The following is a 115,343-nucleotide window of genomic DNA, read 5'->3' as shown; positions in this document are numbered from 1 at the left end:
GCCATCGATGGTCGAGTACCGCGCCGAGAAACCGATCAGGCGCTTGGGGCGCTCCGTAACATCAACGAAAATCGGCAGGTTGCCGGTGCCGTCGAGCTTGTCGGCCTCCCGGATGCGGACCGAGCCGACGGCGGGAATCGTCGCAATCGACTTTCGCGTATCGGTCAGAGCCTTTGGCGAATAAGGGTCGCCCGGCTCGAGATAGATGAAGGAACGCACCACCTCGGGCGGGATATCGTCGGTTTTGCCGACCGTGACCTCACCGAAGCCCGCGAGTGGGCCGGGGTCGATTTCGTAGGTCACGTCCATGATGCCGGCGGCGTGGTCCACCACCGGCCGCAGGGCGACCACCTTGGCGAGCGGCCGCGACTGGGCGCGCATGTAGTCGACCAGCGCGGCCTGCGCGGCACGGAGCGAGGTCGCGGTTGCCGGCGCGCCCGGCTTCAGGCGGGAAACCTTCTGCGGATCGGCCACGACCTTGGGACCCGGCTCCTCATGCTCGACGACCTCGATATTGCGGAAGCCGAAGACCTTGCCCGGACGCACCGCGACCATGATCGGCACCGCATCGCGATTGCGATGCGTCTCGAGCTGCCGGATCAGGGCCGCATTCGGCTCGGCGCCGACCTTGAGCGGCACGCCATCGACGACGAACGCGACATCGGCGTTGAAATAGCCCTGCGACCAGAGCGCGTCGACCAGCGGGTTGAGATCGGTCGCCATGCGGCGCGCGAGCGTCTCGCCGTCAGGCGGCGCATCCTCGCGCAGGCGGTACAGCAGCGAAGCGTCCTGAAGGCTACGAGTCAGCGCCTTGGCGTCGTCGGCGTCGCCCAGCTCGAAGTCGAGCTTATAGGGCAGCGTCGTGGGTGTAGGCGCGGGCGGCTCGTCCTTCTTGGAGAACAGCCCGAACACATCCAGCGACGACAGATCGAAGGCCTTGGCCGCATTGGGCAGCAGGCACGCAAGCGTGACGAAAGCAAACCCGCCGCTCAATGCGACGGTTCTGCCCGCCCTACGCCAGAACCGCATCCAGCCTCCACGACCCCCGCCACGAAGCAACACCAAAAGCGCGAGGCCACCATAGAAGGATGGCGACCTCATGCAACGCTTCAACTCGGAAGCGTCCGATTAAGACTTGATCGGAAATTCTAACGAAGCGTGAACGAAATCTCTGCCAGCGGACTGAGCTTGCACAGGATTTCTCCCTTGCCGGGCGACAGCACGCCGCCGCACAGGCTGCCGGTGGTGACGAAATGGCCGGCTTTCAACGGTCCCAGCCCCTCCTCCTTCCGGTTCGCCCAGGCCAGGAAAGGCGCCATCGGATCGCCATTGCCGTGGACCGCAGGCTGATCGTAGATCGTGACCCCGTTGAGCGAAATGAAGCAGCCGAATTCCGCGACCCGGTCGACGACGTCGAGCGCCAGTTCCTGACCGATGACATAGCCGCCATGACCCATCGCATCGGTCAGCCAGAGCGGCATCGCGACCTTGCCGGACCAGTTCGCCAGACGGCCTTCCACGATCTCGATCCCGAGGACAGCCTTGTCGCAGAGCGAGAGCAGCTCCGAGCGCGAATAGGGCTGCGATGGTCGCAGCGGAACGTCCTGCCCCAGCCGCAGGCCAATCTCGATCTCGACGCGAAGCTCCGCCCCGATCGCGCCCTCATAGGTCTCGCCGGCCGATAGCCACGGGCCCGGCATTAGCCCGCCGATCGGCGTGCCGTCCTCGGCGATCGCGACCTTCCAGCCGAGATCCGAGAACCCCATGCGCCGGCTGATCTCACGTTGGATCGCGAGTCCCTCCGAGAGCGACGCCGGAATCGGCATCTCGGCGGTCTCGATCAGCGTCCGCTCGCGGCGGGCGGCCATCAGCGCATCGCGGATGGTCTCGGCGGTGGACGGCATGGAAACTCCTGCGGTGATGGTGCGGCCTTCAGCGCTGGTGCTAACCTGACCGGCCAAACCGAACAAGGCGTTCGATCGCTGCCCAAGGATCACGGCGCCAGGGGAACCTCTCGGGAGAGCGGCGGTTTTCCAGCCATGACCCCAGCCATTCGATCCACGGGCGCCGTGCTGCGCGTTATTGCCTCTTCACTCGCCGGCCTTGTGCTGCTGACGACGGGGGCGCTGGCGCAGTCGCCCCCGTCTCCGCAGGATTTCGTCAAGACCGTTGCGATCGCCAACATGTTCGGTGTCGAATCGGCGACGCTCGCTCTGCAGAAATCGGATCCGGGACAGATCAAGGACTATGCGCACCGTCTTGCCGACGCTCACGCCAAGGCCGCGAGCAGTCTAAGGCGCATCGTGGCCAAGCGTTCCGATATGGCGCTGCCGGACAGGCCGGACGGACCGAAGCTGGATCTTTTAACCGATCTGTCGAACCGGAACGGAGCCGATTTCGACCGGGCCTATATCGCCGCGCAACGGAATTCGCACCATGAGGTTGCGCGAATGGTGGCCGATTATGCGCGAGACGGGTCCGATGCCGAGATCAAGAGCTTCGCCGCCGACGCACTGCCGACGTTCGAGAAGCTCGACATGGAGGCGCAGAACCTCCCGGCGCCTCAATAAGGGTTTTCCTCGCAGCGGGTTTTGACATGAGGCCGGGCAGATGGCCGGATAGGTCTTCCTGCCCGACCCGGAGCCTGCATGATGAAAATCCGCGCCGCCGTTCTTCATGCCAGCCCTGCGACGGCGCCGTTCGCGCAAAGCCAGCCGCTGCGGATCGAGGAGATCGAGCTGGCGCCACCGGGTCGCAACGAGGTTCTGGTTCGCATCCGCGCCGCCGGACTATGCCACTCGGATCTCTCAGTCATCGACGGAAACCGCCCGCGCCCGGTGCCGATGGTGCTTGGCCATGAAGCCGCCGGCGAGGTCGTGCAGGCTGGCGAAGGCGTGCAGGATCTGATGCCGGGTGACCGTGTGATCATGGTCTTTGTGCCGTCCTGCGGCCATTGCGCGCCCTGCGCCGAGGGGCGTCCGGCGCTGTGCGAACCCGGCAACGCCGCGAACGGGCGCGGCGAATTGCTTGGCGGCGGGCGAAGGCTCTCGTCGCAAGGCCAGCCGGTGCATCATCATATCGGCGTTTCCGCCTTCGCCGAGCACGCCGTGGTGTCCCGCCGCTCGCTGGTCAAGGTCGAGGCCGACATTCCCCACGAGGTCGCGGCGCTGTTCGGCTGCGCGGTGCTGACCGGCGTAGGCGCCGCGGTCAATACCGCGCGCATCAGGGCGGGCGAGACCGTCGCCGTGGTCGGACTTGGCGGGGTCGGACTTTCAGCCTTGCTCGGCGCCATTGCCTGCGGGGCGTCCCGCGTCATTGCGGTCGATCTCGCCGAGGACAAGCTGCAACTCGCCCGCGAGCTCGGCGCGACCGATGCGTTCAATGCGGGTGCGGCCGATGTCGTCGAGACGATCAACGCCGCCACCAAGGGCGGCGTCGACCATGGGCTGGAGATGGCAGGCTCGGTCAAGGCGCTCGACCTCGCCTACCAGATCACGCGTCGAGGCGGCACGACGACGACGGCCGGGCTGGCCAACCCCGCCCATACGCTCTTCCTATCTCCGGTCAGGTTGGTGGCGGAGGAGCGAACCTTGAAGGGGTCCTATGTCGGCTCCTGCGTGCCCTCTCGCGACATCCCTCGCTTCATCGAGCTTTACCAGCGCGGGCGGCTCCCGGTCGACAGGCTGTGGACCAGTTCGGGCAGCCTGGACGAGATCAACGAGGGTTTCGATGCGCTGAACGAGGGCCGGACGATCCGGCACATCCTGCGGATGTGATCGCTGTCGCCATCCAAGGAGCGCCCATGCCGACATCGCCCGAACTTCCGGATATGGAACATCTGAAGGCCTGGACGGGCCGGAGCGAAGACGCTTCCGACATCGTCACGCCACGACTGGTCCAGAGTTTCCGCGCCACCTTCGGCCGCCACCTTGTGCCGGTGGACCTCGGCGAAGCGCCCCTCGCCCTGCATTGGTGCCTTGCGCCACCGATCGTGCCGATCGAGTCCACGGGGCCTGACGGACATGCGGCAAAGGGAGAGTTCCTGCCGCCGGTGCCGCTGCCGCGCCGGATGTGGGCCGGCGGGCGGATCGAGGTCGTGGCGCCGCTGCTCGAGGGCGACAGCGTGACCCGGCGCTCCCGCATCGGGGACATCAGCTTCAAGCAAGGCCGCAGCGGACGCTTGTGTTTCGTCGCCGTGCACCATGAATTCTCGACCGGGCGTGGGCTGGCGCTGCGCGAACGGCACGATATCGTCTATCGCGAGGCGCAGCCGCCGGGCGCCCCGGCCGCGCCGAAAGCGGCGCCGCTGGCGGAGCGTCCCTGCGATCTCGAATGGCAGGTCGAGGCCGGACCCGTTCTGCTTTTTCGGTATTCCGCGCTGACCTTCAACAGCCACCGCATCCATTACGATCATCCCTATGTGACCGCGATCGAGGGCTATGCCGGGCTCGTCGTGCATGGGCCGATCCAGGCTACTCTGCTGGCCAACATCATTGCGACCCTTGCAGGAACGGCCACCATCGCGATGGATTATCGCGGTCTGGCTCCGCTGATTGCCGGCGCGCCCTTCAGGATCAAGGCGGCACGCCAGCCGGACCGCACCATCAAGGCCTGGACCGAAGGCGCCGACGGCGTCGTGCGCATGGAAGCGACAGGCACGGCGACAGCGTGACGACACCATCCGCCGCGCTTTGCCGTGTCACGCGGGCGCCGCAATGCTACAGCATCCGCATCAGACCCATTCCCTCGCGCTGCGCCGTCGCCAGACGGGCCGCGACACTCCCGGAGACACCGGCATGCCTGAGGACCGCCGCATGAGCCGCCGCGAGACGTTGCAGGGCGGGGTGGTACTGGCCGCAAGCGCCGGGCTCCTGCCGGGCAGCCTTGGCGCCCAGACGAAACCGGCCTCGCCCGCGCTCAAGCTGCGCGTGCTGGAAACGACCGATATCCACGTCAATATCGTGCCCTACGACTATTTCCGCGATGCGCCGGACGACACCGTCGGCCTCGCCAAGACCGCGAGCCTGATCAAGGCGGCGCAAGGCGAAGCGAAGAACAGCCTGCTCTTCGACAATGGCGATTTCCTGCAAGGCTCCTCGCTGGGCGACTACATCGCCTACAAGAAAGGGCTGAATTCGGGCGAAACCCACCCGATGATTGCGGCGATGAACGCCCTGCCCTATGTCTGCGGCACGCTCGGCAACCACGAGTTCAACTACGGGCTCGAATTCCTCGACCATGCGCTTGGTAAGATCGAGTTCCCGATCGTCTGCTGCAATGTCGAGCGCGTCGGCGGCGGCAATCTGGTCGATGCCTGGCGGCTGTTCGAGCAGAGCTTCGAGGACGAGGCCGGAAACCGCCATGTTCTGCAGATCGGCGTGATCGGCTTCGTGCCGCCGCAGATCATGCAGTGGGACAAGGGGCATCTTGAGGGCAAGGTGACCGCGCTCGACATCGTCGCGGCGGCCGAAAAGCACATGCCGGACCTGCTCGATGCTGCGCCCGACCTCGTGATCGCGCTCTGTCATTCCGGCATCGCAGGTGGCGAACGCCATGGCATGGAGGAGAACGCGGCGCTGCATCTTTCCCGCATTGCCGGCATCGACGTGATCCTGACCGGCCATCAGCATCTGGTGTTTCCCGGCGGCAAGGCCTTCGACGGCATTGCCGGTGTGGATAACGTCAGGGGCGCCTTGAACGGCAAACCCGCCTGCCAGCCCGGTTTCTGGGGTTCCAATCTCGGGATCGTCGACCTCGAGCTGGAACGCAATGGCGACCGCTGGCGCGTGGCCGAATTCAAGGTCGACCCCAGGCCGATCTACGAGCGCACGCCCGACCGCAAGGTGGTGTCGAAGACTGCCGCCGACGCGACGATTCTTGCCGCCGTGCAGGCCGACCACGACGCGACGCTGAGCTATATGCGCGAGCCGGTCGGCGCGACCGCCTCCCCGATCAACTCCTTCTTCGCGCTCGTCACCGACGACGCCTCGGTGCAGATCGTCGCCGATGCGCAGATCGCCTATGCCAGGCCGCTCATGGCGCAGACAGAGTGGAAGGACCTGCCGATTCTTTCGGCTGCCGCGCCCTTCAAGGTCGGTGGACGCGCCGGACCCGCCTATTTCACCGATATTCCGGCCGGGCCTCTGGCTTTGAAGAACGTCGCGGACATCTATCTTTATCCGAACACCGTCCAGTTCGTGAAGGTCACCGGCGCGCAGGTCCGCGAATGGCTTGAGCGGTCAGCCGGCATCTTCAACCGCATCGATCCGGCAAAGCAGGATGAACAGCCGCTGATCAACCAGGGCTTCCCCTCGTTCAATTTTGACGTGATCGACGGGGTGAGCTACCGGATCGACGTGACGCAGGCCTCGCGCTACGACGTCGACGGCAAGCTGGTCGCGCCAGAGGCGCACCGCATCGTCGACCTCTCATTCGGCGGCAAGCCGATCGACGACGCCGCATCCTTCATTGTCGTCACCAATAATTACCGCGCCTCCGGCGGCGGCAATTTTCCCGGCACTAAATCGACGGTGGTTCTCGAAGCTCCCGACCTCAACCGCGATGTCGTGGTGCGCCATATCCTCGAGAAAAAGACGGTCGAGCCTCGGGCGGACGGCAATTGGGGGCTCGCCGCACTGCCCCGGGGCGTGAACGTCACGTTTCTCACGGCCCCCGCCGCCGCCGGAAAGAAGCCGGACGGCCTCAAGGCCGAACCGGCCGGAGATGGCGGTGAAGGCTTCGCGAAATGGCGGCTTACCGCCTGAAGCTTTGCTTGCTCAACGCGCGATCTCGAAGACGATGCTGACCTGCGTCTGGTAGTTGTTCTCGCCGCTGGCGAGCGGAACAGACTTGTCGGCCGCCATGCGCATCGGCGCGGCGGCATAAGGCATCGGGCGCGGGACGTTTCCGCCTTCGGTGATCGACAGCACGGGGCCGAGCTTCACGCCGGCCGCTTCGCTAAGAATGCGCGCCTTCTCGATTGCGTCGGCCACGGCCCGCTTGCGTGCCTCGGTCATGACCTCCTTGAGGTCGTCCTTGACGAAGTTGATGCCGCCGCCCTGGTTGACGCCCAAGCCCACCACCTTGTCGATGATGCCGCCGGCCTCATCGAGCTTGCGGATGCGAACGGTCACTTCGTTGCTGACGGAATAGCCAATGATTTTCGGGTCCTGCGGCTTGTCGCGCGCTGCCTGTTGATAGCGCGGCTGGATGGTGAAATTCGAGGTCTGGATGTCGCGGTCAGCGATGCCGGCTGCTTTCAACGCGTCCAGCACCTGCTTCATCGCGGCGCTGTTGGCGGCAAGCGCCGCCTTGGCCGTATCGGCCTCGCGCAGCACGCTGAGGTTGACCACCGCCAGGTCCGGCGCGACCGAGACCTCGCCCTCGCCGGAGACGGTGATGCGCGGCAGCGGGCGCCTGGCGTCGGTGTCCTGCGCCATCGCGGGCGATGCCGCCGCAACGATCAGCGCGGCGACAGCCAAGGCGGGAAAAAAGGGGGATGACATCGCAGCTCCTGTTGTGCGGCAACCTAAACCGGCCGCCGCGCGCAGAACGTCGGAGGAAGGTGTCGAAATTGTCACGTCGCGCTGTCGAAAAGCACGCCGAAGGCTGCGCTTGCTGGATCGGCCATCCTCGGCCTAGGCTGCCCTTGGGACAGGGGATGAACGATGCGGTTGGCGATATCGATCGTGGCGCTGACAGTCGCGGCGGCGCAAGCGTGCTTCGCCCAAAGCGCGCCGGCAACTCCATTGCTCGCCTGCACCGGCCCGTTCGCCAAGGACGGCAGCGAGGCCGCGCTGATCGCGGCTTTCGGCGCGGCCAACGTCAAGCGCGAGGATATCGACGTCGCAGAAGGCTCGACCGAAAAGGGCACCGTCATCTTCGGCGCGGACGAGAAGCGCCGCATCGAGGTGCTCTGGCACGACAGCGCCAAGCGGCGTCGGCCGAGCGCGATCACCGTGCGCGATCCCTCCACCTGGCGTGTCGCCGTGCCAGGTCAGCCTTCTGCGACCATCGGCACCGGCTCCGACCTCGCGGCGGTCGAGACCGCCAACGGCAAGCCCTTCTCGCTCTACGGTTTCGCCTGGGACATGGGCGGATATTCGGCCGGCTGGAAGAGCGGCAGGCTCGACAAGCCCGAGGGTGGGTGCAGCCTGTCGCTGCGCTTCGGCCCCGATCCGAGCGCCAAGGATGCCGCCGTCAACAAGGTCTCGGGCGACAAGACCTTTGCCTCGAACGCGCCCGGAATGCGGGCGGTCAAGGCCCGCGTTGAGCAGATCACGCTGGGCTGGCCGGAGTAGAGCGACAGGATGCGCCGAGGCCGCTATGTTCCCCTTGAGAAGAACTTTGACCTACCGCTCTCATCAGGACAGCGTTCCTGTCGAGATCAGTGTCGAGGAAGCGCTTCCATCGGACCTTGGCTGGAGATGCACATATTCCATCGGCTGGCCTGGCGGCTGCCATACCGGCTTTGGCTTCGGCATCGACCCTATTCAGGCCGTCACCTTAGCTCTTCATGCGATCGGGACTGACATTTATACGAGCGACTATCATCGCTCCGGACGGCTGTTCTGGGAGCAGCCCGGCCGGGGGTACGGCTTCCCAGTCCCGAACACCATCCGCGATCTGCTGGTCGGCGACGACGCACGCTTCTTCGGCTGAATCTCAGCCCTCCACCAGCCGCCTCGCGATCACTTGTGCCTGGATTTCGGCGGCGCCCTCGAAGATGTTGAGGATGCGGGCGTCGCAGAGCACGCGGCTGACCGGATATTCCAGCGCGAAGCCGTTGCCGCCATGGATTTGCAAGGCGTTGTCGGCCGCCGCCCAGGCGATGCGTGCGCCCAGCAGCTTGGCCATGCCGGCCTCGAGGTCGCAACGGCGCCCGGCATCCTTCTCGCGAGCGGCGAAATAGGTGAGCTGGCGGGCGATCAGAATTTCGGCCGCCATCATCGCGAGCTTGTCGGCGACGCGGGGGAAGGCGATCAGCGCCTTGCCGAACTGAACCCTCTCCTGCGCGTAGCGCAATCCGAGATCGAAGGCGGATTGAGCAACGCCGACGGCACGCGCCGCCGTCTGGATGCGGGCGGCCTCGAAGGTCTGCATCAACTGCTTGAAGCCTTGGCCCGGCACGCCGCCCAAGAGGTTTTCCGCCTTGACCGAAAACCCGTCGAAGGCGAGCTCGTATTCCTTCATGCCGCGATAGCCGAGCACTTCGATCTCGCCGCCGGTCAGCCCTTCGACCGGGAAGGGATCAGCATCCGTGCCGCGCGGCTTCTCTGCGATCAGCATGGACAAGCCCTTGTAGCCGGGCTCCGTCGGGTTGGTGCGGACCAGAAGGGTCATGATGTCGGCGCGGACGGGATGGGTGATCCAGGTCTTGTTGCCGTGGACCTTCCAGACTGCGTCGGCGCCCTCGCCTTCCTTGACCGCCTTCGTTCGCAGCGAAGCGAGGTCGGAGCCGGTGTTCGGCTCGGTGAAGACGGCGGTCGGCAGAATTTCGCCGGATGCGAGCCTCGGCAGCCAATGGGCCTTCTGCTCCTGCGTGCCGCCGCACAGGATCAGCTCGGCCGCGATCTCCGAGCGGGTGCCGAGCGAGCCGACGCCGATATAACCCCGCGACAATTCCTCCGAGACGACGCACATGGAGACCTTGCTCAGGCCCATGCCGCCGAATTCCTCCGGGATCGTCAGGCCGAAGACGCCGAGTTCGGCCATCTTCTCTACCACCGCCATCGGGATGTAATCGTTGGCGAGATGCCATTCATGGGCGTGCGGCGTGACTTCGGCCGCGCAGAAGCGACGCATTTCCGAGCGGATCGCTTCCAGCGTCTCGTCGAGGCCGGGATCGCCGACGCTCGCGGCGCCGTCGTTCTGGCTGAATAAAGCGACGAGGCGGGTGCGGTTCGCGGGCGTGTTGCCCTCCGCGATCAGCGTCTCGACCGATTCCGAGCGAGCGATGGCGGCAGCCTTGGCCGACACGCCCAGAGCAGCCAGGCGCACGATCTCGCCCTGGCTCATCGGGATGCCGCCGAAAATCTGGGCAGCGTATTCGCCGGCGCCGATCCGCACCGCATAATCCTCCAGCGCGCCGTAGCGTCCTTCCGCCTCCAGCCGCTCGCCATAAGCCTGCAGCTCGCGAAGCGCCGTGACATAGGTGGCGAGCCAGGCCAGGCCATGAGCGGCGTGCTGCTCAGCCTCCAGCCGCGCGGTCGAAATGCGGCCGCCCTCCAGCACTTTGGCGCGGACGGCGCCGGTGGCCTCTGACAGCAGGATCTCGAGCGCCGGCATCGCTGCGGCGATCAGCAAGATCGCGTTCGAACCGGCTTCGGACGGGGCGACGGCGCTTGCGGTCATGGCACGATCTCCTTGTTGCGCCGCAGCATAACCGGCGTCCGCAGGAAATCGAAATCAGCCTTTCGGCGAGGGGTGCGCTATTTGCGGCTTGCCAGCGCGACGCCGAGGATCGTCACCGCCATGCCGGCGATCTGGAGCGGCGCGAGCTGCTCGCCGAACAGCAGCCAGGCCTCGACCGCAACGAGAGCCGGGACGAGGTAGAGGAAGGTGACGATCCGCGAGACCTCGCCCTTCCGGATCATCATCAGGTAGAGCCAGATCCCGCCGATCGAGAGCACCACGACGGACCAGGCCAGCACCAGCACCATGGTCAGATTCCATTCGATCCGCATGGGTTCGAACAGGGCTGCGAGCGGTAGCACCACGAGCGTGGCGGCGATGTACTGGATGGCCGTGATGGTGCGAAGATCGCCCGAGACGACCCTCGCCTTCTGGTAGAACGAGCCGAAGGTGACGGCGAACATGCCGGCCACATTGATCAGCATCGGCACGAGCACGGCCCACAAGGCAGCCGGCGCGAGACCCGCCAGTTGCGGCTCCAGGACCAAGGCGATGCCGAGGAAGCCGCAGGCGATGCCAAGCCAGCGGATCGGCGAGATGCGTTCGCCGAGGAAAAGCGGCGCAAAGAGAGCGGTCAGGATGGGTTGGAGCCCGGCAATCAGGCCCGAAATGCCCGCCGGCAGCCCGTGTCGCACCGCCCACCAGACGGCGGCGAGATACAAGCCATGCAGCAGGACACCGGTAATCGCGATGTCGAGGATCGCGCGCCGTCCGCGAGGCCAGGGCGCCCCGGTAGCCAGTGCGAGGGCGGCCAGCAGAATAGCGGCGCTGCCGAAGCGGACGACCAGGAAGGTCAGCGCATCCGCATAGTGCGCCGAATAGCCGGCAACGATCCACCCTGTCGACCACAGGAAGGTGAAGACCAGCGGCATGGCCCGCAGCATGAAGGACGGCATGAGAACCTGCGGCACGACGGCGTGCCCGCTCTCTAGCCTCATCATCCCGCTTCAGACAGGGCGAAGGCGCGGGCGCGCCATGTGCGGAGCGTGGATCAGTCGCGATCCGGTGCGCCAGGCGGAAAGAAATGTCGATAAGGGCGGGCCTCATCCACCGCGCGCGCGACGCTCGGCCTTGCCAGCAGACGGGCGCGATAAGCGCGGAGGTTAGGCAGATCGGCGGGTATCTCGTGCACCCAATCGGCATAGAAGAGAGACGGCGCAGCCGCGCAATCGGCCAATGTGAAATCGGCCCCGCAGGCCCATTCGCTGGCGACCTCACGGTCGAGCCAGCGATAGGCTTCGCTCAGCAGGGTCTTGGCATCCGCGACGCCGCGCGGATCGCGTTCGCCGGGCGAGCGCATGTGATCCGCGACGATCTTCTGCATCGGCGTGTGTATGTAATTGTCGAAGAAGCGGTCGCGCGTGCGCACCGGAAGCGCGCCGCGCGCGTCCATCGGCAGCAGAGCTACCGGGCCGGGATGATAGAGCGACAAGTGCTCGACGATGCTCGTGGCCTCGAAAACGCTCGTCTCGCCATCGACCATCACCGGCATCTTGCGCAGCGGCCACAGCCTCGCCCACTCCTCGCCGGTCGCGGGGTCCTCTGGCGTCAAAAGCCGGTAGGCGAAGGGCGTCTCGTTTTCATAGAGCGCGATCTCGACCTTCTGGCAGTAAGACGAGAATGGATGGCCGAACAACGAAAGCGCCATGACACCGACCCGGTTTGATCCCGAGCCGGTTATCGGCCGGCCCGCTCTGGATGACAACCGGAGCGCAGACGCGGTTAGCTGCCGAGCGCCTCGACCACATCCTCATAGGTGCGCAAGCCGGTGCGCGGCGCATAGACAAGCACGGACATGTTCCCTGGCGCGTGCTCGTTCTTCCACATCTTGTGGTGGGCGAGCGGGATCTTGTCCCACGGGAAGACCTCGGACATGCAGGGGTCGATACGCCGGTCGATGACGAACTGGTTGGCGGCGCTGGCCTGCTTCAGATGGGCGAAATGCGAGCCCTGCACGCGCTTCTGCCGCATCCAGACATAGCGGGCATCGAAGGTGATGTTGAAGCCGGAGGTGCCGGCGCAGAAAACGACCATGCCGCCGCGCTTGGCGACGAGGCAGGAGACCGGGAAGGTCGCCTCGCCCGGATGCTCGAAGACGATGTCGACATCCTTTTTCCCGGTGATGTCCCAGATCGCCTTGCCGAACTTGCGGGCCTCCTTGGTCCACTCGCTATATTCGGGCGAATTGACCGTGGGCATCTGGCCCCAGCAATTGAAATCCTTGCGGTTGATGACGCCCTTGGCGCCGAGCCCCAGCACATAGTCGCGCTTCGTCTCGTCCGAGATCACGCCGATGGCATTGGCGCCCGACGCCGCGCAGAGTTGAACGCCGAAGACGCCCAAGCCCCCCGAGGCGCCCCAGACCAGCACGTTGTCGMCGGGCTTGATGGTGTGGGGGCTGTGGCCAAACAGCATGCGATAGGCTGTCGCGAGCGTCAGCGTGTAGCAAGCTGCCTCCTCCCAGGCGAGGTGCTTGGGCTTCAGCATCAATTGCCGCGACTGGACCCGGCAGAACTGCGCGAAGGAGCCGTCCGGAGTCTCGTAGCCCCAGATGCGCTGGCTCGACGAAAACATCGGGTCGCCGCCATTACACTCCTCGTCGTCGCCGTCATCCTGGTTGCAGTGAACGATGACCTCGTCGCCGACCTTCCAGCGCTTCACCTTGGAGCCGACCGCCCAGACAATGCCCGAGGCATCCGAGCCCGCGACATGGAACGGCGCCTTGTGGACGTCGAAAGGCGAAATCGGCTGGCCGAGGCCCGCCCAGATGCCATTGTAGTTGACGCCCCCTGCCATCACGAGGAGCAGCACCTCCTCCTCGCCGATCGACCATGTCGGCACCACTTCGACCTGGAAACTGTCCTGCGGCGCGCCGTGGCGCTCGCGGCGGATCGCCCAGGCGTACATCTTGTCTGGCACATGGCCGAGCGGGGGCAGTTCGTCGAGCTCGTAGAGATCCTTGAGCGGCGATTGGTGGGGCTGCGCGGCGGGCTGCGTCTGCGGCATCGTCGTCTCCCTCATGGCCGGCTCGCCCAAAACGGCGGTGGCGGTTCGGACGGCGATTGATGCATCTTATGTTGCACCGCGCCATTGTCCGAAGGAAGCATAGTGCACCGCGAAATAGTGCGATAGCCAAGCGCTTCCCTTGCGGAACGTGTAGGGTAATCGTCCGATGATGCGCGGCACCTGGGGATAAAGCCATGCACACGCTTTTAACGATGGTCGGCCTACCCGAGCCGCCGCTGCCATCCTTGATCATCATGCTCGCCATCATCGCTCTGGCAGCACTGCTGTTCGGCTGGATCGCGGATCTCCTGATGGGAGACGCCGCTTTCGGGACTTTGCTCAATTCAGCCATCGTGCTTGCCGGCGCTTTTGCCGGCGCCTGGCTCTGGCAGCGCTACGGCGTTCCGACGCATCTCGATGCTTCGGCGGTCAAGGCCGCGATCGCCGTCGGGTCCGGGTTGTTCTCCGTCCTCGTGCTGGCCATGATCCTACCGTGACCGGCAGCGGCTCTCAGTCGCGCGTCGCAGCCAGCATGTAGTTCACGTCCATGTCGCGGGCCGCGCTCCAGCGCCCGCTCAGCGGATTGTAGATGATTCCCGTCCCGCTGGCTCGCCGGAGACCGTTGCGCTCGATGGCGCCGCCAAGCTCCGCCGGCGTGACGAATTTTTCCCAGTCATGAGTGCCCTTGGGCAGCCAGCGCAGCACATATTCGGCGCCGACGATGGCCAGCGCATAGGACTTCAGTGTGCGATTCAAGGTCGCCATCACGAGCAGCCCGCCGGGCTTCACGGCCGCGCAGCAGGCCGTCACGAAGGCCTCGACATCGGCGACATGCTCGACCACCTCCATCGCCAGCACGATGTCGAAGCGGGTGCCTGCGGCGACCACAGCCTCGATCGTCTCCTGCCGGTAGTCGATGGAAAGGCCGCCGGCCTCGGCATGGGCGCTCGCCACGGCGATATTGGTCGGCGCGGGATCGAGACCCGTCACCTGCGCGCCGAGCCGCGACAGAGGTTCGGACAGAACTCCGCCGCCGCAACCGATATCGACCAGGCTCAAGCCTTCCAGCGCGCGCATGCGCTTGGGATCGCGGCCGAAGCGGGCGCAGGCCTCGTCACGCACGAAGGCCAGTCGGACCGGATTGAACTTATGCAGGACCGCCATCGGCCCCTTCGCATCCCACCAGTCGCGAGCGATCGCATCGAAGCGGGCGACCTCGGCGGGGTCGATCGTCGAACCGCTGCGTTCCGCTGCCGCTGCCATAACCCTACCCTCGCTAGACCGGCTCGCATTGACACCGCGCCGCGTGCCCGTCATCTACACCCGCCCCGCGCGCCGCGCGAGGGCGACGTTTCGCCCCGGTCTCGTAGCCGTGGCCTTCTATCCGAGAGCCCGAAGCCATCATGGCCCGTCTGGTGATGAAATTCGGCGGTACATCCGTCGCCACGGTCGAGCGCATCAAGAACTCCGCGCGTCACGTCAAACGTGAGTTCGACGCCGGAAACGAGGTCGCCGTCGTCGTTTCGGCGATGTCGGGCAAGACCAATGAACTCGTCGGCTGGTGCAAGGAAGCCTCCCCGCTCTACGATCAGGCGGAATACGACACGGTCGTCGCCTCCGGCGAACAGGTCACGTCCGGGCTGATGGCGATGGTGCTGAAGGAGATGGGCCTGCCCGCCCGCTCCTGGCAGGGCTGGCAGATCCCGCTCTACGGCTCGGACGCGCATGGCTCGGCCCGGATCGTCGATGTCGACGGCTCCGGCATCATCGCCGGCTTCGACCGCAGCCGCGAGATCGCGGTCTGCTCGGGCTTCCAGGGCGTGCATGCCGAGACGCGCCGGATCGTCACGCTCGGACGCGGCGGCTCGGACACCAGCGCGGTCGCGCTCGCAGCCGGGCTGAAGGCCGATCGCTGCGACATCTACACCGATGTCGACGGGGTCTACACCACCGACCCGCGCATCGTGCCCAAGGCCAAGCGCATGGAGAAGGTCTCCTTCGAGGAGATGCTCGAAATGGCCTCGCTCGGCTCCAAGGTGCTGCAGGTTCGCTCGGTCGAGATCGCCATGACGCAGCGCGTGCCGACCTATGTACGCTCCTCCTTCGACGACCCCGAAAATCCCAATCCTGGCACCCTCATCTGCGACGAGGACGACATCGTGGAACAGCAGATCGTCACCGGCATCGCCTTCTCCCGGGACGAAGCCCAGATCACGCTCCGGCGCGTGGCGGACACGCCCGGCGTCGCCGCGGCGATCTTCGGCCCGCTCGCCGACGCCAACATCAATGTCGACATGATCATTCAGGTCGTGTCTGACGATCAGGCGACGACCGACATCACCTTCACCGTGCCGACCGCCGACTACGAGCGCGCCCGCACCCTGCTGGAGAGCAAGAGCGAGACCATCCGCTACCAGGACATCCAGGGCGCGACGGATGTGGTGAAAGTCTCGGCGATCGGCATCGGCATGCGCTCGCACGCCGGCGTCGCGGCGCGCGCCTTCCGGGCGCTAGCCGAAAAAGGCATCAACATCCGGGCGATCACCACCTCCGAGATCAAGTTCTCGGTGCTGATCGACGCGGCCTATACCGAGCTTGCGGTGCGCACGCTGCACTCGCTTTACGGGTTGGACGCGGCCTGATCGGCGGCAATAAGCCTCGACATCGTTACACAAGCGTCGTGCTCGCCCTTGCGGCGAGCATCCGTCTCTAACAGCGGCCTCTGCCAGCGAAGACGTGGATGGCCGGGACGAGCCCGGCCATGACGAAAACGCGTTTGTCTTACGCCGCTCACTCCGCCGGATGCAGCGGCGCGGGGTGGGCTTGCTTCTTACCGAAGAGATAGCCGCCCAGCTTTCCCAACCCTGTCTGGAGCCTGTCCATGTAGAGGAACAGGACAGGGGTGATGAAGAGCGTCAGCACCTGAGAGATCATCAGGCCGCCGACGACGACGATGCCGAGCGGCTGGCGAAGCTCGGCGCTGGCGCCGGCGCCGAGCGCGATCGGCAGCGTGCCCATCAGCGCCGCGAGCGTCGTCATGATGATCGGCCTGAACCGCATCACGCAGGCCTTGTGGATCGCCTCCTTGGCCGGCATGCCCTCGCGTTGAAGCACCAGCGCGACGTCGATCATCATGATCGCGTTCTTCTTGACGATGCCGATCAGCATCAGAAGTCCGATGATCGCGATGACCGAAAGGTCCATGTTGAAGAGCCGCAGCGCTCCCAGCGCGCCGATCGCCGCCGAAGGCAGACCGGTGAGGATGGTCAGCGGGTGGATGAAGCTTTCGTAGAGGATGCCAAGCACGATGTAGATCGTCAGGATCGCACCGGCGATCAGGAGGCCCTGGTTTGCCAGAGAATCCTGGAAGGTCTTGGCCGTGCCGGCGAGCGTCGTCGTGATCGACTTCGGCAGGCCGATGCGCTCCTTGATCGCGTCGATGTGGTTGACGCTGTCGCCGAGCGCGACGCCCGCCGGCAGGTTGTACGAGATCGTCACGGCCGGGAGCTGGCCGAGCTGATTGACCGTAAGCTGACCCGCCGTGCGCTGAATGCGCGCCACCGCGCCCAGCGGCACGAGCGTACCGCTCTTGGTGCGGACGCGGATCGCGTTCAGCCGCTCCGGCGTCCACTGGTCATTGGGATTGAACTCGACGACGACCTGATAGCTGTCGCCGGTGGTGTAGATCGTCGAGACCTGGCGCACGCCGAAGCCCGAATACAGCGTCGAGCGCAGCACGTCGGTGCCGATGCCGAGCTGGTCGGCCTTGTCCTTGTCGACCGCGATGGTGGCCTGCAGCGCGTTGTTCTGCAGGTCGGTGTTGACGTCGAGGAAGGCCGAACGGTCCTGCGTCATCGCCTCGGCGAGCTTGACCGCCCAATCGTTCATCTGGGCTGCGTCGAGGCTCTGGACAACGAGCTGATATTGGCTCTTTGACGAACGCGCGCCGATCTGAAGGTTCTGGACCGGCGTCATGTAGGCGTTGATGCCGGCGACCTGGCCGAGATCCCGCCGGAGCGAGGACAGCACGGCCGGGAGCGCGGGACGCTGATCGAGCGGCTTCAGCTCGACGAAGAGGCGGCCTGCATTGAGAGCGCCTGCGTTGCCGTTGCTGCCGACTGACGACGCGACATGGGCGACATAGGGCGATCTGCGGAAAACGTCGGCAACCTCGTTCTGCAGCTTCAGCATCGCGGGGAAAGACACATCCTGCCGCGCTTCGGTCGAGACGGAGAGCTGACCGATATCCTCCTGCGGAAAGAAGCCCTTCGGCGTCGTCTGCATGAGATAGACGGTGCCCGCCATGGTGGCGAAGAAAGCCAGCAGCATCAACGGCTGGACGCGCAGGCAGAAGGCGAGCCCACGGTCATAGCCGCGCAGGACCGCGTCGAAGCCGCGCTCGAGCACGCGGCCAAAGATGTTTTCCTGATGGTGCTCGGAATAGCCGGAGAGCAGGCGCGAACACAGCATCGGCGTCAGCGTCAGCGAGACGAAGGCCGAGGCCAGGATCGAGACCGTCACCACGATCGCGAACTCGTTGAAGATGCGGCCGATCACGCCGCCCATCAGCAGCACGGGGATGAACACCGCGACCAGTGACAGCGAGATCGAAACGATGGTGAAGCCGATCTCGCTGGAGCCTTTCAGCGCGGCTTCATAGGCCGAAAGCCCATCCTCCTCCATGTGGCGGACAATGTTCTCGAGCATGACGATGGCGTCATCGACGACGAGCCCGACCGAGAGCGTCAGACCCAGCAAAGAGATGTTGTCGATCGAGAAGCTCAGCGCATACATCACCGCGAGAGTCGCAATGATCGAGATCGGCACGGCCACGGCCGGGATGAAGGTTGCGGCGAAGCGGCGCAGGAAAGCGAAGATCACCATCACCACGAGGCCGACGGTGAGCAGCAGCGTAAACTGCACATCGTCGACGGCCTGGCGGATCGAGTTCGAGCGGTCGTTCAGCAGCGAGAGCGAGGCCGCGCCGGGCAGCTGATCCTCGAAGGCGGGGATCATCGCCTTGACCCGGTCCACCACCTCGACGGTGTTGGCGTCGGGCTGGCGCTGCACGGCGAGCACGATCGCCGGGATGCCGTCATACTGGCTGCGGGTCTGCGTGTTCTCGACGGAATCGATGACCTTCGCGACATCGCCAAGCCGCACCGGCTTGCCCGAGCGCGTGGTCACGATCGTGTTCGCGAACTGCCTGGCATTGGCGAGCTGGGTATTGGCCTGGATCGTCAGCTGCTGGGCATTGTTCTGGATGGTGCCGACCGGCGTGTTGGCGTTCGTCGCGGTGATCGCGGCCTGGAGTTCGTCCACGCCGATGCCGCGCGCGGCCAGCGCCGTCGGGTCGATCTGAATGCGGACGGCATATTTCTGGCTGCCCCAGATCAGCACCTGCGCGACGCCATCGACTGTCGAGAGCGCGGGCGAGATGACCTGCTGGGCGAAGGCGTCGAGCTGCGAGAGCGGAACGACATCGCTCTTGAGTGCGAGCAGGATGATCGGCGCATCGGCCGGGTTCACTTTGCGGTAGCTCGGCGGCGTCGTCATTTCGAGCGGGAGCTGCCGCAGCGTGCGTGCGATGGCCGCCTGCACGTCGGCGGCCGCCGCGTCGATATCGCGGTTCAGTACGAACTGGATCGCGATCGAGGTCGAGCCCAGCGAGTTCGAGGTCGAGATCGAATCGATGCCGGCGATGGTGGCGAACTGCTTGATCAGCGGCGTTGCGACCGATGTCGCCATCGTATCGGGAGACGCGCCCGGCAGCTGAGCGGAGACGTTGACGACCGGGAATTCAGCGCGCGGCAGCGCCGCGACCGGCAGGAAGCGATAGGCGAACAGGCCAGCCAGCACCAACGAGGCCGACATCAGGATCGTGGCGACGGGGTGCTTGATGCAGAAGGAGGAAATGCTCACGAGCGGCCCTCCTGTGCGACCGGCGTCGACTGCGGCGCCTTGTCGGTCGAGACTTCGCGCTCACGAACCTTGGTGCCCTGCTTCAGGCGCATCTGGCCGTCGGTGACGACGCGCTCGCCGGCCGAGACGCCCTCGGTGATCGCGGTCTTGTCGCCATCGGTCAGCGCGACCTTGATCTCACGCAGATCGACGCTGGAATCCTTCTTCACGACGAAGACATAGGGGCCTTTCTGGCCAGTCTGCACCGCGACGGTCGGCACGACGACGGCACCCTGCAAGACATGCGGGACGATCTCGACATCGACATATTGGCCGGGCCAAAGCGCGAGGTCGTCATTGGCGAAGGCGGCCTTGGCGGTGATCGTGCCCGAGGTCATGTCGACGGTGGAATCGACGAAGTTGAGCTTGCCGTCGGTCGGCGTGCGGTCGGCACCGGGCACATGGGCCGTCACCGGCACGGGCTCGGATGCGGCAAGCGCCGTCTGCAGGGTCGGCAGGTCGCTTTCCGGCATGGCGAAGGTGACGCGCAGCGGCTTCATCTGCGTGATGGTCAGCAGGCCCGTGCTGCTGTTGTTGCTGTTGGCGCTGACGAGGTTGCCCGGCGTCACCATCACCGCCCCGACGCGGCCGTCGATGGGGGCGGTGATCCGCGTATAGCTCAGCTTGAGCCGGTCGGCGTCGAGGGTGGCGTGGTCGGCCTGGATGCTGGCGGTGGAGATTTTCTCGTCGGCCGTCGCCTGATCGACCTGCGTCTGGGTGCCGACATTGCGCGAAAAGAGCTGCTTGTAGCGATCGAGGTCGGCGAGGTTACGGGTATGGGTCGCCTCGTCCTTGGCCAGCATCGCCTCGTCCTTGGCGATCTGCGCCTTCACGTCGCGGTCATCGAGAACGAAAAGCAGGTCGCCGGCCTTGACGAACTGGCCGTCCTTGACCTGCTGCTGCAGGATCTGGCTGTCGATGCGCGACTTGACCAGAACGCTCGCCGGCGTCTCGACGAACCCGATCGCGTGCTTGCGCACCGGGAAATCCACCTGGACCGCCGCAGCCGCGACGATCGCGACCGCCCCGCCCTGCCCGCGATTACCGCTGGCGGCGTGCTCGCCCTCCGGCGCCCGAAAGCGGGTATACCAGACGCCGCCGGCTACGGCCGCCAGCACCAGAACGCTGACCAGAATGCCTGAACGCTTCATCTTGTCCTCACCGTTCAGGCTGCATAGCCGGCCGCAGCCGGTGCCTGGTTCTTGTCGTCATCGCGCTGGGCGCGGGTGGATTCACGGACCATCGCAAGCAAATCGAGTGCCGCGGCCAGATCATCGTCGGAAGCATCCGCGAGGACCTCGTCGGCGATCTGCGTGCGCACCCCATCGAGGTCGTTCACGAGCTTGTGCCCGTCAGGCGTGAGAAAAAGCCGATAGGCGCGTCGATCGGTCGGATCCGCCCGCCGCTCGATCAAGTCTTGCGCCTGCAGCCTGTCGAGCAGACGCGCCAGCGAAATCGGCTGCAAATCCATCTGATCGGCCAAGGCCGCCTGGTTGAGCCCCTCCTGCCGGCGCAAACGGGAGAGCACACCCCATTGGGCGCGCGTCGTTCCATGCTCGCGAGCGCGCTGGTCGACGTGATTTCGCATCAGCCGCGCCGTTTCGACCATCTGAAAGATGAATTCCCGCCGCAAGGGCCGCCGCATCACAAGCTCCGTTTGTAAGCCTGCTTATAGTATGCGCGATTATGGCGTTTTGCAGTTGATATTTTGCAACTGCGAGGGAACTTTTTCGCGAGCGCGTCAGCGCCGCCTTTCGAGCCGGATATTGGAAGTGCCGGGACGATCCAGCTGACCTTGCATGTGCAGCGCAGCTCATTTGCGTGAAGCGCTCTGGCGCAGCGCACCATGGCATCCCTAGATTGGGAGCGAAGCCGCAGGCCGGCGCCTTTCTTTCAGCCCAGGATTTTCCATGAGCCAGCTTTTCAGCCCCTATCAACTCGGCAATCTTTCGCTCGCCAACCGCATCGTCATCGCTCCGATGTGCCAATATTCCGCCGAAAACGGCAATGCCAGCGACTGGCACACAATCCATCTGGGCCAGCTCGCCTTGTCGGGCGCCGGACTTCTCATCATCGAAGCCACGGCCGTCGAGCCGGACGGGCGCATCAGTCCGGCCGATCTCGGTCTCTGGTCTGATGAGAACGAGGCGGCGCTGGCGAAGGTGCTCGGTTCGGTGCGGCGCTGGTCGGACATGCCGATCGGGATCCAGCTCGCCCATGCCGGCCGCAAGGCCTCGACCGCGAAGCCCTGGACGGGCGGCGGCCAGCTCGGCCCGGAGGAGGATGGCTGGCAGGTGCACGGTCCGTCCGAGGTCGGTTTCGAGACCTATCCGCGCCCGCCGCGCGCCCTGACGACGGACGACATCGCCCGGCTGGTCGAGGCCTTCGCCGAGGCCGCGCGCCGCAGCGTCAGGCTCGGTTTTGCCGCGATCGAGCTTCACGGCGCCCATGGCTATCTGATGCACCAGTTCCTTTCGCCGATTTCCAACAAGCGGAGGGACGCATTCGGCGGCTCGCTTGAAAACCGCATGCGGTTTCCGTTGCAGGTGCTCGACGCGGTCAAGGCCGTGGTGCCGGCCGGCTTCCCTGTCGGCTTTCGCATCTCGGGAACAGACTGGGTCGAGGGCGGCTGGGACATCGCGCAGAGCATCGCCTTCGCGAAGGAGACCAAGGCACGGGGCGCGGACTTCATCCACGTCTCCGGCGGCGGCCTCTCTGCCAAGCAGACGATCCCCGTCGGGCCGAGCTATCAAGTGCCGATGGCACGCGCGGTGAAGGAGGCCAGCGGCCTGCCGACCATCGCGGTCGGCCTCATTACGGAGCCGGAACAGGCCGAGGCGATCGTCAGCACCGGGGAAGCCGACATGATCGGTATGGCGCGCGGCATCCTCTACGATCCGCGCTGGCCCTGGCATGCGGCTGCGGCGCTCGGCGCCACCGTCAAGGCGCCGAATCAGTATCTGCGCTCACAGCCGCGGCAGTATTCGAAGCTGTTTGCCTGATTTCGGTCTCCGCGAGGCGACCTCGGTCGTCATTGCGAGCGCAGCGAAGCAATCCAGGGGGACGCAGAGTTCTGCCGCCAATGGATTGCTTCGTCGCTGAAGCTCCTTGCAATGACGGAGGAAGCCGGCCGTTGCAGGCTCTTGTGCGCAGCGGTCGAAGCGGGTCCACTGGAAAGCGCAATTCGACAGAGAGCATCATGACCGCCTACTCCGATCTCACCGCCCATTTCGGTCGCATCGCCGCCCTCTCCAACGCCGTCGGCATCCTGCAATGGGACAGCGACGTGATGATGCCCAAGGGCGCAGCGGAGACGCGGGCCGAGAGCACGGCGCTGCTGCATGTGCTGCGACACGGCATGGTGACGGATGCCCGCATCGGTGACTGGCTGGGCGAGGCGGACGGCGATGCCTCGCTCGGCGAGTGGGAAAGCGCCAATCTCCGCGAGATCCGGCGGGTCTGGACGGTCGAGACCGCGCTGCCGGCCGACCTCGTCGAAGCGGCGAGCAAGGCCGTCTCGGCCTGCGAGATGCGCTGGCGACAGGCGCGGGCCGATGCGGATTTCGCTGGGCTGCTGCCCTCGCTCGCCGAGGTGCTGAATCTGCAGCGGCAGATCGGCGCCGCCAAGGGCGGAAAGCTCGGGCTCTCGCCTTATGACGCACTCCTGAACGACTATGAACCCGGCGGCAGCGCGGCAAAGATCGATACGCTGTTCGACGATCTCGCTGCGTTCCTGCCCGGCTTCACGCAGGAGGCGATCGCCGTGCAGGCGCGGCGTCCGGCGCAGGAGGCTCTCGGCGGCCCCTTCCCGACCGACATCCAGCGTACGCTCGGCCTGCGTTTGATGACGGCCTTGGGCTACGATTTCGAGCGCGGGCGGCTCGATATCTCGACGCATCCGTTCTGCGGCGGCGCCGACAACGATGTCCGCATCACCACGCGCTACGACGAGGCCGATTTCACCAAGGCGCTGATGGGAGTGCTGCACGAGACCGGCCACGCGCTCTACGAGCAGGGCCGGCCTCAAGCGCATCTTTCGCAGCCGGTCGGCGCGGCGCGCGGCATGAGCATCCATGAGAGCCAGTCCCTGCTGATGGAGATGCAGGCCTGCCGCACGCGCCAATTTCTCGAATTCGCAACGCCACTGATGAGCGAGAGCTTTGGTGGCTCCGGCCCGGCCTGGGAGCCGGAGGCGATGTGGCGCCGGTATACCCGCGTCGAGCCCGGCTTCATCCGCGTCGATGCCGACGAGGTGACCTACCCCGCCCATGTCATCCTGCGCTACCGCCTGGAGAAGGCGCTGATCGCCGGCGACATGGCGCTGGCCGATCTCCCCGGCGCCTGGAACGACGGCATGAAAAGCCTGCTCGGCGTCACCGTGCCGAACGACCGGCTCGGCTGCCTGCAGGACATCCACTGGCCCTCAGGAGGCTGGGGTTATTTTCCGACCTATACGCTGGGCGCGATGACGGCGGCGCAAATCTTCTACGCCGCCTGCCGGGCCGAGCCCGGAATCCTGCCCGGCATCGGCAAGGGCGACTTCGCTCCGCTGGTCGGCTGGTTGCGGGCCAACATCCACGGCAAGGGATCGCTGCTCTCGACCGACGACTTGCTGACCGAGGCCACCGGCCGGCCGCTGGATGCGAGCGTGTTCAAGGCGCATCTACGCCGGCGTTACATCGACGAGGTATGAGGGCGGTACCGGGATAGCCTCCGGCAGCCGCCGTCATGCTGGGGCTTGACCCCAGCATGACGTGACAAGCGGCCAGCCTCTTACTGCGAGATATTCTCGGGTCTGCGCTTCGCCCGAGAATGACGCCACCGTTTTTCCGATTCCTGTCAAAGTCTTGAGCAGACCGGCTGAGGCGGCACGCGAATCCGTTGAGACGAAAATGGCCGGCCTTTTCGGGCCGGCCATTTTCCTTTTTACGATCGGTGCGCTCAGCGCTCGATCATCTTGTTCCAGCGGCTGTTCCAATCCGGGCGCTTGGCGTTGATCGCGTCCCAATCCAGCGTCACCGCCGTCTTCATATAGGTCTGAAAGGCCTCGAGCTTCTTCTCGGCCTGGGGGGTCGCGGCCTTCGCCTTGGTGTTCGAGGGCACGATGTTGCCCGCGGCCAGCGCCTTGGACTGCGCCTCCGGCGAAAGCAGATAGACGGCGAGCTTCTGCGACAGAACGGGCTCGCTGTTGTTGGCGATGACGCATTGCGCCACCATCAGCACGACCGAGCCTTCCTTGGGCTGGGCGTATTCGACCGGGATGCCCTTTTCCTGCAAAGCCGCGACAGCGGTCGGCGTGAGCGGAAAGATCGCGGCATCGCCCGTCTGCACCATCTCCGAGATCTTGGCGGAGTTCGGGATGAACTCGATGACGTTCTTGCCGATGGTGTCGCGGAACTTGGTGAAGCCCGGCTCGACATTGGCCTCGCTGCCGCCCTGGATGCGGTTGAACATCAGAAAGGCATGCAGGCCGAAGGACGACGCCGAGGCCGACTGGAAGACGACCTTGTCCTTGAATTTCGGGTCGGCGAAATCCATCCACGAGGTCGGGGCGGCCCAGCCCTTCTCGTCGAACATCTTCTTGTTGTAGGCGATGCCGGTCATGCCGAGGTCGACGCCGATGGCCTTGTCGTCCTTCATGCGCGTACCGGGCGCCAGATCCGCCAGCTCGGGGCCGGGCTTGACCGCCTCGCAAAGGCCGGCACCGATGGCGCGGACCATCACGCCGTCATCGAGAAACATCAGATGCATCTGCGGCTTGTCCTTGGCCGCGATCGCCTTGGCCAGAATGTCCGAAGAGGTGCCGGGCACGACCACGACCTTGACGTCGTTGGCTTTCTCGAAGTCCGGGAAGACGGCCTGGGTGAAGGTGCGCTCGTAGTTGCCGCCGTTCATGCCGACATAAAGCGTCTTGCTCTGGGCGAAGGCGCTGCCGGCAGTGGCCAGCGCGAGGGCGGCGACGCTGCCCGCCAGGACGTTGCGACGAATGCTCATGATGGAATTCCCCTGTTTTGCGGCTCTGACAGCGAACCCGCACCCGAGCCGTGGCTGGTGCGGTCGATACGGAAACGATCGATCGAAAAGGCCTCGATCGGCGTGGAGGTGCGGCCGTCGCGGATCAGCTCGGCCAGGACTTCGCCGACACCTGGCGCGATCTGGAAGCCGGCGCCGGTGAACCCGAAGGCGTGGAGCAGACCGGGCGTCGTGCCGCTGAAGCCGATGACGGGATTGCGGTCCGGCATCGCAGCCTCTGTCCCCGTCCAGAAGCGGATTGCCTGCGCGTGGCGCAAGGCCGGAAACATCTGCGCGGTGCGATTCATGATCGCCAGTGCGCCCTCGCCACTTGGGCGGGAGAAGTCGCCATCATCCAGTGGCAGGCCGCGTTCCCCGCCGACGACGCAGTTTCCGCGCTCGACCTGGCGGGCATAGATGCCGCCGCCTTCCATGCCGATATTGACGGTCATGACCGGAGGCATCGGCTCGGTGACGATGATCGACGGATAGATGCGGGATAGCGGCACGGGCTCATCGAAATCCGCCGCGAAGCGCCCGGCCCAGGCGCCGGCACTGTTGACGACGAAACGGGCCTTCAGGCTGATGCCGTTGCCCGCTTCGAGGGCGAAACCTGCGCCGTTGCGTGTCAGGCCGGTGACCGGAGTGTTTTCCAGCACATGCGCGCCCGCACGCCGCGCGGCGCTGGCGAAGCCGGCCGAAACGAGGCGCGGATTGGCGTGCCCGTCTCCGGCGCAAAGTGAGGCGCCGACGATGCCGGCCTCGATCCACGGAAAACGCTCGCGCAGCCCGTTATGGCTGATCAGCTCAAGGTCGAGTCCCTGATCGGCGATATCGGCGGCGTAGGCTTCCAGCGCCGCCATCTCGGCTTCGCTGCGAGCGAGCTTGAGATGGCCGGACCGCAGGAACTCGCCGTCGATGCCGACCAGCTCTTTCAGCCGGGGCCAGATCGCGTGGGCGCGCTGCGACAGCGGCAACTGCTCGCGCGGGCGCGCCTGCCGGCGCACGCCACCATAGTTCACGCCGCTGGCCTGCGCGCCGCAGAAGCCCTTGTCGAGCAGCGCCACGCTGAAGCCCATCCCGCGCAGGAACAGCGCGGCCGACGATCCGACCAGCCCGCCGCCGACAATGGCGACATCGATGTCGAGAGGCCGGCTCACTCGGCCGCCTCAGGCACCTTCGTGCCGGCAAACTGCATCGCAAGCGGGATCGGCTTCACCGGGGCCTGAGCCCGCAAGCGCCCGACCGTTTCGACCGGCTTGCCGGTCACGGCCGCCAGAACCTCGGCCGAGGCCGTCGCGCAAATTCTCCCTTGGCAGCGGCCCATGCCGACCCGGCTGACCGCCTTCAGGCGGTTGATCTCGCCGATGTCGAAGCGGCCGATGGCTTCACGCACGCTACCGGCCGTGATCTCCTCGCAGCGGCAGAGCGTGGTGGCATCGTCGATCGCCCCTGCCCAATGCGCGGGAAACGGGAAGGCGGCTTCGAGCACGCTGCGCTGGCGGCCGATACGGGCCAGCTCGGCTTCGAGCGCCGCGGCGCGGGCTATGTCGATGCGCAAGCCGCGATCCGCCAGCAAGGCCAGCGCGGCCCGCTCGCCAGCTCGCTCGGCCGCATCGGCCCCGGCGATGCCTGCTCCGTCGCCTGCGAGATAGACATTTGCCACGGAGGTTCGCCCGGCTGGATCGCGCATCGGCAGCCAGGCCCGGTCGCGCCGATCGAACGCGAAAGCGCAGCCGGCGAGGTCGGCGAGCTGCGTCTCCGAGCGGAGCGCGAGCCCATAGCCGACGCCGTCGCAGGCAAGGCGCCGCTCCTGCTTGCCCTCGCGCCAGGCGACGCCCGACACCTTGCCCTCACCGTCGAACCGCAGGTCCTCGATCCCCGTCCGGATCGCGACACCGCGCAGGCGCAGCTCCGCGACGAAACGCACGCCGCGCAGCACGACTGCCGGATCGAGCGGGAGCGCCTTCAGCAGGTTGAGCTTCGCGGCGGCAGGCGCAGAATCGAGCACCGCCGCGACCTCGACGCCGGCCTTCATGTATTGCCAGGCGACGAGATAGAGCAGCGGGCCGGAGCCGGTGAAGACCACACGGCTTCCGATGGCGCAACCCTGTGCCTTGAGCGCGACCTGCGAACCACCCAGCGTGAACACGCCGGGCAGCGTCCAACCGGGAACGGGCAGGACGCGATCGGTCGCGCCTGTGGCAAGGATGAGCCCGTCATAGGCGACCCGTCTCGTGGCGCCTCCGACCGCGAAATCAGCGGTGCCGTCGCGCAGGTTCCAGAGCAGCGCCTGCGGCCAATAGTCGATGCGCCCATCGAGCGCGGCGAAGTCGGCGTGCAAACGCTCCGCCTTGCTCGCCTCGGAGCCATAGAGCTGTTTCGTCGAGCGACCATCCTCGGCAAGCCGTTGACGATAAATCTGGCCGCCGCAGGCCACGGCCTCGTCGACGACGAGCGGGCGCAAACCTCCGGCCACAAGCGCCTCTGCGGCGCGGATGCCGGCCGGGCCGGCGCCGACGATCAGAGGCTGCGGACGGGTGCTCACGAAGTCCGCCCCGTGCCGGTGACGATCCGCATGCCGCCCACGAGCGGCGTGGTGCAGGCACGCAGGCTTTCGCCGGCTTCGGTCCGCACCCAGCAATCCTGACAGGCACCCATCTGGCAGAAACCGGCGCGTGGCTCGCCCGTGAACTCGGTGCGGCGCAAGGCCTCTTTACGATTGAGGATCGCGCTCAGCAGCGTGTCGCCGGTCCGGCCTTCGCAAGGAGCGCCGTCGAGCGTGAAGGCGATGGCCGGATGATCCTGACGGGCGATGCGGTGGAGCAACGGCATCGGCGTCACTTCTCGCCGACGAGGATCTTGTCGAGGCCGAAGGCGCGGTCGAGCACCAGCATGGCGCCGGCCGTCAGCGCGATCATCAAGGCCGAGACCGCCGCCATCATCGGATCGATCGATTCGGTCGCGTACATGTACATCCGCACCGGCAGCGTCACCGTCTGCGGCGACGTCACGAAGATCGACATGGTGAGCTCGTCGAAGCTGTTGATGAAGGCCAGCAGCCAGCCGCCGGTGATACCGGGCAGGATCATCGGCGCGGTGATGCGCCGGAACACCGTCCAATGCGAAGCTCCCAGCGTCATCGCCGCCTGTTCGGCGCTGCGGTCCATGCCGGTGAAGGCCGCCATGACGAGACGCATCACATAGGGCGTGACGATGATGACGTGGCTGACGACCAGCCATGCGAAGGAGCCGGTCGCGCCGGCGAGCGCGAAAAGCCGCAGGAACGCCACGCCGAGCACCAGATGCGGGATGATTAGCGGCGAGAGGAAGAGCCCGTTCAGCGCGGCGCGGCCGGGGAAATCGTAACGATCGATGGCGAGTGCGGCCGGCACCGCCAGCAGGATCGCGATCGTCGCGGAGAATGTCGCCAGCCACAGGCTGTTGTAGAAGGAGGGCACGAAATCGGGATGGGCAAAGATCGCCTTGAACCAGCGCAGCGAGAAGCTGGTCGTCGGGATCGAGAGCGTGTTCTCCGGCGTGAACGCCACGAGGCAGACCACGACGAGAGGCGCCAGCACGAAGGCGACGACGAGGCTGTGGAAGAGGAGTGCGACAGGGCCGTTCTTCTGCATGGCGTCAGCCCAGAGCCCGGCGGGCGCGCGTCTCGACGAGACGGTTGTAGCCCAGCATGATGATGAGATTGGCAGCCAACACGATGATCGCGATCGTGGCGCCGAGCGGCCAGTTCAGCTCGGACATGTACTCGTCGTAGACGACGGTCGCCGCCATCTTCAAACGCCTGCCGCCGAGCAGGCCTGGGATGGCAAAGGCGCTGGCCGAGAGGCCGAAGACGATCAGGCTGCCGGACAAAAGGCCGAGCGAGACCTGCGGCATGACGATCCGCCGCAGCGCCGTGAAGCGCGAGGCGCCGAGCGTCAGCGCCGCCGCCTCGACCGCCGGATCGAGCTTCTGCAGCGCGGTCCAGACCGAAATGACCATGAAGGGCAGCATCACGTGGACCAGCGCGATCACGATCGCGGTCTCGGTGTAGAGCAGGCGCACGCTGTCGAAGCCGAGCGCGCGCAAGGTCTGGTTGATCAGGCCGGTCGAGCCCAGCAGCATGCTCCAGCCGAAGGCGCGGACCACGACCGAGACCAGCAGCGGGCCGATGATGACCAGCAGGAAGACGGACCGCCAGGGATCGCCCATGCGCGAAAGGACATAGGCTTCCGGCGCGCCGATCGCGGCGCAGATCAACGTCGTCAGCAGCGCGACGCGCAGCGTGCGCAAAAAGATCGACAGGTAGTAGTCGTCGCTGAAGACGCGCCAGTAGTTCCCGGCGGTGAAGCTGTCCTGGATGCCGGTGGTGTGGTCATAGGCGTGGAAGGACAGGACCACCGTCAGCACCAGCGGCAGCACGACCAGCCCGAGGAAGAGCAGCGTCGCCGGCGATACGAGGAACCAGGGTGTCAGCGTCCGCCGCGCGCTCATGCGGAGGCTCCGGTCGCAGCCGCCTCGACGGTCGCGCTCTCCATCGGCCAGGCCAGCGAAACCGCAGCGCCTTCCGCGACCGGCTCGGCGCCGTGGTTCGGGACAGAGACCAGAACGGCCCCAGCCAGCGTCTCGACGTTGAACAGCCAATAGCTGCCGAAGAAGAAGCGGTTCGTCACGGTGCCGTCGAAAAGGCCCTGCCCAGGTGCGCCGAGCACGATCTTCTCGGGCCTGACCGCCACGGTCACGCCGGCGCCTTCCGGCAGCGCACCGGCCGCCTCGGCCGGCAGACCAAGCCCTGCGATCTCGGCGCGTCCCCCACGCCAGAGTGCGTCAATGCGGTTCATCTTGCCGACGAAGGACGAGATGAAGGCGGTGGCCGGGCGCTCATAGAGCCGATAGGGCGCGTCGACCTGCGTCATGCGCCCCTGCTCCATCACGACGACGCGGTCGCTGATCGAAAGCGCCTCGGCCTGGTCGTGCGTGACCATGATGGTGGTGGTGCCGACGCTGCGCTGGATGCGGCGCAGCTCGAACTGCATCTCCTCGCGGAGCTTGGCGTCGAGGTTCGACAGCGGCTCGTCGAGCAGGAGCACCGGCGGCGTGATAACGAGCGCACGCGCAATCGCGACGCGCTGGCGCTGTCCGCCCGAGAGCTGGCGCGGATAGCGCTCGGCAAAGGCCGCGAGATGGACCAGCCCGAGCATCTCCTTGACGCGCCGGTCCCGCTCCGCCCTGGCGATCTTGCGCATTTCCAGCCCGAAGGCGACGTTCTGCGCCACCGTCATATGCGGGAAGAGCGCATAGCTCTGGAAGACGATACCCAGCCCGCGCCGGCTCGGCGCCTCGCGGGTGATGTCTCGCCCATCCAAGGTGATCTTGCCACCCGAGGGCTCGACCAGCCCGGCGATCATCTGCAACGTCGTGGTCTTGCCGCATCCGGAGGGGCCCAGCAGCGAGACGAACTCACCCTTGGCGACGCTGAGATCGACGTCGCGTACGGCGGTGAAGTCGCCGAAGACCTTGCTCAGGGAGTGCAGCGTGAGGAAGCCCATCAACACCTCGATCGGCGGGCTTCCCGCGTCTCTGGAAAGCCGAACTGCGATGGAATGAAAGGAGAGGCGACCGACACAAATTCGTCAATCTTCAATTCCGCGACGGAGAATTTCATTCGCCAGAATTTCTCTCTGTAGAATTTTTAAGCCCGATGCTACGTCTTGTTTCAAGATGTCAGCCAGGATCGATCTCCTCTCCTCCACTCGTCGCGCGCTCGGTCTGCTACGTATCATCGCGGCAGGCGACGCTTCTGGCATGCGTTTGAAAGACATCGCGGAAGCGGCTGGATGCAGCCAGCCGACTGGCCACCGCGCGCTCCGCGACCTCATGGCCGAGGGCTTCGTCGAGCAGGCCGCCGGGGGTAAGCGCTACCGTCTGGCGCTGGATTTCTTCGTGATCGCGGCCAAGGCCGGCCAGGCCGGGGGCTTGCGCGAGCTGGCGCGCCCGGCCCTGCTGCGGCTTTCGGCGACGCTGAGCGACACGATCTTCCTGCTCGTGCGCAATGGCTATGACGCGGTCTGTCTCGACCGCATCGAAGGCCCCTTTCCGATCCGCTCCTTCACCGGCGATATCGGCGGCAAGGTGCCGCTCGGCATCGGACAGGGCAGCCTCGCCATGTTGGCGCACCTGCCGGAGGCCGAGCGCGAAGCCGTGATCCGGTTCAACATGCCGCGCCTGCTCGACCGTGGCTTTTTCGACGAGGCTGCCTTGCGCAGCGCCATCGCGGCGGCCCGCGCGCAGGGTTGGGTCAACCTCAACACAGGTCTCATTCCCGGCATGGCCGGCGTCGCCGTGCCGATCTTCGATGCGCAGGGCCGGGTCGTGGCGGCGCTCAGCGTCGGCACGCTGGCGGAACGGCTGCGGGAAGACCGGCTGCCGAACGTGGTCGCGATGCTATCGAACGAGGCACGCGTGCTAGGAGCAGCGCTCAACCCGTTCGATGTCGCCCTGCGCTATCCCTCGCGCAGCCTCAGCACGGCGGCGAACTGAGCGGACAGGCGTAGGACCTTCACGAGGGTTGCGCGGACCGGGCATGTCGCCGAACCGCTTGTCTCGTGGCGTCGAAACCGTGATGACGGTCGGCCCCGCCTCTGAACGGTAACCGAACATGACCGAAGCCAAGCCCGCCCCGCGCATCGCCATCACCTATTGTTCGATGTGCAACTGGATGCTGCGCTCCGCCTGGCTCGGGCAGGAGCTGCTCTCGACCTTCGGGCAGGATCTTGGCGAAGTCGCCCTGATCCCGCGTACAGGCGGCATCTTCCAGATCACCTATGAGGGCGAGATGATCTGGGACCGCAAGGTCGACGGCGGCTTCCCGGATTCGAAGGTGCTGAAGCAGCGCGTCCGCGACCGGCTCGACCCCGAACGCAGCCTCGGCCATGTCGACGGGCATGTGATGAGCGCGGAGGCGGAGAGTTGAGAGCGACTGCTCGCCATATCGTCATTGCGAGCGCAGCGAAGCAATCCAGGGGACTGGGCTAAACGCATCGCCCGGCTCCCCCTGGATTGCTTCGTCGCTACGCTCCTCGCAATGACGGCATGACGCGATGTCTCATGCCGCTGTTCGGACGTTTACGTACTGCCGCGTCGCAGCGACCCACGCGCTAAACCGCGCCTTAGGATCGGCGTTCAAGGTAATGTCCGTCACCGCCGCGACGATGTCCGCGCCGGCCTCGAAAACACCGGGCGCACGCTCCAGCGATACGCCTCCGATCCCCACCAGCGGCAGATCGCCGATCCGGCGTTTCCACTCTCCCAATCGCTCCAGCCCTTGCGGACCGAAGCGCATCGTCTTGAGGATCGTCGCATAGATCGGCCCCAGCGCCACATAGTCCGGCTCGAGCGCGAGCGCCCGTTCCAGTTCAGCCTCATCATGGCTGCTGATGCCGAGTTTCAGGCCGGCCTTGCGGATGGCCGCGAGATCGGCGGTGTCGAGATCCTCCTGGCCGAGGTGAAGCCAGTCGCAGCCTTCCTCGATCGCGAGCTTCCAATAGTCGTTGACCACCAGCACGCAGCCGGCCTCGGCACAGAGGGTTCTGGCGCGGGCGATCTCGCGAGCGACCTCCTGTTCCGGCCTATCCTTCACCCGCAGCTGCACCAGCTTCATGCCGAGCGGCAGCATCCGCGCGATCCAGTCGGCGCTGTCGAAGATCGGGTAGAACGGATCAAGCGTCATAGCGGCGGCTTCTCTCAAGCGAGGCAGGTATTTTCAAGCAAGGCAGGCGATCTTCAAGCAGGGAAAGACATTTTCAGGCGAGGAACGCCTTGCCCATCACCGGGGTCGAGGGCGCGGCCATGTCGCGGGCTTCCATCGGCTGGGCCTCGAAAGCGAGCCTGCCGGCGCGGATGGCAAGCGCAAAGGCCTCTGCCATCGCCGCCGGGTCCCCTGCCTTGGCGACGGCAGTGTTGAGCAGGATGCCGTCATAACCCATCTCGATCGCCTGGGCGGCATGGGACGGCAGGCCGATGCCGGCATCGACCACGAGCGGGATGCCCGGAAAATGCTGGCGCATGCTGCGCAGGCCATAGGGGTTGTTCAGCCCGCGTCCCGAGCCGATCGGCGCGCCCCAGGGCATCAACACCTTGCAGCCGGCATCGAGTAGACGCCCGCCGACGACGAGATCCTCTGTCGTATAGGGAAAGACCTTGAAGCCGTCGTCGCTGAGGACGCGCGCGGCCTCGACCAGCGCGATCACATCGGGCTGCAGGGTGTCGTCCTCGCCGATGACTTCGAGCTTGATCCAGTCGGTATCGAAGACCTCGCGCGCCATCTGTGCGGTCGTCACCGCCTCCTTGACCGTATGGCAGCCGGCCGTGTTGGGCAGCACCTTGACGCCGAGCTCGCGGATCAAGCCCCAGAAGGCCTGTCCCGCCCCGCCCCCGGCCGATTCCCGCCGCAGCGACACCGTGACGATTTCGGCGCCCGAGCGCTTCACGGCCTCGGCCAGGATCGCCGGCGAAGGGTAGAGCGCCGTGCCGAGGAACAGCGGATTTTGCGGCTCGAAGCCGTAGAACGATGCCATCTCAGCCCCCCTGCATCGGTGCGACGACTTCGATGCGATCGCCTTCGCTCAGCGCGATCTCGCCCCGCTTGCGCGCCGGCACGAAGTCACCATTGACGGCGGTCGCGACGATCCGGCCGGCATAACCCAATTCCGCCAGAGCCTCCGCCAGCGTCGTCGCGGCGACCTGCTGCGGCGCGCCGTTAAGCAGCAAGGTCATGCAGCATCTCCGATCTGGTTTGCGGGTGCAGCACGGCATCCGCCGCCATCCGCGCCATGGCGGGGCTCAGCAGGAAGCCGTGGCGGTAAAGCCCGTTGACATGGAGCACCTTCCCCCGGCGCACCAGACGCGGCAGGTTGTCGGGGAAAGCGGGGCGCGCGTCGGTGCCGATCTCGACAATCTCGGCCTCCGCGAAAGCCGGGTGCAGCGCATACGCCGCGCCGAGCAGTTCAAGCATCGAACGGGCCGAGATGCGCTTCCGAGCGCCGCTCTCGATCATCGTCGCGCCGACCATGAAATGTCCGCCGCGACGCGGCACGATATAGAGCGGGATGCGCGGATGCAGCAGCCGGACCGGCCGCGCGAGCGAAATCTCGTCACTTTTCAGAACCAGCATCTCGCCCTTCACGCCCCGCAGATCCCGGAGTGTCTCGCGCGCCGCCAGGCCGCGACAGTCGAGAACCGCCTCGGCCTCGACGTCGACCGGCTCGACCTGGCTCCCGAACCGGATCTCCCCACCTTTGGCCAGCACCTTGGCGCCGAGAGAGGCGATCGCTCGGCGCGGATCGAGATGCGCCTCGTCGCCGAAGAACAGCGCTCGCGAGAAGCGGCCGGCCAGATCGGGCTCCAGCGCGGCGACGGCCTCGGCGTCGATCTCGACAAAGCGATCCGTGCGCTGGCCGAAGCGGCGCAGTTCGGAACGATCCCTGCTCGGCGCGACGACCAGCGTGCCCTGGCTGACCACCTCATCGGTGTGTCGCGCCCACCAGCCCGCCGCCTCCTGCCCGAGCCGCACGACCGGCTCCTCGGCGCTCTCCCCTTCGCACCAGGGCGCCAGCATGCCACCGGCGAACCAGGAGCAGGCTTCGGCTCCGATGCGGGAGCCGCGCTCGTGCACCGTCACGCTCGCGCCCCGTTCGAGCAGCTCGACCGCGCAAGCCAGGCCGACGACGCCGGCGCCGACGATCGCGACTTGAAGGCTTCCTGACTTCGTCGAGGACACGCGCATTCCTTCATGGAAGCCGAGAAGACAGCGGCCTTAAGGCGCGATGCAGAGCCCTGCAGCGGAAGACCGTTCCCTTCGCCGGCATGACCCGGATCAGGTTCGATGGGTTGACGCCAATCGCGTCTCTCAGCCTCGCGGCACCCCAACGGACGAACTCAATCTAGGTGCGGGGCTCGCGCACGGCAAGCCAATGGCGCGCTTTCCGACAATGATCGGTGCGGCGTACGGGCTGCGCGGTCGAGCACCGCGCAGCCCGCCGGTCGAGAAGGTCGGGCGCCTCGGGCCTTGCCTAGAAACCTTCCCTGGACCGCTCCGCCGGCCTTTCCCACGCTTGCACGCCCTAATTGACGGAAAATGACGCTTCACGCCGCCGCCATGACGACGATGGGATTTCTCCGCCGAAAATGACGGCCGAGGCTTGTCAAAGGCGGGCGCGATCAGGCATAGACCTCTCGCCGGAGACGTGGCCGAGAGGCTGAAGGCACTCGTTTGCTAAATGAGCATACCCCACAAGGGTATCGAGGGTTCGAATCCCTCCGTCTCCGCCACTCGCCCCCATAAGCGTTTGCTTCGATTGCTTAATCAACGATCGAAGATGCTGGTTACATCCGCTGCCACTCCAGCAGATAACCCAGCATGAGGGCCGCCTGGCTAGCCGGGCACGCCTTTAGCGTGGCAACGCACATCCGAATCGCGCCAGGAGCCTCCGTCACAGTCGACAATCCCAGGCATGGGCCTGCTGACTCCTCACGATCACACGCTGATCATGATCGACTTCCATCGCAGATGGCGCAGCGGATGATCCAGGCCGGCGCTCGCCCGATGACCTCGCTGCAATATCTGCCAAATTGCAACGCGCCTGGGCCCGCACCGCGACCTATGAGATGACTGGCGGGATCACCAGGACCGTCGGCGGCGCCTACGGCCTCGGCATCAGTTACGCTAAGATGATGTTCGGCGCCTTCGAAAGGCACTGATCGGCGATCGCCGTTTCCTGCCCGACCGGCTCCAGATGCCTCCAACTCAGGATTGCCAGCATGCCCACCATCACGACCAAGGACGGCGTTGCCATCTTCTTCAAGGACTGGGGTCCGAAGAACGCGCAGCCGATCGTCTTCCATCACGGCTGGCCCCTGTCGGCCGACGACTGGGACACGCAGATGCTGTTCTTTCTCCAGAACGGCTATCGCGTCGTGGCCCATGACCGGCGCGGCCACGGCCGCTCGGCACAGGTCAGCGACGGCCATGATATGGATCACTATGCGGCAGACGCCTTCACCGTGGTCGAGCATCTCGATCTCAGGAACGCCGTCCATATCGGCCACTCGACCGGCGGCGGCGAGGTCGCCCGCTACGTTGCGAAACACGGGCAGCCCGCCGGCCGCGTCGCCAAGGCGGTGCTGGTCAGCGCCGTTCCGCCTCTGATGCTCAAGACCGCCACGAATACGGATGGCGTACCGCTCGAAGTCTTCGACGGCTTTCGCAAGGGCACAGCCGAAATGCGGGCACAGCTGTTTCAGGACGTCGCCGCAGGCCCGTTCTACGGCTTCAACCGCGAGGGGGCGACGGTCTCTCAGGGCGTGATCCAGAATTGGTGGCGTCAGGGCATGATGGGCAGCGCCAAGGCCCATTTCGACGGCATCAAGGCCTTCTCGGAGACCGACCAGAGCGAAGATCTCAAGGCGATCACGGTGCCGACGCTGGTCCTGCATGGCGACGACGACCAGGTCGTCCCGATCGCCAATGCCGCGCTGAAATCGATCAAGCTGCTCAGGAACGGCACGCTCAAGGTCTATCAGGGCTATCCGCACGGGATGCTGACCACCCATGCCGATGTGATCAATCCCGACCTGCTCGCCTTCATCAAGAGCTGAGCCCTGGCGAGGCAGCCCCGTCGGCTGTCTCGCGCCCTTCATCGCAACCCGGATGCCGACCTCGTCGTACTCGACCGCGACTACATCTCGGTGCCCGAAGATGAGATCCAGGACATCGAAAGCGTGCTGACCCTACTAGGCGGCAGGGTTGTATCCGGCGCGAACGATATCGCGCCGCTGGGCCCGCCACTGCTGCCGGCCATGCCGGCCTCGATCGGTTTCGACGTCACGATTCACGGCGCCACTTCCCGTATAGCGTTGATAAGCAGTCCGAACGTGTTGCTGCTTTGGCCACGGCTGACCGGGTCGAAAGCGAAGGAGACGAGACAACCCTCGCCATAGGGTTCTCGAACGGCAAGAACCGCGCCCTGAAGACGTTCCTGGCCCATCGCCAGCCCACTAAGGAGGCTGGTCGGATCCGTGAAGCTGGCGAGCGGTTCCGCCCCCCCAGGCTCGAAACAACGGCCGATGAAAGTGACGTTCAAGGTTTTCGCAAGCCCCTCCGTCAGGGGATGGATATGCGTCGTGGCCCGCATGATGGACTTGCCGAACATCGGCCTCGCCTGCCCTTCGGGCGAGGCAAAGCTCCGCGGCCTGACAGATGATCGAAGCGGCGTGAGCCATTCGGTCGCGGAACCGACCAGAATGACTGACCCGCCTGCCTTGGCGAAGATTGATACCTTCTCGATCGCCTCGGGGCCGATGGAACCGACCATGTGGTGGCAAGCCGGGTCGACATGGGCGAGCGGCGGGTCTGGAAAGTGTTGTCCGGCTGCGGGCGGATGAAAGCCGACAGGCGCGCGACCGTCCGGGATCAGCAAGACGTCCACGTTTCGCAGCCGATCTGCCTGCGTCAGATCGCGCGGGAATAGCGTTTGGTGTGCGATGCCCTCCCGATCGAGCAGCCAGCGTGTCCAGCCGGCGTTAGACAATCCACCGAAGACATCGACGATCCCGACAGTGACGGCGGAGATCTTATCGGGCATTGCGGATCTCGCCGCGTCGGAGGTTTGCCTCAGCGATCGCGGATCAAGCGGTACAGCTGCGGGCACCACGCCATCGCGGATGCGACGGAAGCTCAGTCCCATCTGCAAGGTGAGCGTCTGGCCGGCACCGTATTGGGCAGGCGACCCGCCCTCCGACAGCGCAAACGAAACCGGATAGAATTGCGGCTCGAAGGCATTCCAGATGATGCCGCGCTTGCTCTGCGCGGCGCTGACGATCACCGAGCCGGGCGGAAGGTCCTTGTTATCGACCGTGACGGCAACTGTCGTGCTCCCGAGCGCAACGCCGTTCGACGCCAAAGCTTCGCAGAAATCCGCCAGGGACCGGCTGTCGTTTCCGGCCTGAGGCAGAATATAGGCGATAGCATCGCGCCGTGCGGGCGCGCGCAGGATTGCGTCGAAGATGTCGCGACGCACCATGGTGCCACCACGCAGATTGCCGGTCGTCACGCCGGCAGCGCGGTCATGCTCGTCGAGGATGCCGGGCCCGCCGGCGGCCGCGCTCGCCGCAGCCATCGCTTCGACGGCATCTGACTGCGTCGTCCAGGAAGGCTGTGTCCCGGCCATGATCGACGCCCGGTTCGCCGCGAGGACCGTCGCCAACAGACGGTCGCGGTTCCGGCAGACCCAATCGAGAACGCCGAAATAGGCGGTCATCTGGTAGGCGAGCCCATCCCTGGCATGCCATATCCGCGGCTCGATCGGGCGCGGCAGGGCCATTTGAGGAAGCTGCTTGTCGACGACGACGGGGATGCGTTGCGGATGCGGCGTGCCGATCACTTCGGTGTGGAAGGTGACCACGTTGTGCAGCGGGCACGGAAGCATCCCGAAGGCCCATTGCTGGTATTCGGCGACCTGCCCGTAATAGCTGCCGGCTTTTCCCTCGCCCAGCAGCCGGCCATGTAGCGACAGCCCGATCTCGCTGGTCATCGTGACGAGGCTTGCGTCGACGCCGGGGCTGAGCGGTTCCTTATAGGGCGGCAGATACATCGCCACGCCGAGCGGGCCGGTCTGGTGTGCATCGAGAATGACCTGCGGGCAGCAGGTCCCATAGAGCACGCGGTTGATGCTGCGCGTCTCAGGCAGCCGGGCGGCGAGAAAGTCGCGGTTGTTGTCCGACCCCGAATAGGCCGGCTTCATCAGCGGTAAGACACTGCGAAGCTCGACGGCGCGATCCGACGGTTTGGCCGGTTTCATATAGTTCCGCGCCGCATATTCGTGGCCGTCGGGATTCCCGTGCCCGATCACGACGACGATGTCGCGCAGCCACTGTTCGATTTCTCCATCCGCCGGCAGGCATAGCCGGTAGGACAGTTCAAACAGCGATTCCGAGGTCACGACCTCGCTGGTGTGGACGCCCGCGCCCAGATAGACGACCGCCGGGCCATCGACCAACGCGGATTTGCAGGCAGCGTCCGCATCCGGATAGGCGATGGCGCGTGCGTGCGCCAAAATCTCGTCCAGCCGGCCCATATTCGCCTCGCTGGAAACGAGCGCGAACTCATGCGGCAGGCCATCCGAGGTGGTGCCGATCTCGATGATTTTCAGGCGCGGCGAGGCATCGGCCAGTGCGCGCCAATAGGCGCGCAGCCGTTCATAACCTGCCAGATGGAAATCGGAGCAGATGTCGAAGCCGAGGAAATCCTTCGGGCTCGGAACCGCAGCAGGCATATCTCAATCCCCAGACAGATCGTGGCGGTCTTCGCTGACCGCTCGGCGTCAGCTTTGCCGGCGCGGGTTCAGCACATCTCGCAGGTGATCGCCGACGAGGTTGATCGCGACCACGGTCACGAGCAAGGCGAGGCCCGGGTAGAAGCTGATCCAGAACTTGCCGGAGAGCATGTACTGATAGCCATTGGCGATGAGCAGCCCGAGGCTAGGCTCCGTCACGGGCACGCCGAGGCCGAGGAAGGACAGGGTCGCCTCCAGCGCGATTGCCCGCGCCACCTGCACGGTGACGATGACCATCAGCGGCGGCAGGCAATTCGGCAGCAGGTGGCGGAACAGGATGCGGGTCGGGGACGCGCCCATCGCAAGCGCGGCCTCGACATATTCCTTGCGCTTCTCGACCAAAGCGCTGGCGCGGGCGGTGCGGGCATAGGTCGCCCATTCGACGATGATGAGCGCCAGCACGACATTGACGATGCCCTTGCCGAGGAAGGCCAGGATCATCAGCGCGATCAGGATCGTCGGAAATGAGAGCTGCAGGTCAACGAGCCGCATCAGCGCGGCCTCGAGCTTGCCGCCGACATAGGCCGCGACCAGGCCCAGAGTAGCGCCGATCGCGGCGGCGGCGATCGCCGAGGCGAAACCGACGCCGAGCGAGATGCGCAGGCCGTAGAGGATGCCGGAAAGCATGTCGCGGCCCTGATCGTCGGTACCGAGCCAGTAGACCATCCCGGTCGGCGATTTGGCGCCCGGCTCCAGCCGGCCATCCATGATGTCCAGCTGCATCAGGTCGTAGGGGTTCTGCGGCGCGATCAATGGAGCGAAAAGGGCTAGCAAGACGATGCAGACGAGCACGGCCAGGCCGACCATCGCGGTCGGCGAGGATCGGAAGGCCCGCCAGAATCGCCGCAGCGGCGTCTCCGGCACCACGGCGTGAGAGGTTGCGATCATCGTCATTTGTCCATCCGGACACGGGGATCGAGCGCCGTGTAGAGCGCGTCGACGATGAGATTGATCATTACGAACATCAGCACCACGATCATCAGGTAGGCGACGATCATCGGACGATCGAGCACTTGGATGCTGTCGATGATGAGCTTGCCCATGCCGGGCCAGGCGAAGATCGTCTCGGTGACGACCGAGAAGGCGATAAGCGAGCCGAATTCGAGCCCGATGATGGTAACCACCGGGATCAGGATGTTCTTCAGCAGATGCACGAAGATGACCCGCTTCTCGTCCAACCCCTTGGCGCGGGCGGTGCGGATATAGTCCTGCTGGACGATTTCCTGGGTTTCCGCCCGCACCAGCCGCATCACCAGCGAGATCTTGAACAGAGCGAGATTGAGCGCCGGTAGCAGCATGTGATGCAGGCCGTCCAGCGTGAGAAAGGACCAGGCCACGCCAAACACGGCACGCGTCTCGCCGCGCCCGCCCGAGGGCATCCAGCCGAGCTGCACGGCGAAGATCATGATCAGGAGGAGTCCGACCCAGAAGCCCGGCAGCGAGAAGCCAAGGATCGAGCCGGTCATGATCACCTTGGACAGGCGAGAATGCGGCCGGACGCCGGCATAGAGGCCGAGCGGGATGCCGATTGTGATCGCCAGCAGCATGGCCGCGACCGCCAACTCCAGCGTCGCCGGCATGCGCTGAAGGATGACCTTCAGGGCCGGCTCGTTATAAACGAAGCTACGGCCGAGATCGCCGTGCAGCGCGCCGCCGAGAAAGGCGAAATATTGTTGCCACAAAGGCTTGTCGAGCCCAAAAGCCGCAATCGCGCGCAGGCGTTCGGCCTGGTCGGCCTCGGGCGAGATCAGCACCTCGACGGGATCGCCGATGACATGAATCCCGACGAACACGATGACGGTCATCGCCAGAACCACGAAGACCGCCTGAGCGATTCGAACGAAAGCCCAGCCGGTCACGCGCGCACCTCCAGGCTCGGATCGGCGACCGACGGATGGCGGACGCGGTCGAGGGCCTCGATCAAAGGCCGCACGGTGGCCAGCGTCTCCAGGGAGGCGACGGCTGCAATGATCGCCTCGGCCTCCGGCCCCGCGACCTGAGCGCGAAACTTGTTTTGCGCATCGTCATCGGTCCAGCGCCGCTCATGGCGCGCGACGGCGGCTGTGTCGAGATCGGTCGTCAGCGAGAAGGCGTCGCGCGTCGTGGTGACGGTCACGCTGCTCGGCTTGCGCCGCAGGGGCAAAACCCGGCCGCCCGCCGCATGGGGATTATGCTCCGCGACAGTGACCTTCCGGCGCAGCGCGCGAACGTCGTCGCGCCGGTTCGTTTCGTCCGACAGCCAGTCCGGGCCGCCGGGAATTCCCAGGCACAGCATGGCGAAGGCATGGGGAAAGCTGAACTGACGGCTGGCGAAAGTGGAAGGATTCTGATTGGCGAAGCGCGCCGATGTCGCCGCAGCCCCCGTCGTTACATGGATCGCTTTGATTTCCGCCGGCTGGATCGCATGCGCGGCGAGCAGGTCGGTAAGGTTGGTCATGGCGGGGAGCAGCATGCCGCAGCACGGCCAGTCTTTGTAGACAATGCCAGAGATGGCCCAGCTCTCGCCCCAGGACGCCGTCAGGCGCTGCAGGAGCGCGTTCGGTGCCGACAACATGCGGAAGAAGCCGTTGTCGCCATCGACCAGATTGACCAAGGCGGTCGAGCCGGCCTCCGCCGCAAGAACGCCTCCGATGCCGGCCAGCGCACACCATCCGGTATCGCAGTATTTCGTGTCCGGGAGATCGACTGCCAGATTCCATTTGGCGCCGATCGGAATCGGCGCATTGGACAGCGCATGGGCATAGGCCTGCGCGCCGTCCGCAGGCGCGAGAGCCCGCAAACGTGCGCCGGCGCCGACCGACGCCATCACCACCGGGGCGGCGATGCCCCAGACCGGCGCGAAGACCTGCCGGCCCTCGGCGTCCGTGACGTAATAGCTGCCGATCGCGGCCGAAAGTCGCGCGGCCAGCTCGTAACCGGTCGCGATCGCAAGCAGCAGATCGGCCCCGGAGGTCTCGTGGATGCGCGCCAGCGCCAGCGTCGCGGCGACGGCGCCGCAACCGAAATGGGCGCCGGCACAGCCTTCCTCGAAGTCCATCGCATCGCCGAGCCGCGCCATCAGATAGGTCTCGCCCATCAGCGATGCACGGCCCTCGCCATGGCCCATGCCCGCCGCGATCCGAGCGGTGACGGTGCCGACGCTAGTCGCTCGCGCGGCCACGATGCAAGCCAGCATGTCGAGCAGCATCCGCTTCGTCTCGGCGCGAACGCTTTCGGGAATGTCCTCCAGCGCCAGCGCCGAGGCGCCGGCCGCCAGCGCCTCCAGCCCGGTCATGCCACCGGCTCGGCGTAGAAAGCGCTCGTCCGGGACATCGGATTGGCCTTGTAACGGACGACGCTCTTGCGGGTTGCCCAATTTGCGCGGGTGTAGAAGATCGGGATCATCCCGGCATCGTCGTTCAGGACCTTGAGCGCCTGGTCGATCAGCGCCTGCCGCTTCGCCGCGTCCATTGTCCGCAGCGCCTCGCTTCCGAGCTCGTCCACCTTCGCGTTCGAATAGGCCGCCCGGTTCGAGCTGCCGAGCCCGCGCTTGGGATCGGGCGTCATCACAAGCGACCGCAACGTGATCAGCGCATAGGGCGAGTTGAAGCCAGACATGAAGGCCGAATAAGCGCGAGCCGAGGCCTTTGACAGGAACGGCGCCATCGGAGCCGTCTCCACCGTGGTGCGGATGCCGATACGGGTCAGCCCCTGCGCCAGCGCCTGCAGGACCGCCGTGTCGTTGGCGAACTGGCCGTTCGGGCCATGGATGGTGAGCTGGAAGCCCTCGGGATAGCCCGCCGCCTTCAACAGTTCCCTGGCTTTGGCGAGATCGACCGGAAGCGGCGGCCATCCGCGCGCATGGTCGGGGGCGGCCGTGCTGATGAGTTGGTTGGCCGGGGTGCCTTGTCCGGACATCAGCCGGTCGACGATCGCCTGCCGGTCGAAGGCGAGCGCGATCGCCTGGCGGACGCGGAGGTCGGCGAGCGGATTCTTCGCCAGCGGCATGCCGGCGTTGTCGAAGGCGAAGGGCGTCGTCTCTCTGGTCGTATCGAGCGCCAGATAGACGGAGAGATAGGCCGCCGTGCCGGCGATCTCGATCTTCGGATCGCTTTGGAGCTTGGTCACGTCCTGCACCGGTACGCCGTCGATAATGTCGGCGTCACCCGTCGACAGGGCCGCCACGCGAGCGCCGGGGTCGCTGAGATAGCGCATGACGAGGAGATCCCAACCCGGCTTGCCACCCCAGAAATCGGAGTTGGCGACGAGCTCGAGCCGCTCGCCGGGAGCGAAGCTGCGATAGCGATAGGGTCCCGTCCCGATAGCAAGCGGGCCTGCCGTCATCGCGGCCGTCGTCGCCTCGGCGTGCAGCTTTCGCGAGAGCATGCAGACCGGACAGAGCTTGTAGGCGAAGATCGGATCGGGCTCGCGCGTCTTGATCCGCACCGTCGCCCGATCGACGATTTCGACGCCGACGATGTCTCGGACATTCGAGATGAAGGAGGCGACGCTGTTCGGGATGTTGCCCGCACGCTTGAAGCTGAATTCGATGTCCTCGGGCTCGAACGGCGTTCCGTCATGGAACTTGACGCCCTCACGCAGTTTGAGCTCCCAGGTCGTGTCGTCCAGTGCCGTCCAGCTCGTCGCCAGCCCGGGAACGAGCCCGCCCGTCTGATCCTGGCTGATCAAGGGGCTGTAGATATGCAGCAAGGCCTGCGCGCTGGTGAAAGCGTCGTGGAAATGCGGGTCGAGCGAGGTCGGCCCCGTGGTCAGCGCCATCCGCAGCGTCCGGTCGGCCGCGTGCACCTGCCGCACCGGCAGCGCGAAGGCCATGCCGCCTGCCATCAATCCCAAACAGGCCCTGCGATCCATGTCACTCTCTCCCGCTTCGCGTGGCTTTCTCGGCACCTGTCGTGCTCTGGAGATCGCCGTTGTTCGGCTGCCGTCAGTTTCGCAAGCTGAGCGGCGCGTTCATTTGCCGATCCGATAACCCGAGCGTTCGAGGTCGAACGCATTGTCCACGCCGCGCGACAGGTCGCTCTTCTTGATCCGCTGCGTCGGCGTCTTGGGAAATTCCTCGATGCGCTCGATGTAGCGAGGGATCTGGAAATAGGGCATCCGGCTTTCGCACCACTTGATCAGGTCGAGCGGATCGGGCTCGCGCCCTCCGATAGGCCGGACAAACAGCTTCAGGTCGTCATCGCCCATCTCGCTGGGCACGCCGACCAACGCGCACTCCTCGATGTCGTCATGCGTCAGCAGGATGCGCTCGACCTCCCAGGCCGAGATGTTGACGCCGCGGCGCCGGACGCTGTCCTTCTTGCGGCCCGCATAGAACAGGAAGCCGTCCTCATCGCGCCGGGCCACGTCTCCGGTGGAGAACCAGCCATCCTTCATCAGAGCAGCGCTCGCTTCCGGCATGCGGAAATAGCCGATGAAGGACAGCCCCGTCTCCAGAGGCCGTACGGCGATCTCACCCGTCTCGCCGACCGGCACCTCGGCGCCATCCTCGTCGCGCAGCACGACCTCGTAGAATGGCAGAGCGCGTCCGCAGGAACCGACGCGCCCCTCGGGATTGATGGTCACGAAGGTCGTCATCTCGGAGAGCCCATAGCCCTCGTGCAGCGGAATGCCGAAACGATCCTCGAAGGCCTTCCAGACATCGAGCGGACAGCCGCCGCCCCAAGCCATGCGCACCTTGTGATCGCTGTCGCGGCCGCTCGCCGGCTGCTTCAGCAGCAGCGGCAGCACGCCGCCGAGGTAGTGGATGTGTGTGACATCGTAATGCCGCACCTGATTCCAGAATTGGGAGGCGCTGAACCGATCGACCTGCGCCAGCGTCAGCGGCATCATCAAGGCGGCGATGAGCACCGAAACGCCCGCGCCATGATGCAGAGGCTCCCAGAGCAGGAAGACGTCGCCAGCCTTGGCGCCGGTCAGGGCGAGAGTGCCCATCGGACCCGCCCGCATGCTGCGATCCGTTTTCAGAACGCCCTTGGGTTCGCCGGTCGTGCCCGAACTCGGGGTGATCGCGATGACGTCGTCGGGCCCGACGACGACGTCAGGCGCGGCCGGGCTCGCGGCGGCGATCACGCCAGCGAAACCGGCGGGCTCGTCGCCGCCGCGCCACAGCACGGACAAGCCCGGCAAACGCGCGGTGGCGGGAGCCAGCACGGCAGCATGGTCGCGGTCGGCGATGAGCCAGTGCGGTTCGAAGCGGTCGAAGACGAAATCGAGCGCCGCGCCTTTGAGGTGAACATTCACCGGGATGCGAACGAGGCCGGCCTTGGCCAGCGCGAAGATGGTGACGATGTGGTCGGGATGGCTCGGCAGCATGACCGCGACACGGTTGCAGGGCTTCGCGCCGGCATCGAGCATGGCGTTGGCCAGGCGGTTGATGCGCTCGTTCAGCGCGCCGATCGTGAAGCTGTCCTCGCCGAAGCGGCAATAGACATGGTCTGGATCGCTCGCGGCGCGTCGGTCCCAAAGTGTGGAAATCGTGACGTCGTCGGTCTTCATCGGGCCTGTCCAAACTGGGCACGAGGGGCGGTTCGCACGTTGCTAAACGCAATCCGGTAAATCGAATAGCAATAACAACGATTGGATATTGATATTCAACGAGGCAAGCTGTCAAGCTTCCCGGCGCCGCCGCTAATTTGACAGCCAGCACACATTGAAATAACTGATATTGTAATGCAATAATGGATTTGCCGATGCCCGATATCGAACTGGAGCGCCATGGCGCGGTTGCCATCGTCGCCATCAACCGCCCGGCCAAGCGAAATGCGCTGAACGGCGCCGCCTGGAAGGAACTCGGGGACAGCTTCGTGAGCCTGCGCCAGGACGAGACCGTGCGCGCGATCGTACTGACAGGGCGCGGCGGTGCATTCTGTGCCGGTGACGACATCGGCGCCTTCGCGGCACTGCGTGACGACCCGGCCGGTCGGCGGATCTATTGGGACGCGATCATGGCCGCCTACGCGGCGGTGTCCGCCTCACGGGTCCCGGTCGTGGCTGCGGTGAGCGGCCCCTGCGTCGGCGGCGGCTGCACGCTGGCTTTGCGCTGCGACTTCCGGATCGCCGACGCCACGGCGCGCTTTGGTGTGCCCCCAGCCAAGCTGGGGCTGGTCTATCCGGCCGACAGCACGCAACTGCTGGTCGCGACCGCCGGTGCGGCCATGGCGAGACGCATGCTTTATACCGGCGAACTCATCGATGCGCAGGTGGCGCTATCCTGCGGGCTGGCGAGCGAACTGGTCGCTTCCGATCCCGTCGCGGCCGCGCTGCGTTTCGTCGAGCCGATGATTGGGAGCGCGCCGCTGTCGATCCTCGCCTCCAAGATCGCCTGCGATGCCGCGGTTGCCGGCCGCATCGCCGCCGTCGCCGCCGAGCTCGCCGCGCTATCGGACAAGGCCGACCGCAGCGAGGATTATCGTGAGGGCGCTCGTGCCTTTGCGGAAAAGCGCAAGCCAGCCTTCATGGGTCGCTGAAGCGCAGCGGAGCGACGATGGCCAACCTAGTCGACGTGCCCGACGACGCCAATGTCTATGCGGCGCTGACCCATTGCGTGCAGGACCCCGCCCGCGTCTTCATCGAGACCGAGACGGGCCGCACCGTCACCTTCGGTGCCATTGCCGGCGTGACGGCGCGTTATGCCGCGTTGCTCGCCAGGCAGGGCGTATCACGCGGCGGCATCGTCGCTGGCATTCTGGAGAAATCGCCAGAGGCGATCATGCTCTATCTGGCGGCCTGTCGCCTGGGCGCCGTCTATCTGCCTGTTCATATCGGGCTGACCCCCGGCGAGATCGCCCATATCCTCGGCGATGCGGAGCCCGCGGCGGTGGTCTGCGATCCAGCGCGGGAGCGCGCGGTTCGCGCCACGGGCCATCCGTGCGTCCTGACGCTGGCCCGCGACGGCACAGGCACGTTCAGCAGCGAAAGCGCAGGGCTCCAGGGGCTCGGCGATCTCGCCGTGATGGCACCTTCCGAGCCCAATGCGATGGTCTACACCTCGGGCACGACAGGGAAACCAAAAGGCGCGCTGCTTTCCTGCGGTGCCGTGATCTGGAACGCGCGGGCGCTGGCACGGGCCTGGCAGATTACGCCGGCCGACACGCTGCTGCACGCCAACCCGATGGCCTATGGGCTGTTCGGCACGACGACGCCCGCTTTGGCTGGTGGCGCGGCGATGATCCTGCTGCCGAAATTCGAGGCCGACGTAGTCCTTGCGCAGCTGCCGCGCGCGACGATGTTCTCCGGTGTGCCGACTTATTACAGCCGCCTACTGGCCGATCCGCGCTTCGACGCGCGGCTCTGCGCCGATATGCGTCTCTTCGTCACCGGATCGGCGCCGATGCGTGCCGACGCTTTCGCCGCCTTCGCGCAACGCAGCGGCCATGTGCTGCTCGACCGTTATGGTCTGACCGAAGCCCTGATCGTAAGCTCCAATACCGTCTCCGATGGACGCCGGCCCGACACCTCCGGACTCGCCTTGCCGGGTTCGCGGCTCAGGGTCGTCGACGAACAGGGGCAGGAGGTCGCGCCGGGCGAGGTCGGCAAGATCGAGCTGCTGCAACCCTATCCGTTCCTGGGCTATTGGCGCGATGAGGCGAAGACGAAGGCGGCGTTCCGCGGCGGATGGTTCGTCACTGGCGATTTTGGGCGCCTCGACGCGAACGGCTATCTCAGCGTGCTCGGGCGCGGCGCCGATTTGATCATCACAGGCGGCCTCAACGTCTATCCAAAGGAAGTCGAGACCGCCGTTAATGCACTCGACGGCGTCTTCGAGACGGCTGTGATCGGCGTGCCACATCGCGACTTCGGCGAGGCGGTGGTCGCGGTCGTGCAATTGCGTGAGGGAGCCGCCTTCGACGCGCAGGACGCGGTTGCAAGGCTCAAGCGCGAACTGGCCGGATACAAGGTCCCCAAACGCATCGAGATCGTGCCTGAAATGCCGCGCAACACCTTGGGCAAGATCCAGAAGAACTTGCTGAAACAGCGTTTCTCCGATGGTTTTGCGGGTTAGGCGGCGGGTTTCGGCCCGCTTTCAAAGATGCTAACCCCGCATGAGCCGGGTTTGAACGCGAGACGTGAATGACAGCGCCTATGACCGCGAGTCCCTCTGCGATCCTGGATGCCACGAATTCCGCCCGCCCAAGAACGGCTGGTGGGGAGGAGATCGACGAGCGCCTCTTCGTCGCCTCGGTCGCGAAGGCGATGCGCGTGCTGGAGACCTTCGACAAGGACGCCGCCAGCCTGAGCCTCTCTGACATCGCCGTTCGCACAGGGTTGGGCCGCAGCGCGGCGCAACGCTTCATCTACACGTTGGAACGGCTCGGCTATCTGGACCGCGATGAGCCGTCGAAGCGCTACATGCTGTCGAAGAAGGTCTACCGCTTCACCCAGCATGCGCTCTCGGCGAATGCTGGGCTGGAAGCCGCCTATCCGTTCATGCGTCTGCTGAACGAGCGCACGCGCGAGACGATCTCCTGGGTCGAGGTCGACAGCGCCGAGATCGTCATCATCGCCACCGTGCCGAGCACGCTGATTTCCTCGGTTAACCTCCCGGTCGGCACCCGCTTCCCGGCGCTGTCCTCCTCATCCGGGCAGGTGCTGCTAGGCTATTCGGCCCCCGCGCATGTCGAAAAGATCTGGTCGATCTCCGATCCATCGGTGGCCAAGCGCACCGGGGTCAGCAAGTCCGGCGAGATGCTGCGCATTCTGGAAGAGGTCCGGACCGTCGGCTTCGCTGTGACCGAGAAGAACATGGCGCAAGGCAGCATTTCGGTCTCGGCGCCGGTGCATGATCGGGCCGGGCGCGCGCTGGGTGCGATCAACCTGTCGAGCCTGACCATGCGCTACGACCGTGACGCCGCCATCGAGCAGCTCGCTCCGCTGGTCATCGAAGCCGCGCGCCAGGCTTCGGCCGCCCTGATCTCCTGATCTGCGGACCGGTTCGCGGCGCAGGCCGCATCTTAAACAAACTACGCCCGCCCAAGCGCGCGCCCGCGCCGTCTCCCCACTGGGCCGTCGCCCCGTATAGAGCCCCGCGGCTTGACAGCTCGTCGAAATTGTCTTCAAATATTTGATATTACATACCAATAAAAACTGGGGATCGCAATGACCGCTCACATCAAGCGCCGCATGCGCGGCGCCCTTCTCGCTTTCACCGCGCTTGGACTTGTGGCCGCGACCACGGCACAGGCCGAAAAGCTGACGATCGGCATCGGCGGCTCCGTCAATTCGCTAGACCCGCATTTCTACAGCACGACGCCCAACAACCTCGTGGCCTTCCACATCTTCGATCGCCTCGTGCATCGCTCCTTCGACGGCAAGCTGACGCCGGGTCTGGCGACCGAATGGCGCTCGGTCTCGCCGACCGTGTGGGAGTTCAAGCTGCGAGAGGGCGTGACCTGGCATGACGGAAAGCCCTTCAGCGCCGACGACGTGGCCTTCACCCTGAAGCGCGCGCTCAACGTGCCCAACAACCTCGGCGGCTTCGCCGGCATCTTGCGGCCGATCGCAAATGTCGAGATCGCCAGCCCGACGTTGCTGCGGATCACCACCGCGACCCCAACGCCCAATTTGCCGAGCGACCTCACCCGCATCGCCATCGTCTCGCGCCATATCGGCGAAAACGCCACGACGGCCGACTACAACAGCGGCAAGGCGTCGGTCGGCACCGGGCCTTTCAAACTGGTGAGCTATACGCCGGGCGAGCGCATCGAGCTCGTCCGCAACGATGCCTGGTGGGGCGATAAAAGCGATTGGGACACGGTGACGCTCCGGCTGATCGGCAATGTCGCGGTGCGCACCGCGGCTCTCCTCGCAGGCGATCTCGACGTCATCGACGCGCCTTCCGCCAGCGACCTGCCGCGTCTGGAAAGCTCACCCCAGGTCAAGGTGGCCTCGGTCGCCGGCCTACGCGTGAACTACGTCGTGCCGATGTTCAAGCCGGCCGCCGATGCGCCTGCAACCACAGACAAAAGCGGCGCGAAGATCGATCCATCGCCCCTGACAAAGCTGAAGGTGCGTGAGGCGCTCTCGATGGCGATCAATCGCACCGGCATTACCGATCGGGTCATGCTGGGCACAGCGACGCCCACCGGCCAGTGGCTTCCCGCCGGCGTGCTCGGCCACGACGCCAAGACCCCGGTTCCGGCCTATGATCCGCAGAAGGCCAAGCAGATCCTGACCGATGCCGGCTACCCCAACGGCTTCAAGCTGACCCTGTCGACCGCAAACGATCGCACGCCCTACAATGTCGAGGTTGCGCAGGCGATCGCCCAGATGTGGAGCCGCGTCGGCATCGAGACGAACATCGATGCGATGCCGTTCAGCGTCTATTCCTCGCGTGGCGCCAGGAATGAGTTCGCGGCCTATATGGGCGGCTGGGGCAATGCCTCGATGGAGGCGACGAGCCTGCTGCGCGACCTCGTCGGCACGAAAAGCCAAGAGACCGGTTGGGGCCTATATAATTGGGGCCTCTATAGCAACGCCAAGCTCGACGCGCTGACCACCGCGATCATCGGCGAGACCGACGAGGCCAAGCGCGAAGCGACGATCGTCGAGACGGTGAAGATCGTGGCCGCCGACCTGCCTATCCTGCCGCTCTATCACTTCAAGAACATCTGGGCGACGAAGAGCACTCTGCGATACGATCCGCGCGTCGACGAAATGACCTTCGCGCTCGACGTCCACAAGGCCAGGAAGTGAGGCGCGACGGCCGCTGCTGCTTCGGAACAGCATCATGAGCATCGTCGAGCAGCGATCCGTGGCGCTCCAGCGCCGCGCTACGGCCGAGATCGGGCGCCTGGCGGCGTTCACGGCCGGCACGGTCGGCGCCGCCGCTCTGCATCTGGAAAGCGGACTGCGTCTGTCGTGGCGCTCCGAAGAGCGCTTCCCGATGGCGAGCACCGTCAAGATGCCGCTGGCACTGGCCGTACTCGACGCGGTGGAGCGCGGCGCGCTGTCCTGGACGGAACTCTACGAGATCGGCGAGGCCGAGATGACTCCGCTCGGATCGATCGGCGAGGAGTTCCCGCATCCGGGAGTGGCCCTCTCGCTCGCGAATCTGCTGGAAACGACGATCATCCGCAGCGACAACACCGCGACCGACGTGCTCTTCCGCCTCGTCGGTGGCCCGACGCGGGTGCGCGCCTATCTCGACGGCATCGGACTCGGTGCGCTCGAGGTCGGCCGGACGATGCGCGAGGCGCTTTGCGTGATGCACGAGATCGACCTGCCTTCCGCCGAAATGTCGATGCGCAGTGCCCTGGCCGATCTGCCGCACGACAAGCTCGCCGCGCGCAGCCGTACCAGCACGAGCGAAGCCGATTATCGCCATGACGAGCGCGACCACGGTACGCCCGATGCAATGCTGGAATTGCTGCGACGGCTCTGGCTGCGCGAGGGCATCGCGGCTGACGGCGCGCAGCGATTGATCGCGATGATGTCACGAACCCGCACCTCGCCAACGCGAATCCGCGCGCGTCTGCCGCACGGCGTCCAGGTGCTGAACAAGACGGGAAGCGGCACGGGCACTGCCAACGATCTCGGCTATCTCGTCTTGCCTGACGACGCCGGCACCGTCGCACTCGTCATCTATATCAAGGGTTCGCCCATGCAGGTCGAGGAGCGCGACCGAGCCATCGCCGACATCTCGCGGCTGATCTGCGACTATTTCCTGCTCGTCGCGCCACGTGCCGGGGAGGTCCGAGGATGACACAAGCGCTTCATAGCGGCCTGCCGGGGCTGTTTCCGGGTGTGCGGAAGACCATGCCGCTGGCGGAGATCGAACCGCTTCTGCGCGAGATCATGGCGGCACAGCCTTTTCCGATGACGCTGGCAGTGGAGGATCTGCGCGACGGTAACCGGATCGGGATCGAGGCCGAACGGCAGGTGCCATCGGCCAGCACGCGCAAGATCGCCTTCATGATGGCAGCTTTCCGAGCGGTCCATGAGGGTCGGCTATCGCTTCACGAACCGGTCAAGGTGGAGGCCCGGCTTCAGGAAGGCGTTCCCTCCGGAACCTTCTACTACATGACGCCGGGACTGACCTTTCCGCTTCGTGACGCGATCCTGCAGATGATCGTGACCAGCGACAATATCTGCACGGCGATCGTCGGCGAGCGTCTGCCGGTCGAGGAGATCATGGCGTTTTGCCGCTCTGTCGGCATGGTCGGCACAGAAATCCGCTTTTCCGTGCCGCCGCGCGAGATGCCTCAGGACGTGTCCTTCGATTTCGTCGCTTCGACGACGGCGGCCGATCAAGTCGTCCTGCTGCGGCTTATCCTCGACGGCAGCACGGGCGACGAAGCTGCTCTCGGCAGGCTCGGATGCTCCGCCGAGCTCTGCCGCCTCGCGCTCGACTTCATGAGCTGGCAGGCCTACCGCACCATGATCCCGCTGTTGCTGCCGAATGGCGCGCGCGTTTGCCACAAAACCGGCACCGGGCGAAATGGCAAGATGGATGCGGGCATCGTCTATCGCGACGGGGCGCCGCTCTTCTCGATGGCGGCCTACGCCTACGACCTCGCACCCACCCTGCCCGACAGCATGCCCGGCTATGCCTCCGCGATGCTGGCGATCGGGCGCCTGTCGCGACAATGCTGGGACGCTTTGGCCTGAACCCTACGAGGCTAAAGCACACGGCCGGCTTCGATCCGTGATAAAACTCGCTGAAACTGGTGGACGGCACCTAGCTTCGGCTATCCAAGCCCCATCAGTGCATTCGCGCCCGGATATGGGCTGGAGCGATCATCCGTGAATTTGATATACTTTTCAGCGTTCAGAGCCGTCATGCTGACAGGCACCGTGAGCGCTGCCGCGGAGCTGCTGGGGCGGAGCCAGCCTGCCGTCAGCCGGCTGCTGGACAAGCTCGAGGCCGAACTCGGCGTCAGCCTGTTCGAGCGTCGCCGCGGGCTTGTCACGCCGACATCCGTCGCGCGCCTGCTGCTCGACGAGATCGAGCGCGCCTATGTTTCCCTCGATTCCCTGAGGAGTTTTGCGGCCCGCGTGGCGGAGGGTGAAAGCAGCCGTATCGACGCCGCCGTCATGCCGGCCATGGGCCTCTGTTTCGTGCCCCAGCTTCTGGCAAAATTCCAAGAAGGCTGGCCGAAGACGAAGGTGCTGCTGCATGTCACGGTGTCGGCGCGCGTCGAGGAGTGGGCCGCTTCGCAGCAGATCGACTTCGGCCTGGCGGAGACCCCTTTCAGACGCTCGGGCTTCCGCATCGAGCCATTCAGCGAAACCCCTTATGTCGCTGCGGTTCCGGCCGGTCATCCGCTTGCGGACAAGGCGTGGATCGAGCCCGCCGACCTCAAAGCGGTGCCATTCATCTCCTGGGCTTCTGTGACATCGGGCGGGCAACTGGTCGCCCAGGCCTTTCGCTCCTCGGGCGTGGCCTATGAGCCCGCTTACGAAACGACCGTTTCCCTAACCGTGCACCAGCTCGTGAAACGCGGTGTCGGCATCGGCCTCATCGATCCTTACACCGCCGTGTTCGAAGCCGACGAGCGGGTGCGCATCATTCCCTTTACACCGACGATCCCCTTCAACGTGGCGCTGCTGCGCCCGGAGGCACGACCTCCAAGCCGGGCGGTCGACGACCTGCTCGACATGATGGCGAGCGAGCGTGACGCCGCGTTGCGGCAACTGCCTTGAGCCCTTTCGCTTCCTGACTTAGCCGCGTTGCGGCCTGACCCCCGTCCCGGCAGGCCGGATGCGACGAACGCCGGCTCACGATGATCGCAGCAGAATCCGCCGCTCTGCTTCGCGGTCACGTCGAGACCTGCGATCCGGTATAGGAATCTCGCATAACGGTCGCCGAAAATTCTATTTGGAGTATTTCGAAGTCGACGCTTAACTCTGCCATCGATCTCTCGCGGAGCGGCATTCCTGGAGATGGCCAAGGCAACCGAAAGCGCGAACGCCTTCGACGTCGTCATCATCGGCGGGGGCATCAACGGGACGAGCGCGGCCCGCGCACTGACGTCTGCCGGATACACCGTGTTGCTGGCGGAAAAGGCCGACCTTGCCGGCGGTGCGTCCAGCCGCTCCTCCCGGATCCTGCATTGCGGGCTGCGGTATTTCGAGACCCGGCACCCGGTCAGGACGTTCGCCCGCTCGCCGCAGCGATTGCTCGGCGCGATGAAGATGGCCAAGGCGGCGATGGAGTCACGCGAGGAACTGGTCCGTCTCAGGCCGGATCTCTGCCGGCCGTTCACGATGTGCTTTCCCCTCTATCGGCGCGACGACATCCGAAGCTGGCATCTCGACCTTGGCTTCGCGCTTCTGAAACGCCTCGGGCCCTCCGCCCTGCCGCTCGACTATCGGCGGGTCCGGCACGAACGTGTATCGGAGATCCCCTTCGTCGCTGACCTGCGCGATCGAGAGCAGCTCACATCCGTCGCGACCTATTGCGAATACATGATCGACTGGCCGGACCGTATCTGCGTCGACAACGCGCTCGCGGCGGAGCGCAACGGCGCGACCCTGCGGCTGTTCACCCAAGCCGCGCTGCGAGAACGCGCTACCGACGGGGGCTGGCTCGTCGACCTCTCGGAACGCTCGGGACGGACCGAGACGATCCAGGCCAGGATGGTCCTGAACCTCGCCGGCACCTGGATTGACGATATCCGCCCAGACGGAGCGCCGACCGACCGGCCTTTGGTGCGCGGAACCAAGGGCTCGCACATCGTCGTAAAGCTGCCCGAGCGCTACCGGGGCTTCGGCATCGCGACGCTGCATCGCGGCGGCATGCCGTTCTATTGCTTGCCTATCGAGGGGGACTGGTTCTTCTTCGGGCCCACCGAGACACCCTTCGACGAGGATGCGGATCGGGCTCGGCCAACGGCCGATGACATCGATTTTCTTCTGTCGGAGGCCAATCATCTTCTTCCCGGCCTGTCTCTGGCGAGAAAGGATGTCGGGTTCAGCTGGGCCGGCGTGCGCCCGCTGACATTCGATGCCGCCCTACCCATGGGCCGTCGGACGCGCGAAATCCACGACCTTGCCGACAGGGGGATGCCGGGCGTACTCGCGATGACGGCAGGCCCGGTGCAGAGCCATCCGAGCGCCGCGCGCGATCTTGTCGCGGCCATATCCAGCCGGCTGCAGCCATCGCGATCGGCCGCAGTGGACACCGGTCCTGTCAAGGATCGGGCCATGGTGAACGGCGGTCTGGACGATGTCGCCGCCTACAGGCAGGCCGTGCGCGACGAGCACGCACGCGATCTGCCCGGAATCCTCTACACGCGCACCGGCCGTGCCTGGGGCCGGCATGTGGAGCCCGAGTTCGTCGCCGATGCCGCCCGCTCCGTGTCCGACCTCCTGGGCTGGAATGCCTCACGCGCGGCTGCCGAGGTCGAGGCCTTCCTGAAGCATCAGGACAATCATTTTCCAAAGGGAAAATCGGCCTGAATACGGTCGGCAAGAAGCAAAAAAGGGGAACACCATGTCATCGCCACGCCTGTCTAAATACCTCGGAGCCGTCCTGGGACTGGCTGTGGCCCTCGCGGCGACAACGCCGACGCGGGCGGCGGAAGGGCGGCTCAAGGAGGTTCTCGATCGCGGAACCGTCAGGGTCGGTGTTCAGGGAGCCTTCAAGCCGTGGTCTTACCCGGCTCCGGACGGAACGCTGCAGGGCATCGAAGTCGACCTCGGCAAGAGCGTCGCCGACGCGCTCGGCGTCAAATTCGAGCCTGTCGTGATCACCTCCGCCAATCGCATGCAAATGCTGCAGCAGGGCAAGATCGATCTGATTCTCGGCGGCATGTACGACACCGCCGAACGGCGTAAGATCGTCGGCGTCATCGAGCCCGCCTACTGGACGTCCGGCCCGAGCATGCTCGCCAAGAAGGGCGTCATAAAGGACTGGAAGGACATCGCGAACAAGCCTGTCTGCGGCAAGCAGGGCAACGCCTACAACAAGCAGATCGAGACCGATCTGAAGGCCAGGCTCACGGCATTCGCAGGGAATACCGAGGGCAAGGAAGCGCTGCGGACCGGGAAATGCATCGCCTGGATCTATGACGACGTCAGCATCATGGCCGATCTCGAAGCGCCCGAATGGCAGGATTACGAGATGCCGGTCTCGGCGCTCTATAACAATCCCTGGGCGGCGGCGGTGCCGATCGAGGAATTGAACAAGGGTTGGGGCTCCTTCGTCACCGGCATGGCCTATCGCTGGCAGAGCGAGGGCAAGCTGATCGAGCTGGCCAAAAAATGGAATGTGAAGCCCGGCGACTGGTTCACCGAACAGCAGCAGAAGCTGCGTTGGGATACGACCTATCTCAACCCGAAGAACTGAACGATGCCTGTTCAGACCCGTTCCGTGGGTAATCGCCTCTCATGCTAGATTTCATCGGACCGTATTTCCGGAGGCTTTACGAGACGACGGGGCTGAACTTCAACGTGTTCTACGACCGGTATGAGTTCGATCGCTTCGTCACCGGCGCGGGCAACTCGCTCCAGCTTATCTTCTGGACGTTGTTGCTATCGCTGGTGATCGGCGTTCTGGGCGCCTGGGCTCAGAACGCCAGAAGCCGCTTCGTGCGGGTTGCGATGGACGCCTACATCCAGGCGTTCCGCAATACGCCGCCGATGATCCAGCTTCTGTTCTTCTTTTTCGGCCTTGGAACGCTCGTGCCCGCCGTCGACATGGGCGGATACTCCCAGCCCATCGTCTCGGCCTATGGCTGGGCGATCCTCTCGCTCGGCGTCTTCGGGGGCGCGTTCAACGTCGAGATTTTTCGCTCGGGACTGGAAGCCGTGCCCGAATCCACGCTAGAGGCCGCCGAAAGCCTCTGTTTCTCGCGCTGGCAGACCTATCTCCATATCACCTTGCCGCTCTCGTTCCGGATCAGCCTGCCGGCTCTGACGAACAATCTGGTCAGTCTGGCCAAGACCACATCGCTGGCCTACGTCATCGCCGTACCGGAGATGACCTACGTCCTGAACCAGGTTTGGTCGGACAACGTCAACGTCCCCGAGATGATGCTCCTGCTGTTCCTGTTCTACATCATCGTGGTGACGGTGCTGGCGGGAGTGCTGCATTTCATCGAGCGCCGGGCCGCCCTGCCAGGATATGGCCAATGACGGGGCGCGCTTTCGTCATCGACAAGGACCGCCTGTCACCGTCGCGGCCGCTGGCCATGCTGAGTTGGCGGTACGGCGTCTGCCTGCTCGCCGCCTTCACGGCCTCACTCGCGTCCGCCTGGGCCCAGTCCGCCCCGCCGGGGCGTGCGTCCGCCATCGAGACCCTGGGGATCTGGCTTGCCTTCATTCTGCGGGGGTTCGCGCTGAATCTGGCGATGAGCTTCGTCGCGATGGCGCTGGCCACGCTTCTCGGTTTCGCCTTGGGACTGATGCAGATCAGCGTTCTTGCGACGGTGCGCACGCCGTCGCGTTTCGTCACACATCTGTTGCGCAATTCGCCCTGGCTCGTGATCCTTTTCGCGATCATGTACCTGTTGCCGAACGAGCTTCGGCTGCCCGGCGGGGCCAGGTTGCCGCTGCCGGACTGGATCAAGGCCGTGGTCGCCTTCGCCCTGCCCGTGATGGGGAACATCAGCGAGATCGTCCGCGGCGCGGTGCATTCCATTCCTACCGGGCAGTGGGAATCGGCAGAGGGACTGGGTTTCACCCGCTCGCAGACGCTGCGCTGGGTCATCCTGCCGCAATGCGTCCGTCGTGCCATTCCGCCGTGGATGAATTGGTACGCGCTTCTCACGCTGTCGACGCCGATGGCTTCGATCTTCAGCGTGCACGAGGCGGTGGCGAACGCGCAGGCGGGCATGGAGGCGGCGGGCGCCCGGCCGGATCTGCTCTTCCCGTTCTACCTGTTCCTGTTGTGCCTCTTTTTTGCGTACATTTATCCGATCGCGCTCCTGACACGGAGACTGGAGCGTCGCTATGTCGCCTGAAACCAATCCTGCCGCTGATCCCCGGACGCAGCTCCGGGAGCCGATCGTCTCATTGAAGGACGTCCACAAATCCTTCGGCGCTTTGAAGGTCATCAAGGGGATCAGCCTCGATATCGGCAAGGGCGAGGTCGTCTGCATCATCGGCCCGTCCGGCTCGGGTAAATCGACCCTGATCCGCTGCATCAACGGCTTGAGCCCGATCCAGCATGGCTCGATCACGGTCGGTGGACGCGAGGTGAACGATCCCCGGCTGGACAAGCTGGCCCTGCGCCGGAAGGTCGGCATCGTCTTCCAGCAGTACAACCTCTTCCCGCACAAGACCGCGCTCGAAAATGTCATGATGGCGCCGCTCAAGGTTCTGCGGGAGCCGAAGGCCGAGGTCGGGCGGCGCGCCCGCGCGCTGATCGCGAAAGTGCGGCTGACCGGCAAGGAGGATGCCTATCCGGGGCAGTTGTCGGGCGGCCAGCAGCAGCGTGTCGCGATCGCGCGCAGTCTCGCGATGCGTCCTGACGTGATGCTCTTCGACGAGGTCACCGCCGCGCTGGACCCCGAGACGGTCAAGGAAGTGCTGGCGACGATCAAGGAACTCGCAGCCGATGGCATGACCTGCATTCTCGTCACGCACGAGATGGGCTTCGCGCGCGAAGTCGCCGACCACATCTATTTCACCGACAATGGCGTGATCGTCGAGCACGGTCCGCCGCAGGAGTTCTTCACCAGCGCCAAGGATCCGCGGACAAGGCAGTTCCTGAGCCAAGTCCTCTAACGACCCGACCGCGCGATAAGAGCGCGAAACCACTCACCATCACCGACAGCAACCGCCCGAACCTCCGTTCGGGCGAACGATAGAACTCGACCCCTTCCCGGAGGCAGACATGTATCGGCCCGACCCAGCGATCGTCGCAAAAGACCCCCTGTTGCAGCCGCTGACGATCAAGCGCCTCACCATTCGCAACCGGATCATGAGCACCAGCCACGCCTGCGGGCTGGAGCGGAACGGAATGCCGGACGACGCCTATCAAAGCTATCACGAGGCCAAAGCCAAAGGTGGCATCGGCCTGTCGATGTTCGGCGGCTCGTCCAATGTCGATATCGATTCACCCAATATCTTCCGCCAGCTCAATGTCGGCACCGACGAGATCATCCCTCATCTTCAGAGGTTTGCGGAAAGGATGCATCGGCAGGGCGCGGCCCTGATGTGTCAGATCTCGCATCTCGGGCGTCGCGGCGATCCCTATGGCGGCGACCGGCTGCCGACGATCGGCCCCTCCCCCATCCGCGAGACCGCTCATCGCAGCATTCCCAAGGAAATGGACGAGTACGATATCGACCGTGTGGTGAAGGCTTTCGCCGCGGCGGCGGCGCGCTGCAAGGAGGGCGGGCTCGATGGCATCGAGACGATGGCAGGCGGCCATCTGATCGGCCAGTTCCTCTCGCCCGACACCAACCGGAGAACCGACCGCTTCGGCGGTTCGCTGGAAAACCGCTGCCGCTTCGCCCTGATGGTGCATGAGGCGATCCGAAAGGCGGTCGGTGACGATTTCATCGTCGGGATGCGGTTCACCATCGACGACGGTCCCGACAGCGCCCTGCGGCTCGATGAGGGAATCCGCATCGCCCATATCCTGAAGGATGCCGGCGCTGTCGACGTCTTCAATGCGATCTACGGCACGATGGAAAACGTGCCGGCCCTGGCCAAGTACAATATGCCGGGTATGGGGACCCCGCTTGCCCCCTGGGTCGAACCCGTCGGCGTCTTCCGGCATGAGATCGGCCTGCCCGTCTTCCATGCCGCGCGGATCGCAGACCTGGCATCAGCGCGCTACGCCGTGCGCGATGGCAAGGTCGATATGGCGGGCATGACACGGGCCCAGATCGCAGACCCTTACATCGTCGCCAAGCTCGCGAGCGGGCGGGCGGACGAGATCAGGCCATGCGTCGGCGCGACCCATTGCCAGTCGCAGCACCGCCCGTCCTGCCTGCACAATCCTGTCACGGGCCGGGAACTCACGCTGAAGCACGAGATTCCGAAGACTACGGGCCCGGTGCGCAAGGTCGTGGTGATCGGCGGCGGTCCGGCCGGCCTCGAAGCCGCGCGGGTCAGCGCGGAGCGTGGGCACGTCGTCTCGCTCTACGAGGCAGCCGCCGCATTCGGCGGGCAGGTTCTGGTCGGCGCGACCGGCTCCTGGCGGCGCGACCTCAAGGGCATCGTCGAGTGGCGCATTTCGGAACTTGAACGGCTAGGCGTCGGCCTTCATGCCAACGCCTATATGGAAGAGGACGATATCTGCGGGTTGGCGGCCGATGTCGTCATCATGGCGACGGGCGGGCTGCCTATGGTCGACATTGGCGACGGAGCGGAGCTCTGCACCAATAGCTGGGATGTGCTGAACGGCCAGGTCGCTCTCTCGGGCGATGCCCTGATTTTCGACGGCACGGGGCGGCATCCCGGCCCTTTGGTAGCGGAACGGGCGGCTGAGGCCGGCGTAGGGATTACCTACGCCTCTATCGACGCGATGTTGGGCGAGGAGCTGACCTACGCCGAGCGCGTCCGCTGGAAGCAGATTTTCCTCAAATACGGCATTCGGCCGATCGGGGAAACGCGGCTTTTGTCGGTCGAGCGAAGCGACAACCGGCTGCTCGCGAGGCTCGTCAGCGACCTGTCGCGCGAGGTCACGACCGTCATGGTGGACCATGTCGTGGTCGAGCAGGGCTCCTTGCCGATGGCGGAGGTCTATGAAGGCCTGCGGGCACGATCGAGCAATGCTGGCGTGACCGACCTCGGGGCGATGGTGAGGGCCACGCCGCAGCCGCGCGGCGGGACCGAGGGTTTCGAGCTGCACCGCATCGGCGACGCCGTCGCCAGCCGGAACATCCATTCGGCGATGCTGGATGCCCTGCGGATCTGCAGCGCGCTATGAAATCCCAGCCCCGCCCGTCACCGGCCAATCCGGTCCAGGAGCTGATACCAGCCCGCCACCGTGCGCACGGCCGGCTCGCGCAGAAAATAGAACGGGATCGGCTCAGGCTTGTCGCGCCGCATCAAAGCGAGATCGACCGGCTCGCCCAGCAGCAGGTCGAGAACGCGTCGGCCCAGATAGCTCGCCATCGCGATGCCAGCGCCGTTGTAGCCAAGCGCGAATGCGGTCCGGTCATCGGACAGGCCGATCTGAGGCAGGCTGTCCATCGTCATGGCGACGAGGCCGGACCAGCGATGCGTGAACGCGGCATCGGCAAGTTGCGGGAAGATTTCCTTCACCGCTGCTTCGAGAGATGCGAAGGCAGCGGCGGAGTCGCTTTTGCCGAAGGCGCCGCGGCCGCCGAAGAGCATCCTGTCGTCGATGCGGCGAAACCAGCGCATCATACGCCGCGTCTCGCTGTAGCTTCGCCCGCTACGCATCAGCGTGGCGAATGTCTCGACCGGAAGCGGCTCGGTCGCGACCATTGCGCTCCTGAACGGGATGACGGCCCTGCGGACCCCTGCCGTCGCCGGAGACAGGTCGGAATAGCCGTTGGTAGCAATGACCAGGCGCTTCGCGTGAACCACGCCATGCGCCGTGACGACGTCGATCCCGCCGGCCTTGGTCTCGACACGCTCCGCCAGCGAGCCCTCATAGATCTTGCCGCCCCCCTCGCGGACAGCACGCGCGAGTCCGCGCGCGTAGTTCAGCGGGTGAAGGACGCCGGCATGGCTGTTAAGGACCGCGCCGACGAACGCGCCGCTGCCGGTTTCGTGCTGCGTCTCGTTGGAACCGAGGATCCGAAGGCTGGTGTCGCCGAAGGTCTCGATCGCGATCTTGGCCTCGGCGGAGAGCCCTGCCAGGGCATTCGCGTTGTGCGCGCAGCGCAAATTGCCGCTGATCGCGAGCCTGGCCGCACCGATGTCATACCTCTCGACATTGCGTTCGACGCAGTCCATCGCGTCATGCGCGATCCGGTTCATGCGTTTTGCAACATCCACGCCGTGACGTTTCGCCATGTCGCTTAGCGAGACGCGATATTTGGTCGAGACCACGCCGCCATTGCGGCCCGAAGCGCCGAAGCCGATGTCGCCCGCCTCGATCACAACGGGGGCGAGGCCCCTCTCGATGGCGCGCAGAGCGGCTGAAAGCCCGGTATATCCAGCCCCGATGATCGCCACATCGGCGGAAACGGCCTCCGCGAGCGGATTTCGCGCGGGGGCTTCGGTTGCGGTTTCCCGCCAGAGCGAGAGCGGGGGCGTCATGTCGGGCATGGGCGTCGCTTCGAAGTCCGCCTCAGCCGCGCTCGACCGAATCGGCCAGTTCGCCAAGGGTCGCAAAGTGGAAGTCCGGCGTGGTGACGAGCTTCGGAACGGGGGTTCCGCCGAAGCCCTTCAGACCCTTGCGACGTTCGATCCAGCAGACTTTGTATCCGAGTTCCCGCGCAGCGCCGATGTCGTGATACTGGCTCTGGGCGACGTGCAGGATTTCGTCCTGCTTGAAGCCGTGCGCGGACTGCCGGCCGAGATTGTAGAAGAAGAAGCGCGGATCAGGCTTCGCGACGCCGACCTCGTCGAGCGTGACGCTGTCGTGGAACGGCAAGCCCAGCTTGTTGGCGCAATTGGTGAAGGCGACACGGTCGTAATTTGTCATCGCCACCAGGCGGAACTTGCGCCGGAGCCGCTTGAGGGCCTCGGCGGAGTCCGGAAAGGCGGGCGCGTTGAAGAACATCCGGAAATAGCAGTCGCCGGCCGCACCATCGGCGGGCAGGCCCAGCGTCTTGGCGGCAGCAAGGTAGACATCCCGCATCACGGCGCTGGCCGGGCCGGAGAACTGCTCGCGGGCGGAGAGATAGGCGGCGAAGATCTCGTCCTCGCTCAGTTTTGCCGCTGCCTCGCCGCCGGCCGCGCGAAACCCGTCGAGGATTCCTTTCTCGAAATCGATGCAGGTTCCGACGATGTCGAAGGTCAACACCTTGAAGTCAGCGAACGACATGTCTTGCGCCTTTGCCTCTTTGTTGCCGAGCGCGCCATCGCACCGGCACCGCCTGAAGATTTCGGCCAACCGGCTGCGTTCGGCAATGCGCTAAATAGTCAACGCGGAGGTTACATTCTGTAATGTCGCAACTCAGACGGCTGCTGCCTTCCCTCAACACGCTCGTTGCGTTCGAGGCCGTTGTCCGGTGCGGCAACTTCGCCAAGGCGGCGGAAACCTTGGGGGTGACGAGCCCCGCCGTCAGCCGCACCATCGGCCGTCTCGAATGCCACCTCGGGATACCGCTGTTTCAGCGGACGCCGAGAGGCGCGGTTTTGACGCATGATGGGCGCGATCTTTTCACCGGCATCTCCAACGGCTTTCGCGAGATCGAGGACACCGTCGAAAAGCTCATCGGCCGACGCCGCTCTCCCCGCAGACCGATCGTGTTGTCGGTTTCGTCGGGCTTGGCGACGCATTGGTTCATGCCGCGTCTCGAACGTTTCCAAAACCGCTTTCCCGGAGAGGAGATCGAGTTCCAACTCATCAATGGCCCGCTGGAAGGTCCGGTCGACGGGATCGACATCGCGATGCGGTTCGACCCTCAGGCGAGCGCGAACACCTGCGTCTATCCTTTGATGTACGAGGTGCTGCTGCCGGTTTGCTCCGAGCTCTATCAAGGAGCCCGCACCGAAGCGGACACGCTGTTGCCTGCTGCCGCCCGGATGATCTCGCTCAGCAACTCGCAGTTTCAGTGGCACCAGCTGTTCTCGTCTGACTTCACGCGAACACGGGAGAGCGAAATCCAGCTCACCGACTACAGTCTGGTGGTTCAGGCCGCTCTGGTGGGACAGGGCATGGCGGTCGGCTGGTTCAACGTCATATCCGGCATATTGGCTTCCGGCGCGCTGGTGCCGGCGCTCCCGCAGGTGATCGCGACCGGGCGCCGCTGCGACCTGGTTTTACCCAAAAATCCGCATTCCCCCATCGTAACCGAAATCTGCGACTGGCTGGTGCAGGAATTCCAGAACGATATCGCGCGCATCCGCGTGCTTTATCCCATTGTGGGGGAGCAGCTGGAGCGGGCCGTTTTCTGACCTCATCAGCACGCGACGCCGCGCCGACGTCCGCCTTACGGCCTAGCTCGCACGCGCGTCGCCTACTTAGTTGCCGCCGCTCATCAGCGCCCTTGCCACCAGGCGCGCGGAGCGATGCTCCGGCTGGTAGCGGATCTCGATGAGACGCCGGGACATACCGACGGGCAGCACGGCGATCAGGACGTGGAATAGCGAAAGGGCCAGCTTGCGCTTCAGAGAGAAATAGTCCCTGCCGATCACTCCGATGAGCCTCGGGAGCTGCAGAAAGCGATCCACGCGGCGCTCGATCGAGGCCAGGACCGATTTCTTCTCCAGGTAGAAAAATGTCCGCTCGACATCGATCCGCTGCGGCTTTGCCCCCTTGGACACGACCCGATTGAGGTGATCGATGAGGTGCCTGAAGCGCCGCATGTGCTGTTCGATCCGAGCGGTATCGACCGTGCGCCCGACCCCCGACATGTTGCGATCATGCACGCGGTAGAGGCCGAGCTCCTGCGGGAGCGAGACGATGTCTCCGAAAAATGGCGCCGCAAGGAGGATGATCCCGTCGACGGCGTCGTCATACTCGGCATCGCGTAGCAATTCGCAGAGGTCGCGCCTGAAAACATTGCCGGAGGTCGGGGGGCTGACATAGACGCCCGTCTTGCGAACACGCTCCGGGAGATCACCCGTCGCGCGGATCAGATCGGGCTCGGGCACGGCGGAGCCCAGGCGGTTGTTGTTGCTGTCAATCCGGCTGAGACAGAACTGTAGCTTGGCCGTCGACGGCCGCAGGTGCGGTATGATCGCGTCGAGCGCGCCCGGGCTTAATTCGTCGTCGGCGTCCAGGAACAAGATGAAAGGCGCTGTCGTCCGATCGACGCCATACAGGCACGCGCGGCGCTGACCCCCGTTCTCGGTGCGATACGCCGTGACACCCGTGCCGCGGATGACGTCCCACGATGCGTCGGTCGAGCCATCATCGACCACGATCAGTTCGCAGTCGTCGCGGCCTTGCGCGAGCACGCTGCAAATCGCGCGCTCGACATACTCCGCGTAGTTGAAGCAGTTGACGATCACCGCGAGCTTGAAGGTCGAGCCGGTCATTCGCCCTCCGCTAAGGCATGGGCCACGTGCCCCTCGCCGATGGCAGGGCACGACGACACGGCGGCGAAGTGCCGCTTGGCGCGGACATTGCAAGAGCCATACCGGGCCGAGCTGCGGCTCCGGATGGTCGAGCCGCGATGCCGGGCAGGAAGACGAAGGTCCTTTATATTGTCCCGCCGACGCCGTCATTTGCGGGCATCGAGCGCGTGACGGACTCGATCTGCTCCGCGCTGGCGACCGAATACCAGCGCGATCTCGACATGTCCGTCCTCTACACATCGTCCTTCGAGCAGATCGTCGGCCAGCCGCGGCCCTATGACGTCATTCTAAGTTTCTCAACGGGTCGGCTCGACCTGTTGCGACGGGTCCGGACGGTCGTCGCCGATGGTCGGTTCGACCTCGTCGTGGTTCCTCAGGTCGAGCCCACGGCCGTCTTCTGGCTTGCCTGCCTCGGCATCAGGCGGCGTTTCATCCTTTATCTGCATGGCAACCCCAGGCTCGAGCGGCGATCCTTCAAGGCTAGCCTCCTGTTCCACGCCATGCGTTTTCTGGTGCTGCCACGGCTGGCGCGCGTCTTCGGCACGTCGCCGCGCCAGCTCGGCGCCTTCCGCGCGGACTATCCCAGCAAGGTCGAGCATGTCTGGGTGCCGAACCCGGTGCGCTCCTTTCCGACGCTCGAGCCTGCGGATTTCCCTGCGGCGGATCGGCCTATCCGGTTCGTGACGGTCGGTCGCTTCGCGTATCAGAAGGGATACGACATCCTTCTGCGTGCCTTCGCCATGTTCTGCGAGATTCGGGGGGACGCCGAACTTGCTCTCGTCGGCTATGGCGAGGAGGAGCCGGCTATCCGCGCCTTGATCGAAGAACTCGGCCTTGGCGGGCGGGTGACGATCGAACACTATCCCGACAGCCCGGTTCTGCCGCTCTCGCGAAGCGACGTTTATCTTTCGGGCGCGCGCTGGGAAGGCTGGTCGCTGGCCATTTGCGAGGCGCTGCGAGTCGGCCTGCCGGTCGTCGCGTTCGATTGCGAGTTTGGGCCAAGCGACATCCTCGTCGACGAGCGGCTCGGCCGGCTGGTTCCGCTAGGGGATCTGGCGGGGTTCGTCGCCGCGATGATGTATTACTCCGACAATATCGGGGCAGAGCGACGCCACGCACCCTATCGCGCCGATTACATCGACCGTTTCAGTCTCGAACATGTCGTACATGCTCATGCGCAAGCCTTGCTCGCTGCCGGCGGGCGGGTCGAGCCCCGGTCGCTTCCCGCCCGAGACAGCCGGAGCGCCACGCCAGCCCGTAGCTTGTCGGGACCACAGCCTACGGCCGAAATCGCTTCATAGAGACGCTCGCCTTGGCCGACGTAGACGTCTCGCGGAGCAGCGTCCGAAAGCCCCCTAAGGCACCTATGCGAGGTGCATCACCCAGCCTGAAACGTGGAAAGGCGCCGTATCGCTGCCATCCGCCCTCGAATCTGGCGCAGGCGACGGGAGAGCCATCCAGCCGGCCTTGCCTCGTCTCGCAAGGCGCGTCCAAAGTCCGAATCGTCGATCGCGGTTCGCCAGCCAGCGATCATTGATTTTTGCTCCCGCAGCGCCTCGAGCCGATGGAATGCGGCCATCATCTGGGCCTCGGCCTCGATCAGCATCGCCTCGTCAGCCGGTTCGCGCTCGAAAAAGATGCCGTCTTCATTACCCAGCAATCCGGCCGTGCGCGCGCGAGACTCGTCCAGCCTGCGCGATAATCCGGCGCATTCGCGCTCGATGCCGGCAAGCGCCCGCTCGATCTGTCGATGAAGCGGCCCGAGCCTTTCGAGATCGTTCAGGCGGTCGCGACCCGAATTCCGAAACCGGGCAGTCGGCGTCATCACCCTGTCTCCCATCGCAACGGCGTGCAGAGGTTCGAGGCGCGAACTACGCGAACCGCCATTGCGGAATGGTCAGCAATTCATGTGCCAGATATCGCTTACGCGGGTCAGCGCGGCCGGCGTGGTTCCATGTCGAGGACGCCGCGCGAGCGTTCCTCGACGCCCGGTGCGCCCGCGACGCCGCGAACGGCGCGTGACTTGAACATGGCGGAGAGCACCGCGCAGACGGCGACGGAAGCGCTGGCAACGACCGCGCTGGCGATCAACGCAACCAGCAGGCCATACGACCACATCGACCACAGAGTCAGAACGCCGGTGACGATCGCAGCCAGGAAGAAGACGATCAGCATGACCTGGTGCTTTCGCGGCTCGCTATCGGCCCATGACTATAGCTTCCCTCCGCTGCCCGAGAAAGGCTTCCGGCGCGCGCGAGATATCCCCGACGCTGACCCCTTATGGTTAAGGCCGCCCTAATGGCGGGGCCAAACTTGGCAACGGACTTGCTAGGCGGTTGCCCGAGTGGTCCGCCGAGGAGTGTTTCGTGAGATATCGCGCCCTCTCTAACTGCCCTGCCCGCAGCCGTATCCAAGCGGCGTCCCGCGCGCTGGCCGTCATGGCCGCGCTGCTCTTCGGCGCGCCTGACGTGAACGCCAGCGGATTCGAGTATCGGGTGGCGGCTCAGGACCGGTTGAGGATCAAGGTCTCGGAATGGCGGCCCAACTCGCGAGACCTGTTCGAATGGTCGGCGCTCAGCGGCGAATTCGCGGTCAGCTCAACCGGCATGCTCTCTTTGCCCGTGGTCGGTACATTCTCGGTTGATGGAAAACAGCCGGCCGAAATCGCAGCGCTGATCTCGGAAAGGCTGAAGGGAACGGCCGGGCTCGTCAATGCGCCGACCGCCGCGGTCGAGATTGCCCAATACCGGCCAATCTACGTTATGGGTGCCGTCGAAAAGCCCGGCGAATACGCGTTTCGGCCGACGATGACCGCGCTGCAGGCGGTCGCGATCGCCGGCGGGTTCCAGCGCATGGAGCTGGCGCTTGGTCGGTTCGAGCGCGAAACGATCATCGCCGAAGGTGAAATTCGTGTTCAACAGACGCAGTTGCTCGCTTGGCAGGTGCGTCGCGACAGGCTCTTGGCCGAGGCCAGCCAGGCCGACGCGATCACCTTCTCCGAGGACGTGCGCCGGAGCGTTGAAGACGGCGCTGCCCAGGCGATCCGCGAGGAAAACGCGCTGTTCACATCGCGCCGCAAGGCCGTCCGCTCCCAAATCGAGCTTCTGCAGCAATCGCGCGCCCTTCTCGAGGAAGAACTGCGCGCGCTTGCTGCGAAGGCCGACACCCAGCAGCGCCAGCGCGATCTGATCCGCCGCGAACTGAACAATATCAACAGCCTGATCAGCAGAGGCCTCGCCGTCAATCCGCGCCAGCTCGCGGTGGAGCAGAACCTGGCGCAAGCAGAGAGCCAGGCGCTCGACCTGACCCTCGCGACGGCGCGGGCGAAACAGGAGATCAGCCGGGTCGAGCGGACGCAGGCCGACCTGCTGAACCAACGCGAGATCGATATCGGCCGTGAATTGCGCGAAACGCAGCTTTCCCTCCGGCAGACCGACGATCGGATCGCGGCGCTGCGCGCGCTCGTTCACGAGTCGACCGCGCTGGCGCCTAAACTGCAGAACCAGCAGCAAAAACAGCTTTCGCGCATGAGCTTCAGCGTGCAGCGGCGCGAGGGCGAAGCGGTCACCGAGCTCGCGATGGAGGAGAGCTCGCCGATCCTGCCCGGCGACATCGTCAGGGTCGAGCGCGCCCCGCTGCAAAAGATCATCTCCACCCTAACCTCGGCAAGCGCAGCCGGCGTTCAGAACTGAGAATCCGCGAACAGTCTTCGGCCAACCGCCTGCGTATTGGATTCCCCTCGTCCACAAGAAGGCTTGCCATGCTGGCACTCGGACGACCTGCCCGTATTTTCCTTGCCGACGAACACCCGATCTTCCTGGCAGGGTTGCGATTTTGCCTGGCTGAGCAGGCCCAGATCGACATCGTCGGAGAGGTGCACTCGTCGGCCCAGCTTGCCCTCGTCATCGGGCAGGCCGCTCCCGATGTCGCCGTCGTCAGCGAGCATTTCCACGGCTTCCCGGTCGCCGAAGGCCTGCTGGCAGAGCTCCCGTCGCTGCGGATCCTCGTCATTGCCGACGAGCCCGATATCGCGCGCGCCAACCGTCTCCTGGCCTTGGGCGCACGTGGTTATGTTCCAAAGCAGTCATCCGGATCGGTCATATGCAAGGCAATCGCCACGGTCTTCCGTGGCGGATGCTTCCTGCATTCCGCGGATACCGCTCCGGTCCCGGCTGGACGGCGCCGGGGATCGGTCCTGACCGAGCGTGAGCAGGACGTCTTCAGGTTGATCGCCTTCGGGTTCAGTATCCGCGAAGCGGCAGAACGGATCGGCATCACCACGAAATCAGCGGAAACATACAAGGTCCGCGCCAGCAGCAAGCTTTGCATCAATAGCCGCCAGCAGATCGTCCGTTACGCCATCACGCAAGGATGGCTTCGGTAACAAAGACAAGCCAGTTCTTGTCGTCGACCCTATTTCGATGATGTCAGCTTGGCTCTCCTGCGCCTCCCCGCTTTTCGACGAGATGGGCTCCGCATAGAACGCCAGCATATCTGGATGCTGCAAAAAGGAGCGAATTGAGGCCGATCCTGTCAGGTATTTTACCGACAAAGCTCTTGTTTCGGTCATACGCAAAACAGGATGAGCAAATGTAAAGCAGCGTATAAAACAGTATTGCTATGTATTAATATTCTGTTAATATCTTATTTAGATGCGGTTTGTGCGTGGGTGCTGCGATGGGCCGATTTCCTGACTCACAAAATTTACCGGCGTCCTTCTCCTTGCCCCTTGGTTTGACGAGGGGCGAGTACAACGCGACTCAAATCAGGATAAAGCGCAGTTTAGATCTTGCGGCTGGTGTCGCGCTGCTCCTTTTGCTCGCGCCGCTCCTCTTGTTGATCGCCGCGCTGATCCGCGCAGGCGACGGCGGCCCGGCCTTCTTCAGACAGTCCAGGATCGGGCATGGCGGAAAGAGCTTCCGCTGCTGGAAGTTTCGCACCATGGCGCGCGATGCCGATGACGCGCTGCAGCGTCTGCTGGCGGCTGATCCCGTTGCTGCTCAGGAATGGGCCGAGAACCAGAAGCTCGCGCGCGATCCACGGATTACACCGGTCGGCGCTTTTCTGCGGCACTCCAGCCTCGACGAGCTGCCGCAACTCTTCAACATCATCGTCGGCGAGATGAGCTTCGTCGGGCCGCGCCCGATCGTGGCGGCGGAACGCGAGCGTTACGGCGAGGCGTTCACGCACTGCTTCTCGGTTCCTCCGGGACTCACCGGCCTCTGGCAGGTCAGCGGCCGCAGCGACTGCTCCTATGCCACCCGCGTCTCGCTCGACAGCCAATACGCCTCGCAATGGCACCTCATGCTGGACGCCAAAATTCTGGTGAAGACGGTGCCCGCAGTCCTGATGCAACGGGGCAGCCGGTAGGTCGCGCCAGAGCCCGAAAGACGCTGGAAGACCACGCTCAGACACGATGAGTTCCATGGAGTTCCGCAGGCCATGAAAGTCGCAATCGTCCACTACTGGCTCGTCGGCATGCGCGGCGGCGAGAAGGTGATCGAGGCGCTGTGCCGGATGTATCCGGATGCGGACGTCTTCACGCATGTCTATGTGCCCGAAGCGGTCTCGGACGAGATCAAGCGCCACAAGGTCACGACCAGCTTCATCGGCAAGCTGCCGCGCGCGGCGAAACTGTATCAGCGCTATCTACCCTTGATGCCACTCGCATTGGAACAGCTCGACCTGCGCGGTTACGACCTGATCATCTCGAGCGAGTCCGGGCCCGCCAAGGGCATCGTGCCACCGCCGGGCGCGATGCACATCTGCTATTGCCATTCGCCGATGCGCTACATTTGGAACATGTTCCACGAATACAGGAACCGTTCCGGGCTGATCACGCGCCTGGTCATGCCGGCACTGGCTCACTACATCCGCAACTGGGACAGCGTGTCGGCCAATCGCGTCGATCATTTCATCGCCAATTCAGAGACGGTCGCCGCCCGACTGCACCGCTATTACCGCCGCGCCTCGACGGTGATCCACCCGCCTGTCGATGTCGATGCCTTCGAAGTGCTGCCGGACGGCCTCGTCGAAGATTATTGCCTGATGGTCGGCGAACTCGTCGGCTACAAGCGGCCGGAGCTGGCGGTCGAGGCGTTCAATCGCACCGGCCGGCGCCTCGTCGTCATCGGCGGGGGCGAGATGCTCGCTGAGCTGCGCCGCATCGCCAAGCCCAATGTCCAGGTGCTTGGCCCGCAACCGTTCAGCGTTCTGCGCCATTATTATTCGCGCTGCCGGGCCCTGATTTTCCCTGGTGAGGAAGATTTCGGGATCGTGCCTGTCGAAGCCATGGCGAGCGGCCGACCGGTGATTGCGTTCCGGCGCGGTGGAGCGACCGAGACCGTGGTCGATGGAATGACCGGCGTTTTCTTCGACGAGCAGAGCGTCGATGCGCTGATCGCCGCCGAGGAGCGGGCCCGGTCGATCGCCTGGGATTCCAGCGAGATCGCGGCGTACGCAAGCCATTTCTCGACCGCCGTCTTCGAGAAGCAGATGGCGCTGCACATCAACCAATTGCTCAAGCCGCTCGCCGGGACGATCTCGCGGGCCAAGCCGGCGGTGCAGCCGCGGCCGGTTCTGGTCCAGACGCTGGCGTGATCAAGCACGGCCCTCAGGCACATCCGGGAAGAAGCTGATGCAGACGATCTATCAAAGCGAAGTCTATGCCGAGCTCAATCCGAGCTGGCACGAGGAGGACTCGCCGTGGAAGGCGCGCAAGGTCGAGACGATCCTGCGCAAGAACGCCATCAGCTTCGACAAGGTCTGCGAGGTCGGCTGCGGGACCGGCGAGATCATGTTCAACCTGGCGAAGGCCTTCCCGGCGGCGCGCTTCGAGGGCTACGAGGTCTCTCCGCATGCCTATCAGCGCGCCAAGTACAAGGAGACCGAAAAGGTCACCTTTTCTCTCGGCGATTTCACGGTGGAAGGCGCGTCTGACTACGACCTGCTCGTGATCGCCGACGTGATCGAACATGTCGAGGATTACATCGCCTTCATCAAGGCCTTGCGCGGCAAGGGCCGCTACAAGGTCTTCCACATCCCGCTCGACCTGTCCGTTCAGTCGCTGCTGCGTGGCTGGCCGATCACCAAGCTGCGCGAGAACGTCGGCCACCTGCACTACTTCTTCAAGGAAACCGCGCTCGCGACGCTGGAGGATTGCGGCTACCGGGTTATCGACTACGCCTATACGGCGAGCCGGCTGGAGCTGCCGAACCAGGCCTGGAGCAGCCGGTTGATGCGCCTGCCCCGGCGGCTCGGCTTCTCGCTCAGCCCAGACCTCACAGTCCGCTTGCTGGGCGGCTACTCGCTGCTGGTGCTGGCGGAATGAGCAAGGCGGGCCGGCGAGATCATGCGGGTTCCGGGCAGTCGCCGGCGCGACAGGTCGGGCTGCGATGAGCATCGAGCCGATCGGCCTTTTGACCTTTCTGATCGGCCTGATCTGCCTGATGCTGGGCACGAATGCGCTAGTCTATGGGCTTGCGATCCTGGCGGTTCTTGGGGCCGCCGCGGCGATGCTGATCGGCGCGGCCAACATCCTGCCCGGCCATGTCATGCTGGCTTTCCTGGCGCTGGGCGTGCTGAGTCGGCGCCGCGAGGCCATGGCGGCCATCCGGGCGCTCCATCCGAACGAGCCTGGTTTCTGGTTCGCCTGTCTCGTCATCTATGGCACCGCCGGCGCCTTGCTGATGCCGCGCGTGTTCGCCGGCCTCACCGAGATCATCCCGCTCGGGACTACGGCTTTCGACGATACCGGCTCGACCGTGCCGCTGACGCCGGTCTCGAGCAATTTCACGCAAAGCCTTTATCTCTTCGCCACATCGCTTTGCCTGATCACGCTGACCGCCATCGCGAGGACGCGCGAGGGGCTCTCGGCGGTCTTCAACGCGGTGCTCGCCTGCTGCGTGGCCAACACCGTGTTCGCCGCCCTCGACATCGCAACCTATGCGACCGGCACGCAAGAGCTGCTCGGCTTCATCCGCAACGCCCGCTACACCCTCCATACGGACTCCGAAATCGCCGGCATGAAGCGGATCGTCGGCTCCTATACGGAGGCCTCGGTTTTCGCGCGCTCGACCCTGGGCGTGTTCGGCTTCACCGGCACCTTGTGGCTTTGCGGCGTCCGCTCCTGGCTCACCGGCGCCATTGCCGTGGTCTCGCTTGTCCTGATCATCCTCTCGACCTCCTCGACCGGGCTCGTCGGAGCGCCGGTGATGCTGCTTCTGCTTTACGCGTTCGCCCTGGCTCGGCTTGTCCAAGGCCGTGCGAGCCCGCAGGTGACGATCTTCGCTTTTGCCGCGCCCTTGCTCGGGCTGGTCGTCGTGCTGCTGCTCCTGCTCGACCAGGAGACGGCGGCGAAAATCTACAGCTATGTCGATCTCGTCGTGCTCAACAAGGCAGGCTCGGATTCCGGCATCGAGCGCAGTTTCTGGAACGTCGTCTCCTTCCAGAATTTCCTCGACAGCTGGGGGTTCGGCGTCGGGCTCGGCACGGCCCGCGCGTCGAGCTTCGCCGTAGCCCTGCTGGCCAGCGTCGGTGTCCCCGGCGCGCTGTTCTATGCCGTCTTTGTTTTCGAGTGCTTCCTGCGTCCGCGCGGCCCGTCAGGCAGTCTCGATGCCGATATCGCCGCCGCCTCGCGCATGGGATATGCCGGGATCCTCATCGGCGATCTGCTCGTCGGCCCTGTCATCGACCAGGGATTCTTCTTCTGCCTGTTGGCCGGGCTCGCCGCAGCGATCAGGCCGCGCGCTTCGAGCGCTTTCGAGCCTCTCCCTTCGGTCGCCGGAGCGAGGACATGAGCGAGACCTTCGCCGTCAATGGGCGCTTCCTCTCGCAGGACATGACCGGCGTCCAGCGCTACGCCCGAAACGTCGTCGCGGCTCTCGATGCAAGCCTCGCGGAGGGCGGCCGGAAAGCGACCTTGATCGCACCGCAACGCGCCGACCCCATGGTCCTTCAAGCGACGGAAACGATCCATGGCGGCGTCTTGAAGGGGCATGCGTGGGAGCAGATCGAGCTGCCGCGGCTTTGGTCGGGGCGCCTCCTCAATCTCTGCAACACCGCGCCGGCCCTCAAAGGCGATCAGATCGTCTGCATTCACGACGCCAATGTTTTCACGGCGCCCGACAGCTACGGGTCCGGCTTCCGCACGGCTTACAAGGCCCTGCAGCCGATCCTCGCGCGCCGCAGCGCCCGGATTGCGACTGTTTCACAGGCCTCGGCCCGGCAGCTCGCCCGGCAGCTTCCGCTTCGCGTAGCCGAGATCGCCGTGCTTCCGAATGGCCATGAGCACGCGCTGGCCTGGGACCCGGCCAAAGCGGACCGGGCTCCGCAGGCTCTCGCGGCTAGGCCCGATGCCGACCGGCCTTTCGTCCTGGCTCTCGGCTCGCGAGCACGCCACAAGAACCTTGCCCTTCTGGCCACGATCGCGCCGGCGCTGGCGGAGCTTGGCATCGATATCGTCGTCGCTGGAGGCGGCAGCGGCATCTTCGCGCAAGAGCAACTGGGACAGGCTGCAAATCTCACGCTGCTGGGGCGGGTCAGCGACGACGATCTCGCCTTTCTGCTCGAACGAGCGCTCTGTTTGGCTTTTCCGTCGCTAACCGAGGGGTTCGGCCTGCCGATCCTGGAGGCGATGGCGCGGGGCTGCCCGGTGGTTTCGTCCGACCGCGCCAGCATGCCCGAGGTCTGCGGCGACGCGGCGCTGCTTGCATCCCCGGCGGAACCGGCCGCCTGGATCGGACACATCAAGGCGCTGGCGGGATCAGCTTCGCTCAGGCAGGAGCTGCGCGGGCGCGGTAGCGAGCGCCTGCCGCTGTTTTCCTGGCGAAATACCGCGGAGGGCTATCTCGACCTGGCGCGATCCCTGAAAACGCGCCGCGTCCTGCCGGCGGCGCCTGCAAACACGGCTCCGCGTATCGCGGCCATCATCGCCACGCGCGGCCGACCGGAGGTGGTGACGGAAACGGTCCGCCACCTGCTCGCCCACCAGACACTCAAACCCGACAGCGTCATCATTTCCTGCATCGATACGGCCGATGCCGGCGATTTGCAGGGTCGCAACGACGTGGTGGTGCTGACCGGGCCTGCCGGGCTGGCGGCCCAGCGCAACACGGCGCTCGCAAACCTGCCGCCCGGAATAGAGATCGTCGTCTTCTTCGACGACGACTTCGTGGCCCATAAGGACTGGCTGGCCACGGCTGCGCAGACGTTCCGCGATGAGACGAGCGTCGTCGCCTTCACCGGCCGGGTTCTAGCGGATGGCGCGACCGGTCCCGGAATCGAGCTTCACGAGGCGATGAGGCTGGTTGCCGCGCCCCCGACAAGCGACTGGTCCTGGATCGAGCCCTATAGTCCCTATGGGTGCAACATGGCCTTTCGCCTCGCCAGTATCGGCGATCTCCGCTTCGACGAGCGGCTGGTGCTCTATGGCTGGCTGGAGGATCGCGATTTCGCGGCAGGGTTGGCGCGGCGCGGCGGCCGCCTCGTCAAATCGGCCGATGCGATCGGGGTTCATATGGGCGTCAAGGGCGGCCGCATGGCCGGCGAACGCTTCGGCTACTCGCAGATCGTCAATCCGCTCTACATGCTGCGCAAGGGCACGATGACGCTTGCTCAGGTCGCCGACCATCTGTTCCGCAACATGTCGAGCAATGTCGGCCGCGCGTTTCGCCCCGAGCCGTTCATCGATCGACGCGGCCGCCTCTGGGGCAACCTGCTCGGCATCGCCGACATCCTGCGCGGGCGCATGCAGCCCGAGCGCGCCGCTGCCTTGCAGCCGAGGGGGACATCCAAATGATGCTGGGAAAACCGGGTGCATCCGGCGCGCCGTTCCGTGTCCTGCCTTTGCCGGACCCTACCGTCGCGCCGGAAAGCGACGGCCCGGTCGCGCTGCTGAGGACGATCGGCGCCGCCGGGCAGCGGCATAAGCGCAAGCTGGCCATCTTCGTCGCGCTCTGCCTGCTGGCGGCCTTCGTCTATGTTCGAACGACGCCGCCGACCTACAGCGCCGTGGCCACCATTCTGCTGGAGCCCCGGCGGCAGGCCCAGAGCTTGGCGCGGGACATCGCCGCGCCAAGCTCGCTCGACCTCAACGCCGCCGACAGTGAACTGCAGGTGATCCGTTCCGAGCGCCTGCTCACCACGGTCTTCGAAGCACTGGCCCTGAGCGGCCATCTCGAATTCGAGCCACGGCCGCCGGGGCCGCTGCAGCGGCTGACGACTGAAGCCACGACCATGCTTCGCGGTGCTTTCACGGCGCTTTTGGGCACTCAGCCGCAAAGCGGGAGTTCCGAGGCTTCGCGTCGCATCGATCAGCGCCGGATTGCCTTCGAAAATTTCGCGCAGCGATTTTCCGCTCGCCGTGTCGGCCAATCCTATGTGCTGGAGATCGGCTATTCCTCGACGGATCCGGAACTGCCGGAGCGCGTCGCCAATGCAGCGGCCTCCGCCTATCTGCTGCAATCCGTCACCTTCAAGGCCGATGCCGCCCGCAGCGGCGCGGAGTTCCTGCAAGGCAGGCTCGACGCGCTCGCAACCCAGGTCCGAACCGCCGAGGCGGCTGTCCGCAGCGGCACGCTGCCGGCCCAGCCGATCCCGGATGCTGATGCGAGGATCATCGGCGCCGCGCAGACGCCGCTCGGTCCTTCGGCGCCGCGCGGCAGCCTGATCATGGCGTTCGCCGGCATCATCAGCCTGCTCGGCGGTCTGTTCGTCGCGGTCCTCGCCTCTGTCTTCGACCGTCGCGTTCGCCTTCCCCGGGACCTGATGCGCGAAACGGGCTTGCCTTGCCTGGCCGTCATCCCCCCGGTCGGTGGCCGGCGCGGGCAGCCGGCTGGCGATGCGATGCTGGCGGCACGCACCGGGGCCGACCGTTTCGCCACGGCGATCCGCGACCTGCAGACGGCAATCGAGATCGCCTGGGCCGCCAGCCGCTCCCAGGGCAGCCCGATCGTCGCGATCGGGTCCTGGCGAGCAGGCGCCGGCACGACGCTGCTGACGCTGAATCTTGCGCAGCTGATCCACCATCGCGGTCGTCAGGTCAGCGTCATCGGCCCTTCTGGCGTACGCGGCGACCATGGCAAGGAGGCGGCTTCACTGACCGACGTGATCGCGTCAGGCGGCAAGGCGCAGCCAAGCTATGCCGATGCCGAGGGGGTGCGCCTGCTGCCGATCCGCTCGGCGACACCGCAACACAACAGGTTCGTCGATTTCAGGGATCCCCGCGCGGCCCTGGTTTTCGCTCAGGCGAAGCAAGCCGGCGAGGTGCTGATCGATCTACCCCCGCTCGGGGAATCGTCCGATGCGGTCGCGCTCGCAACGCATGCCGACATCGTCGTTCTCGTCGCGGCCGAAGGCATGACCACCCATGACGAGCTTAACGAGGCGCTCGTTGCCCTGCGGCGTGCCGGTGTGACGGTCGTCGGCGCCGTGATCAACCACAGCAAAACCTGATCGTCAGCCTTTGTCGTCGCCAACCTTTGTCGTGGTCAACCTTGGGCGTTGCGCATGTCGCCGCGCCGCATAGCGATCGCTCTCAATTGCCGGCGCAATCGCCCGAGCCGATCCAGAAACGGCCGCTCGAGCCAGCGCTCGGCAGCGTAGGCGATGGCGACCATGAGGAGCAGGCTGCCTGCGACCAAGCCTGAGAGCACCGCCGCATCGAGGCTCGCGCGGAAATAGGCTTCTGCCAAGACCGTGTCTATCAGCGGGACATGGATCAGGTAGAGCGGGAACGAGATCGCTCCGAGAAAGCGCCCGATCCTGCCGGACAGCCACGCGACGAGCAGGCTGGAGCGCAGGCAACCATAGACGACGAGCACCGCGCCGAGCGGGTAGAGCAAGCCGCCTTTCTTTCCGGGATCGAAGGCCTGCGGCAGCCAGTCGAGGCCAAGCTGGCGGGCTGCATCGCCGCTCTGCGAACCGATCAAAAGCCCGAGCAGCATCGCTGACATCGGCAGGATCGAAGGCAGCCGCCCTGCCGCCAAAGCCTCACGCAGCATCATGCCGAGCGGGAAGCAGAGATAGTCGTAGCGCTGCAGAGCGATGAAGAGTGCGGCGCTCATCATTGCAACGGCGATCCGGAACCGTGGCTGCGGTAGGATGCAGACCGCGAAACAGAGGATCGATCCGAACAGCTCCGGCCGCATCGTCCACAACACATTGTTGAAGAACGAGCCGCCGCTGAGGAATATCCCCGCCATGCCGTTCCAGATCGCCTCTCCCGGCCCCGGGATCGCTCCCTGATAGGTCCAGCCAAGCCAGGCGCTGCCGGTGATGGCGGACAGCCGTGTCGCGGAGATCGGAAACAGGCTGAGCAGGGACCAGGCCGCGAGCGTGCTGACCGTCGCCGGTATGGCCAGCCGCAGATAGCGGATGACGACATCGACCCAGATGGGATCGGATTTGCGCAGCGTGGCGTTGGTGACGACGAAGCCGCTCAGCGTGAAGAACACCGAAACGGCGAAGGTCCCGTTCCAGAGCACTGCAAGGGGCGTATAGGCGAGCCAGTGCGCGTTGGCCTGCTGCTCCGCGACAAGCCATGGCGCCAGGGCCGATGTCAGATGGAAGATCACCACGGCGACCGCAGCCACGCCGCGCAGCCCGTCGAGATGGTCGAGCCTCGCGCTCACCGCCCCTACCCAGCCTCGGCGGTCCGGGGGCGCCACCAGCGGTCGAAGAGGTCGAGGCGCCCGGCGCCGAACGCGAGCCGCATGCCGCAGGCGAGAAGGCCAAGACCGTAAAGCAGAGCGCCCAAAGCGGCGACGAAGACCAGCTCGACCAGAGCGGTCAGATGCCAGGCAGCGACAGCTTCGCGCAGGCCGAGGACCCCAGCTGTCATCACAGCGCCCGCAAAGGCGATCTTCCAGAGATTGACCAGCTGCTCGGCGATACTGATAGCCAGCAGGTTGCGCAGCCACCGCAGGAAGAACACGGCCATCATGGCAGCCGCAACCAGGCGGCCAGCCGCCATGCCGAAGGCGCCCCATTCCAGGAAGCCGATGATGACGGCAGGAGCGCGAATGGCGAGGTCGTAGAGATTGAGCCGGAAGATCACCTCGGGGCGCCCGAGCGCCAGGCTCAGCGAATACAGGGTCTGGAAATAGGGCGTCGCCATGACCGAAAGCGAGAGCAGGCTGAGCAGCGAGTCGGCGCCATGCCATTTCGGGCCGAGCATGACCTCGACGATCAGATCCGATGTCAGCGCGATGCCGAGGCTGCATGGCACCGAGGCCAGCATGCTGAAGCGCGCCGCCTTCAGAAAAGCCAGCCGCAGCCGCTGGTCCTCGCCTTTGATGCGGGCGAAGGCGGCCATGATCGGCTGCAGGGCCGGGCCGATCAGGCTTTGGGTCGGCATCACCGCGAGATCGGCCGCGATCGCATAGCGGCCGAGCGCTTCCTTGCCGCCGCCGAGCCCGAGCAGGAGCCGATCGATCTGCCAGTTCACGGCGGAAACAAGCTGCGCACAGGTGAACCAGCCGACGAAACTGGCGAAATCCGACAGACGGGACAAAGACCACGCCGGGCGATAGGGCGCGAGGCGATAGGAGATGATGCAGGCGAAGACCGGGGCCGCGACGAAATTGACGACGAGCGCCCAATAGCCGCCGCCAAGCATGAGCGTCGCGATGGTCAGGCAGAAGGCGGCCAGCTTACCGCCGGTCTCCAGCAGGAAGTTGCGCAGGAAGCCGAGTTCGCGAATGAACAGGACAAGGCCGGGACTGGCGAGGCCGCGCGCGATCGGCGCAAAAGCGAGCGTGAGGATCACCGGCGCGAGCTGCGGATCGCCGTTGATCCATGAGAACGGCCAGGCGACGGCGAGCAGCAGCAGAGCGATGGCGAGGCCGCGCAGGACACCGAGGGTGAAACCGGTATCGAGATCGGCCTTCTCGACCTGCGGCAGGCGGACCAGCGCCTGCGTCACCGGGATCTCCAGCACCATGTCGACGATCGCAACGCAGGACATGGCCAGCGCCGTCAGGCCGAAATCGGCCGGCGTCAGCGTGCGGGCCATGATCAGCAATGTGAAGAAATCGATGAACCGGCCGAGGAAACGTGACGCCACCAGCCAGCTGGCTCCCTGAAGGGCCTTCATTGCCAGCATGAGCGTCCCTCCTTACGACCGGACACCGCCGCGCCCAGACACGCGCGTCGTACCGAGGCCGCCCCCATCCGCTGGTCCGCACCGCTTCGCATCAGCGGCGGACATCGGCGGAGAGCCCGCGAAGGGCGTACACGGCTTCGAGGGCCGTGAGCAGCGGCCGGCGGGAAAGCGGGAAAGCGCGCGCGATCGCGCCCTCGCGCCAGAGCTGGCTGCGGATCGACGCGAGGCGAGACAGCACGCCCCCTGGGAGCACCTCGCCATCCCCGACGATGCCGCCCCGGCCGAAATCGACGGAACGCTGGCCGATGGCCAATGCCGAAAGATCAGCCTCGACCGGCCGTGTAACCGCCCGCCTGAGCCTTGGCCAGGCCCCGGCCGCGTCGGTAATGATCTCGGCTCCGCTGGCGATGCCGTCGATATAGGCCAGCGCGCCAGCCAGCAGCGGATTGCCGACGCCGATCTCGATCGCCCCGTAGGAGATATCGCCGGCATTACAGACGACCGTGCCGCCGGGATCTTCGGTAAAGGATCTCACGGACGGCACCGCCGGCTCGAACAGGCACTCGATCAGTTGCCAATAGCGCAGCACCGTGGAGCGCACCGAGAAGGGGCTGTAGCGGTTGCGTTCGACGGCGAGCCCGACGACACGCGGGAAATGGTCTTCGCTGAAGCCCTTGTAGTTGCAGCGCGCGAGCTGGATCGTCTCGAAGCTCAGCTCCGGCAGGCCGGCCGCGAGCAGGCGTTGCGTGCTGCCATAGAGCCCCGTGTCGCAGAGGATGAGGCGCTTTGCGCCCGCGCTGACAGATGAGAGATGGCGCCTGAAGAGGCTGTTCTGATGGTCGATGTCGGCCAGAATGTCGGACCCTACAGGCTCCCCGAGCATGGCGTAGAAACGCTCGGGCGCGAATGGTTCGTCCCATGATCGGGGCAGTTCGTAGCGCCTGCCCCCAAGGGCGGCTGCGACGTCGGCGAAGCTGCTGCCATGGAATTCACGGCCGAGCTCATCCAGCGCGGCTCCGCTGCGAGCCAGGACCGCGGCCCTCGCCGCGACCAGCCGCGACACCATCAGGTTCTCGCGCGGCATCGAGAGCGGCAGGCACAGACGCGCGGCGACGCGCTCGAACGCCGCCCGAATGCCCAGGCCGCCGCGTGCGCAGAACAGCAAGGCCGTGTCACCCTGCTTGCCGGCTTCGTCGGCATAAAGCCAGATCGCCAGACACAGCTCCGCCACGATCGGTCCGAGCACCTCGCGCCCGAAGGCGTGGGAATCGTGCAGTTGCTCCGAAGGCGGCTTGCTGCTCACCCGTCTCAGGCGGGCGAGGCGACCGAGTTCGCTTGCCGCGCCGTGCAGGCGCGAGAGGCGGCGGCGCAGCTTCGGGCGCGGAAGATGCAAGGTGCGCAGGCCCGCCGCAGACGCCATGACGTCATCCGCGAGCCGGTCGTCGCCTATGTGCAAGGCGTTCCTTGCGTCGATCCCTTCCATGGCGAGGACCGCCTGAAAAAGAGTCCCGCGCCGTTTGGTCAGGCCCAGATCGGCACTGGAATAGATCGCGTCGAGCAGATCCGGGCCGTGGATATGCCTGACCAGACCTTCGAGAATGCTTGTCGGCAACCCGATATCGCTGATCGCGATGACGCGACGGCCCTCGCTGCGGCAGCGGCGCAGCAGCGCGGCAAGCTCGATGTTCGGACTCAGCGATTCCTTCTCGATCTCGAACTCGATGGCGAGGCGCATCTGGCAGAGGGGCTCGACCCGCGCTTTCGGCAGACCGAGCATGCCGATCTGGCGGCGGATGACGTCGAGCAGCGCCACCTCGCCATCCTGTCGGGCCATGTCGAGTGCGCGATAGGCGAGGCGCTGCGCCTCCAGACGGGCCGCGACCAATACGCCCTCGGCCATCGGCAAGCCCTCCTCGGCCAGCCTGCTCGCGAACAGGCGTTCGCCCGCGATGATCCGAGCTCGTTCCGAACGAAGCGTACGCAGCAGCAAGGTGTCGAAAAGGTCGGTCGAGACCAGCTCGACCCCGTCCAGCAGAGCCGGTGCGCTCGGATGTGGCCAACCCGGCATCATTTGCTCCATGACCACACGCGGATCGCGCGACCGCCGCGTCAGCGACGAGGATTTGCGCGGATGCGTGCCTGATGCCGAGGAAAGCAGGGACCGTGCCAGTGTCGGGCGATCGCCTTGCCGGGCCGGCGCGCAGCCTGCCTCGTCGCAAGGAAAGCGCTGCGTCGATAAGCAGAAACAAGCGGGATCGTGATGATAATTCTCGCTTTCGGCTGATCCTGAACCCGACTAGCCTTGTTCCAAGCCCGCAAAAGAGGTCAGGGATGGCGGAGACGACCCAGTGGATCGATGATGCCGTCAAGGTGGACGCCGAGCATTGTGACGCGATCGTCCTCGGCGCAGGCGTCTCCGGTCTTGTCTCGGCCTCGGTGCTATCCAGGCAGGGTTGCAAGCGGGTCGTGATCATCGACGAATACGCGCATGTCGGCGGGAACCATATCGACTGGTCGTGCGGAGGCTACACCTTCGACATCGGCAGCCTGATCTTTCAGGACGATTCGCCGCTGTTGGAGCATTTCCCCGAGTTGCTGCCGCTTTATGTGCCGATTCAGCCGCGCTGGGCGCGGCTAAATCCGCAGGGCGTGATCACGTCCTACCCGATCTCGGTGAAGGACGACATTCTGCGCGCCGGGCCGGTCGAGGTCGTCAGGATTCTGGGGTCTGCGGTCCATGCTCGCCTGTTCAAGCGCCGAATGCGGAACGCGCGCGAGTTCGCTCGCCATTGGATCGGGGCCAGGCTGCTGCATCGCTCGGGGCTCGACGCCTATATGACCCGGTTCTACGGCATCGCCTCCGACCGGATCGGCATCGAGCTGGCCCGCAAGCGAATGCAGTGGATCAGCGAGCACGCCTCCCTGCGCGCTATGCTCGGCCGCCTGCGCCGAACGAAGCCCCCTGCCCCGACCAACCGGCAATTGGCGCGGCCGCGCGAAGGGTTTGCCACGCTTTATGCCGCCGCAGCCGCATCGCTGAGCACGCGCGGCGTCAGCTTCCGATTGGGCACGACGATCGACCGGATCGAAAAACGCGGCGATCGCTTCGTCCTCTCCCAAGGCGGGCGAGAACTCGTTGCCGATCGCATCGTCTCGACCATTCCGATTCCGCGCCTGCAGGCGATCTGTAGCCTGCCGGTTTCGCAGAAGCTGGAGACCATCACGCTGCTGGCGCTTTATTTCAGCTTCGACGGAGCGCGCGGTTTCGACGAGGAGATTATCTACAACTTCTCTTACGACGGCGCCTGGAAGCGCCTGACGATGTATTCGGATTTCTACGGTCGCGCGGAGGGACGCGAATATTTCGGCGTCGAAGTGATCGCGAACCATATCGGCAAGTCCATAGCCCGCGCCGAGGCCGATTTCCGGGCGCATGTTACGACAAATGGGCTCTTTCGCGGCGATCTCAGGCTAGAAGGCAGCCAGAGTCTCGACAATGCCTATCCGATCTACAGCAACGGGGCCGACGAGAGCGCCGCCGAAGCGGTCCAGGCGCTGAGACGCTTCGGGATTGAATCCTTCGGGCGCCAGGGCGGCTTCAACTACCAGCCGACGGCGCGGGTTTCGACGATCGAGGCCGAGGCGGCGTTGCGGGACGCAGGCTAGATCCCGGCACGGTAAATGCAGGGCATGTCGCGCTAGCGGAGCAGCGATGCGAGCGCGGCGAGATTGCGGTCCGAGCAGCGTGATGGGCCATGCGTATCCTGCATCTGTTGAACCACACGACCCAGTCGAACGGACATGTCCATGCCGCGGTCGATCTCGCCTGCGAGCAGAGCCGGCTCGGCCATATCGTTGCCGTCGCGAGCGGCGGCGGCGATTTCGATGCCTTGCTGGTTCGCCATGGCGTCAAGGTCTTCCCCATCGACCATCGCCGAAAGGCGGGCACTCTGCTGAAGTCGCTCTGGGCGCTGCGGCGGGTGGTCGGCCATTTCGAGGCCGACATCGTCCACGCCCATATGATGACGAGCGCGGTGCTGGCCTGGCCGGTCTGCAAGCTCAGCGGCATTCCGCTGATCACGACGGTTCACAACGAGTTCGAGAAAAGCGCCATTCTCATGGGGCTTGGCACGCGGGTCATCGCGGTCAGCGCTGCGGTCGGCGCTTCCATGCGCCGTCGCGGCATCCCGGCCGCCAAGCTCCGGGTCATCCTCAACGGGACGATCGGCTCGGCCCGCTTCGCCAACCGGGCCGCCGCCCCTGTCGCACTCGCCTCGCCGAGCATCCTCTTCGTCGGTGGCCTGCACCCCCGCAAAGGGTTGGCCGATCTCTTCGCTGCCTTCGACCTGGTCCATCGCCGTTACCCGCAGGCGCGCCTGCACATCGTCGGCGACGGGCCCTTCGCCGACACTTATCGGGAGATGGTTGCGGACATGCCTTGTCGCGAGGCGGTGAGGTTTGAAGGCAGCAAGACGGATCCGTTTCCGTGGATGTGCGGCGCCGACATCTTCGTGCTGCCCTCCCATGCAGACCCTGCGCCGCTCGTCCTGCCGGAGGCGCGAGAGGCCGGCTGCGCTATCGTCGCGACCCGTGTCGACGGTATCCCCGAGTTGCTGGAGGGAGGCGAGGCCGGCATTCTGGTCCCGGCGCGCGATCCCGAAGCGCTTGCCGCCGCTCTTTCCGAGCTGCTCGCAGAGCCTGAAGCGATCGGCCACTGGCGGGCTCGCAGCCAGCACAAGATCGAGCATCTCAGCATTGCGCGTGTCGCTCGCGCGACGCTGGAGCTGTACGACGACGCCGCTCTGCTGCTGGGGCGCAAAATCGGCGCTGTTTTGCCCCGGACGAGCTGAGCCCGTCTGAACCGCCTCGGGCGTCCCACGTCAACGGAGACGAGCCATGCCGACCACGCCGTCCCGCCGAGGTTTCCTGCATGCAGCCATGGCCCTTACCACGGCAGCAAGCCTTCGCCCGACGACGGTTGCTTCTCAGCAAAGTGCGACGGACCCGACGCTCGGCCGCAAGCTCCTGTTCGACGATTCCTTTGCGAGCATCGATCCGGCGGTCTGGCAGGCCGGTCCGAAGGCGACCACGTCCGAGCCAGGCTTCTATGGTCGCTCGGCCTTCAGTCGCCTTGGCGGCGAAGAGGGCTTCGACCCCTACGCCATTGTAGACGATCCGCTGGCCTCAGAAGGTCACGCGCTTGAAATTTCCGCCCGTTATATCGGTCGGCAGATGGCCGTGCCCGGCTATTACGGCAATGCGCTTCCTGAATATCAGTGGATTTCAGGCAATCTCCAGACCGCGAGGCGCAACGGCACCATCCTGAGAGGCTGGCGCAACGGTTATTTCGAGGCGCGGATGCGGTTCCCGGCTCATCCGCTGAGCTTTCCGGCCTTCTGGCTGATGAATGGCCGCAGCATCCTGTTCCCCAAAACCAGCGTCGAAATCGATATCGTCGAGCATAAGGGCTGGGAGCCTCGCCTCTACGGAACCTATCTGCACGAGTGGGGCCAGCCGGGCGAGCGGCACGAGGGCATCGGCGTTCCCACCGAGGTCGATCTGACCTCCGGCTATTTTCGCTATGGCGGGCTGATCGAAGGCGATCGCTGCGTCCTTTATTTCGAGCGCCAGCCCGTCCGCGACCCCAGGACCGGCCGTGCGGTCGACTGGCGGATCGGCCGCGCAAGCGGGCTCGACGCGGATAACGATGTCTTCTGGCCCCTGCTCACGCTCGCATTGCGAACCGACGTGCCATTTCCGCAGCCGCTCAAGCCCGAGGATCGGCAGGCGCGGCTGCGTGTCGACTATGTCCGGGTCTATGGCGAGGTGACGTGATCTCCGGACACGTCTCGACAGGTCGCAGCCCAGACAGTTCGAAGCTCGCCGTGAGGGACGAGCGCACGCCGCCTTGTCAGGCGTAATATCCGAGGATCGCTTTGGTCTCGAGATACTCCTCGATGCCTTCGGGGCCGTATTCGCGACCATTGCCCGACTGCTTGTAGCCACCGAAAGGCGCGTTCGGGTCCCAGGCCGGGTGGTTGATATGGACCTGGCCGGACTGGATCTTCGCCGCGACGGCACGGGCGCGGTCGAGATCGGCGCCCTGAACATGGGCGCCCAGGCCGTAGACGGTGTCGTTTGCGATTTCGATCGCTTCGTCGACATCGTCATAGGGGATGATCGAGAGGACCGGGCCGAAGATTTCCTCCTGCGAGATCCGCATCTGCGGCAGGACCTCGGAGAACACGGTGGGCCGGACGAAAAAGCCGGCGTCGAGGCCGTCAGGATGTCCGCTCCCGCCAGCGATGAGCTTGGCCCCCTCCTTCAGCCCGACGCGGATCATCATGCGCACGCGCTCGAACTGCGGCCGATTGGCGATGGGGCCGTGGGTGACCTCGTCCCGCAGCGGGTCGCCGACCACGAATTCCGCAACGGCCGACGCAGCCAGAGCCTCGACCTCGGCCAACTGCGGACGATGAACCAGCATGCGGGTCGGGGCGCTGCAGGACTGACCCATATTGCGGAAAGCCGCACCGACGCCCAGCGGAACGGCCCGGCGCACATCCGCATCAGGCAGCAACAGGTTGGGAGACTTTCCTCCCAGTTCCTGCGCCACCCGCTTGACCGTCGGGGCTGCGGCCTGCGCCACCAGCACGCCGGCGCGCGTCGAGCCGGTGATCGAGATCATTGCGATATCGGGATGGGCCGCCATGCCGGCGCCGACCACCGGGCCGCTGCCGTTAACGAGGTTGAAGACGCCCGGCGGACAGCCCGCGTCGTTCATCACCTCCGCGAACAGCAAGGCGCTGAGCGGCGACAGCTCGCTCGGCTTGAGCACGACCGTGCAACCAGCCGCCAGCGCCGGTCCGACCTTGGCGGTGATCTGGTAGAGCGGCCAGTTCCAGGGCGTGATCAGCCCGCACACGCCGATCGGCTCACGCAGGATCGCGGTGGCGCCGCGCTGCCGGATGAAGGGGAAGTCGAGGAGGTTGTCCCTTGCGGCGCGGATGTGCTCGGCTGCGAGCTTCACCTGCGCCTGACGGGCATAGTTGATCGGCGCGCCCATCTCGGCGGTCAGCGCCTGCGCGAAAAGCTCCCCGCGCTCCAGGATCAGGTCATGGATGCGGCCAAGCAGCGCCGCGCGGTCGGCCACGGGCACGGCCGCCCAGCCGGGGCCGGCGGCCTTCGCGGCCTGCACGGCCCGGTCGAGGTCCGCCGCATCGCCGAGCGCGATCTCGGCCACAGCCTGCTCGGTGGCAGGGTTGATGACGGCGGCGCTCTCCGTGCCGGAGGCCCGGTACCATTCTCCACCAATGTAGAACCGGTCGAGGAAGCCGGCAGCGGCCAGATGGCGAACAGGGTCGATCATGGAAGCGGTCCTCGATTCGATCATACAGGTCGACCCGGGCCTCAACGAGCGAGCGGGCGGGCACTTGTCGTACAGTGACTTAGGCCTTGTTGCCCGGCCAGAGCGAGCAGGCTCGATCTTTTCTGGGACTACCAGCCGCGGATACGTGGCCAGCGGGCTTCGATGTCCTGGCGCCCCCCTGACACGACATTGTAGGTTTCGTGCTGCGAGGCGGTGGCACAAGCATGGTTGGGCAGAATCCGCACTCTCGACCCGACCGGCAGCTCCGGCGGCGTCGCGGTCGAGCCGGGCCTGACCAAGAGCACGCCATGCTCCTGGCTCGCCTGGCCAACGATCAGATCGGGATAGGGCTTTCCGTCGAGATCACAGACCAGGCCATAGCCCTGGTCGACGCGCTGGGCTGCGGTTCCGCGGTCGCGCGACAGCGCCATCCAGCCGGCATCGACAAGAATCCAGCCCTTGTCGGGCTTGGTACCGACCACCGTCGCAAGAACGGACACCGCGAGATCATCCGTCGAGCAGACGCCGACCCCATGCATGACAAGGTCAAAGAACATGTAGACGCCGGCCCGCAGCTCCGTGACGCCCGTCAGGTCTTCGGCGAAATGGGCCGTGGGCGTCGAGCCGACGCTGACGATCGGACAGTCATGTCCCGCCGCGCGCAGGGTTTCAGCCGCCTGGACGGCGATGGCGCGCTCGTTTTCGGCGGCCGCGACAAGCGCGTCGCGCGTGTGGAGGGCATAGGATTCGCCGGCATGGGTCAGGATCCCGGCAAGCGCGACGCCCGCCTTCTTCATCGCATGGGCAACGCGCAGAAGCTCGGGATCATCCGCCCGCAACCCGCCCCGGTGCCAGTCGCAATCGATCTCGATGAAGGCGGAAGGCTGCACGCCCGCCACGCGGCCGGCGACGCCAAGCGCCTCCGCCTGCTCGGCGGAATCGAGCAGAAGCTTAAGATCGACGCCGGCCCTGCGGAGCGTCATCGCCCGTTGCGCCGATTGCGGCGAGAGGCCGACCGCATAGGTGATGTCGGTGAAGCCATGGCCCGCGAAATACTCGGCTTCCGCCAGCGTCGAGACGGTGATCGGGCCGGTACCGGCCGGAAAGACCAGGCGCGCGACATCGATGGATTTCGCGGTCTTCATGTGGGGGCGCAGGACGACGCCCTGGGCCCTCGCCCGTTCGCGAAGACGTGCAAGGTTTCGTTCCAGCTTGTCCTTGGCGAGGACGAGGGCCGGCGTCACCAGATCCTGCAACGTCGAGGCCTGCGCCTCTGTGGCGCGAGCAGTGACAGCGGCGTTTTGCGTTGACGAAAGCATTCGGATTTTCCTAGCCGAAGGATTGGTTTGCCAGCGCGAAGCGCTGGGCCGGGCCGGGCAGTGGCGTGGCGCTGCCGCGAACCATGGTGAGCGCATCGCTGACCTGTTCGAGGCCAAGTGTGCCGAGCCAGTCGCCGAGGCCCGATGTGGACGCGGTGTCGATCCGGACGCGCTGTCCAGCCAGCGGGATGAGCGCGGCAGCGATCAGCTCGCGCGCATCGGAGGCGCTCTCCGCGATGACCGGGCCGATGACATGGCCGCGGCCGAAAAGCCGAGACATGCAGTATCCCTGCACGGCGCCGTCTCGCTCCAGCACCCAGGCATCCGCCGCAGCGAGCAGGCTTTCGAGCATCTTGGTCCGGACCCAGCCCGTCGCCGCTTGGTCGAGCCCTGCGATGGCCTGCCTATCATCGGACGTGGCAGGTCTAACGCCGGGCCCTGGCGAGCCGAGGCCCGCGCCGGAAAAAACGCCTTGATGCTGCTGAATGGTCCCCACCGGCTGGAAGCCGCGCCGCTCGTAAAGCGGGCGACCTTCCGCCGTGGAATTGAGCTGGATCACGCGGGAGCCCGCAGCCTCCAGGACGGCATCCACGAGCAGGGCGCCATAGCCTTTGCCCTGTTCGGCGCGGGAGACGATGATCATGCCCATCGAGGCGTCGGTCTCCCCATAGGCCCACCAGCCAGCAGTCCCGATCACGACGCCGTCGCGAACCAGAGCAAGGCCGTGACCGATCTCCATCGCGACAGCCCAGTCAGCGAGACGATAAGGCCAGGACATCTCCCGCGAGAGCGCCAACGCTCCTTCGAGGTGACATTCGGAGAGCGCCCGTAAAACAGGGGGGCCGTCAATTTTATCGCCGATATCCGCCACGAAAATCTCTCACAACGCATTCATTCCGCGCACTCGGCCAGTATCGAGCCTCAGCGCAGTTCGCCCGAAACGGAGCCAAGAACCGGTGGCAATGATAGGTTCTGCCATTAATTTTTCAATTAATGTCCAATTAATTCGCAATTCAGCTCTGGCTTAATGCCCTTGCGGAAGTCCTTACACGGGCTCTCGGGTTTCGGTGCTGGCGTCTCACGACTTCGGTGCGGAGGGCACGTCCGCACCCCTGACGGCGCGGCGGGGTTGAAGCAGCAGCGCCACGAGGCTGGTCCAGCCGGTCTGGTGCATCGCGCCCAACCCCTCTCCGGTCTCGCCATGGAAAAATTCATGGAAGGGAATCAGGTCCTTGAAGGCGGGATCGTCCTGATACAGCGCATTGTCACCGAAGACCGCCCTGCGTCCGTTCGCGTCTCTCAGGAAAAGACCGGTCAGCCGCCGGGTGAGTTCGTCGGTGACGCCTGAGAGCCCGGTATTCGCGCCCGAGCCGGTCGGACACGGGATCTGAAGCGTATCGCCATAGAAGCGTTCGAATTCGTGGAGCGCCTCGATCAGCATGTAGTTCAGCGGCATCCAGACCGGCCCGCGCCAGTTGGAATTGCCGCCGAAGAGGTTGGTGCGCGAGAGGCCCGGCTCGTAATCAATGTCGAACTGGGCATTTTCCCAGTCGAGCACGAAGGGCTTCTCCCCGTGAGCCTTGGACAGGGAGCGCACACCGTGAGGGGAAAGGAATTCGCCCTCGTCGAGCAGGCGGCCGAGCAGAGCCGTCATGCGGTGGCGCCGCAGCAGCGAAAGCAGCAGGCGGTTGTCCTGGCCAGGCTCGGTGTAGCGCGAGATTTGCCCGGTGAGGTCGGGCCGGTTTTCCAGCATCCATCGCGCCCGGGCAGAAAAGGCGGGAAAACGCTGCTCGATATCGGCGTCGAGCACTTCCACAGCGCAAAGCGGAATGAGTCCGACGAGCGAGCGGACGCGCAGCGGGATCTGGCGGCCATCCGGCAGCTTCAACGCGTCGTAGTAGAACTGATCGGTCTCGTCCCAGAGCCCCATCCGGTCATCGCCGATCCGGGTGATGGCCGAGGCGATGTAGAGGAAGTGCTCGAAGAACTTCGAGGCGATGTCCTCATAGGCATCGTTCTCGACCGCCAGTTCGAGCGCGATCCGCATCAGGTTGAGCGAATACATCGCCATCCAGGCGGTGCCGTCGGCCTGCTCGATCGTGCCGCCGGTCGGCAAGGGCTTGGAGCGGTCGAAAAGCCCAATGTTGTCGAGACCGAGAAAGCCGCCCTCGAACAGGTTGCGGCCGGCTTCGTCCTTCCGGTTCACCCACCAGGTAAAATTGAGGATCAGCTTGTGGAAGATGCGCTCCAGGAAGCTGCGATCGGCCTTGCCGGTCAGCGCCTCGTCCATGCGGTAGACACGCAGCGCCGCCCAGGCCTGGACCGGCGGATTGGCATCGCCGAAAGCCCATTCGTATGCCGGCAGCTGGCCCGACGGGTGCATGTACCATTCGCGCGCCAGCAGCAGGAGCTGGCCCTTGGCGAACGCCGGATCGACCAGCGCCATCGTCACGCAGTGGAAGGCGAGATCCCACGAGGCGTACCAGGGATATTCCCATTTATCCGGCATCGAGATGATGTCGGCGTTGTCGAGATGGATCCACTCGCTGTTGCGGCCGCTCAAGCGCTCCGGTGGCGGCGGCGGTTGCGTCGGGTCGCCCGCGAGCCAGCGCGGCACATTGAAATGGTAGGACTGCTTCGACCAGATCAGGCCGGCGAGCGCCTGTCGCTGTACGGCCCGGGCATCGTCGCCGGCGATATCGCGCTGAAGCGTGCCGTAAAATTCATCGGCCTCGGCGCGGCGTGCGGCGAAAACGCCGTCGAACGCTGCGATGTCTCCCCGAGACTGCCCCCTGCCGTGGTCGGGCGCGAGACGAAACCGCCAGACCATGCTCTGTTGCGGCCCGATATCGCGTCTATCGAGCGCGGCGCATTTGGTGCCGCTTTCGGGCAGCGCGCCTGCATCGCGCCTGCCCATCACGGCGTCGCCGATCGCATCCTTGAAGGCGCCGCCGACACTAGTACCGTAAAGGCGGTCGGTGTTCGTCTCATTCTCGCAAAACAGCATCCGCGCGTCCTGCAAGGCGCTGAAGCGAAGCAACGGCCGGCCATCCATCCGCGCCTGCACATCGTCGCCATCGCGGCTCAGCAGCGGACGGGCCCCGACTTCGCTCCAGGACCAGGTATTGCGCGCGAGAAGCTGCGGCAGAACATGCAGGCTCGCCGTTTCAGGGCCATGGTTCAGCGCGGTGACGCGCATCAGGATGTCGTCCGGGCCGGCCTTTGCGTATTCGACGGTGATGTCGAAATAGCGCTTCTCGGCGAAAATGCCGGTGTCGGTAAGCTCGTATTCCGGCAGATCCTTGCCCTTGCGGCGCCCGTTCTCGGCCAGCAGATCGGCATAGGGAAACGCCGCCTGCGGGTATTTATAGAGCATCTTCAGGTAGGCGTGGCTCGGAACGGCATCGAGGTACCACCAAAGTTCCTTGACGTCCTCGCCATGGTTGCCCTGCGGGTTGCTCAATCCGAACATCCGCTCTTTCAGGATGTCATCGCGACCATTCCACAGCCCTAGCGACAGGCACCAGTGCTGATGGCTGTCGGAGAAGCCGGCGATGCCGTCCTCTCCCCAACGATAGGCGCGGGAGCGCGCGTGCTCATGCGGGAAATAGGCCCAGGCATCGCCGTCGGCGCTGTAATCCTCGCGCACGGTGCCCCATTGCCGCTCTGCGAGATAAGGCCCCCAGCGCCGCCAGCCGCCCTCATGAGCGGTGGCGATGCGTCGGCCTTCGGCTGTGTCGAGCAGCCGCGTCGAACCCTGCCCGTCCTTGTCGTTCACCGCGTCGGCTTCCCGCTGTCGTCGTCGAGCGTCAGCCAGGCCCGCCCGTCGCGCTGCAAAAGCGCATCCGCATCGGCGGGGCCGTCGCTCCCGGCGGGATAGATCTGCGGCTCGCCGCTCGTCCACGCATCGAGCGCAGGCGCGACGACGGCCCAGGCGCCCTCGATGCTGTCGGCACGCTGAAACAGCGTCGCGTCGCCGAGCATGCAGTCGTAGAGCAGCGTCTCGTAACCGACGACATTCTGTTCAGCGAAGACATCATGGGCCTGGAAGGATGCGGAGACGGTGGCAAGCTGCATCCTCGGTCCGGGCAGCTTGGTGTCGAAGCTCAGCCGGGCGCCCTCTTCGGGGTCGATCTGCAAGCGCAAGACATTCGGCGCCCCCTGTCCCACGGAGGCCCCGAACAGCGCCAGAGCCGTGGGCTTGAAGATCAGCGCGACCTCGGTGCGGCGCGTGCGCATTTTCTTGCCGGTGCGCAGATAGAAGGGCACGCCTTGCCAGCGCTCGTTCTGGATTTCGAGCTTGAGCGCGGCATAGGTTTCAGTGCGGCTGTCGGGCGCGACCGCCGGCTCCGAACGATAGGCGACCGAAGCTTGCCCCGCGATGCTGCCGGCGCCGTACTGGCCGCGCACCGCATCGCCTGACTTCACAAGCTGAATAGCGGCGACCAGCCTCGCTTTTTCGTCCCGAATGGCCTCGGCATCCAGGCTCGCGGGCGGCTCCATTGCCGTCATGCAGAGCAGCTGGAAGAGATGGTTCGGCACCATGTCGCGCAACGCGCCGGTCGGCTCATAAAAGGAGCCGCGCTGCTCGACACCGATGGTTTCGGCCGCGGTGATCTGGACATGGTCGATATGTTCGGCTCGCCAAAGCGGTTCGAAGACGCGGTTAGCGAAGCGCATCTCCATGATGCCCTGTACGGCTTCCTTGCCGAGAAAATGGTCGATCCGGTAAAGCTGGCTTTCGTCTGCGACAGCCAGCAGATCGGCATCGAGCGCCCGCGCCGAAGCGACATCGCTGCCGAACGGCTTCTCGATCACCAGATGCCTGAATGCGCCGTCCGAGGGCTTCAGCAGGTCGGCCGCGCCCAACTGCTTCGCGATGGGCGAGAAGAACCGTGCCGCGACCGCGAAATAGAAGATCGCGTTGCCCTGAACCGCGCCCTGGATTTTTTGATAGGTTTCGGGCGCGAGGAAATCGCCCTGCAGGTAATGCAGGCGTTCGCGCACGAAGCCCCAGGCGTCCGGATCGATGCTGTCGGGATGGAACTCCGAATGGGGATCGTTGACGAAGGACTGCATCATCCTGGTCAGGCCATCGCGCCAACCATCGTCGCTGCCGTCGCCATGATCAACGCCCAGGATCTTGGTTTTGGCGTCGAGAAGCCCGCTTCGAGCCAGATTGTAGAGCGCCGGCATCAGCAGCCGCTTGGTGAGGTCGCCACCACCGCCGAAGATGACGAGCGTGCAGGCCGGAGCCGGCGCCGGCTTCGCGGCATCGGCCGCTACGGGGGACGTGGCAGGCGTCATGGTCGTTCTCCGGGGGTCTCGATCGGCGGGTTCACCGATGGACGATGGTCCAGCGGCGAGCCCAGGCGCGCCGCGATGGTATCGGCGATCCGCAAGGCGTTGGCGATGATGGTCAACGTCGGATTCACAGCCCCGATCGAGGGAAAGAAGCTCGCATCGGTGATGTAGAGATTGTCCAGATCATGGGCCTTACAGTTCCGGTCGAGGACGCTGGCTGCCGGGTCCTCGCCGAAACGGAGCGTGCCGGCCTGATGCGCCGTGCCGCCGATCGGCGTGTCCTGGCCGAGATAGAGCGTCCGGTCGAAAAGCTGCGGATGGATGTCGACCTTGTCGCAGAGCAGACGCAATTTTTCGCGCAGGCGCCGATGGCCTTCGAGATTGCTGGCTGAGAGGTCCAGATGCACCTGTCCATCGCGATAGAACACGCGATTGTCTGGTAAAGGCAGATCCTCCGAGGTCAGCCAGAAATCCACGGCATGCCGCGCGATCCAGTCGAACGGCTTCTGCGGCAGCCATTGCAGCAGACCCGGCAGGCCTTCGGCCTCGATCTGCACGCCGTCCGACTTGCCGACCATCTGGATATGGCCCAGCGGATAGTCCCACTCGTTGGCAGGGCTGCGGTCACGCCCGAAATAGAAATCGTTGAGCCCGAGCGTCTTCTGGAATTCCGTCGGATTGGGTGTCCGCGAGATCGCCAGCACGACCGCGTTGTTGTGGCGCATGTAGTTGCGGCCGACCTGGCCCGAACTGTTCGCAAGCCCCTCGGGGTGAACCTCGTTTTGCGAGCGCAGAAGCAGCAGGGCCGAGGACAGCGCGCCACAGGCGACGACGACGATATCGCCGGACACCCGGTGTACCCGCCCCTCGATAAGAATTTCGACGGCGGCAACGCGCCCGCCGGTCTCGTCGGTCAGAAGGCGGGAGACATAGGCGTTGCGGAGCAGCGTCAAATTGTCATGCGCCGCCAGCGCGGGATCGACGCAGATCACCTGCGCGTCAGATTTGCCGTTGGTCAGGCTGGGAAAGCCGTCGAAGGGGTCGCAGCGCAGCAAAAGCGAGGTCGGCATCGCGGCGCCGGTCTCGTCCTGATCGAGCATCGCGCCCATCGGGAGGTGAAACGGATGTAGCCCTTCGCGGAGCCAGCCGTCCGCGATGTCCTGAATGCGCGGCTCGTGGCGGATCGGCGGGTGGGCATAGGGCCTCGTCCAGCGTGGTTCGGTCGGGTCTTCCCCCCGCACCCCATGGACCTGGAAAAGCTCCTCGGCTGCTTGATAGTAAGGCTCGAACTCGTCGTATTTCACCGGCCATTCCGGTGCGATGCCGTCCGGGTGGGCGACACCGTGGAAATCCTGCTCCCTCAAGCGCAGCAGGACGCCGCCATAAACCTTGGTGTTGCCGCCGACGAAGTAATGCAGGCCGGGCTTGAATGTCGCGCCGCTGGACGAGGTCCAGGTTTCGTCGGCCTGATAGCGGGCCTGACGAAAGACCGCGTCGCTGTCCCAGTTCGCCCGCTCGCGCTTCAGGTAGTCGCCACGTTCGATCAGCAGGATGCGCTTGCCGGTTTTCGCGAGGCTCCACGCCATCGTCGCACCGCCCGCGCCCGAGCCGACGATGACGACGTCATAATGATCGTCGCCCATAAAGTGTCTTCCCCGCAGCCAACGCCGAGTGAACGTAGCCTGTCCCTATCAAGTTCGCACGTGAAGGAAATTTAACTTAACGCCGCGGAATGCCCTGACCGCTGGCTTCGATGCCGGCACCGTTCCATATAGAGCGCGAACGCACCTGACGGTGCGCGGAGCCAAAAGGCGAGCCATGATCGACCGTAGAACCATGCTGGCGCTGGCCGCAGCCTCGATCGCCGGATCGAAAAGAAGCTTCGCCCAGGCGGCGCAACTCCGGATCGGCTACGTTCCCGTCATCGGGGCAAGCGCGCTTTTCGTTCTGGATGGCGACGGGTCGGCACGAAAGGCCGGGCTCGACCTCAAGCTGAGCAAATTCGACTCCGGGCCGAACGCCATCCAGGCTTTCGCCTCGGGCACGCTCGACATCCTTGCGGTCGGCGTCGCGCCTGTCGCGGTCGCTCGTGCCCGAGGGCTCGAAGCCTCGGTGATCGCAGCCGCGGCCGTCGGCGGCGCGGCCTTCGTCGCGGGACCGGCTCTCGCCAAGGCCTTCGCGGAGAACGGGAACGATCCCGCCAAGGCTTTCGCCGCCTTCAAGACCGCGACCGGGCGCCGGGCCAAGCTGGGCACGCTGCCGCCCGGCGGCGTGCCGACCGTTGCGCTCCACCATTGGCTTCGGAAAATTGGCAAGGTGGACCCCGCCGAGGTCGAAATCGTCCAGATGGGGATCGAGGTGGTGCAACAGGCGATGCTGACCGGCGCCATCGACGGCGGCACGCTGCTTGAACCCTCGGTGACGCTGGTGACCGAGCGCGATCCAAGGATCAAGCGCATCGTTAACTCCCCCGAGATGTTTCCGGATATTCCCGGTGTCGTCGTCGCGGCTTCGGGCACGCTCCTCAAGAACCAGCCCGATCTTGCCGAGCGGTTCCTGGGATTGTTCCTGCGCGCGACGCAGCAGATTCTCAGCGAGCCCGCCAAGGTCGCGCCCTATGTGCTCGCCGCGCTCGGCGGGGGGCTCGTGGCGGAGGAGACGATTGCGCGGGCCCTAGTTTCACCCGCCGTGCGCTTCGTCAACAATCCCGCCGATATCCGCAAGGCGACGGAGGAGCTGCTGGCCTATCAGGTCGAACTCGGCGATTTCCAGCGCGCCCCGCCGATCGACGGCCTGTTCGACCAGGCCTTTTTCGATCGCGCGCGGGCGAAGGCCAATCTATAAACGTCGGCTACCCGCTGGATGGATGACGCGCCGCTGATCCTGACCTTGCGGCTCGACCTGGCCAGCGCCGCGCGATTCGAGGCCGAGCGGATGCGGCACTTTCCGCCGGCAAGGAACCTCATTCCCGCGCATCTGACCCTGTTCCATCACCTGCCCGGCGAACATCAGCCCGAGATTTCCAGGCAATTGGCTTCGATCGCGGCACTCCAGTCGCCTTTTGCGATGACCGTGCCGTCGCTGCGCTTCCTTGGCGAGGGCACCGCTTACAACATTCTCAGCGCCGAGTTGGTGGCTCTGCGGGCTTCGATTGCCGGTTTATGGGCGGCGCGGCTGACGCGGCAGGACGCGGCAGGCTTCCGCCCCCATGTCACGATCCAGAACAAGGTTTCGGCTCCGGCCGCGAAGGCGCTGTTCGAAAGCCTTTCGGCAGGGTTCGAGCCTTTCACAATCGAGGCAACCGGGCTGTTGCTCTGGCGTTATCGCGCGGGACCATGGGAGGCTGCGGGTGAATACGCGTTCCAGACGTGACGCAGTTGCCGGATCGGCCTGCAGATGGGAGGCCCGGTGTCGCGGGTAGCCGTGATCGTCGGCGCGACGGGCGGCATCGGCTCGGCGCTCGTCGCGGCTGTCGCCGCGTCCGGCGCGTTCACCTCCGTGCATGCGCTGTCGCGGACGGGCGGACGCTCGAGCGAAACCCTGATCGCCCACAAGGCCGACATCACCGATGAGGACAGTCTTCGTGCTGCCGCAGAGAGCATGGCCGGAGGCGATCCGGTCGGGCTCGTCATCGTCGCCAGCGGCATTCTGCATGCACCGGGCATCGCGCCGGAAAAGGCGCTGAAGGCTTTGGATCCCACAGCGCTGGCCCAGCTTTTCGCCGTCAACGCCATCGGCCCGGCGCTCGTCGCCAAACATTTCGTCCCACTGCTGCCCAAAGAGGGACGCTCCGTCTTCGCAGCGCTCTCGGCGCGGGTCGGCTCGATCGAAGATAATCGTCTCGGCGGCTGGTACGGCTACCGCGCCTCGAAAGCCGCGCTGAACCAGTTGATCCGGACGCTGGCGGTCGAGCTGGCGCGGATCCGGCCGGACGCGATCGCGCTCGCTCTGCATCCCGGCACGGTGACGACCGGTCTCTCCCAGCCCTTCCGCAACGATGACACGAAGCCGGGCGTGTTCTCGCCAACCGATTCCGCAACTCGTCTTTTGGCTGTGATCGACGGGGCGTCGCGCGAACAATCCGGCCAATTGCTGGCCTGGGACGGGTCCCGAATTCCATTCTGAGCCCGGCTCACGGCATCTTGCGGGCCAGCACGGCACCCGAACGCCGTTGGAGCGTTCTCCAGTTTCAAAGACGGAGGACACGATGAGCGCGATGACGGTGACGGCCACGCATCTCGAGGCCCAGGGCTTCGTGCCCAACAATCCGCGACTGCCGATGGTGCTCTATCAGGCGGCTTTTCCGGTCGAGGGCGATGTCGCCGGCGCCATGGAGAAGCGGTTTCAGGAGAATGGCTGGCCGCCGCAGTGGCGCGACGGCATCTATGATTTCGATCATTACCATACGCATGGGCATGAGGTGCTCGGCATCGCCGCAGGGTCGGCCGAGTTGATCCTCGGCGGCAGCGAGCGCCGGCAGCTTCGGGTCGAAGCCGGCGACGTCCTGCTCCTGCCGGCTGGAACGGGGCATCGCTGCACCTCGCATTCTGAGGATTTTCTCGTCGTCGGCGCCTACCCGCCGGGCCAGAGCGCCGACATCGTCCGAACGGCCGCAACGCCCGCGATGCTGCAGAAGATCGCGACGCTGACCTTCCCGCCCTGCGACCCCGTTTCAGGCGATGACGGCCCGTTGATGAAGCTGTGGGGCGATATCGGGGTGAAATCCAAATGATCGATCGCCGCATCATGCTCGCGACCCTCGGCAGCGCCCTTCTCGATCCTGCCGCTGGCGGCGCCGCCACGGACGGGATCACCGTCGAGCGCTTCGACGGAACCGGGGCTGGCCGCAGGCCGGTGCTGGTTCTGCTCTATGGCTCGGATGGCCTGACGAACGAAGGCCGCTACGAGACTGCCGCCCGGCTGCTGGCGGGGACCGGCTACACGGTCTTTCTGCCGCATTACTTCGAGGCCACCGGCGACCGACGCGCCAGTTACCGCGAGATCGACAGCAAATTTCCGCTCTGGAAGAGCGCGATCCTGCGCTCGATTGCCGGCCTCAAAGATCAGCCCGGCATCGATGCCGGACGGATGGGCCTCGTCGGCTTTTCGCTCGGCGGCGCGCTCGCGCTCGCCACGTCGGCCGACGACAGACGGATCAAGGCGGTCGTCAACTTCTTCGGCTTTTTGCCAGCAGAACTCGCCGCCGCCACCCGCGTCGCGCCGACTCTCACTCTTCATGGCGATGCCGACAGGATCGTGCTGGTCTCGAATGCCCGGCAGATCGAACAGGTGCTGCGCCGGATCGGGACGCCTGTGGAAACGCAGATCTATCCGGGCGAAGGCCACGGACTGTCGCAGAGCGCCTTTATCGACGCCGCATCGCGCTCGGCCGCTTTTCTGGGCCGGTATCTCAAGTAGCCGTCCGAGCCTATCCGTAGCGGGTTTCGAGCAGGTCGATCTCGCGGATCAGCCTGCGCGCGGCCTCCTCGTTCAGTTCGCGCTGGCGCAGCAGGCGATAGAGTTCGCCCCGCTCCGCCTTCAGGCCGGCGACGCGCAGTTTGCGCTCGATGGCTTCCAGCCGGCGGCCATGAAAGGTGCCCTCGACATTCTGCGGCCGGCCCTCGATGCGCTGGCGATAAATCTCCATCACGCGGAGCGAAGCCTCGGCGTAGAGATCGACATCGGAACGCCCGGACGCCAGTTCGTGCTGCGTGCGTTCGATGGCCTGGATGGCGATCTTCGCGGCCTTGCCTCGTGCGTTATCGATCTCCTCCTGGTCGAAATCCTCCGGCGGCAGCTTGAGATCTTTCAGAAGCGGCGGCAGCGCGACGCTCGCGACGATGAGGGAGACCACGATGACCCCTGCGGCCAGGAAAATGGCGAGGTCACGCGCCGGAAACGGCGTCCCGTCATTGAGCGCGAACGGCAGGGTCAGGACGCCGGCCAGCGTGATCGCGCCCCTGACCCCGGCAAGCGAGGTCGCGGCGACGATCCGCCAACTCACCTGGGGCGCGGGCTTTCCCCGTCGCGCCGCCCGAAACATCGTCAGCTTCAGCGAAACCCAGACCCAGACGAAGCGCAGCACGGCAAGCGCGAGGCTGATCGCCAGCACATAGAAGGCCAGCAGCCAGGGCTCGCGGTGCCCGGTCGTCTTCACCGCTTCCACCGCACCGGCGAGGATACCGGGCATCTGCTCGCCGAGCAGGACGAAAATGACGCCGTTCGCCGCGAACTGGATCATGTCCCAAACCGCCGCGCGCCTGATCCGCGTGACCGCCAGCCCCTGCCCGCTGCCTTCGATGAAGCTCATGGTGATGCCGGCGGCGACGACGGCGAGAATGCCCGAGCAATGAAAATGCTCCGCCAGCAGATAGGCGCCGAAGGGGATCAGCAGGCTGATCAAGATCTGGGAGCTGGTGTCCTCCCCGAAGCGAGCGGTGATCCACCGCTTTGCGGCCGACACGGTCCAGGTCAGCCCGACGCCGATCGCGATGCCGCCGATGGCCAGCCATGCGAAAGTCCCCACTGCGGCGCCCAGCGAGAATGAACCGGTGAGCACCGCCGCCACCGCGAAGCGCATGCAGACGAGGCCCGAGGCGTCATTGAGCAGCGCCTCGCCTTCGAGGATGTGCATCAGCCGCTTGGGGATGCGGGTGCGCGAAGCGATGGCCGAGACCGCGATCGGGTCGGTCGGCGAGACGATCGCGGCCAGCGCAAAGGCCACGGCCAGAGGCATCGGCGGAATCAGCCAGTGGATCAGCAGGCCCACACCCAGTACGGTGAACAGCACCAGACCCAGCGCCAGCTCAAGGATGATCCGCCGGTCACGGACGAGATCGCCCTTCGGGATGCGCCAACCATCCAGAAACAGCAAAGGCGGCAGGAACAGCAGGAAGAAGAGATCGGGGTCGAGATAGACGGTCGGCACCACCGACAGGGCGATGACGGCACCGAGCGCGATCTGCACGAGCGGCAGCGGCAACCGCGTCCAGCGCGCGAGCGAGCCGCTGACCACCACGGCGGACAGAAGCGTCAGGATGGTGACGACGGATTCCAAAAGACCCTCGATCGGCCGGCTCGGCGACTCGCCGCGATGTCGGCATCATAATGCGGTCTTCTGACCGGTGCCCGGCAAACGGGGCACCGGCACGGCGTTTGTCAACCGGCCGAGCCGGCGTTTCCTCCAGGCTCAGCGATCAGTTGATCGACTTGATGCTGCCGAAGATGGAGTCCAGCGCAGCGGCGTGGGTTTCGCGCTCCTTGTCATTGCCCCAGACGGTGAACATCATCACGCGCTCATTGCCGGCGGGCATCAGGATGAGATCGACCGTCGTCGGGCCGTTCTCGTCCTCGGTGCGAAATTGAAACACGGTCGATTCGATACCGTTGATCTTCATCTCGGCCTTGATCGGCTCGACCGGCTTGATCTTGTTGTCTCGCATCCACTTGTTGGTGTCCGAGATCATCTTCTCGATCTGCTTCGACGCGGCCGATTCAATGGACAGAAAGATCGCCTCGTCCTCGGGCCGAGCCTGGAAGCCGTATTCGATCTCTTCCGTGGACCATTTGTCCGGCAAGGTAACGGTCACGGTCGGATTTTTGGACGGAACGGCGAAGTTCTTGGCAAAGGCCGGAGACAGCAGGAGGCCGAGCGCAAGCGCGCCGGCAGCAAGGCGGTTGAGGAGCATGGGAAGGTCTCGGAGGCCAGACCAAGACGATGGCCTGCAGCGCTTTATAAGCTAAGCGAATCCGCCGAGCTGACGCAATGGAAGCGCGCGCGTTTGCTGCGGTTAACCTTGCCGAACCTGCTCGTCGCAAGAACCGATCCGCTTCGGACATCTGATGCCGAAGCGGGACCGATGGCGGAGTTCGCCGGGAGCTTCGTCACGCGCAACCGCCTGCGCGTGACGAAGCTACGCCAAAGTCTCAGTAACGGTCCGGCACATACCTTTCCGGCGGCACCGGGTGGCGCAGATAATCCGGGTTGCGAACGCGCTCAGGCAGCAGGAACTCCTGCTTCGGCACGTCTTCATACGGGATCTGCTCGAGCAGATGGGCGATGCAGTTAAGGCGCGCGCGCTTCTTGTCGACGGCCTGCACGACCCACCAGGGTGCGAATTCGGTGTGGGTGCGCTCCAGCATCTCCTCCTTGGCGCGGGTGTAGTCTTCCCAATGGACCCGGCTTTCGAGGTCCATTGGCGAGAGCTTCCACTGCTTGAGCGGGTCCTCGATGCGCATGCGGAAACGGAATTCCTGCTCCTCGTCGGTGATCGAGAACCAGTACTTCAGCAGGATGATGCCGGAGCGGACGAGCATGTGCTCGAAATCCGGCACCGACCGGAAGAACTCCTCGAGCTCGTCCGGCGTGCAGAAGCCCATGACGCGCTCGACGCCGGCGCGGTTGTACCAGGAGCGATCGAACAGCACCATTTCGCCCGCGCTCGGCAGATGCTGGACGTAGCGCTGGAAATACCATTGATGCCGCTCCCGCTCGGTGGGAGCCGGCAGCGCGACGACACGACAGACACGCGGGTTGAGCCGCTGGGTGACGCGCTTGATCGCGCCGCCCTTGCCGGCCGAATCACGCCCCTCGAACAGGACCACGACCTTGAGCTTCTTGTGCTGAACCCAGTCTTGCAGCCGGACGAGTTCGTGCTGGAGCCGGAACAGCTCGCGGAAATAAATCCGCCGGTCGATGCGCTCGGCGCCCAAGCCCTCGCCGTCGAGACCCAGCTGGTCGATCCGCTCTTCCTCAAGCTGTAGCTCCAGCTCTTCATCGAAAGAGTCGGTGATCTCGTCTTTGATCCGGTCGAAATCGGTCTTCATGACGGTCGTCCTCGTCAGATTCTGTCGCGCGTGACGGCGCATTTCGCCCTTTGGCGGCGGCGGACCATGGCGATGCTCCGTGACGGCGCGATGAAACCAGGAACGCCACTGAGCGCCCCGCGTTCAACACAGGCGAGATTTTCCATCGCCGTCCACCGGTGGGTGATCGGCGATGCGGCAGGCGCACAGCGCGCGCCGACATTTTGAGACATGATAGAGCTTCGACGACCGCGCGGTGACCTAATGAATATGCACGCCTCCCAGCCAGACATCTCGACCCGCTCCGTGGGCATCGGCCAGCCGGTGCCGCGCAACGAGGATGCGGCGCTGGTGCGCGGGGCCGGGCAATATACCGACGATCTCGCGCTGGAAGGACAGCTCTACGGAGCCTTCGTGCGCAGTCCCTATGCCCATGCGAATATCCGCGGCATCGACACCTCCGCCGCCAAGGCGATGAACGGCGTGGTGGCGGTCTATGCGGCGGAAGATCTGGCGGATCAGGGCTACGGCACGCTGAAATGTATCGTCGACCTGCAGAACCGCGACGGCACGCCGATGCTCAAGCCGGCCCGGTCCGCCTTGGCCTCGGGCAAGGTCCGCTATGTCGGCGACCCCGTCGCGATGGTCGTGGCACGCACGCTTGTGCAGGCTCGCGATGCGGCCGAAGCGGTCGCGCTCGATCTCGAGGCGCTCCCGGCCGTGACCTCGACGGAGGATGCGCTGGCGGAAGGCGCGCCGCAGCTTTTCGACGATGTGCCGGGCAATCTGATCGTGGACTATCATTTCGGCGATAGCGAGAAGGTCGCAGCGGCCTTCGCCGAAGCGGCGCACGTCACCCAATTGCGCATCGTCAACAACCGCATCGTCGTGAACCCGATCGAGCCGCGTGCTGCGATCGGCGTGTACGATGCCAAGAGCAAGCGCTACACGCTGCACGCACCGAGCCAGGGCGCCTTCGGGATGCGCAACAGCCTCGCCGCCGCGATGGGCGTCGGGCAGGAGCGCGTTCGGCTGCTGACGGGCCATGTCGGCGGCTCGTTCGGTATGAAGTCGGCCGTCTTTCCCGAATATGTCGTGCTGCTGCACGCCGCGCGCCTGCTGAAGAAGCCGGTGCGATGGGCCGACCAGCGCTCGGAGAGCTTCGTTTCCGACCATCACGGACGCGACATGGTGTTCGAGGCGGAACTGGCGCTGGACAAGCGCGGGCTCTTTCTGGCCACGCGCTTCACCGGCTTCGGCAATCTCGGCGCCTATCTTTCGCCGGTCGGGCCGATGATGGCGACGCTCAACATCGGCAAGAACAGCATCGGCATGTACCGCACGCCGCTGGTCGAGGTCAGCACCCGCTGCGCCGTGACGAACACGACGCCGATCGCGGCCTATCGCGGGGCGGGTCGGCCTGAGGGCAATTATTTCATGGAACGGCTGATCGATGCCGCCGCAGCCGAGACCGGCATCGACAAGGTCGAGCTGAGGCGCCGCAATCTGGTGCTGCCCGAACAACTTCCCTGGAAGACGCCGGTCGGAACCGTCTATGACAGCGGCGATTTCCCGGCCCTGCTAGCCAAGGCACTGGAGGCCGCAGACTGGAAAGGCTACGGCGCACGGCAGCGCCAGAGCCGCAAGGCCGGCAAGCTGCGCGGACGCGGCGTCGGCTGCTATCTCGAGGTGACGGCGCCGCCGAGCAACGAGATGGGCGGCATCCATTTCGAGGAGGACGGCAGCGTCACCATTGTCACCGGCACGCTGGATTATGGCCAGGGCCATTGGACACCTTTCGCCCAGATCCTGACCAGCCAACTCGGCGTGCCCTTCGACAAGATCAAGCTCGTCCAGGGCGACAGCGACCGGCTGATCGCCGGCGGCGGCACCGGCGGCTCGAAGTCGATCATGGCAAGCGGCTCGGCGATCATCGAAGCCAGCGAGCACGTCATCGAGAAGGGCAAGCCGCTCGCGGCGCATTATCTGGAGGCTGCGGTCGCCGATATCGAGTTCGAGGCCGGGCGCTTCAGCATCGCCGGCACGGATCGCTCGATCGGCATCATGGAGCTGGCCTCGCGCCTGCGTGCCGGAACCGATCTCCCGGCGGACCTGCCGCAGACGCTCGATGTCGACCACATCTTCAAGGCCGCGCCCTCGGCCTATCCGAACGGTTGTCACATCGCCGAAATCGAGATCGACCCGGAGACGGGTGCGATCGAAATCGCGCGCTACGTCATGGTCAATGATTTCGGCACGCTGGTGAACCCGATGCTGGTCGAGGGCCAGCTGCATGGCGGCATCGTCCAGGGCATCGGCCAGGCGATCAGCGAGATGACACGCTATGACGAAGCCGGGCAGCTGATGACCGGCTCCTTCATGGATTACGGCCTGCCCCGGGCGGGCGACGTGCCATTCTTCGACTTCATCAGCCAGGGCGTTCCGACCAAGACCAACCGCGTCGGGGCCAAGGGCTGCGGCGAAGCGGGCTGCGCCGGCTCGCTGCCCTCGATCATGAACGCCATCGTCGATGCGCTTGCGCCCCATGGCGTGACGCATGTCGACATGCCCGCGACGCCGCTCAAGATCTGGAAGCTGCTGCATCCGCAGGGGTAACGCCGCCTATCCCGCCCAGCCCTCATCCTGAGGAGCAGCCTGAAAGGCTGCGTCTCGAAGGATGTTCCAGTCACCCTCCGGAGCCTTCTGAAGCCTGCTTCGAGACGCGCTCTTCGAGCGCTCCTCAGGATGAGGGCTTCGTGTCGGCAAGATGGGCCGATGCCGATATCCTAGCGGATGCGCTCATCTGAATTCCTATAAGATTCCTATAGTGACGGGCCAGCGCCCGTCTCGAACGGCTATGCGCCGTGCCCGATAATCCCGTCAGGCCAGGAAAGCCTCCAGCCGCCTTCGCGGCGGCGCTTCCGGCCAGCGACACGACCATTTGGTCGAAGGGATCAAGGCCATGGATTTCATCATGCTCGGGCTCACCCTCGCCTTCTTCGCGGCGGGCCTCGCCTATGTCGGCGCCTGCGACGCGCTCTGAGCCGAGGAGATCGAAGATGCTTCTCGATTTCGTTCTCGGGGGCGCGGTGACGCTGCTTCTACTCGTCTATCTCACCTACGCGCTGCTGCGCCCCGAGCGGTTCTGACCGACCACATCTCTTCGCCTGCGCTGCGGGCGTTCCGGAAAGTCAGTTCGCTTTTCGGTTCGACGCGCCAGAGCCACCGGAAAACCTTCCCATGACCATCAATGGCTGGATTCAGATCCTCCTGTTCTGCGCGCTCGTCGTCGCGCTGGTAAAGCCGCTCGGCGGCTACATGACCCGCGTCTTCAGCGGCGAGCGTACGTTCCTGTCCTTCCTCCTCGCACCGGTGGAGCGCGGCCTTTATGCCCTCGCCGGCACGCATGAGCGCGAGGAGCAGCATTGGTCCCGCTATGCGGTCAGCCTGCTGATCTTCAACCTTGCCGGAGTCCTGCTGCTTTACGGGTTGCAGCGGGTCCAGGCGCTGCTGCCGCTGAACCCGGACGAGATGGCCGCCGTCGCTCCCGATCTCTCGTTCAACACCGCCGTCAGCTTCGTCACCAATACCAACTGGCAGGCCTATGGCGGCGAGACGACGATGTCGTATCTGACGCAGATGCTGGGCCTCACCGTCCAGAACTTCGTCTCGGCCGCGACCGGCATCGCGATCGCTATGGCGCTGATCCGAGGCTTCGCTCGCGCCTCGACGAAGTCGGTCGGCAGCTTCTGGGTCGATCTCACGCGGGCGACGCTCTACATCCTGCTGCCGCTCTGCATCGTTCTGACGCTCGTCTATGTCTCGCTCGGCGTGCCGCAGACCTTTGACGGCGCCGTGACCGCCACCACGCTTGAAGGCGCGCAGCAGCTGATCGCTCGGGGCCCGGTCGCCTCGCAGCTCGCGATCAAGATGCTCGGCACCAATGGCGGCGGCTTCTTCAACGCCAACTCCGCCCATCCGTTCGAAAACCCGGACGCCGTCGTCAACCTCATCCAGATGTTGTCCATCTTCGCGCTCGGCGCCGCGCTGACCAACGTCTTCGGCCGCATGGTCGGCAACCAGCGGCAGGGCTGGGCCATCCTTTCCGCCATGGGTGTGCTGTTCATCGCCGGTGTGGCGCTTTGCTACTGGGCGGAGGCCTACGGGAACCCGCTGGTTCAGGCGCTCGGCCTGCCCGGCGGCAATATGGAGGGCAAGGAAGTCCGCTTCGGCATCACGCTCTCGGCGCTGTTCGCCGTCATCACCACGGCGGCCTCCTGCGGCGCAGTCAATGCGATGCATGGCAGCTTCACCGCGCTGGGCGGGCTTATCCCGCTGATCAACATGGAGCTGGGCGAGGTCATCGTCGGCGGCGTCGGCGCCGGATTCTACGGCATCGTGCTCTTCATCGTGGTGGCGATGTTCGTCGCCGGGCTGATGGTCGGGCGCACGCCGGAATATCTCGGCAAGAAGATCGAGGCCAAGGAGGTGAAGATGGCGATGCTCGCCATTCTGTGCCTGCCGACCGGCATGCTGATCTTCACGGCGATCGCCGTCGTGCTGCCGGGCGCCGTCGCCTCCACTGGCAACAGCGGGCCGCACGGCTTCTCCGAGATCCTCTACGCCTACACCTCGGCTGCGGCCAACAACGGCTCGGCCTTCGCCAGCCTCTCGGCCAACACGCTCTGGTACAACGTCACGCTGGGCATCACGATGCTGGTCGGCCGCTTCCTGGTGATCATCCCGGCGCTGGCCATCGCCGGCTCGCTGGCGGCGAAGAAATCCGTGCCCACTTCCGCCGGTACCTTCCCGACCGACGGGCCGCTCTTCGTCGGGCTGCTGGTCGGCGTGATCCTGATCGTCGGCGGGCTGACCTTTTTCCCCGCGCTGGCGGTCGGGCCGATCGTCGAGCACCTGGCGATGATCGCCGGGCAGAGCTTCTGAGTGCGCCATGAGCAGCCCTCTCAGGCAATTGCGGCGCGAGGCGCCCTGCCGCCCCGCTTCGATGAGGCAGATGCGGAACTCGTCCGCACCGCGCCCCGCCATCCTGATCCTTGGAATGATCGTCGCGCTTTGTCTGGCGACGCTGCTGGTCCGGGCGCTTGCCGCCCTGATCGGCACCGCCTGACGCGCATACCCCTTCGCTGGAGCTTCCCATGAGCCCGTCCAAATCCGCGAGCCTGATCGACGCTCGCATCCTCGTGCCGGCGCTGGGCGATGCCCTTCGCAAGCTCGACCCCCGCCACCTCGCCCGCAACCCGGTGATGTTCGTCGTCGCCGTGGTTTCGGCACTGACGACCGTGCTTTTCCTGCGCGACCTCGCGACCGGCGGGGCTAGCCTCGGCTTCTCCTTCCAGATCGTCGTCTGGCTCTGGTTCACCGTGCTTTTCGCGAATTTCGCGGAAGCCGTGGCGGAGGGGCGCGGCAAGGCGCAGGCCGAGTCGCTGCGCAAGACCCGCACCGAGACGCAGGCCAAGCTGCTGACCGGCGAGGACCGCACGAGCCACAGGCTGGTGTCCGGCACATCGCTGAAGGTCGGCGATGTCGTGCTGGTCGAGGCCGGCGACATCATCCCATCCGACGGCGAGGTGATCGAAGGCGTCGCCTCGGTCAACGAGGCCGCGATCACCGGCGAATCTGCGCCCGTGATCCGCGAATCCGGCGGAGACCGCTCCGCCGTGACCGGCGGCACGCAGGTGCTGTCTGACTGGATCCGCGTACGCATCACCGCCGCCGCAGGCTCGACCTTCATCGATCGCATGATCGCGCTGGTCGAAGGCGCCGAGCGGCAGAAGACCCCCAACGAGATCGCGCTCAACATCCTGCTGGCGGGCATGACGCTGATCTTCGTGCTGGCGACGGCAACGATCCCGAGTTTTGCGGCCTATGCCGGCGGATACATCCCGGTCATCGTGCTGGTTGCACTGTTCGTGACGCTGATCCCCACCACGATCGGCGCGCTGCTCTCCGCCATCGGCATCGCCGGCATGGACCGGTTGGTGCGCTTCAACGTGCTCGCCATGTCCGGGCGCGCGGTCGAGGCGGCGGGTGATGTCGATACGCTGCTGCTCGACAAGACCGGCACGATCACGCTCGGCAACCGCCAGGCGACCGAGTTCCGCCCTGTGCGCGGCGTGGACGAGCGCGATCTGGCCGATGCGGCGCAGATGTCCTCGCTCGCGGACGAGACACCGGAAGGCCGCTCGATCGTCGTGCTCGCCAAGGAGAAATACGCCATTCGCGCCCGCGACATGGCCGCCCTGCACGCGACTTTCGTGCCCTTCACCGCGCAAAGCCGGATGAGCGGCGTCGACATCGACGGCTCGCAGATCCGCAAGGGTGCGGTGGATTCGGTGCTGAAATACGTCGAGGCTACCGCTTCGCAGCACTCCACAGAGGCTGTGAAAGAGGTCCAGGCCATCGCGGCCGATATCGCCAAGGCCGGCGGCACGCCGCTTGCCGTGGCGCGCGACGGGCGCCTGCTTGGCGTCATCTACCTCAAGGACATCGTCAAGGGCGGCATCCGCGAGCGCTTCACTGAGCTGCGCCGCATGGGCATCCGTACCGTGATGATCACCGGCGACAACCCGATGACCGCGGCCGCCATCGCGGCCGAGGCCGGCGTCGACGATTTCCTCGCGCAGGCGACACCGGAAAACAAGCTCGCGCTGATCCGCGAAGAGCAGGCCAAGGGCAAGCTCGTCGCAATGTGCGGCGACGGCACCAACGATGCCCCGGCGCTGGCGCAGGCCGATGTCGGCGTCGCCATGAACACCGGCACGGTCGCGGCCCGCGAGGCCGGCAACATGGTCGATCTCGACTCCGATCCGACCAAGCTCATCGAGATCGTCGAGATCGGCAAGCAGCTGCTGATGACGCGCGGGGCGCTGACGACCTTCTCGATCGCCAACGACGTCGCCAAGTATTTCGCTATCATTCCGGCGATGTTCCTGGCGTTCTACCCGCAGCTCGGCGCGCTCAATGTCATGGGGCTGCATACCCCGCAAAGTGCGATCCTCTCGGCGATCATCTTCAACGCGCTGATCATCGTCGCGCTGATCCCGCTCGCGCTGAAGGGGGTGACGTACCGCCCCGTCGGCGCCGGCGCTCTGCTGCGCCGCAACCTGCTCGTCTATGGGCTCGGCGGGCTGATCGTTCCCTTCATCGCCATCAAGGCCATCGACATGGCCGTGACCGCCCTGCACCTCGTCTGAGGACATCTCTCATGCTCAAGCAAATCCGCCCCGCTTTGGTCCTGTTGATCGCCTTCACGGTCATCACCGGCCTCGCCTATCCGCTGGCGATGACCGGCATCGCGCAGGCCGTCTTTCCGAAACAGGCGAATGGCAGCCTGACCGAGAAGGATGGAAAGGTCATCGGCTCCAACCTGATCGGCCAGAACTTCACCAGCGAGCGCTATTTCCACGGCCGCCCCTCGGCGACCTCGGCCGCCGATCCGGCCGACGCCTCGAAAACCGTCGATGCGCCCTATAACGCGGCGAACTCCAGCGGCTCCAATCTTGGCCCAACCAACCCCAAGCTGATCGAGCGGATCAAGGCTGAGGCCGAGACGCTGAAGGCCGAAAACCCCGGCGCGCCTGTGCCGATCGATCTGGTCACCACTTCCGGCAGCGGGCTCGACCCGCATATCTCCCCGGAGGCGGCGTATTTCCAGATCGCGCGCGTCGCGAAGGCCCGCAACGCCGACCCGGCGACGATCAAGACGCTGGTCGATGCGCGGGTCGAGCCGCGCAAGCTCGGCGTGCTGGGCGAGCCCGTCGTCAACGTGCTGGCGCTCAACCTCGCCCTCGACGGCGCGGCCGCGCGCTGACACAAAGCAAAGGCGGCGGCGCTGCCGCCGCCCGAACCGGTTTGCCATGCCGCCCGCAGACGATCATCGCGACATCAAGCCCCGCCCCTCGCCTGAGGCGCTGCTGGCTGCGGCCCAGCGCGAGGGGCGCGGGCGGCTGAAGATCTTTCTCGGCGCGGCACCTGGCGTCGGCAAGACCTACGAGATGCTGACGGCCGGCCGGGCGCGGCGCACCGAGGGCTACGATGTCGTCATCGGCATCGTCGAAACCCATGGCAGGCAGGAGACGCAGGCGCTGGTCGACGGCTTCGAGATCGTTCCCCGTCGCGCCATCGACTACAAGGGCCGCGCGCTGGATGAAATGGACCTCGACGGCATCATCGAGCGGCGCCCGGCCCTCGTCCTGGTCGACGAGCTCGCGCATACCAACGTCTCCGGCAGCCGCCACCCGAAGCGCTATCTCGATGTCGAGGAGCTGCTGTCGCGCGGGATCGACGTCTACACCACGCTCAATATCCAGCATGTCGAGAGCCTCAACGACGTCGTCGCCCAGATCACCCGCATCCGCGTGCGCGAGACGGTGCCGGATTCGATCATCGACCGCGCCGACGAGATCGAGATCATCGATCTGACGCCGGCCGACCTGATCAAGCGGCTCGAAGACGGCAAGGTCTATCTCGGCAAGACGGCCCGCCGCGCGATCCAGAACTATTTCTCGCCTGGCAACCTGACCGCCTTGCGGGAGCTGGCGCTGCGCCGCACAGCCCAGCGGGTCGACGACCAGCTTCGCAGCCATATGCAGGAGCACGCGATTTCCGGCCCCTGGGCGGCAGGTGAGCGCATTCTCGTCTGCATCGACGAAGGGCCGGATTCGGCCGCGCTCGTCCGGTACGCCAAGCGGCAGGCGGACCGGTTGCGCGCGCCGTGGAGCGCGCTCTATGTCGAAACGCCGCGCGCCGCCGCGCTGGCAGAGGCGCCGAAATCGCGGATCGCCGCGGCGCTGCGGCTGGCCGAACAGCTTGGCGGCGAGGCACTCGTCGCGCCGGGCGAGGATGCGAGCGGCGAGATCGTCCGCCACGCCACCGCAAACAACGTCACCCAGATTCTCGTCGGCCGGCCGGGTAAATCGCGCTGGCGCGAGTTCTTCGGCGGCTCGGTACCGCATGACCTGATCCGCAGCGCCGGCACCATCAGCGTGCATGTCGTCTCCGGCTCCGATCACGACACGGGGCGAGGCGGCACCCCCGCGACCGAGGTCAGGCGCGCACTGACGCTGCGGCCCTATCTCGCCGCCATTCTCTTGGTGGGGCTAGCGCTGGGCGCGGCCGAGCTGCTCAGCCAGGCGATGGACCTGCGCAACATCGCGCTGGTCTTCCTGATCGCGGTGCTGATTTCGGCGGTCACAGGCGGATTCGGGCCGGCGCTGGTCGCCTCGGTGCTGAGCGCGCTGGCGATGAATTTCTTCTTCATTCCGCCGCTCTACACGCTGACCATCGGCGATCCCGAAAATGCCGTGGCACTCGGTTTCTTCCTGATCGTCGCGCTCATCGCCAGCAATCTCACCGCACGTGTGCAGCGCCAGGCCAATGCCGCGCGCCAGCGGGCACGGACCACCGAGGACCTTTATCTGTTCTCGCGCAAACTTGCGGGCACGGGCACACTCGACGACGTGCTCTGGGCCAGCGCCTTCCAGATCGCCTCGATGCTCAAGGTCCGCGTGGTGATCCTTATGCCGGAGGACGGCACCCTCGCCGTTCGCGCCGGCTACCCACCCGACGATACGCTCGTCGATGCCGACATCGCGGCCGCGCGCTGGGCTTGGGAGCATGACCGCCCGGCCGGGCGTGGCGCCGATACGCTACCGGGCGCGAAGCGGCTGTATCTGCCGCTGCGCACCGGGCGCGCGGCAATCGGCGTGCTTGGCCTCGACGACGATCGCGAGGGACCTTTGTTGACGCCCGAGCAGCAGCGCCTCCTCGACGCGCTGGCCGACCAGACCGCCGTTGCGATCGAGCGCATCCAGCTTGTGGCCGACGTCGACAGGGCAAGGCTCGCGGCCGAGGCCGACAGGCTGCGTTCGGCGCTGCTGACCTCGATCTCGCATGACCTCAAGACGCCGCTGGCTTCGATCATGGGTGCGGCCGGCACGCTGCGCGACTATCGCATGGAGTTGCCCGATGAGGACCGTACCGACCTGCTCGCCACGGTGATCGACGAATCCGAGCGGCTGAACCGCTTCATCGCCAATCTGCTCGACATGACGAAGATCGAATCCGGCGCGATGGAGCCCAATGCCGCGCCGGTGGACCTGGCTGAAATCGTCGGCAGCGCCCTGCGGCGAGCCGCCAAGATCACCGCCGGCCACCATGTCGAGACCGATCTGCCGGCAACGCTGCCGATGCTGCGGCTCGACCCCGTGCTGTTCGAGCAGGTGCTCTTCAACCTGCTCGACAACGCCGCGAAATATGCCCCCGAAGACAGCCTGATCACCATTGCAGCGCGTCATATCGGGGATGCGGTCGCGCTCTCGATCGCCGACGAGGGATCAGGCCTGCCGGCCTCCGATGTGGAACGGGTCTTCGACAGCTTCTACCGGGTCAGGAAGGGCGATCAGGTCCGGGCGGGCACGGGCCTCGGCCTGGCGATCTGCCGCGGCTTCGTCGAAGCGATGGGCGGCACGATCGTCGCCGCGAACAGGGCCGATCGCGAGGGCGCGGCCTTCACCATCCGCATGCCGACGACAAGCCGGCTCGGACAAGCGGAGCGGCCGGCATGACGGCATTGGACATCAAGGTTCTGGTCGTGGACGACGAACCGGCGATCCGCCGGCTGCTGCGGGTCGGCCTGTCGACCGAAGGCTACATCGTCCGGGAAGCCGCGACGGCGCGGGAGGCAATCGCGCAGATCACCGAGGACATGCCCGATCTCGTGATCCTCGATCTCGGCCTGCCGGACATGCCGGGTCAGGACTTGTTGAAGCGATGGCGCGCCGAGCAGCTCACGGTGCCTGTCGTCATCCTGTCGAGCCGCACGGACGAACCCGGCATCGTCGAGGCGCTGGAAAATGGCGCCGACGACTACGTCACCAAGCCCTTCGGCATGAAGGAGCTGGCGGCGCGGCTTCGCGTCGCGCTGCGCCACAAGCTGCATCAGCAGGGCGAGAAGCCGGTTTTCCAGACCGGCGAGCTCTCCGTCGATCTCGTCAAGCGGGCCGTCAAGATCGGCGACAGGGAGGTGAAGCTCTCGCCGAAGGAATACGACATCCTGCGCATCCTCGTGCAGCACGCCGGGAAGGTTTTGACCCATCACCACCTGATGAAGGAGGTTTGGGGCCCGGCCGACGACGTGCAGTATCTGCGCGTCTATGTGCGGCAGTTGCGCCAGAAGATCGAGCGGATGCCGGACCAGCCGGAATACATCACCACAGAGACTGGCGTGGGCTACCGGCTGCGCGCCGCCGACTGACACGGCGCGCCGCTTCGTCGTTCTGCCGCTTCCATCCACCGCATGACCGGGATTTCCATGCAGGCTACCGACATCATCGGCCCCGGCGACGTCCTCCTCGATGTGAAGGCGTCGTCAAAGCCGGATCTTCTGAGGACGTTGGCGCAAAAGGCCGCGACGAAGCTCGGCAGCGATGCCGCCGTGATCCATGAAGCCCTGTCGCGCCGGGAAGCGCTGGGTTCAACCGGCGTGGGCCAGGGCGTAGCGATGCCCCATGCGCCGCTCGCCGGGCTGACACGCCCGTTCGGGCTGATCGCGCGTCTCGCCCATCCTTTAGCCTTCGATG

At 65.4% G+C, this 115,343-nt stretch carries 98 protein-coding genes, 1 tRNA gene, 2 pseudogenes and 1 riboswitch (2 of these 102 running past the window's edge); of the genes and pseudogenes, 56 read left to right on the top strand and 45 right to left on the bottom strand.

All coding sequences use genetic code 11. From position 1 onward, the window contains the following. Together AC1DR6_RS10450 and AC1DR6_RS10445 are read right to left on the bottom strand one after the other, a co-directional pair. On the bottom strand, positions 1-1,029 hold the 5' portion of the coding sequence (locus AC1DR6_RS10450; protein WP_476829155.1) for an autotransporter assembly complex protein TamA. Its footprint begins 984 nt before the window's first position; only the first 1,029 of its 2,013 coding nucleotides appear in the window; it begins with the start codon at positions 1,027-1,029; the stop codon falls past the left edge of the window. A 119-nt stretch (positions 1,030-1,148) separates the two neighbouring features. Next, entirely contained in the window at positions 1,149-1,904 is a 756-nt protein-coding gene (locus AC1DR6_RS10445) for a hypothetical protein (protein WP_476829154.1), read from the bottom strand. A 135-nt stretch (positions 1,905-2,039) separates the two neighbouring features. Here AC1DR6_RS10445 and AC1DR6_RS10440 point away from each other — a divergent pair, with 135 nt between their 5' ends. From AC1DR6_RS10440 to AC1DR6_RS10425, 4 genes are all read left to right on the top strand, one after another. After that, a complete protein-coding gene (locus tag AC1DR6_RS10440) occupies positions 2,040-2,570 on the top strand; it encodes a DUF4142 domain-containing protein (RefSeq protein ID WP_476829153.1) in 531 nt (176 codons plus the stop codon). Positions 2,571-2,651: 81 nt separating this feature from the next. Next, positions 2,652-3,776, top strand: coding sequence for a zinc-dependent alcohol dehydrogenase family protein (locus AC1DR6_RS10435; RefSeq protein ID WP_476829375.1), 1,125 nt, complete (start codon positions 2,652-2,654; stop codon positions 3,774-3,776). A gap of 26 nt (positions 3,777-3,802) precedes the next feature. After that, positions 3,803-4,672: an HTD2 family dehydratase gene (locus AC1DR6_RS10430; RefSeq protein WP_476829152.1), complete on the top strand. Its 870-nt coding sequence runs from the start codon at positions 3,803-3,805 to the stop codon at positions 4,670-4,672. Positions 4,673-4,796: 124 nt separating this feature from the next. After that, complete coding sequence (locus tag AC1DR6_RS10425; protein ID WP_476829151.1) at positions 4,797-6,764, top strand: bifunctional 2',3'-cyclic-nucleotide 2'-phosphodiesterase/3'-nucleotidase; 1,968 nt, start codon at positions 4,797-4,799, stop codon at positions 6,762-6,764. Positions 6,765-6,776: 12 nt separating this feature from the next. Here the strand turns inward: AC1DR6_RS10425 and AC1DR6_RS10420 are convergent, their stop codons facing one another. Beyond that, the gene (locus tag AC1DR6_RS10420) at positions 6,777-7,505 is read right to left on the bottom strand and encodes an SIMPL domain-containing protein (RefSeq protein WP_476829150.1); all 729 of its coding nucleotides are present in this window, start codon (positions 7,503-7,505) and stop codon (positions 6,777-6,779) included. Positions 7,506-7,667: 162 nt separating this feature from the next. Here AC1DR6_RS10420 and AC1DR6_RS10415 point away from each other — a divergent pair, with 162 nt between their 5' ends. Both AC1DR6_RS10415 and AC1DR6_RS10410 read left to right on the top strand, forming a co-directional pair. Continuing rightward, positions 7,668-8,300 (top strand): hypothetical protein, encoded by a 633-nt coding sequence (locus tag AC1DR6_RS10415; protein WP_476829149.1) that lies wholly within the window; start codon positions 7,668-7,670, stop codon positions 8,298-8,300. Between the two features lie 25 nt (positions 8,301-8,325). Then, positions 8,326-8,661: a DUF6968 family protein gene (locus AC1DR6_RS10410; RefSeq protein ID WP_476829148.1), complete on the top strand. Its 336-nt coding sequence runs from the start codon at positions 8,326-8,328 to the stop codon at positions 8,659-8,661. A gap of 3 nt (positions 8,662-8,664) precedes the next feature. Here the strand turns inward: AC1DR6_RS10410 and AC1DR6_RS10405 are convergent, their stop codons facing one another. The 4 genes from AC1DR6_RS10405 to ccrA all read right to left on the bottom strand — a co-directional run bounded on the left by AC1DR6_RS10405 (position 8,665) and on the right by ccrA (position 13,419). Then, positions 8,665-10,353, bottom strand: a complete 1,689-nt coding sequence (locus AC1DR6_RS10405) for an acyl-CoA dehydrogenase family protein (protein ID WP_476829147.1) — start codon at positions 10,351-10,353, stop codon at positions 8,665-8,667. Positions 10,354-10,430: 77 nt separating this feature from the next. Then, positions 10,431-11,324, bottom strand: coding sequence for a DMT family transporter (locus AC1DR6_RS10400; RefSeq protein ID WP_476829146.1), 894 nt, complete (start codon positions 11,322-11,324; stop codon positions 10,431-10,433). A gap of 80 nt (positions 11,325-11,404) precedes the next feature. Continuing rightward, positions 11,405-12,061 (bottom strand): glutathione S-transferase family protein, encoded by a 657-nt coding sequence (locus AC1DR6_RS10395; protein WP_476829145.1) that lies wholly within the window; start codon positions 12,059-12,061, stop codon positions 11,405-11,407. A 74-nt stretch (positions 12,062-12,135) separates the two neighbouring features. Then, on the bottom strand, positions 12,136-13,419 hold the full coding sequence (ccrA, locus tag AC1DR6_RS10390) for a crotonyl-CoA carboxylase/reductase (RefSeq protein ID WP_476829144.1): 1,284 nt from the start codon (positions 13,417-13,419) through the stop codon (positions 12,136-12,138). 194 nt (positions 13,420-13,613) lie between these two features. On the opposite strand from ccrA, the gene AC1DR6_RS10385 reads away from it, so the two are divergent. Next, a complete protein-coding gene (locus AC1DR6_RS10385; protein WP_476829143.1) occupies positions 13,614-13,916 on the top strand; it encodes a hypothetical protein in 303 nt (100 codons plus the stop codon). A gap of 13 nt (positions 13,917-13,929) precedes the next feature. Here the strand turns inward: AC1DR6_RS10385 and ubiG are convergent, their stop codons facing one another. Beyond that, on the bottom strand, positions 13,930-14,682 hold the full coding sequence (gene ubiG / locus AC1DR6_RS10380; protein ID WP_476829142.1) for a bifunctional 2-polyprenyl-6-hydroxyphenol methylase/3-demethylubiquinol 3-O-methyltransferase UbiG: 753 nt from the start codon (positions 14,680-14,682) through the stop codon (positions 13,930-13,932). Between the two features lie 140 nt (positions 14,683-14,822). On the opposite strand from ubiG, the gene AC1DR6_RS10375 reads away from it, so the two are divergent. After that, the gene (locus AC1DR6_RS10375; RefSeq protein ID WP_476829141.1) at positions 14,823-16,061 is read left to right on the top strand and encodes an aspartate kinase; all 1,239 of its coding nucleotides are present in this window, start codon (positions 14,823-14,825) and stop codon (positions 16,059-16,061) included. Positions 16,062-16,209: 148 nt separating this feature from the next. On the opposite strand, the gene AC1DR6_RS10370 is transcribed toward AC1DR6_RS10375, so the two are convergent. Genes AC1DR6_RS10370 through AC1DR6_RS10360 form a run of 3 tightly spaced genes read right to left on the bottom strand, consistent with a single transcriptional unit; the run spans position 16,210 to position 21,025 of the window. After that, positions 16,210-19,341: an efflux RND transporter permease subunit gene (locus AC1DR6_RS10370; protein WP_476829140.1), complete on the bottom strand. Its 3,132-nt coding sequence runs from the start codon at positions 19,339-19,341 to the stop codon at positions 16,210-16,212. After that, positions 19,338-20,531 (bottom strand): efflux RND transporter periplasmic adaptor subunit, encoded by a 1,194-nt coding sequence (locus AC1DR6_RS10365; protein WP_476829139.1) that lies wholly within the window; start codon positions 20,529-20,531, stop codon positions 19,338-19,340. Before AC1DR6_RS10365 ends, AC1DR6_RS10370 begins: the two co-directional genes overlap by 4 nt. A gap of 14 nt (positions 20,532-20,545) precedes the next feature. Beyond that, positions 20,546-21,025, bottom strand: coding sequence for a MarR family winged helix-turn-helix transcriptional regulator (locus AC1DR6_RS10360; protein ID WP_476829138.1), 480 nt, complete (start codon positions 21,023-21,025; stop codon positions 20,546-20,548). Between the two features lie 265 nt (positions 21,026-21,290). On the opposite strand from AC1DR6_RS10360, the gene AC1DR6_RS10355 reads away from it, so the two are divergent. Both AC1DR6_RS10355 and AC1DR6_RS10350 read left to right on the top strand, forming a co-directional pair. Further along, positions 21,291-22,382, top strand: coding sequence for an NADH:flavin oxidoreductase/NADH oxidase (locus AC1DR6_RS10355; protein WP_476829137.1), 1,092 nt, complete (start codon positions 21,291-21,293; stop codon positions 22,380-22,382). 197 nt (positions 22,383-22,579) lie between these two features. Beyond that, positions 22,580-24,073 (top strand): carboxypeptidase M32, encoded by a 1,494-nt coding sequence (locus AC1DR6_RS10350; protein WP_476829136.1) that lies wholly within the window; start codon positions 22,580-22,582, stop codon positions 24,071-24,073. A gap of 248 nt (positions 24,074-24,321) precedes the next feature. Here the strand turns inward: AC1DR6_RS10350 and AC1DR6_RS10345 are convergent, their stop codons facing one another. Genes AC1DR6_RS10345 through AC1DR6_RS10315 form a run of 7 tightly spaced genes read right to left on the bottom strand, consistent with a single transcriptional unit; the run spans position 24,322 to position 30,941 of the window. After that, a complete protein-coding gene (locus AC1DR6_RS10345; protein ID WP_476829135.1) occupies positions 24,322-25,374 on the bottom strand; it encodes an extracellular solute-binding protein in 1,053 nt (350 codons plus the stop codon). Beyond that, positions 25,371-26,552, bottom strand: a complete 1,182-nt coding sequence (locus AC1DR6_RS10340; protein WP_476829134.1) for an NAD(P)/FAD-dependent oxidoreductase — start codon at positions 26,550-26,552, stop codon at positions 25,371-25,373. Before AC1DR6_RS10340 ends, AC1DR6_RS10345 begins: the two co-directional genes overlap by 4 nt. After that, positions 26,549-27,940: an FAD/NAD(P)-dependent oxidoreductase gene (locus tag AC1DR6_RS10335; RefSeq protein ID WP_476829133.1), complete on the bottom strand. Its 1,392-nt coding sequence runs from the start codon at positions 27,938-27,940 to the stop codon at positions 26,549-26,551. Before AC1DR6_RS10335 ends, AC1DR6_RS10340 begins: the two co-directional genes overlap by 4 nt. Then, the gene (locus AC1DR6_RS10330) at positions 27,937-28,227 is read right to left on the bottom strand and encodes a (2Fe-2S)-binding protein (protein WP_476829132.1); all 291 of its coding nucleotides are present in this window, start codon (positions 28,225-28,227) and stop codon (positions 27,937-27,939) included. The genes AC1DR6_RS10335 and AC1DR6_RS10330 overlap by 4 nt, the downstream gene beginning before the upstream one ends. A 5-nt stretch (positions 28,228-28,232) precedes the next feature. Further along, complete coding sequence (locus AC1DR6_RS10325) at positions 28,233-29,027, bottom strand: ABC transporter permease (RefSeq protein ID WP_476829131.1); 795 nt, start codon at positions 29,025-29,027, stop codon at positions 28,233-28,235. Positions 29,028-29,031: 4 nt separating this feature from the next. Next, on the bottom strand, positions 29,032-29,886 hold the full coding sequence (locus AC1DR6_RS10320) for an ABC transporter permease (protein ID WP_476829130.1): 855 nt from the start codon (positions 29,884-29,886) through the stop codon (positions 29,032-29,034). After that, a complete protein-coding gene (locus AC1DR6_RS10315) occupies positions 29,883-30,941 on the bottom strand; it encodes an ABC transporter ATP-binding protein (RefSeq protein ID WP_476829129.1) in 1,059 nt (352 codons plus the stop codon). The genes AC1DR6_RS10320 and AC1DR6_RS10315 overlap by 4 nt, the downstream gene beginning before the upstream one ends. A 172-nt stretch (positions 30,942-31,113) precedes the next feature. Here AC1DR6_RS10315 and AC1DR6_RS10310 point away from each other — a divergent pair, with 172 nt between their 5' ends. Together AC1DR6_RS10310 and AC1DR6_RS10305 are read left to right on the top strand one after the other, a co-directional pair. After that, a complete protein-coding gene (locus AC1DR6_RS10310; protein ID WP_476829128.1) occupies positions 31,114-31,932 on the top strand; it encodes an IclR family transcriptional regulator in 819 nt (272 codons plus the stop codon). A gap of 118 nt (positions 31,933-32,050) precedes the next feature. Further along, positions 32,051-32,365, top strand: a complete 315-nt coding sequence (locus AC1DR6_RS10305; protein WP_476829127.1) for an Rdx family protein — start codon at positions 32,051-32,053, stop codon at positions 32,363-32,365. A 132-nt stretch (positions 32,366-32,497) separates the two neighbouring features. Here AC1DR6_RS10305 and AC1DR6_RS10300 read toward each other — a convergent pair whose 3' ends face one another. From AC1DR6_RS10300 to thiO, 4 genes are all read right to left on the bottom strand, one after another. Then, positions 32,498-33,121 carry a thiamine phosphate synthase gene (locus AC1DR6_RS10300; RefSeq protein WP_476829126.1) on the bottom strand — a complete coding sequence of 208 codons (624 nt, stop codon included), beginning with the start codon at positions 33,119-33,121 and terminating at the stop codon, positions 32,498-32,500. A gap of 73 nt (positions 33,122-33,194) precedes the next feature. Continuing rightward, complete coding sequence (locus tag AC1DR6_RS10295) at positions 33,195-33,968, bottom strand: thiazole synthase (RefSeq protein WP_476829125.1); 774 nt, start codon at positions 33,966-33,968, stop codon at positions 33,195-33,197. Between the two features lies 1 nt (position 33,969). Next, positions 33,970-34,167: a sulfur carrier protein ThiS gene (thiS, locus tag AC1DR6_RS10290; protein WP_476829124.1), complete on the bottom strand. Its 198-nt coding sequence runs from the start codon at positions 34,165-34,167 to the stop codon at positions 33,970-33,972. Beyond that, positions 34,151-35,170 (bottom strand): glycine oxidase ThiO, encoded by a 1,020-nt coding sequence (thiO, locus tag AC1DR6_RS10285; protein WP_476829123.1) that lies wholly within the window; start codon positions 35,168-35,170, stop codon positions 34,151-34,153. The genes thiS and thiO overlap by 17 nt, the downstream gene beginning before the upstream one ends. A 56-nt stretch (positions 35,171-35,226) precedes the next feature. Further along, positions 35,227-35,328: riboswitch (TPP riboswitch) on the bottom strand. Between the two features lie 302 nt (positions 35,329-35,630). Between thiO and AC1DR6_RS10280 the strand changes: the two genes are divergently transcribed. From AC1DR6_RS10280 to AC1DR6_RS10270, 3 genes and pseudogenes are all read left to right on the top strand, one after another. Further along, a tRNA-Ser gene (locus tag AC1DR6_RS10280) sits at positions 35,631-35,721 on the top strand. Between the two features lie 247 nt (positions 35,722-35,968). Beyond that, a pseudogene (locus AC1DR6_RS10275) lies at positions 35,969-36,150 on the top strand (hydrolase); the annotation flags it as partial. Positions 36,151-36,210: 60 nt separating this feature from the next. After that, a complete protein-coding gene (locus AC1DR6_RS10270; protein ID WP_476829122.1) occupies positions 36,211-37,047 on the top strand; it encodes an alpha/beta fold hydrolase in 837 nt (278 codons plus the stop codon). A gap of 233 nt (positions 37,048-37,280) precedes the next feature. Here AC1DR6_RS10270 and AC1DR6_RS10265 read toward each other — a convergent pair whose 3' ends face one another. The 6 genes from AC1DR6_RS10265 to AC1DR6_RS10240 form a co-directional block, all read right to left on the bottom strand. Then, the gene (locus AC1DR6_RS10265; protein WP_476829121.1) at positions 37,281-39,722 is read right to left on the bottom strand and encodes a M14 family zinc carboxypeptidase; all 2,442 of its coding nucleotides are present in this window, start codon (positions 39,720-39,722) and stop codon (positions 37,281-37,283) included. Between the two features lie 48 nt (positions 39,723-39,770). Beyond that, complete coding sequence (locus tag AC1DR6_RS10260; protein WP_476829374.1) at positions 39,771-40,670, bottom strand: ABC transporter permease; 900 nt, start codon at positions 40,668-40,670, stop codon at positions 39,771-39,773. Positions 40,671-40,672: 2 nt separating this feature from the next. Next, entirely contained in the window at positions 40,673-41,641 is a 969-nt protein-coding gene (locus tag AC1DR6_RS10255) for an ABC transporter permease (protein ID WP_476829120.1), read from the bottom strand. Continuing rightward, positions 41,638-43,056: an MmgE/PrpD family protein gene (locus AC1DR6_RS10250; RefSeq protein WP_476829119.1), complete on the bottom strand. Its 1,419-nt coding sequence runs from the start codon at positions 43,054-43,056 to the stop codon at positions 41,638-41,640. Before AC1DR6_RS10250 ends, AC1DR6_RS10255 begins: the two co-directional genes overlap by 4 nt. Beyond that, positions 43,053-44,633, bottom strand: coding sequence for an ABC transporter substrate-binding protein (locus AC1DR6_RS10245; protein ID WP_476829118.1), 1,581 nt, complete (start codon positions 44,631-44,633; stop codon positions 43,053-43,055). Before AC1DR6_RS10245 ends, AC1DR6_RS10250 begins: the two co-directional genes overlap by 4 nt. 99 nt (positions 44,634-44,732) lie before the next feature. Further along, complete coding sequence (locus AC1DR6_RS10240; RefSeq protein ID WP_476829117.1) at positions 44,733-46,280, bottom strand: AMP-binding protein; 1,548 nt, start codon at positions 46,278-46,280, stop codon at positions 44,733-44,735. 194 nt (positions 46,281-46,474) lie between these two features. On the opposite strand from AC1DR6_RS10240, the gene AC1DR6_RS10235 reads away from it, so the two are divergent. The 13 genes from AC1DR6_RS10235 (at position 46,475) to AC1DR6_RS10175 (ending at position 61,608) form a co-directional block, all read left to right on the top strand. After that, positions 46,475-47,251, top strand: coding sequence for an enoyl-CoA hydratase/isomerase family protein (locus AC1DR6_RS10235; protein WP_476829116.1), 777 nt, complete (start codon positions 46,475-46,477; stop codon positions 47,249-47,251). Between the two features lie 17 nt (positions 47,252-47,268). Then, positions 47,269-48,786, top strand: coding sequence for an AMP-binding protein (locus AC1DR6_RS10230; RefSeq protein WP_476829115.1), 1,518 nt, complete (start codon positions 47,269-47,271; stop codon positions 48,784-48,786). A 68-nt stretch (positions 48,787-48,854) separates the two neighbouring features. Further along, positions 48,855-49,703 carry an IclR family transcriptional regulator gene (locus tag AC1DR6_RS10225; protein WP_476829114.1) on the top strand — a complete coding sequence of 283 codons (849 nt, stop codon included), beginning with the start codon at positions 48,855-48,857 and terminating at the stop codon, positions 49,701-49,703. 177 nt (positions 49,704-49,880) lie between these two features. Beyond that, positions 49,881-51,476: an ABC transporter substrate-binding protein gene (locus tag AC1DR6_RS10220; protein ID WP_476829113.1), complete on the top strand. Its 1,596-nt coding sequence runs from the start codon at positions 49,881-49,883 to the stop codon at positions 51,474-51,476. 34 nt (positions 51,477-51,510) lie between these two features. After that, positions 51,511-52,485: a serine hydrolase gene (locus AC1DR6_RS10215; protein WP_476829112.1), complete on the top strand. Its 975-nt coding sequence runs from the start codon at positions 51,511-51,513 to the stop codon at positions 52,483-52,485. Between the two features lie 53 nt (positions 52,486-52,538). Then, the gene (locus AC1DR6_RS10210) at positions 52,539-53,390 is read left to right on the top strand and encodes a serine hydrolase (protein WP_476829373.1); all 852 of its coding nucleotides are present in this window, start codon (positions 52,539-52,541) and stop codon (positions 53,388-53,390) included. A 135-nt stretch (positions 53,391-53,525) separates the two neighbouring features. Continuing rightward, complete coding sequence (locus AC1DR6_RS10205) at positions 53,526-54,425, top strand: LysR substrate-binding domain-containing protein (protein ID WP_476829111.1); 900 nt, start codon at positions 53,526-53,528, stop codon at positions 54,423-54,425. Positions 54,426-54,665: 240 nt separating this feature from the next. Then, complete coding sequence (locus AC1DR6_RS10200) at positions 54,666-56,183, top strand: FAD-dependent oxidoreductase (RefSeq protein WP_476829110.1); 1,518 nt, start codon at positions 54,666-54,668, stop codon at positions 56,181-56,183. Positions 56,184-56,217: 34 nt separating this feature from the next. Next, on the top strand, positions 56,218-57,072 hold the full coding sequence (locus tag AC1DR6_RS10195) for a transporter substrate-binding domain-containing protein (RefSeq protein ID WP_476829109.1): 855 nt from the start codon (positions 56,218-56,220) through the stop codon (positions 57,070-57,072). A gap of 41 nt (positions 57,073-57,113) precedes the next feature. Continuing rightward, positions 57,114-57,860 (top strand): amino acid ABC transporter permease, encoded by a 747-nt coding sequence (locus AC1DR6_RS10190; protein ID WP_476829108.1) that lies wholly within the window; start codon positions 57,114-57,116, stop codon positions 57,858-57,860. Beyond that, entirely contained in the window at positions 57,857-58,687 is an 831-nt protein-coding gene (locus AC1DR6_RS10185) for an amino acid ABC transporter permease (RefSeq protein WP_476829107.1), read from the top strand. The genes AC1DR6_RS10190 and AC1DR6_RS10185 overlap by 4 nt, the downstream gene beginning before the upstream one ends. Then, positions 58,677-59,453 carry an amino acid ABC transporter ATP-binding protein gene (locus AC1DR6_RS10180; RefSeq protein ID WP_476829106.1) on the top strand — a complete coding sequence of 259 codons (777 nt, stop codon included), beginning with the start codon at positions 58,677-58,679 and terminating at the stop codon, positions 59,451-59,453. Before AC1DR6_RS10185 ends, AC1DR6_RS10180 begins: the two co-directional genes overlap by 11 nt. A gap of 109 nt (positions 59,454-59,562) precedes the next feature. Further along, positions 59,563-61,608, top strand: coding sequence for an oxidoreductase (locus tag AC1DR6_RS10175; RefSeq protein WP_476829105.1), 2,046 nt, complete (start codon positions 59,563-59,565; stop codon positions 61,606-61,608). 17 nt (positions 61,609-61,625) lie between these two features. On the opposite strand, the gene AC1DR6_RS10170 is transcribed toward AC1DR6_RS10175, so the two are convergent. Beyond that, the gene (locus tag AC1DR6_RS10170; protein ID WP_476829104.1) at positions 61,626-62,921 is read right to left on the bottom strand and encodes an NAD(P)/FAD-dependent oxidoreductase; all 1,296 of its coding nucleotides are present in this window, start codon (positions 62,919-62,921) and stop codon (positions 61,626-61,628) included. A gap of 22 nt (positions 62,922-62,943) precedes the next feature. Beyond that, positions 62,944-63,642, bottom strand: coding sequence for an HAD-IA family hydrolase (locus AC1DR6_RS10165; protein WP_476829103.1), 699 nt, complete (start codon positions 63,640-63,642; stop codon positions 62,944-62,946). 122 nt (positions 63,643-63,764) lie between these two features. Between AC1DR6_RS10165 and AC1DR6_RS10160 the strand changes: the two genes are divergently transcribed. Beyond that, the gene (locus tag AC1DR6_RS10160) at positions 63,765-64,718 is read left to right on the top strand and encodes a LysR family transcriptional regulator (RefSeq protein WP_476829102.1); all 954 of its coding nucleotides are present in this window, start codon (positions 63,765-63,767) and stop codon (positions 64,716-64,718) included. 66 nt (positions 64,719-64,784) lie between these two features. Here the strand turns inward: AC1DR6_RS10160 and AC1DR6_RS10155 are convergent, their stop codons facing one another. Next, entirely contained in the window at positions 64,785-65,804 is a 1,020-nt protein-coding gene (locus AC1DR6_RS10155; RefSeq protein ID WP_476829101.1) for a glycosyltransferase family 2 protein, read from the bottom strand. Between the two features lie 137 nt (positions 65,805-65,941). On the opposite strand from AC1DR6_RS10155, the gene AC1DR6_RS10150 reads away from it, so the two are divergent. Further along, complete coding sequence (locus AC1DR6_RS10150) at positions 65,942-67,144, top strand: glycosyltransferase (RefSeq protein WP_476829100.1); 1,203 nt, start codon at positions 65,942-65,944, stop codon at positions 67,142-67,144. Positions 67,145-67,221: 77 nt separating this feature from the next. On the opposite strand, the gene AC1DR6_RS10145 is transcribed toward AC1DR6_RS10150, so the two are convergent. Further along, positions 67,222-67,668, bottom strand: a complete 447-nt coding sequence (locus AC1DR6_RS10145) for a hypothetical protein (protein ID WP_476829099.1) — start codon at positions 67,666-67,668, stop codon at positions 67,222-67,224. A gap of 107 nt (positions 67,669-67,775) precedes the next feature. Beyond that, positions 67,776-68,018: a hypothetical protein gene (locus AC1DR6_RS10140; RefSeq protein WP_476829098.1), complete on the bottom strand. Its 243-nt coding sequence runs from the start codon at positions 68,016-68,018 to the stop codon at positions 67,776-67,778. Positions 68,019-68,281: 263 nt separating this feature from the next. Between AC1DR6_RS10140 and AC1DR6_RS10135 the strand changes: the two are divergent. From AC1DR6_RS10135 to AC1DR6_RS10095, 9 genes and pseudogenes are all read left to right on the top strand, one after another. Next, positions 68,282-68,569 (top strand): annotated as a pseudogene (locus AC1DR6_RS10135) (polysaccharide biosynthesis/export family protein); the annotation flags it as partial. 81 nt (positions 68,570-68,650) lie between these two features. Continuing rightward, positions 68,651-69,535 (top strand): hypothetical protein, encoded by an 885-nt coding sequence (locus tag AC1DR6_RS10130; protein WP_476829372.1) that lies wholly within the window; start codon positions 68,651-68,653, stop codon positions 69,533-69,535. A 68-nt stretch (positions 69,536-69,603) separates the two neighbouring features. After that, a complete protein-coding gene (locus AC1DR6_RS10125) occupies positions 69,604-70,227 on the top strand; it encodes a LuxR C-terminal-related transcriptional regulator (protein WP_476829097.1) in 624 nt (207 codons plus the stop codon). A gap of 281 nt (positions 70,228-70,508) precedes the next feature. Continuing rightward, positions 70,509-71,213, top strand: coding sequence for a sugar transferase (locus tag AC1DR6_RS10120; RefSeq protein ID WP_476829096.1), 705 nt, complete (start codon positions 70,509-70,511; stop codon positions 71,211-71,213). Between the two features lie 72 nt (positions 71,214-71,285). Continuing rightward, positions 71,286-72,443 carry a glycosyltransferase gene (locus AC1DR6_RS10115; protein ID WP_476829095.1) on the top strand — a complete coding sequence of 386 codons (1,158 nt, stop codon included), beginning with the start codon at positions 71,286-71,288 and terminating at the stop codon, positions 72,441-72,443. Positions 72,444-72,480: 37 nt separating this feature from the next. Beyond that, positions 72,481-73,173, top strand: coding sequence for a class I SAM-dependent methyltransferase (locus AC1DR6_RS10110; RefSeq protein WP_476829094.1), 693 nt, complete (start codon positions 72,481-72,483; stop codon positions 73,171-73,173). A gap of 64 nt (positions 73,174-73,237) precedes the next feature. Beyond that, a complete protein-coding gene (locus AC1DR6_RS10105) occupies positions 73,238-74,641 on the top strand; it encodes a hypothetical protein (protein ID WP_476829093.1) in 1,404 nt (467 codons plus the stop codon). Then, entirely contained in the window at positions 74,638-76,641 is a 2,004-nt protein-coding gene (locus tag AC1DR6_RS10100; RefSeq protein ID WP_476829092.1) for a glycosyltransferase, read from the top strand. The genes AC1DR6_RS10105 and AC1DR6_RS10100 overlap by 4 nt, the downstream gene beginning before the upstream one ends. Further along, on the top strand, positions 76,638-78,296 hold the full coding sequence (locus AC1DR6_RS10095) for a Wzz/FepE/Etk N-terminal domain-containing protein (protein WP_476829091.1): 1,659 nt from the start codon (positions 76,638-76,640) through the stop codon (positions 78,294-78,296). The genes AC1DR6_RS10100 and AC1DR6_RS10095 overlap by 4 nt, the downstream gene beginning before the upstream one ends. Before the next feature lie 35 nt (positions 78,297-78,331). Here the strand turns inward: AC1DR6_RS10095 and AC1DR6_RS10090 are convergent, their stop codons facing one another. From AC1DR6_RS10090 to AC1DR6_RS10080, 3 genes are all read right to left on the bottom strand, one after another. Continuing rightward, positions 78,332-79,474: an acyltransferase family protein gene (locus AC1DR6_RS10090; RefSeq protein WP_476829090.1), complete on the bottom strand. Its 1,143-nt coding sequence runs from the start codon at positions 79,472-79,474 to the stop codon at positions 78,332-78,334. A 5-nt stretch (positions 79,475-79,479) separates the two neighbouring features. Continuing rightward, positions 79,480-80,946, bottom strand: a complete 1,467-nt coding sequence (locus AC1DR6_RS10085) for an oligosaccharide flippase family protein (protein ID WP_476829089.1) — start codon at positions 80,944-80,946, stop codon at positions 79,480-79,482. Between the two features lie 91 nt (positions 80,947-81,037). Beyond that, positions 81,038-83,014, bottom strand: coding sequence for a hydrolase (locus AC1DR6_RS10080; protein WP_476829088.1), 1,977 nt, complete (start codon positions 83,012-83,014; stop codon positions 81,038-81,040). A 263-nt stretch (positions 83,015-83,277) separates the two neighbouring features. Between AC1DR6_RS10080 and AC1DR6_RS10075 the strand changes: the two genes are divergently transcribed. From AC1DR6_RS10075 to AC1DR6_RS10065, 3 genes are all read left to right on the top strand, one after another. Beyond that, the gene (locus AC1DR6_RS10075) at positions 83,278-84,612 is read left to right on the top strand and encodes an FAD-dependent oxidoreductase (protein WP_476829087.1); all 1,335 of its coding nucleotides are present in this window, start codon (positions 83,278-83,280) and stop codon (positions 84,610-84,612) included. An 89-nt stretch (positions 84,613-84,701) separates the two neighbouring features. Next, a complete protein-coding gene (locus AC1DR6_RS10070) occupies positions 84,702-85,796 on the top strand; it encodes a glycosyltransferase family 4 protein (RefSeq protein WP_476829086.1) in 1,095 nt (364 codons plus the stop codon). Positions 85,797-85,842: 46 nt separating this feature from the next. Continuing rightward, positions 85,843-86,781 (top strand): glycoside hydrolase family 16 protein, encoded by a 939-nt coding sequence (locus AC1DR6_RS10065; protein WP_476829085.1) that lies wholly within the window; start codon positions 85,843-85,845, stop codon positions 86,779-86,781. A 76-nt stretch (positions 86,782-86,857) separates the two neighbouring features. On the opposite strand, the gene AC1DR6_RS10060 is transcribed toward AC1DR6_RS10065, so the two are convergent. The 6 genes from AC1DR6_RS10060 to AC1DR6_RS10035 form a co-directional block, all read right to left on the bottom strand. Continuing rightward, complete coding sequence (locus AC1DR6_RS10060; protein WP_476829084.1) at positions 86,858-88,315, bottom strand: aldehyde dehydrogenase family protein; 1,458 nt, start codon at positions 88,313-88,315, stop codon at positions 86,858-86,860. A gap of 128 nt (positions 88,316-88,443) precedes the next feature. Continuing rightward, on the bottom strand, positions 88,444-89,634 hold the full coding sequence (locus AC1DR6_RS10055) for an alanine racemase (protein ID WP_476829083.1): 1,191 nt from the start codon (positions 89,632-89,634) through the stop codon (positions 88,444-88,446). 10 nt (positions 89,635-89,644) lie between these two features. Next, positions 89,645-90,412 carry a GNAT family N-acetyltransferase gene (locus AC1DR6_RS10050; RefSeq protein ID WP_476829082.1) on the bottom strand — a complete coding sequence of 256 codons (768 nt, stop codon included), beginning with the start codon at positions 90,410-90,412 and terminating at the stop codon, positions 89,645-89,647. A 300-nt stretch (positions 90,413-90,712) separates the two neighbouring features. Then, complete coding sequence (locus tag AC1DR6_RS10045; RefSeq protein WP_476829081.1) at positions 90,713-93,412, bottom strand: MGH1-like glycoside hydrolase domain-containing protein; 2,700 nt, start codon at positions 93,410-93,412, stop codon at positions 90,713-90,715. Next, positions 93,409-94,941 carry a glucose-6-phosphate dehydrogenase gene (zwf, locus tag AC1DR6_RS10040; protein WP_476829080.1) on the bottom strand — a complete coding sequence of 511 codons (1,533 nt, stop codon included), beginning with the start codon at positions 94,939-94,941 and terminating at the stop codon, positions 93,409-93,411. The genes AC1DR6_RS10045 and zwf overlap by 4 nt, the downstream gene beginning before the upstream one ends. Beyond that, positions 94,938-96,581, bottom strand: a complete 1,644-nt coding sequence (locus AC1DR6_RS10035) for an FAD-dependent oxidoreductase (protein WP_476829079.1) — start codon at positions 96,579-96,581, stop codon at positions 94,938-94,940. The genes zwf and AC1DR6_RS10035 overlap by 4 nt, the downstream gene beginning before the upstream one ends. Before the next feature lie 175 nt (positions 96,582-96,756). On the opposite strand from AC1DR6_RS10035, the gene AC1DR6_RS10030 reads away from it, so the two are divergent. The 5 genes from AC1DR6_RS10030 (at position 96,757) to AC1DR6_RS10010 (ending at position 100,356) form a co-directional block, all read left to right on the top strand. Beyond that, on the top strand, positions 96,757-97,782 hold the full coding sequence (locus AC1DR6_RS10030; RefSeq protein ID WP_476829078.1) for an ABC transporter substrate-binding protein: 1,026 nt from the start codon (positions 96,757-96,759) through the stop codon (positions 97,780-97,782). Between the two features lie 18 nt (positions 97,783-97,800). Then, positions 97,801-98,310: a 2'-5' RNA ligase family protein gene (locus tag AC1DR6_RS10025; RefSeq protein ID WP_476829077.1), complete on the top strand. Its 510-nt coding sequence runs from the start codon at positions 97,801-97,803 to the stop codon at positions 98,308-98,310. Positions 98,311-98,346: 36 nt separating this feature from the next. Continuing rightward, the gene (locus tag AC1DR6_RS10020; protein WP_476829076.1) at positions 98,347-99,063 is read left to right on the top strand and encodes an SDR family NAD(P)-dependent oxidoreductase; all 717 of its coding nucleotides are present in this window, start codon (positions 98,347-98,349) and stop codon (positions 99,061-99,063) included. Between the two features lie 82 nt (positions 99,064-99,145). Then, positions 99,146-99,670 (top strand): cupin domain-containing protein, encoded by a 525-nt coding sequence (locus tag AC1DR6_RS10015; RefSeq protein WP_476829075.1) that lies wholly within the window; start codon positions 99,146-99,148, stop codon positions 99,668-99,670. Then, positions 99,667-100,356, top strand: a complete 690-nt coding sequence (locus tag AC1DR6_RS10010; RefSeq protein WP_476829074.1) for a dienelactone hydrolase family protein — start codon at positions 99,667-99,669, stop codon at positions 100,354-100,356. The genes AC1DR6_RS10015 and AC1DR6_RS10010 overlap by 4 nt, the downstream gene beginning before the upstream one ends. Positions 100,357-100,366: 10 nt before the next feature. On the opposite strand, the gene AC1DR6_RS10005 is transcribed toward AC1DR6_RS10010, so the two are convergent. The 3 genes from AC1DR6_RS10005 to ppk2 form a co-directional block, all read right to left on the bottom strand. Beyond that, positions 100,367-101,995 carry a Na+/H+ antiporter gene (locus AC1DR6_RS10005; protein ID WP_476829073.1) on the bottom strand — a complete coding sequence of 543 codons (1,629 nt, stop codon included), beginning with the start codon at positions 101,993-101,995 and terminating at the stop codon, positions 100,367-100,369. Between the two features lie 139 nt (positions 101,996-102,134). After that, a complete protein-coding gene (locus AC1DR6_RS10000) occupies positions 102,135-102,626 on the bottom strand; it encodes a hypothetical protein (RefSeq protein WP_476829072.1) in 492 nt (163 codons plus the stop codon). A gap of 238 nt (positions 102,627-102,864) precedes the next feature. Then, the gene (ppk2, locus tag AC1DR6_RS09995) at positions 102,865-103,764 is read right to left on the bottom strand and encodes a polyphosphate kinase 2 (protein WP_476829071.1); all 900 of its coding nucleotides are present in this window, start codon (positions 103,762-103,764) and stop codon (positions 102,865-102,867) included. Positions 103,765-104,007: 243 nt separating this feature from the next. On the opposite strand from ppk2, the gene AC1DR6_RS09990 reads away from it, so the two are divergent. From AC1DR6_RS09990 to AC1DR6_RS09950, 9 genes are all read left to right on the top strand, one after another. Continuing rightward, positions 104,008-106,359: a xanthine dehydrogenase family protein molybdopterin-binding subunit gene (locus AC1DR6_RS09990; protein ID WP_476829070.1), complete on the top strand. Its 2,352-nt coding sequence runs from the start codon at positions 104,008-104,010 to the stop codon at positions 106,357-106,359. 443 nt (positions 106,360-106,802) lie between these two features. Continuing rightward, complete coding sequence (locus AC1DR6_RS09985) at positions 106,803-106,892, top strand: K(+)-transporting ATPase subunit F (RefSeq protein ID WP_476829069.1); 90 nt, start codon at positions 106,803-106,805, stop codon at positions 106,890-106,892. Positions 106,893-106,983: 91 nt separating this feature from the next. After that, positions 106,984-108,687 (top strand): potassium-transporting ATPase subunit KdpA, encoded by a 1,704-nt coding sequence (gene kdpA / locus AC1DR6_RS09980; protein ID WP_476829068.1) that lies wholly within the window; start codon positions 106,984-106,986, stop codon positions 108,685-108,687. Between the two features lie 7 nt (positions 108,688-108,694). Then, positions 108,695-108,871, top strand: a complete 177-nt coding sequence (locus tag AC1DR6_RS09975) for a hypothetical protein (RefSeq protein WP_476829067.1) — start codon at positions 108,695-108,697, stop codon at positions 108,869-108,871. Positions 108,872-108,899: 28 nt separating this feature from the next. After that, positions 108,900-110,957 (top strand): potassium-transporting ATPase subunit KdpB, encoded by a 2,058-nt coding sequence (gene kdpB / locus AC1DR6_RS09970; protein ID WP_476829066.1) that lies wholly within the window; start codon positions 108,900-108,902, stop codon positions 110,955-110,957. Positions 110,958-110,968: 11 nt separating this feature from the next. Continuing rightward, entirely contained in the window at positions 110,969-111,574 is a 606-nt protein-coding gene (locus AC1DR6_RS09965) for a K(+)-transporting ATPase subunit C (RefSeq protein ID WP_476829065.1), read from the top strand. A gap of 46 nt (positions 111,575-111,620) precedes the next feature. Then, complete coding sequence (locus AC1DR6_RS09960; RefSeq protein ID WP_476829064.1) at positions 111,621-114,329, top strand: DUF4118 domain-containing protein; 2,709 nt, start codon at positions 111,621-111,623, stop codon at positions 114,327-114,329. After that, positions 114,326-115,018, top strand: a complete 693-nt coding sequence (locus AC1DR6_RS09955; RefSeq protein ID WP_476829063.1) for a response regulator transcription factor — start codon at positions 114,326-114,328, stop codon at positions 115,016-115,018. Before AC1DR6_RS09960 ends, AC1DR6_RS09955 begins: the two co-directional genes overlap by 4 nt. Positions 115,019-115,060: 42 nt before the next feature. Then, positions 115,061-115,343: the 5' portion of a PTS sugar transporter subunit IIA gene (locus tag AC1DR6_RS09950; RefSeq protein WP_476829062.1), read on the top strand. 182 nt of this gene lie beyond the right edge of the window; only the first 283 of its 465 coding nucleotides appear in the window; the start codon lies at positions 115,061-115,063; its stop codon lies beyond the right edge, outside the window.

This window comes from Allobosea sp. P5_A5 (genome assembly GCF_056400625.1).
The sequence above is the reverse complement of the archived record's forward strand: the minus strand, read 5'-3'. Positions and strand labels throughout refer to the sequence as shown.

Coding starts and splice junctions, on each gene's coding strand:
- AC1DR6_RS10175 (WP_476829105.1), top strand. CDS start 59,563: ATGTATCGGCCCGACCCAGCGATCGTCGCAAAAGACCCCCTGTTGCAG.
- AC1DR6_RS10155 (WP_476829101.1), bottom strand. CDS start 65,804: ATGACCGGCTCGACCTTCAAGCTCGCGGTGATCGTCAACTGCTTCAAC.
- AC1DR6_RS10320 (WP_476829130.1), bottom strand. CDS start 29,886: ATGAGCGCGCGGCGGACGCTGACACCCTGGTTCCTCGTATCGCCGGCG.
- AC1DR6_RS10140 (WP_476829098.1), bottom strand. CDS start 68,018: ATGCTGATCGTCTTCTTCCTGGCTGCGATCGTCACCGGCGTTCTGACT.
- AC1DR6_RS10365 (WP_476829139.1), bottom strand. CDS start 20,531: ATGAAGCGTTCAGGCATTCTGGTCAGCGTTCTGGTGCTGGCGGCCGTA.
- AC1DR6_RS10330 (WP_476829132.1), bottom strand. CDS start 28,227: ATGCCGTTGCTCCACCGCATCGCCCGTCAGGATCATCCGGCCATCGCC.
- AC1DR6_RS10010 (WP_476829074.1), top strand. CDS start 99,667: ATGATCGATCGCCGCATCATGCTCGCGACCCTCGGCAGCGCCCTTCTC.
- AC1DR6_RS10150 (WP_476829100.1), top strand. CDS start 65,942: ATGCCGGGCAGGAAGACGAAGGTCCTTTATATTGTCCCGCCGACGCCG.
- AC1DR6_RS10420 (WP_476829150.1), bottom strand. CDS start 7,505: ATGTCATCCCCCTTTTTTCCCGCCTTGGCTGTCGCCGCGCTGATCGTT.
- AC1DR6_RS10350 (WP_476829136.1), top strand. CDS start 22,580: ATGACCGCCTACTCCGATCTCACCGCCCATTTCGGTCGCATCGCCGCC.
- zwf (WP_476829080.1), bottom strand. CDS start 94,941: ATGACGCCTGCCACGTCCCCCGTAGCGGCCGATGCCGCGAAGCCGGCG.
- ppk2 (WP_476829071.1), bottom strand. CDS start 103,764: ATGAAGACCGATTTCGACCGGATCAAAGACGAGATCACCGACTCTTTC.
- AC1DR6_RS10410 (WP_476829148.1), top strand. CDS start 8,326: ATGTTCCCCTTGAGAAGAACTTTGACCTACCGCTCTCATCAGGACAGC.
- AC1DR6_RS10235 (WP_476829116.1), top strand. CDS start 46,475: ATGCCCGATATCGAACTGGAGCGCCATGGCGCGGTTGCCATCGTCGCC.
- AC1DR6_RS09955 (WP_476829063.1), top strand. CDS start 114,326: ATGACGGCATTGGACATCAAGGTTCTGGTCGTGGACGACGAACCGGCG.
- AC1DR6_RS10065 (WP_476829085.1), top strand. CDS start 85,843: ATGCCGACCACGCCGTCCCGCCGAGGTTTCCTGCATGCAGCCATGGCC.
- AC1DR6_RS10095 (WP_476829091.1), top strand. CDS start 76,638: ATGATGCTGGGAAAACCGGGTGCATCCGGCGCGCCGTTCCGTGTCCTG.
- thiS (WP_476829124.1), bottom strand. CDS start 34,167: ATGACCTTGCTGCTTAACGGCGCGCCGCAGCAGGTCGCCGCGACGACG.
- AC1DR6_RS10250 (WP_476829119.1), bottom strand. CDS start 43,056: ATGACCGGGCTGGAGGCGCTGGCGGCCGGCGCCTCGGCGCTGGCGCTG.
- AC1DR6_RS10160 (WP_476829102.1), top strand. CDS start 63,765: ATGTCGCAACTCAGACGGCTGCTGCCTTCCCTCAACACGCTCGTTGCG.
- AC1DR6_RS10170 (WP_476829104.1), bottom strand. CDS start 62,921: ATGCCCGACATGACGCCCCCGCTCTCGCTCTGGCGGGAAACCGCAACC.
- AC1DR6_RS10385 (WP_476829143.1), top strand. CDS start 13,614: ATGCACACGCTTTTAACGATGGTCGGCCTACCCGAGCCGCCGCTGCCA.
- AC1DR6_RS09975 (WP_476829067.1), top strand. CDS start 108,695: ATGAGCAGCCCTCTCAGGCAATTGCGGCGCGAGGCGCCCTGCCGCCCC.
- AC1DR6_RS10000 (WP_476829072.1), bottom strand. CDS start 102,626: ATGCTCCTCAACCGCCTTGCTGCCGGCGCGCTTGCGCTCGGCCTCCTG.
- AC1DR6_RS10440 (WP_476829153.1), top strand. CDS start 2,040: ATGACCCCAGCCATTCGATCCACGGGCGCCGTGCTGCGCGTTATTGCC.
- AC1DR6_RS10030 (WP_476829078.1), top strand. CDS start 96,757: ATGATCGACCGTAGAACCATGCTGGCGCTGGCCGCAGCCTCGATCGCC.
- AC1DR6_RS10360 (WP_476829138.1), bottom strand. CDS start 21,025: ATGCGGCGGCCCTTGCGGCGGGAATTCATCTTTCAGATGGTCGAAACG.
- AC1DR6_RS10185 (WP_476829107.1), top strand. CDS start 57,857: ATGACGGGGCGCGCTTTCGTCATCGACAAGGACCGCCTGTCACCGTCG.
- AC1DR6_RS10015 (WP_476829075.1), top strand. CDS start 99,146: ATGAGCGCGATGACGGTGACGGCCACGCATCTCGAGGCCCAGGGCTTC.
- AC1DR6_RS10070 (WP_476829086.1), top strand. CDS start 84,702: ATGCGTATCCTGCATCTGTTGAACCACACGACCCAGTCGAACGGACAT.
- AC1DR6_RS10305 (WP_476829127.1), top strand. CDS start 32,051: ATGACCGAAGCCAAGCCCGCCCCGCGCATCGCCATCACCTATTGTTCG.
- AC1DR6_RS10345 (WP_476829135.1), bottom strand. CDS start 25,374: ATGAGCATTCGTCGCAACGTCCTGGCGGGCAGCGTCGCCGCCCTCGCG.
- AC1DR6_RS09960 (WP_476829064.1), top strand. CDS start 111,621: ATGCCGCCCGCAGACGATCATCGCGACATCAAGCCCCGCCCCTCGCCT.
- AC1DR6_RS09990 (WP_476829070.1), top strand. CDS start 104,008: ATGAATATGCACGCCTCCCAGCCAGACATCTCGACCCGCTCCGTGGGC.
- AC1DR6_RS10220 (WP_476829113.1), top strand. CDS start 49,881: ATGACCGCTCACATCAAGCGCCGCATGCGCGGCGCCCTTCTCGCTTTC.
- AC1DR6_RS10145 (WP_476829099.1), bottom strand. CDS start 67,668: ATGACGCCGACTGCCCGGTTTCGGAATTCGGGTCGCGACCGCCTGAAC.
- AC1DR6_RS10105 (WP_476829093.1), top strand. CDS start 73,238: ATGAGCATCGAGCCGATCGGCCTTTTGACCTTTCTGATCGGCCTGATC.
- AC1DR6_RS10445 (WP_476829154.1), bottom strand. CDS start 1,904: ATGCCGTCCACCGCCGAGACCATCCGCGATGCGCTGATGGCCGCCCGC.
- AC1DR6_RS10190 (WP_476829108.1), top strand. CDS start 57,114: ATGCTAGATTTCATCGGACCGTATTTCCGGAGGCTTTACGAGACGACG.
- AC1DR6_RS10375 (WP_476829141.1), top strand. CDS start 14,823: ATGGCCCGTCTGGTGATGAAATTCGGCGGTACATCCGTCGCCACGGTC.
- AC1DR6_RS10200 (WP_476829110.1), top strand. CDS start 54,666: ATGGCCAAGGCAACCGAAAGCGCGAACGCCTTCGACGTCGTCATCATC.
- AC1DR6_RS10165 (WP_476829103.1), bottom strand. CDS start 63,642: ATGTCGTTCGCTGACTTCAAGGTGTTGACCTTCGACATCGTCGGAACC.
- AC1DR6_RS10100 (WP_476829092.1), top strand. CDS start 74,638: ATGAGCGAGACCTTCGCCGTCAATGGGCGCTTCCTCTCGCAGGACATG.
- AC1DR6_RS10310 (WP_476829128.1), top strand. CDS start 31,114: ATGTCAGCCAGGATCGATCTCCTCTCCTCCACTCGTCGCGCGCTCGGT.
- AC1DR6_RS10430 (WP_476829152.1), top strand. CDS start 3,803: ATGCCGACATCGCCCGAACTTCCGGATATGGAACATCTGAAGGCCTGG.
- AC1DR6_RS10415 (WP_476829149.1), top strand. CDS start 7,668: ATGCGGTTGGCGATATCGATCGTGGCGCTGACAGTCGCGGCGGCGCAA.
- AC1DR6_RS10355 (WP_476829137.1), top strand. CDS start 21,291: ATGAGCCAGCTTTTCAGCCCCTATCAACTCGGCAATCTTTCGCTCGCC.
- AC1DR6_RS10195 (WP_476829109.1), top strand. CDS start 56,218: ATGTCATCGCCACGCCTGTCTAAATACCTCGGAGCCGTCCTGGGACTG.
- AC1DR6_RS10180 (WP_476829106.1), top strand. CDS start 58,677: ATGTCGCCTGAAACCAATCCTGCCGCTGATCCCCGGACGCAGCTCCGG.
- AC1DR6_RS10075 (WP_476829087.1), top strand. CDS start 83,278: ATGGCGGAGACGACCCAGTGGATCGATGATGCCGTCAAGGTGGACGCC.
- AC1DR6_RS10240 (WP_476829117.1), bottom strand. CDS start 46,280: ATGAAGACCGACGACGTCACGATTTCCACACTTTGGGACCGACGCGCC.
- AC1DR6_RS10295 (WP_476829125.1), bottom strand. CDS start 33,968: ATGGCATCGTTCTACGGCTTCGAGCCGCAAAATCCGCTGTTCCTCGGC.
- AC1DR6_RS10300 (WP_476829126.1), bottom strand. CDS start 33,121: ATGACGCTTGATCCGTTCTACCCGATCTTCGACAGCGCCGACTGGATC.
- AC1DR6_RS10270 (WP_476829122.1), top strand. CDS start 36,211: ATGCCCACCATCACGACCAAGGACGGCGTTGCCATCTTCTTCAAGGAC.
- AC1DR6_RS10325 (WP_476829131.1), bottom strand. CDS start 29,027: ATGCAGAAGAACGGCCCTGTCGCACTCCTCTTCCACAGCCTCGTCGTC.
- kdpA (WP_476829068.1), top strand. CDS start 106,984: ATGACCATCAATGGCTGGATTCAGATCCTCCTGTTCTGCGCGCTCGTC.
- AC1DR6_RS10055 (WP_476829083.1), bottom strand. CDS start 89,634: ATGCTTTCGTCAACGCAAAACGCCGCTGTCACTGCTCGCGCCACAGAG.
- AC1DR6_RS10215 (WP_476829112.1), top strand. CDS start 51,511: ATGAGCATCGTCGAGCAGCGATCCGTGGCGCTCCAGCGCCGCGCTACG.
- AC1DR6_RS10405 (WP_476829147.1), bottom strand. CDS start 10,353: ATGACCGCAAGCGCCGTCGCCCCGTCCGAAGCCGGTTCGAACGCGATC.
- AC1DR6_RS10050 (WP_476829082.1), bottom strand. CDS start 90,412: ATGTCCTGGCCTTATCGTCTCGCTGACTGGGCTGTCGCGATGGAGATC.
- AC1DR6_RS10110 (WP_476829094.1), top strand. CDS start 72,481: ATGCAGACGATCTATCAAAGCGAAGTCTATGCCGAGCTCAATCCGAGC.
- AC1DR6_RS10130 (WP_476829372.1), top strand. CDS start 68,651: ATGACCGCGCTGCAGGCGGTCGCGATCGCCGGCGGGTTCCAGCGCATG.
- AC1DR6_RS10115 (WP_476829095.1), top strand. CDS start 71,286: ATGAAAGTCGCAATCGTCCACTACTGGCTCGTCGGCATGCGCGGCGGC.
- AC1DR6_RS10315 (WP_476829129.1), bottom strand. CDS start 30,941: ATGGGCTTCCTCACGCTGCACTCCCTGAGCAAGGTCTTCGGCGACTTC.
- AC1DR6_RS09985 (WP_476829069.1), top strand. CDS start 106,803: ATGCTTCTCGATTTCGTTCTCGGGGGCGCGGTGACGCTGCTTCTACTC.
- AC1DR6_RS10025 (WP_476829077.1), top strand. CDS start 97,801: ATGGATGACGCGCCGCTGATCCTGACCTTGCGGCTCGACCTGGCCAGC.
- AC1DR6_RS10265 (WP_476829121.1), bottom strand. CDS start 39,722: ATGCCTGCTGCGGTTCCGAGCCCGAAGGATTTCCTCGGCTTCGACATC.
- AC1DR6_RS10080 (WP_476829088.1), bottom strand. CDS start 83,014: ATGCCGGGTTGGCCACATCCGAGCGCACCGGCTCTGCTGGACGGGGTC.
- AC1DR6_RS10395 (WP_476829145.1), bottom strand. CDS start 12,061: ATGGCGCTTTCGTTGTTCGGCCATCCATTCTCGTCTTACTGCCAGAAG.
- AC1DR6_RS10035 (WP_476829079.1), bottom strand. CDS start 96,581: ATGGGCGACGATCATTATGACGTCGTCATCGTCGGCTCGGGCGCGGGC.
- AC1DR6_RS10245 (WP_476829118.1), bottom strand. CDS start 44,633: ATGGATCGCAGGGCCTGTTTGGGATTGATGGCAGGCGGCATGGCCTTC.
- AC1DR6_RS10085 (WP_476829089.1), bottom strand. CDS start 80,946: ATGCTGGCAATGAAGGCCCTTCAGGGAGCCAGCTGGCTGGTGGCGTCA.
- AC1DR6_RS10225 (WP_476829114.1), top strand. CDS start 48,855: ATGACAGCGCCTATGACCGCGAGTCCCTCTGCGATCCTGGATGCCACG.
- kdpB (WP_476829066.1), top strand. CDS start 108,900: ATGAGCCCGTCCAAATCCGCGAGCCTGATCGACGCTCGCATCCTCGTG.
- AC1DR6_RS10210 (WP_476829373.1), top strand. CDS start 52,539: ATGCCGCTGGCGGAGATCGAACCGCTTCTGCGCGAGATCATGGCGGCA.
- AC1DR6_RS10125 (WP_476829097.1), top strand. CDS start 69,604: ATGCTGGCACTCGGACGACCTGCCCGTATTTTCCTTGCCGACGAACAC.
- AC1DR6_RS09965 (WP_476829065.1), top strand. CDS start 110,969: ATGCTCAAGCAAATCCGCCCCGCTTTGGTCCTGTTGATCGCCTTCACG.
- AC1DR6_RS10230 (WP_476829115.1), top strand. CDS start 47,269: ATGGCCAACCTAGTCGACGTGCCCGACGACGCCAATGTCTATGCGGCG.
- AC1DR6_RS10425 (WP_476829151.1), top strand. CDS start 4,797: ATGCCTGAGGACCGCCGCATGAGCCGCCGCGAGACGTTGCAGGGCGGG.
- AC1DR6_RS10435 (WP_476829375.1), top strand. CDS start 2,652: ATGAAAATCCGCGCCGCCGTTCTTCATGCCAGCCCTGCGACGGCGCCG.
- AC1DR6_RS10060 (WP_476829084.1), bottom strand. CDS start 88,315: ATGATCGACCCTGTTCGCCATCTGGCCGCTGCCGGCTTCCTCGACCGG.
- AC1DR6_RS10260 (WP_476829374.1), bottom strand. CDS start 40,670: ATGATCGCAACCTCTCACGCCGTGGTGCCGGAGACGCCGCTGCGGCGA.
- ubiG (WP_476829142.1), bottom strand. CDS start 14,682: ATGGCAGCGGCAGCGGAACGCAGCGGTTCGACGATCGACCCCGCCGAG.